This is a genomic window from Pseudomonas sp. Lb2C2 (assembly GCF_052112205.1).
Lineage (GTDB): Bacteria > Pseudomonadota > Gammaproteobacteria > Pseudomonadales > Pseudomonadaceae > Aquipseudomonas > Aquipseudomonas kilonensis.
This window is the reverse complement of sequence record NZ_JAUTYW010000001.1, coordinates 345,434-460,776: the sequence shown is the minus strand read 5'-3', so window position 1 is coordinate 460,776 and position 115,343 is coordinate 345,434. Positions and strand designations below refer to the sequence as shown.

97 protein-coding genes and 3 pseudogenes (2 of these 100 running past the window's edge) are annotated in these 115,343 nt (G+C 60.6%); 51 read left to right on the top strand and 49 right to left on the bottom strand.

What is annotated here, in order from left to right; translation table 11 throughout:
* A protein-coding gene (argC, locus tag Q7F16_RS01975; protein ID WP_409555508.1) for an N-acetyl-gamma-glutamyl-phosphate reductase crosses the window boundary here: on the bottom strand, window positions 1-835 show its 5' portion. Its footprint begins 95 nt before the window's first position; 835 of the gene's 930 nt are visible here — the first part of the coding sequence; the start codon lies at window positions 833-835; the stop codon falls past the left edge of the window.
* A gap of 113 nt (window positions 836-948) precedes the next feature.
* Between argC and Q7F16_RS01970 the strand changes: the two genes are divergently transcribed.
* From Q7F16_RS01970 to Q7F16_RS01955, 4 genes are all read left to right on the top strand, one after another.
* The gene (locus Q7F16_RS01970; protein ID WP_046062268.1) at window positions 949-1,833 is read left to right on the top strand and encodes a LysR family transcriptional regulator; all 885 of its coding nucleotides are present in this window, start codon (window positions 949-951) and stop codon (window positions 1,831-1,833) included.
* Between the two features lie 113 nt (window positions 1,834-1,946).
* Entirely contained in the window at window positions 1,947-2,906 is a 960-nt protein-coding gene (locus tag Q7F16_RS01965; protein ID WP_409555507.1) for a hypothetical protein, read from the top strand.
* Between the two features lie 88 nt (window positions 2,907-2,994).
* On the top strand, window positions 2,995-4,854 hold the full coding sequence (locus Q7F16_RS01960; protein WP_409555506.1) for an ABC transporter ATP-binding protein: 1,860 nt from the start codon (window positions 2,995-2,997) through the stop codon (window positions 4,852-4,854).
* Window positions 4,855-5,413: 559 nt separating this feature from the next.
* The gene (locus Q7F16_RS01955; protein WP_409555505.1) at window positions 5,414-6,316 is read left to right on the top strand and encodes an STM4504/CBY_0614 family protein; all 903 of its coding nucleotides are present in this window, start codon (window positions 5,414-5,416) and stop codon (window positions 6,314-6,316) included.
* Window positions 6,317-6,438: 122 nt separating this feature from the next.
* On the opposite strand, the gene Q7F16_RS01950 is transcribed toward Q7F16_RS01955, so the two are convergent.
* On the bottom strand, window positions 6,439-7,488 hold the full coding sequence (locus Q7F16_RS01950) for a hypothetical protein (RefSeq protein WP_409555504.1): 1,050 nt from the start codon (window positions 7,486-7,488) through the stop codon (window positions 6,439-6,441).
* A gap of 264 nt (window positions 7,489-7,752) precedes the next feature.
* On the opposite strand from Q7F16_RS01950, the gene Q7F16_RS01945 reads away from it, so the two are divergent.
* Both Q7F16_RS01945 and Q7F16_RS01940 read left to right on the top strand, forming a co-directional pair.
* Window positions 7,753-10,605, top strand: a complete 2,853-nt coding sequence (locus Q7F16_RS01945; protein WP_409555503.1) for an AAA family ATPase — start codon at window positions 7,753-7,755, stop codon at window positions 10,603-10,605.
* Window positions 10,606-10,922: 317 nt separating this feature from the next.
* Window positions 10,923-11,585 (top strand): hypothetical protein, encoded by a 663-nt coding sequence (locus Q7F16_RS01940; protein WP_409555502.1) that lies wholly within the window; start codon window positions 10,923-10,925, stop codon window positions 11,583-11,585.
* A 107-nt stretch (window positions 11,586-11,692) separates the two neighbouring features.
* On the opposite strand, the gene Q7F16_RS01935 is transcribed toward Q7F16_RS01940, so the two are convergent.
* Both Q7F16_RS01935 and Q7F16_RS01930 read right to left on the bottom strand, forming a co-directional pair.
* Window positions 11,693-11,992, bottom strand: a complete 300-nt coding sequence (locus tag Q7F16_RS01935) for a hypothetical protein (RefSeq protein WP_409555501.1) — start codon at window positions 11,990-11,992, stop codon at window positions 11,693-11,695.
* Window positions 11,993-12,151: 159 nt separating this feature from the next.
* Window positions 12,152-12,493, bottom strand: coding sequence for a DUF6124 family protein (locus Q7F16_RS01930; RefSeq protein WP_204127988.1), 342 nt, complete (start codon window positions 12,491-12,493; stop codon window positions 12,152-12,154).
* A gap of 470 nt (window positions 12,494-12,963) precedes the next feature.
* On the opposite strand from Q7F16_RS01930, the gene Q7F16_RS01925 reads away from it, so the two are divergent.
* A complete protein-coding gene (locus tag Q7F16_RS01925) occupies window positions 12,964-13,857 on the top strand; it encodes a LysR family transcriptional regulator (protein ID WP_095962232.1) in 894 nt (297 codons plus the stop codon).
* Here the strand turns inward: Q7F16_RS01925 and Q7F16_RS01920 are convergent.
* The 9 genes from Q7F16_RS01920 to Q7F16_RS01880 form a co-directional block, all read right to left on the bottom strand.
* Window positions 13,845-15,026, bottom strand: a complete 1,182-nt coding sequence (locus tag Q7F16_RS01920; protein ID WP_409555500.1) for a (R)-mandelonitrile lyase — start codon at window positions 15,024-15,026, stop codon at window positions 13,845-13,847. The genes Q7F16_RS01925 and Q7F16_RS01920 overlap by 13 nt on opposite strands.
* 322 nt (window positions 15,027-15,348) lie before the next feature.
* Window positions 15,349-15,792 carry an HIT family protein gene (locus Q7F16_RS01915; protein WP_409555499.1) on the bottom strand — a complete coding sequence of 148 codons (444 nt, stop codon included), beginning with the start codon at window positions 15,790-15,792 and terminating at the stop codon, window positions 15,349-15,351.
* Window positions 15,793-15,920: 128 nt separating this feature from the next.
* Window positions 15,921-16,322, bottom strand: coding sequence for a response regulator (locus Q7F16_RS01910; protein WP_409555498.1), 402 nt, complete (start codon window positions 16,320-16,322; stop codon window positions 15,921-15,923).
* Window positions 16,319-18,502 (bottom strand): PAS domain-containing sensor histidine kinase, encoded by a 2,184-nt coding sequence (locus Q7F16_RS01905; RefSeq protein ID WP_409555497.1) that lies wholly within the window; start codon window positions 18,500-18,502, stop codon window positions 16,319-16,321. Before Q7F16_RS01905 ends, Q7F16_RS01910 begins: the two co-directional genes overlap by 4 nt.
* 86 nt (window positions 18,503-18,588) lie before the next feature.
* Window positions 18,589-19,419 carry an amidohydrolase family protein gene (locus tag Q7F16_RS01900; RefSeq protein ID WP_409555496.1) on the bottom strand — a complete coding sequence of 277 codons (831 nt, stop codon included), beginning with the start codon at window positions 19,417-19,419 and terminating at the stop codon, window positions 18,589-18,591.
* 28 nt (window positions 19,420-19,447) lie between these two features.
* Window positions 19,448-20,737 carry an MFS transporter gene (locus Q7F16_RS01895; RefSeq protein WP_053187903.1) on the bottom strand — a complete coding sequence of 430 codons (1,290 nt, stop codon included), beginning with the start codon at window positions 20,735-20,737 and terminating at the stop codon, window positions 19,448-19,450.
* A 122-nt stretch (window positions 20,738-20,859) separates the two neighbouring features.
* Window positions 20,860-21,591, bottom strand: coding sequence for a GntR family transcriptional regulator (locus tag Q7F16_RS01890; RefSeq protein ID WP_409555495.1), 732 nt, complete (start codon window positions 21,589-21,591; stop codon window positions 20,860-20,862).
* A 132-nt stretch (window positions 21,592-21,723) separates the two neighbouring features.
* Entirely contained in the window at window positions 21,724-23,064 is a 1,341-nt protein-coding gene (locus Q7F16_RS01885) for a sensor histidine kinase (protein WP_046062251.1), read from the bottom strand.
* Window positions 23,061-23,720 carry a response regulator transcription factor gene (locus Q7F16_RS01880; protein WP_046062250.1) on the bottom strand — a complete coding sequence of 220 codons (660 nt, stop codon included), beginning with the start codon at window positions 23,718-23,720 and terminating at the stop codon, window positions 23,061-23,063. Before Q7F16_RS01880 ends, Q7F16_RS01885 begins: the two co-directional genes overlap by 4 nt.
* A gap of 130 nt (window positions 23,721-23,850) precedes the next feature.
* On the opposite strand from Q7F16_RS01880, the gene Q7F16_RS01875 reads away from it, so the two are divergent.
* From Q7F16_RS01875 to Q7F16_RS01855, 5 genes are all read left to right on the top strand, one after another.
* Complete coding sequence (locus tag Q7F16_RS01875; protein ID WP_046062249.1) at window positions 23,851-24,174, top strand: PepSY domain-containing protein; 324 nt, start codon at window positions 23,851-23,853, stop codon at window positions 24,172-24,174.
* An 86-nt stretch (window positions 24,175-24,260) separates the two neighbouring features.
* Window positions 24,261-24,731, top strand: coding sequence for a DUF2271 domain-containing protein (locus tag Q7F16_RS01870; RefSeq protein ID WP_053179289.1), 471 nt, complete (start codon window positions 24,261-24,263; stop codon window positions 24,729-24,731).
* Window positions 24,732-24,755: 24 nt separating this feature from the next.
* A complete protein-coding gene (locus Q7F16_RS01865) occupies window positions 24,756-26,936 on the top strand; it encodes a PepSY domain-containing protein (RefSeq protein WP_409555494.1) in 2,181 nt (726 codons plus the stop codon).
* Window positions 26,920-27,891, top strand: coding sequence for an FAD:protein FMN transferase (locus tag Q7F16_RS01860; protein WP_409555493.1), 972 nt, complete (start codon window positions 26,920-26,922; stop codon window positions 27,889-27,891). Before Q7F16_RS01865 ends, Q7F16_RS01860 begins: the two co-directional genes overlap by 17 nt.
* A 302-nt stretch (window positions 27,892-28,193) precedes the next feature.
* Window positions 28,194-29,537, top strand: coding sequence for an OprD family porin (locus tag Q7F16_RS01855; protein WP_409555492.1), 1,344 nt, complete (start codon window positions 28,194-28,196; stop codon window positions 29,535-29,537).
* Window positions 29,538-29,581: 44 nt separating this feature from the next.
* On the opposite strand, the gene Q7F16_RS01850 is transcribed toward Q7F16_RS01855, so the two are convergent.
* The gene (locus Q7F16_RS01850; RefSeq protein WP_046062244.1) at window positions 29,582-30,523 is read right to left on the bottom strand and encodes a LysR substrate-binding domain-containing protein; all 942 of its coding nucleotides are present in this window, start codon (window positions 30,521-30,523) and stop codon (window positions 29,582-29,584) included.
* Between the two features lie 93 nt (window positions 30,524-30,616).
* Between Q7F16_RS01850 and Q7F16_RS01845 the strand changes: the two genes are divergently transcribed.
* The 4 genes from Q7F16_RS01845 (at window position 30,617) to Q7F16_RS01830 (ending at window position 34,730) form a co-directional block, all read left to right on the top strand.
* Window positions 30,617-31,630, top strand: coding sequence for a DMT family transporter (locus Q7F16_RS01845; RefSeq protein ID WP_095962239.1), 1,014 nt, complete (start codon window positions 30,617-30,619; stop codon window positions 31,628-31,630).
* Window positions 31,631-31,725: 95 nt separating this feature from the next.
* Window positions 31,726-32,478 (top strand): fumarate/nitrate reduction transcriptional regulator Fnr, encoded by a 753-nt coding sequence (gene fnr, locus Q7F16_RS01840; RefSeq protein ID WP_409555491.1) that lies wholly within the window; start codon window positions 31,726-31,728, stop codon window positions 32,476-32,478.
* A 130-nt stretch (window positions 32,479-32,608) separates the two neighbouring features.
* The gene (gene arcD / locus Q7F16_RS01835; RefSeq protein WP_409555490.1) at window positions 32,609-34,102 is read left to right on the top strand and encodes an arginine-ornithine antiporter; all 1,494 of its coding nucleotides are present in this window, start codon (window positions 32,609-32,611) and stop codon (window positions 34,100-34,102) included.
* An 88-nt stretch (window positions 34,103-34,190) separates the two neighbouring features.
* Window positions 34,191-34,730, top strand: a complete 540-nt coding sequence (locus Q7F16_RS01830) for an Hsp20/alpha crystallin family protein (protein ID WP_409555489.1) — start codon at window positions 34,191-34,193, stop codon at window positions 34,728-34,730.
* A gap of 332 nt (window positions 34,731-35,062) precedes the next feature.
* On the opposite strand, the gene Q7F16_RS01825 is transcribed toward Q7F16_RS01830, so the two are convergent.
* The 3 genes from Q7F16_RS01825 to Q7F16_RS01815 form a co-directional block, all read right to left on the bottom strand.
* On the bottom strand, window positions 35,063-36,418 hold the full coding sequence (locus Q7F16_RS01825) for an MBL fold metallo-hydrolase RNA specificity domain-containing protein (RefSeq protein ID WP_046062242.1): 1,356 nt from the start codon (window positions 36,416-36,418) through the stop codon (window positions 35,063-35,065).
* A gap of 100 nt (window positions 36,419-36,518) precedes the next feature.
* On the bottom strand, window positions 36,519-37,409 hold the full coding sequence (locus Q7F16_RS01820; RefSeq protein ID WP_409555488.1) for a universal stress protein: 891 nt from the start codon (window positions 37,407-37,409) through the stop codon (window positions 36,519-36,521).
* 66 nt (window positions 37,410-37,475) lie between these two features.
* Complete coding sequence (locus tag Q7F16_RS01815; RefSeq protein ID WP_095962260.1) at window positions 37,476-39,848, bottom strand: phosphoketolase family protein; 2,373 nt, start codon at window positions 39,846-39,848, stop codon at window positions 37,476-37,478.
* A gap of 169 nt (window positions 39,849-40,017) precedes the next feature.
* Between Q7F16_RS01815 and Q7F16_RS01810 the strand changes: the two genes are divergently transcribed.
* Window positions 40,018-41,001, top strand: a complete 984-nt coding sequence (locus Q7F16_RS01810) for a zinc-dependent alcohol dehydrogenase family protein (RefSeq protein WP_046062241.1) — start codon at window positions 40,018-40,020, stop codon at window positions 40,999-41,001.
* Here Q7F16_RS01810 and Q7F16_RS01805 read toward each other — a convergent pair.
* Window positions 40,991-41,884: a universal stress protein gene (locus Q7F16_RS01805; RefSeq protein WP_409555487.1), complete on the bottom strand. Its 894-nt coding sequence runs from the start codon at window positions 41,882-41,884 to the stop codon at window positions 40,991-40,993. The genes Q7F16_RS01810 and Q7F16_RS01805 overlap by 11 nt on opposite strands.
* Before the next feature lie 246 nt (window positions 41,885-42,130).
* On the opposite strand from Q7F16_RS01805, the gene Q7F16_RS01800 reads away from it, so the two are divergent.
* Window positions 42,131-42,694 (top strand): GNAT family N-acetyltransferase, encoded by a 564-nt coding sequence (locus Q7F16_RS01800; protein ID WP_014338546.1) that lies wholly within the window; start codon window positions 42,131-42,133, stop codon window positions 42,692-42,694.
* Between the two features lie 52 nt (window positions 42,695-42,746).
* On the opposite strand, the gene Q7F16_RS01795 is transcribed toward Q7F16_RS01800, so the two are convergent.
* Both Q7F16_RS01795 and Q7F16_RS01790 read right to left on the bottom strand, forming a co-directional pair.
* A complete protein-coding gene (locus Q7F16_RS01795) occupies window positions 42,747-43,658 on the bottom strand; it encodes a universal stress protein (RefSeq protein WP_409555486.1) in 912 nt (303 codons plus the stop codon).
* Between the two features lie 104 nt (window positions 43,659-43,762).
* Window positions 43,763-45,013 (bottom strand): MgtC/SapB family protein, encoded by a 1,251-nt coding sequence (locus Q7F16_RS01790; protein WP_409555485.1) that lies wholly within the window; start codon window positions 45,011-45,013, stop codon window positions 43,763-43,765.
* Between the two features lie 257 nt (window positions 45,014-45,270).
* On the opposite strand from Q7F16_RS01790, the gene Q7F16_RS01785 reads away from it, so the two are divergent.
* The 3 genes from Q7F16_RS01785 to Q7F16_RS01775 are packed head-to-tail and all read left to right on the top strand — an operon-like array spanning window position 45,271 to window position 49,533.
* Complete coding sequence (locus tag Q7F16_RS01785) at window positions 45,271-46,194, top strand: universal stress protein (protein WP_046062237.1); 924 nt, start codon at window positions 45,271-45,273, stop codon at window positions 46,192-46,194.
* A 60-nt stretch (window positions 46,195-46,254) separates the two neighbouring features.
* Window positions 46,255-49,002 (top strand): cation-transporting P-type ATPase, encoded by a 2,748-nt coding sequence (locus Q7F16_RS01780; RefSeq protein ID WP_409555484.1) that lies wholly within the window; start codon window positions 46,255-46,257, stop codon window positions 49,000-49,002.
* A 42-nt stretch (window positions 49,003-49,044) separates the two neighbouring features.
* Window positions 49,045-49,533 carry a hypothetical protein gene (locus Q7F16_RS01775; RefSeq protein WP_409555483.1) on the top strand — a complete coding sequence of 163 codons (489 nt, stop codon included), beginning with the start codon at window positions 49,045-49,047 and terminating at the stop codon, window positions 49,531-49,533.
* 112 nt (window positions 49,534-49,645) lie between these two features.
* Here the strand turns inward: Q7F16_RS01775 and Q7F16_RS01770 are convergent, their stop codons facing one another.
* From Q7F16_RS01770 to Q7F16_RS01745, 6 genes are all read right to left on the bottom strand, one after another.
* Window positions 49,646-49,933, bottom strand: a complete 288-nt coding sequence (locus Q7F16_RS01770) for a cyd operon YbgE family protein (RefSeq protein WP_095974415.1) — start codon at window positions 49,931-49,933, stop codon at window positions 49,646-49,648.
* A complete protein-coding gene (cydX, locus tag Q7F16_RS01765) occupies window positions 49,930-50,052 on the bottom strand; it encodes a cytochrome bd-I oxidase subunit CydX (protein WP_003201151.1) in 123 nt (40 codons plus the stop codon). Before cydX ends, Q7F16_RS01770 begins: the two co-directional genes overlap by 4 nt.
* A gap of 23 nt (window positions 50,053-50,075) precedes the next feature.
* Window positions 50,076-51,212, bottom strand: coding sequence for a cytochrome d ubiquinol oxidase subunit II (gene cydB / locus Q7F16_RS01760; RefSeq protein ID WP_046062233.1), 1,137 nt, complete (start codon window positions 51,210-51,212; stop codon window positions 50,076-50,078).
* Window positions 51,205-52,776, bottom strand: a complete 1,572-nt coding sequence (locus tag Q7F16_RS01755; protein ID WP_046062232.1) for a cytochrome ubiquinol oxidase subunit I — start codon at window positions 52,774-52,776, stop codon at window positions 51,205-51,207. The genes cydB and Q7F16_RS01755 overlap by 8 nt, the downstream gene beginning before the upstream one ends.
* A complete protein-coding gene (gene cydP, locus Q7F16_RS01750) occupies window positions 52,773-52,973 on the bottom strand; it encodes a cytochrome oxidase putative small subunit CydP (protein WP_139381059.1) in 201 nt (66 codons plus the stop codon). The genes Q7F16_RS01755 and cydP overlap by 4 nt, the downstream gene beginning before the upstream one ends.
* Window positions 52,974-53,115: 142 nt before the next feature.
* Window positions 53,116-54,438: a sigma-54 interaction domain-containing protein gene (locus tag Q7F16_RS01745; protein ID WP_409555482.1), complete on the bottom strand. Its 1,323-nt coding sequence runs from the start codon at window positions 54,436-54,438 to the stop codon at window positions 53,116-53,118.
* A gap of 226 nt (window positions 54,439-54,664) precedes the next feature.
* On the opposite strand from Q7F16_RS01745, the gene Q7F16_RS01740 reads away from it, so the two are divergent.
* From Q7F16_RS01740 to Q7F16_RS01715, 6 genes are read left to right on the top strand one after another with little or no spacing between them, the layout of a single operon-like run.
* Window positions 54,665-55,543 carry an MBL fold metallo-hydrolase gene (locus Q7F16_RS01740; RefSeq protein ID WP_095962245.1) on the top strand — a complete coding sequence of 293 codons (879 nt, stop codon included), beginning with the start codon at window positions 54,665-54,667 and terminating at the stop codon, window positions 55,541-55,543.
* Between the two features lie 46 nt (window positions 55,544-55,589).
* Entirely contained in the window at window positions 55,590-57,260 is a 1,671-nt protein-coding gene (locus Q7F16_RS01735) for a TIGR01244 family sulfur transferase (protein ID WP_409555481.1), read from the top strand.
* A 28-nt stretch (window positions 57,261-57,288) separates the two neighbouring features.
* Window positions 57,289-58,092, top strand: a complete 804-nt coding sequence (locus Q7F16_RS01730; protein WP_014338532.1) for a sulfite exporter TauE/SafE family protein — start codon at window positions 57,289-57,291, stop codon at window positions 58,090-58,092.
* A 42-nt stretch (window positions 58,093-58,134) separates the two neighbouring features.
* Window positions 58,135-58,569 (top strand): YeeE/YedE family protein, encoded by a 435-nt coding sequence (locus Q7F16_RS01725; protein ID WP_409555480.1) that lies wholly within the window; start codon window positions 58,135-58,137, stop codon window positions 58,567-58,569.
* A gap of 2 nt (window positions 58,570-58,571) precedes the next feature.
* Window positions 58,572-58,991, top strand: a complete 420-nt coding sequence (locus tag Q7F16_RS01720) for a DUF6691 family protein (protein ID WP_409555479.1) — start codon at window positions 58,572-58,574, stop codon at window positions 58,989-58,991.
* 13 nt (window positions 58,992-59,004) lie between these two features.
* Window positions 59,005-59,193 (top strand): YgaP family membrane protein, encoded by a 189-nt coding sequence (locus tag Q7F16_RS01715; RefSeq protein ID WP_014338529.1) that lies wholly within the window; start codon window positions 59,005-59,007, stop codon window positions 59,191-59,193.
* A gap of 176 nt (window positions 59,194-59,369) precedes the next feature.
* Here Q7F16_RS01715 and Q7F16_RS01710 read toward each other — a convergent pair whose 3' ends face one another.
* The 7 genes from Q7F16_RS01710 to Q7F16_RS01680 are packed head-to-tail and all read right to left on the bottom strand — an operon-like array spanning window position 59,370 to window position 65,664.
* On the bottom strand, window positions 59,370-60,737 hold the full coding sequence (locus Q7F16_RS01710) for a sensor histidine kinase (RefSeq protein WP_046062226.1): 1,368 nt from the start codon (window positions 60,735-60,737) through the stop codon (window positions 59,370-59,372).
* The gene (locus tag Q7F16_RS01705) at window positions 60,734-61,396 is read right to left on the bottom strand and encodes a response regulator (RefSeq protein ID WP_014338527.1); all 663 of its coding nucleotides are present in this window, start codon (window positions 61,394-61,396) and stop codon (window positions 60,734-60,736) included. Before Q7F16_RS01705 ends, Q7F16_RS01710 begins: the two co-directional genes overlap by 4 nt.
* A gap of 11 nt (window positions 61,397-61,407) precedes the next feature.
* Entirely contained in the window at window positions 61,408-62,052 is a 645-nt protein-coding gene (locus Q7F16_RS01700) for a tetratricopeptide repeat protein (protein ID WP_409555478.1), read from the bottom strand.
* Complete coding sequence (locus Q7F16_RS01695; protein ID WP_046062224.1) at window positions 62,049-62,858, bottom strand: SDR family oxidoreductase; 810 nt, start codon at window positions 62,856-62,858, stop codon at window positions 62,049-62,051. The genes Q7F16_RS01700 and Q7F16_RS01695 overlap by 4 nt, the downstream gene beginning before the upstream one ends.
* Window positions 62,845-63,519, bottom strand: a complete 675-nt coding sequence (locus tag Q7F16_RS01690; protein WP_095962248.1) for a TenA family transcriptional regulator — start codon at window positions 63,517-63,519, stop codon at window positions 62,845-62,847. Before Q7F16_RS01690 ends, Q7F16_RS01695 begins: the two co-directional genes overlap by 14 nt.
* Window positions 63,516-64,997 (bottom strand): AMP-binding protein, encoded by a 1,482-nt coding sequence (locus Q7F16_RS01685; RefSeq protein WP_409555477.1) that lies wholly within the window; start codon window positions 64,995-64,997, stop codon window positions 63,516-63,518. The genes Q7F16_RS01690 and Q7F16_RS01685 overlap by 4 nt, the downstream gene beginning before the upstream one ends.
* A complete protein-coding gene (locus Q7F16_RS01680; RefSeq protein ID WP_046062221.1) occupies window positions 64,987-65,664 on the bottom strand; it encodes a thermostable hemolysin in 678 nt (225 codons plus the stop codon). Before Q7F16_RS01680 ends, Q7F16_RS01685 begins: the two co-directional genes overlap by 11 nt.
* Before the next feature lie 248 nt (window positions 65,665-65,912).
* On the opposite strand from Q7F16_RS01680, the gene Q7F16_RS01675 reads away from it, so the two are divergent.
* Window positions 65,913-67,619, top strand: coding sequence for an amidase (locus Q7F16_RS01675; RefSeq protein WP_409555476.1), 1,707 nt, complete (start codon window positions 65,913-65,915; stop codon window positions 67,617-67,619).
* Window positions 67,620-68,000: 381 nt separating this feature from the next.
* Entirely contained in the window at window positions 68,001-68,399 is a 399-nt protein-coding gene (locus Q7F16_RS01670) for a VOC family protein (protein WP_409555475.1), read from the top strand.
* A gap of 164 nt (window positions 68,400-68,563) precedes the next feature.
* On the opposite strand, the gene Q7F16_RS01665 is transcribed toward Q7F16_RS01670, so the two are convergent.
* Window positions 68,564-68,788, bottom strand: coding sequence for a hypothetical protein (locus Q7F16_RS01665; RefSeq protein ID WP_046062218.1), 225 nt, complete (start codon window positions 68,786-68,788; stop codon window positions 68,564-68,566).
* 871 nt (window positions 68,789-69,659) lie between these two features.
* Window positions 69,660-70,007, bottom strand: coding sequence for a carboxymuconolactone decarboxylase family protein (locus Q7F16_RS01660; RefSeq protein ID WP_046062217.1), 348 nt, complete (start codon window positions 70,005-70,007; stop codon window positions 69,660-69,662).
* A gap of 189 nt (window positions 70,008-70,196) precedes the next feature.
* Here Q7F16_RS01660 and Q7F16_RS01655 point away from each other — a divergent pair.
* Window positions 70,197-70,727: pseudogene (locus tag Q7F16_RS01655) on the top strand (AraC family transcriptional regulator); the annotation flags it as partial.
* 3 nt (window positions 70,728-70,730) lie between these two features.
* Here the strand turns inward: Q7F16_RS01655 and Q7F16_RS01650 are convergent.
* The 5 genes from Q7F16_RS01650 to Q7F16_RS01630 form a co-directional block, all read right to left on the bottom strand.
* Window positions 70,731-71,636, bottom strand: coding sequence for a LysR family transcriptional regulator (locus Q7F16_RS01650; RefSeq protein ID WP_186650777.1), 906 nt, complete (start codon window positions 71,634-71,636; stop codon window positions 70,731-70,733).
* A complete protein-coding gene (locus Q7F16_RS01645; RefSeq protein WP_014338514.1) occupies window positions 71,636-72,556 on the bottom strand; it encodes a LysR family transcriptional regulator in 921 nt (306 codons plus the stop codon). Before Q7F16_RS01645 ends, Q7F16_RS01650 begins: the two co-directional genes overlap by 1 nt.
* Before the next feature lie 77 nt (window positions 72,557-72,633).
* Window positions 72,634-73,263 carry a glutathione S-transferase family protein gene (locus Q7F16_RS01640; protein ID WP_409555474.1) on the bottom strand — a complete coding sequence of 210 codons (630 nt, stop codon included), beginning with the start codon at window positions 73,261-73,263 and terminating at the stop codon, window positions 72,634-72,636.
* 135 nt (window positions 73,264-73,398) lie between these two features.
* Window positions 73,399-75,453 carry a 2Fe-2S iron-sulfur cluster-binding protein gene (locus tag Q7F16_RS01635; RefSeq protein ID WP_409555473.1) on the bottom strand — a complete coding sequence of 685 codons (2,055 nt, stop codon included), beginning with the start codon at window positions 75,451-75,453 and terminating at the stop codon, window positions 73,399-73,401.
* Between the two features lie 200 nt (window positions 75,454-75,653).
* Complete coding sequence (locus Q7F16_RS01630) at window positions 75,654-77,261, bottom strand: ATP-binding response regulator (protein WP_409555472.1); 1,608 nt, start codon at window positions 77,259-77,261, stop codon at window positions 75,654-75,656.
* A gap of 104 nt (window positions 77,262-77,365) precedes the next feature.
* Here Q7F16_RS01630 and Q7F16_RS01625 point away from each other — a divergent pair, with 104 nt between their 5' ends.
* From Q7F16_RS01625 to Q7F16_RS01615, 3 genes are all read left to right on the top strand, one after another.
* Window positions 77,366-78,004 (top strand): response regulator, encoded by a 639-nt coding sequence (locus tag Q7F16_RS01625; protein ID WP_046062212.1) that lies wholly within the window; start codon window positions 77,366-77,368, stop codon window positions 78,002-78,004.
* Between the two features lie 313 nt (window positions 78,005-78,317).
* A complete protein-coding gene (locus Q7F16_RS01620) occupies window positions 78,318-78,815 on the top strand; it encodes a hypothetical protein (protein WP_409555471.1) in 498 nt (165 codons plus the stop codon).
* A gap of 105 nt (window positions 78,816-78,920) precedes the next feature.
* Complete coding sequence (locus Q7F16_RS01615; protein WP_409555470.1) at window positions 78,921-80,558, top strand: ATP-binding response regulator; 1,638 nt, start codon at window positions 78,921-78,923, stop codon at window positions 80,556-80,558.
* Here Q7F16_RS01615 and Q7F16_RS01610 read toward each other — a convergent pair.
* The 3 genes and pseudogenes from Q7F16_RS01610 to Q7F16_RS01600 form a co-directional block, all read right to left on the bottom strand.
* Window positions 80,539-81,012, bottom strand: a pseudogene (locus Q7F16_RS01610) (methyl-accepting chemotaxis protein); the annotation flags it as partial. The gene Q7F16_RS01615 and the pseudogene Q7F16_RS01610 overlap by 20 nt on opposite strands.
* A gap of 114 nt (window positions 81,013-81,126) precedes the next feature.
* Window positions 81,127-81,804, bottom strand: a pseudogene (locus tag Q7F16_RS01605) (PAS domain-containing protein); the annotation flags it as partial.
* A gap of 174 nt (window positions 81,805-81,978) precedes the next feature.
* A complete protein-coding gene (locus Q7F16_RS01600) occupies window positions 81,979-82,884 on the bottom strand; it encodes a transcriptional regulator GcvA (RefSeq protein ID WP_409555612.1) in 906 nt (301 codons plus the stop codon).
* Window positions 82,885-82,996: 112 nt separating this feature from the next.
* Between Q7F16_RS01600 and gstA the strand changes: the two genes are divergently transcribed.
* The 3 genes from gstA to Q7F16_RS01585 all read left to right on the top strand — a co-directional run bounded on the left by gstA (window position 82,997) and on the right by Q7F16_RS01585 (window position 85,603).
* Entirely contained in the window at window positions 82,997-83,596 is a 600-nt protein-coding gene (gstA, locus tag Q7F16_RS01595) for a glutathione transferase GstA (RefSeq protein ID WP_409555469.1), read from the top strand.
* Between the two features lie 180 nt (window positions 83,597-83,776).
* Window positions 83,777-84,568, top strand: coding sequence for an AraC family transcriptional regulator (locus Q7F16_RS01590; protein ID WP_409555468.1), 792 nt, complete (start codon window positions 83,777-83,779; stop codon window positions 84,566-84,568).
* A gap of 75 nt (window positions 84,569-84,643) precedes the next feature.
* Window positions 84,644-85,603: a quinone oxidoreductase family protein gene (locus Q7F16_RS01585; protein WP_409555467.1), complete on the top strand. Its 960-nt coding sequence runs from the start codon at window positions 84,644-84,646 to the stop codon at window positions 85,601-85,603.
* 16 nt (window positions 85,604-85,619) lie between these two features.
* Here Q7F16_RS01585 and Q7F16_RS01580 read toward each other — a convergent pair whose 3' ends face one another.
* Both Q7F16_RS01580 and Q7F16_RS01575 read right to left on the bottom strand, forming a co-directional pair.
* The gene (locus Q7F16_RS01580; RefSeq protein WP_409555466.1) at window positions 85,620-86,567 is read right to left on the bottom strand and encodes an ABC transporter substrate-binding protein; all 948 of its coding nucleotides are present in this window, start codon (window positions 86,565-86,567) and stop codon (window positions 85,620-85,622) included.
* A 356-nt stretch (window positions 86,568-86,923) separates the two neighbouring features.
* A complete protein-coding gene (locus tag Q7F16_RS01575; protein ID WP_079301844.1) occupies window positions 86,924-87,880 on the bottom strand; it encodes a threonine dehydratase in 957 nt (318 codons plus the stop codon).
* Window positions 87,881-87,972: 92 nt separating this feature from the next.
* Here Q7F16_RS01575 and Q7F16_RS01570 point away from each other — a divergent pair, with 92 nt between their 5' ends.
* The 13 genes from Q7F16_RS01570 (at window position 87,973) to Q7F16_RS01510 (ending at window position 104,961) form a co-directional block, all read left to right on the top strand.
* Window positions 87,973-88,788, top strand: a complete 816-nt coding sequence (locus Q7F16_RS01570; RefSeq protein WP_046062207.1) for a helix-turn-helix transcriptional regulator — start codon at window positions 87,973-87,975, stop codon at window positions 88,786-88,788.
* A gap of 243 nt (window positions 88,789-89,031) precedes the next feature.
* Window positions 89,032-90,906, top strand: coding sequence for a 3-dehydroquinate synthase (locus Q7F16_RS01565; protein WP_046062206.1), 1,875 nt, complete (start codon window positions 89,032-89,034; stop codon window positions 90,904-90,906).
* Window positions 90,903-91,793, top strand: a complete 891-nt coding sequence (locus Q7F16_RS01560; protein WP_046062205.1) for a UbiA family prenyltransferase — start codon at window positions 90,903-90,905, stop codon at window positions 91,791-91,793. Before Q7F16_RS01565 ends, Q7F16_RS01560 begins: the two co-directional genes overlap by 4 nt.
* Window positions 91,790-92,563: an EboA domain-containing protein gene (locus Q7F16_RS01555; RefSeq protein ID WP_095974638.1), complete on the top strand. Its 774-nt coding sequence runs from the start codon at window positions 91,790-91,792 to the stop codon at window positions 92,561-92,563. The genes Q7F16_RS01560 and Q7F16_RS01555 overlap by 4 nt, the downstream gene beginning before the upstream one ends.
* Before the next feature lie 40 nt (window positions 92,564-92,603).
* Window positions 92,604-93,488, top strand: a complete 885-nt coding sequence (locus Q7F16_RS01550; RefSeq protein ID WP_018603866.1) for a TatD family hydrolase — start codon at window positions 92,604-92,606, stop codon at window positions 93,486-93,488.
* Window positions 93,485-94,714, top strand: coding sequence for a metabolite traffic protein EboE (gene eboE / locus Q7F16_RS01545; RefSeq protein WP_046062203.1), 1,230 nt, complete (start codon window positions 93,485-93,487; stop codon window positions 94,712-94,714). The genes Q7F16_RS01550 and eboE overlap by 4 nt, the downstream gene beginning before the upstream one ends.
* Window positions 94,704-96,149: an alkaline phosphatase family protein gene (locus tag Q7F16_RS01540; RefSeq protein WP_046062202.1), complete on the top strand. Its 1,446-nt coding sequence runs from the start codon at window positions 94,704-94,706 to the stop codon at window positions 96,147-96,149. Before eboE ends, Q7F16_RS01540 begins: the two co-directional genes overlap by 11 nt.
* On the top strand, window positions 96,128-97,270 hold the full coding sequence (locus Q7F16_RS01535) for a hypothetical protein (RefSeq protein ID WP_046062201.1): 1,143 nt from the start codon (window positions 96,128-96,130) through the stop codon (window positions 97,268-97,270). The genes Q7F16_RS01540 and Q7F16_RS01535 overlap by 22 nt, the downstream gene beginning before the upstream one ends.
* 10 nt (window positions 97,271-97,280) lie before the next feature.
* Window positions 97,281-99,668, top strand: coding sequence for a hypothetical protein (locus Q7F16_RS01530; RefSeq protein ID WP_046062200.1), 2,388 nt, complete (start codon window positions 97,281-97,283; stop codon window positions 99,666-99,668).
* 138 nt (window positions 99,669-99,806) lie between these two features.
* A complete protein-coding gene (locus Q7F16_RS01525) occupies window positions 99,807-100,727 on the top strand; it encodes a hypothetical protein (protein ID WP_046062199.1) in 921 nt (306 codons plus the stop codon).
* Window positions 100,728-100,746: 19 nt separating this feature from the next.
* Complete coding sequence (locus tag Q7F16_RS01520) at window positions 100,747-102,051, top strand: hypothetical protein (RefSeq protein ID WP_046062198.1); 1,305 nt, start codon at window positions 100,747-100,749, stop codon at window positions 102,049-102,051.
* Between the two features lie 3 nt (window positions 102,052-102,054).
* Window positions 102,055-103,872: a hypothetical protein gene (locus Q7F16_RS01515; RefSeq protein ID WP_046062197.1), complete on the top strand. Its 1,818-nt coding sequence runs from the start codon at window positions 102,055-102,057 to the stop codon at window positions 103,870-103,872.
* Between the two features lie 33 nt (window positions 103,873-103,905).
* A complete protein-coding gene (locus Q7F16_RS01510) occupies window positions 103,906-104,961 on the top strand; it encodes a hypothetical protein (protein WP_046062196.1) in 1,056 nt (351 codons plus the stop codon).
* Window positions 104,962-105,031: 70 nt separating this feature from the next.
* On the opposite strand, the gene Q7F16_RS01505 is transcribed toward Q7F16_RS01510, so the two are convergent.
* The gene (locus tag Q7F16_RS01505) at window positions 105,032-105,796 is read right to left on the bottom strand and encodes an SDR family NAD(P)-dependent oxidoreductase (RefSeq protein WP_046062195.1); all 765 of its coding nucleotides are present in this window, start codon (window positions 105,794-105,796) and stop codon (window positions 105,032-105,034) included.
* A gap of 303 nt (window positions 105,797-106,099) precedes the next feature.
* On the opposite strand from Q7F16_RS01505, the gene Q7F16_RS01500 reads away from it, so the two are divergent.
* Together Q7F16_RS01500 and Q7F16_RS01495 are read left to right on the top strand one after the other, a co-directional pair.
* The gene (locus Q7F16_RS01500; RefSeq protein WP_046062194.1) at window positions 106,100-110,275 is read left to right on the top strand and encodes a DUF5801 repeats-in-toxin domain-containing protein; all 4,176 of its coding nucleotides are present in this window, start codon (window positions 106,100-106,102) and stop codon (window positions 110,273-110,275) included.
* Window positions 110,276-110,909: 634 nt separating this feature from the next.
* Entirely contained in the window at window positions 110,910-111,269 is a 360-nt protein-coding gene (locus Q7F16_RS01495; protein WP_046062193.1) for a DUF6124 family protein, read from the top strand.
* 616 nt (window positions 111,270-111,885) lie between these two features.
* Here the strand turns inward: Q7F16_RS01495 and Q7F16_RS01490 are convergent.
* From Q7F16_RS01490 to Q7F16_RS01480, 3 genes are all read right to left on the bottom strand, one after another.
* Entirely contained in the window at window positions 111,886-112,572 is a 687-nt protein-coding gene (locus Q7F16_RS01490; RefSeq protein WP_152667500.1) for a response regulator transcription factor, read from the bottom strand.
* 479 nt (window positions 112,573-113,051) lie between these two features.
* A complete protein-coding gene (locus Q7F16_RS01485) occupies window positions 113,052-114,425 on the bottom strand; it encodes a TolC family outer membrane protein (RefSeq protein ID WP_046062191.1) in 1,374 nt (457 codons plus the stop codon).
* A gap of 2 nt (window positions 114,426-114,427) precedes the next feature.
* Window positions 114,428-115,343 carry the 3' portion of an HlyD family type I secretion periplasmic adaptor subunit gene (locus Q7F16_RS01480; RefSeq protein ID WP_186652227.1) on the bottom strand. Its footprint extends 410 nt past the window's final position, so the window shows 916 of its 1,326 coding nt (coding positions 411-1,326); its start codon lies off the right edge, out of view; the stop codon is at window positions 114,428-114,430.

Here is a 115,343-nt window from a genome sequence, read left to right as displayed (position 1 = left end):
CGGTCTCATCATTCTCAAACACCGACAATCGCAAATCATCGGTTCCGTTAAGCGCTTGAGGATCAAGGGACGTCAACTCTTTAGCTTCCTGCATCGACATCACCTGTACATGGCTCGCATCGGCGTAGTGCTGCATCAGACAGGCATGCAACTGCACCGCGCTCACGCCTGGCGCCAACAACCGGGTTTGCAAGGGTATGGTCAGCACGATTCCCTGCCGGAAAGCGCCATAGGCCGGCACGAACATCGGCCGCTCCGTCAGGCCGCTTTGCTGCTGAATCTCCGGAACATGCTTGTGTGCCAGCCCCAGCCCATAGACCTGAAATGCCGACGCCTGCGCTGCGCCCGCACCCTCATGCTCTTCCACGCCGGTCCGTCCTTTTCCGGAATAACCCGACACGGCATGAATGCTCATCGGGTAATCCCTGGGCACCAATCCGGCCTCCAGCAATGGGCGCAGCAACCCGATCGCCCCCGTTGGGTAGCAACCGGGATTGCTGACCCGACGCGCGGCGGCGATGCGTTGGGCCTGTTGCGGATTCATCTCTGCGAAACCATAGGTCCAGTCTGGGTGGGTGCGGTGCGCCGAACTCGCATCGATCACCCGAACGGAGGAGTTTTCGATGGTCGCTACAGCGTCGCGGGCGGCTTGGTCGGGCAAGCAGAGAATAGCGATGTCGCAGTGGTTGATGGCTTCGGCGCGACGTTGCGGATCCTTGCGATGTTCGGGGCTGAGTGTGAAAAGCCGCAGATCGCTGCGCTCGCGCAGACGTTGATGGATTTGCAGCCCGGTGGTGCCTTGGTCGCCATCGATGAATACAAGGGGACTTGCCATGGAATGCTCTCGGACATTGGAAATCAGGAGCCCAATCTTCAGCGACGCTCTAAGATAGGAAAAGTTGAATTTATAAACGATGAAATTCAGTTTTTCTGAACAAGGAAATCCTCATGCGCGAAATCAGCCTGGACCGTCTGCGCACGCTGGTGGCGATTGCCGACCTGGGATCATTTGCCGAAGCGGCCCGTGCGCTGCACCTTGCACCACCCACCGTCAGTCTGCATATCGCCGACCTGGAGGCGCGCGTGGGCGGCAAGCTGTTGTCACGCACGCGTGGCCGCGTTCAACCTTCAGCGATAGGGAACACACTGGTGGAACGCGCACGGCGCCTATTGGCAGACGCAGAGCAGGCACTTGAAGACGTCGAACGTCAGGTTCAAGGATTGGCCGGACGTGTGCGGCTAGGCGCCTCCACGGGGGCCATCGCACAGTTGCTGCCGCATGCGTTGGAGACATTGAGCCAACGCCACCCCGCGATCGATGTACAAGTCGCGGTGCTCACCTCCCAGGAAACCTTGAAGAAACTTGCCGAGGGCTCCTTGGAGATCGGTTTGGTCGCGCTGCCGCAGTCCCCGGTGAAGGGCTTGCGGATCGAGCCGTGGCGACGAGACCCAGTCATGGCCTTCTTGCCAGCTCGCTGGGAGTCCCCGGAGGCTGTGACCCCCGCTTGGTTGTCCGCTCAGCCGTTGATTTTGAACGACACCACCACGCGTCTTTCGCGCCTGACGGCGGAGTGGTTCGCCAGTGATGGGCAGCAGCCTGCGCCGCGCATTCAATTGAACTACAACGACGCGATCAAAAGCCTGGTGGCGGCGGGATATGGTGCGACGCTGTTGCCCCATGAGGCGGCCACGCCATTGCTCGATAACAGGATCGTCATGCGGCCTTTGAAGCCCTTATTGTGGCGTCAACTGGGGATTGCCCACCGCAGTCGGGACATCGAACGGCCTACGCAACATGTGCTGGATGTGTTGTGGGAGTTGAGCGCGGAGTGATTTTGTCTGGGCATGAGGTATTCTGCGCGGCGTTAAAACACGATCCAGGCCTGCGGCGTGCCACTTTGTACGCCCCATTGATCGATCTAAAAGCGGCGCACCAGGAGGTCTGCATGTTGTTTGGACATCGGTTCGAGCGCACCGCGCAGGATGACCTGTACATCCACTCGCGCAACCGGGTGCAGAGCGCCTTCGTGCTGCTGACAGGCGTGCTTGCCTTCATCTTGCCGGTGGCGTTCGCCGTGTTTGTGACCTCTGATGAAGGCTCGCCCCTGACTGACCTGGATCCGCTGACTTCACTGCTGATCGTGCTCGGGCTGCTGCTGATTCCTGCACTCGGCCTCCTCCTGATGGTGTACACCGGCATCCGCGAGACCTTGCTGTTATCGCGACGCGACGGTGAAGGCAAGCGCCGCACCCGAAACTTTTTTGGGCGTCGAGAGCGTGTGCATTCGGTGTTTAGAATCGATACCCCCAAATGCCTCGAACTTCGCCGCCGCCAAGATGCCGAGCCGGCCTACACCCAATTGTGGCTGGTGATGCGCGATGGCAGCGAACACCGCCTGACGACCGACAACGTTCCGGTGGTGCCAGGAAATCAACACACCGACTTGTGGTTGCGTGAGCTGGCCGACTACCTGAACGTGGCAGTGCCCACCGAAGTCGTGGTGGGCTCGACGGCGGGTGTGAAGAAGGCAACCTACAGGCCTGCTCCAGCCCCAACCAGCGGTAAAGCGGTGAGGGAAGCCAGGCAGCGCAAAGCCAAGGGGCTCACGCCTGCCCATGCGATCACCGAAAAACTCGGCACGCCCGCACGCGCCCTGCTCCTTCTAATGGGTGTTTTCCTGGCACTATTGGAGCTGAGTCGTGTCATCGCATTGGTGCCCGCTCTGTTTGCCGGGCGGCTGCGTGTCGGCGGTCGAACGGGCACGACAACCTTCTACTGGGCCGAGCAACCGCTCACCTTCTCATTCAACATGCTGGTGGGCATGGCCGAGGTGTTGATCATCGGATTCATCGCCTGGGGTTGTCTGCGCATGGCGATCCGGGGGCGGATGAGTTCCAATCCCTGAAGCGGTCAGTTCGACCACAGCGTCACATAACCCTCAAAGCCACCTTTAAATGGCAGAATCTCCTTAATTGATCGTTTTGGAGACCACCATGCTTCGCGTGTTTGAACAAAGACTCGACCCCTTCCCGCCCGACGAGGTACCGCCACCGCCCGCAGGCCTGGCTCGGTTTCTTTGGGCGTGCACACGGGGCGCCCGCGGTTACATCCTTGCGTTTGCGCTGCTCAGCGCCGCTGTGTCGATCTACGAAGCCTGGCTGTTTTCTTTCCTCGGTCAGGTCGTGGACCTGCTCTCGACCTGGCAGACCGGTGGCGATGCGGCGGCGCAGGAGAATCGCGTGCTATGGGGCATGGGCATCGTCATGGTGGCAAGCATCGGGCTGGTGGCGTTGCGCACCATGGTTCAGCACCAGATATTGGCGATCAATCTGCCGTTGCGGCTGCGTTGGGACTTTCACCGCCTGATGCTGCGCCAAAGCCTGTCGTTTTTTTCCGATGAGTTCTCCGGCCGGGTCACCACCAAGGTGATGCAGACTGCGCTGGCCGTGCGCGACGTGCTGTTCACCCTGATCGAGATCGCACCCGGGATCGGCGTGTATTTCATTGCGATCATCGCATTGGCCGGCGGCTTCGCCCTGAAACTGATGCTGCCGTTCCTGGCCTGGATCGTGTTGTTCGGGCTGGCCATGCTCTACTTCGTGCCCCGCTTGGGCAAAGTCGGGCAGGAACAGGCCCATGCGCGCTCCTCGATGACCGGACGTATCTCGGACGCCTACACCAACATCACCACCGTGAAGCTGTTCTCCCATTCCAATCGTGAAGCGCACTTCGCGCGCGCGGCCATGGAGGATTTCAAGCAGACCGGCTTTCGCCAGATGCGCCTGGTCAGCCAGTTCGAGATCGTCAACCAGGCGTTGGTGGTGGGGTTGATCATGGCCGCAGGCGGTTATGCCCTTTGGCTGTGGCACCAGGGCGAAGTCGGCGCCGGTGCCGTGGCGGCGATCACTGCCATGGCGCTGCGTATCAACGGCATGTCGCATTGGATCATGTGGCAAATGACCTCGCTGTTCGAGAGCATCGGCACCGTGCAGGACGGCATGGCCACCCTCACCCGCGGCCCCAAGGTGCAGGACGCGCCGGACGCCGGGGTACTGGTGACCTCCGGCGGAGCGGTCACCTTCGACAATGTGAGCTTCAACTACAACGGTGAACGCCAGGTGCTCGATGGCTTGAGCCTGAACATTCGCCCGGGCGAGAAAATCGGCCTGGTAGGCCGCTCCGGCGCGGGCAAATCCACGCTCATCAACTTGCTGCTGCGCTTCTATGACGTCGACAGCGGGCAGATCCGCATTGACGGGCAAGACATTGCCCACGTGACGCAAGACAGCCTGCGCAGCGCCATCGGCATGGTCACCCAGGATACGTCCCTGCTACACCGCTCCATTCGCGACAACATCGCCTATGGCCGACCCGATGCCAGCGACGCACAAATCCGCCGTGCCGCGGCCAATGCCCAGGCCGATGAGTTCATCAGCCAATTGAGCGACCGCCAGGGTCACAGCGGCTATGACACCTTGGTGGGCGAGCGCGGCATCAAGTTGTCGGGCGGCCAGCGCCAGCGCATCGCGATTGCCCGAGTGATGCTCAAGAACGCCCCGATCCTGCTCCTCGACGAAGCGACCAGCGCGCTGGATTCGGAAGTCGAAGTCGCCATCCAGGAAAGCCTCGATGAAATGATGCAGGGTAAAACTGTCATCGCCATTGCTCATCGACTGTCGACGATTGCGGCGATGGATCGACTGATTGTCATGGATGATGGGCGCATTATTGAACAGGGTACCCACGCTGAATTGCTCGCCAGGAACGGCATCTATGCGCGGCTGTGGCACCACCAGAGTGGCGGGTTCCTGGGTGAGGATCGGTGGGTGAGCGAGGCGATGGATCAGGTGTGAGGGTGGATGGCCTGGGTGATCTGCAGGTGGGTGTTTTGGGTCGGAAGCTGTCCTCCACAACGGGCAGCTTTCGGCCAGAAGCGGACCCGAGCCTCGCTCCACGACAACTAAATCGATTCAGTAAATGCGCTGGGCCGAAAGCTAAAGCTGAGGCTGTCACTCGTCAAACAAAGTCCAGCCTTGACGTGAGCACTACACCACCGGTAAAGCCGTGATTAACTTCCCGTTTCCTGTCGTGACGACCGGTGGGTGGCACTTCACCTCGTATTGGAATCGAGATGGGGGGCATGGTGTCACTCACGGGGATTTATTTTCCGATAGAACGGCGTTCTTTGGTGATGCGGGGATCTCGGATGCCACCGAATTGTTGGCAAAGCGTGGATTGCACGCTGACGACAGCGCTTCCTTGATCTCCTGGCGGCAGGCACGGCCGAGCTTCGGGAGATGAGCAAGAGCGATAAGGTTTCAGCATGGTTGAGCACTCAGGAGGTTCAACCGCAGGCGTAAGATCAAGTCTATCTGCTAGCATGCTGCTATCCAAGATCGCAGGGAACGGTACATGGCAGTCACAGATCTATTTTCAAAGCGTCAGAAGCGGCTACGCGGGGGTGGCCCAGACGTCTATGTATACGACAAGCTCCCAATGCCTCTCCGCATTCAGATGCTTTATATGCTCAACGAGCTCATCGGCGACGAACACGAGTTCTACAAGACTTTAAGTACATGCAATCAAATTGTCCATTATGTCGTTAAGACTCTCCGTCTCGAATACGGAAAGCATCACATCGCGACTGACCCTGAAAACGATGATTATCATGAGCTGATTCTTTTCCTTCGAAAAGAGGAAGATATTGAAAGAGTCATGGATGCCATAGAGCTGATCATTAATCAGACACATGAATACCCTGATTATGATGAACAGTGCCGTGACTTTATCAATGATCTCAATATAAGATTTCGAGAGCATGGGGTTGGTTATGAGCTCATCAATGGCGAGATTATCCGAATCGACTCAAGGTTTCATCATGCGGTTGTAGTTAAGCCTGCGATCCAGTTCTTGAAGCAACCGGGATTCGAGGGCGCTCAGCAAGAGTTCATCCTTGCTTATGAGCATTACAGGCATGGGCGGCATAAAGAGGCCTTGAACGAAGCCCTGAAGACCGTCGAGAGCACTATGAGGGCTATCTGCAGTGCCCGCGGCTGGGCTTACAAGTCATCGGATAACGCCAAGCGTCTAATAGTAATATTACAGAATGAGCAGTTATTTCCTGCGTATTATCAGAGTCACCTTTCCGCCCTTGTGAGTCTGATGGAGGGGGTTGTCTCGCTAAGAAACAATGAAAGTGCCCACGGTCAGGGCCCGGAGGTTAGACACGTGAGAGATGATGTCGTGGCTTATGCGCTACACATGACTGCATCAGTTGTTGTAATGCTCGCAGGATTACACGTAGATAAACCCTGACCAAATGGCACCCTTAAGGTTTTCAGGATTGTAACAGGTACTGAAGTATTGAAGTTATTCAAGGAAGAGCATGTAGACGAAGGGTGATCAGTTATAAGGTTAGGGGCCATCTGGCCCCTTTTTTATATCTTGAAATCCATGTTCGGCTGAATACAAAACTGCCAGAGTGGAAGCTTATCGCCTTTGTATTCGTCAGGAATATGCACTGAAAACACCTCAGGATTAACCTTGGCATCAAGGGCATATATCTTACTTTCGTATACGGTATGCTCATTGTAAGCGCTAGTGACCATTGAACTCAGTGAGCCTAGCATTGCAAATCCCTGGTCTTCTTCCCATGGTACGTCAGGGTAAAAATCATACCGTATAGACCTAACTCTTTCTCCATCCATCTCAGCCGAAGGATCGTCGGTAGTCCAGTCTCCGAATCTAATGAGATAAAATGCAATATGCTTTTCATTTTCCGTCAAAATCTCATTATCATGGCAGTACAGCTTGACATCACCAATTGTTATTGAGGCTTGTCCGTTTTCGTTGACTCCTGACTCTTCTTCGGGCTTTGCAATCAACTCGATGCTCAAATTCGGCTTAGTGCCGATCATTCTATCCCCCAGCAATATCATTTCGCTCTTGGCGTAGCCTTCAATGAAGTTGGTCGTATATTTATTCCGATGTTCAGTCATTGATTCTTTGGATAAGAGCACCCACTTTCTGATTCTGGAGAAGTAAATCGCAAACTTTACAGCTGTACCTTGTAGCTTTGCATAATTCTCCAGCCGTACTACGTAGTCCTTCCGAAACTCATAGTCCTCTTTGGGATCACCATGATGGCAGTTCTTCACCTCTACAAGAAATCTTGTTCCGTCATTCAAGGCAATAGAGTAATCGGGCGCCTGAACATTCATTCCTGCGGTGAATATTGCACCACTGTCTTCCTGCTTTACCATTGCGCACTTGCCTAAAGCTCCGACAACATGAGCAAATAAAGCTTCGACTCGCTTACCGTTCAGCAGGTTTTGGTTCTTAAGAGATGATTTGAGAGACTTCCCAACTTTATCTAGGAAGTCTTCGATATCCTCTTCTGCTTCGATTCTGTAATTATTATCCCTGCTTACGGCGGTAAATAGTTCAACCGGGTCGAATTTTAATGGATCTCTCGGCATGCGTTTCAAGAATTATTCCTTGTCAAAAATCCAGCGTTGAGCGTCACGTGGGGATCAAGGCAGGAGCTGAGGATGCGTTGCCAGTGTTAGCAGCACTTCCTCCATGCCGAACGGAACGAGCAACATTAAGAAGAAGCAGAGCTGAATCCTATGAGGTACCAGGCCCAGATCGGCAGAGCTCAACAATAGCAAAGAGCCTAGACACTTGGCTTGGCGATAATGGCTTTCTGATTTCCGTCCGGCTACGCTCATGCGTATCAGTGAGGAAGTGCGATGAGCCAGTACCTATTGAGTTTTGCCAGGCAGAATCTTCAAGGACGCAGTGACGCTTACCTCGTGCTGCTCTGGTGCATGTACCAGGCGAACCAAGGCAAGGGCCGCTATTCCGACCACATCAAAACGCATATCACAGCGGCAGCTGACCAGTTGCTGGGGCGCAACTATCAGCGCATCGCCGCACGCTTCAAAAAGGTGCTCGACAGCAAGCCGGAACTGGATCGAATACCGCCGTCTGGACTCGGCACGTTGGATTACCTTCGCGTAAAAAACTTCCGAGGCTTCGGAGAGTTTGGCCCTGACGACACAGGCACCTTCATTCGCTTTAGCAAGCTGAAGAACATTTTCTACGCACCCAATGGCGGCGGTAAATCATCGTTGTGCGAGGCGTTGGAAATCGGCACCACTGGCGATATCAAAGAAGCGGCCAGGCGCAAGACTAAGGTCAATCAGTACATCGCCCGGGGAGAGGTGAAGCCCAAGCTCATGCTGATGGGAACAGACAAGTTACCAGTCAAGCGAAGCATCAGCTGGTCGGGCTGTTTCATTGATCGGAACCGTCTTCAAGAATTTTCGTTGCTGGGCTCCAAGGATACTGGCAGTGCCGAGAGTGATGTCCTGGCCACCTTGTTTGGTTTGGAAGAACTCCAGGAGGTCATTTCTCGGTTCGTCCGGCCTGAAAGCTTCTCGCTCAAAGCCTTCATACGTGCTGATCAGGCCGAGGCACTGAACACCCTGGAATGTGCCCGGGTAAGCCTGGGCCAGTTGCGGCGTAATCGCAGGGCAGACCTTCATGCATCGATTTCCGAGAGTTGTAGGCTGCTGGGGCTGAGGGCCGACCAAGACTTCGATGTGCGCCGAAAGGTCTTGCGGTTGCGCGACACGGTTGAAATACATATTCGTGGCGCTGAGCGCCTGCGAGCCGCCAAGGCCCCGTTCGCTATATCGCTGAAGCAGGTCAGGCGTATCTGTGCCATCGCTCAGCGCTTGCTCCATCGCAGAGCCGATATCGAGAAGATGTTTCTGCAGAGGGCCAGCGAGGTCAATTATCGCGCCGTATATGAGGCATTGTCGGCCATCGAACAGTTGCAGGCCGGGGAAACCTGTCCCGCATGCCTGACGCCCCTCGACCAGGTGGTGATGAACCCGTTCGAGAGGGCGCGAGAACAGATCAAGGCGTTGGGTGCACTGGAGTCCCTCAAGCAATCCAGGCAGATAAATGACGCCCGGATCGCGCTCTGGGCTTCACGAGTCGCGACCGGAATCGGCGCGGTGAAAGGCAATGAGCACGCCGGTGTTCCCTGCCCACTGAACATGGACGAATTGGAGGCGGAGCTTGCAAAGTTCCATGCCGCTACCGATCGCTCGGAAGTGGCGCCGTCCGTTCTCGACTCGTTTCTGAAGCTCTGCGCGCGGGGTGCAGATCAGATCGAAGACTACTTGCGCGCCTGTGAGCGCAAGCTTCGGGAGGTTGGCCAGGCAGACGCCCAGGCAGCCCGCCTCGAAGAACGGGTGACGCAGTTGAAAGAAATTGACGAATTGCTGAAGCTGCAGTTCGACAGAAAAAAACTGGCTATAAGCGAGTTCAAGGTCGCCAACGACCAGATGACAGACCTGAAAAAGCAAAAAGCGGCATTGCTCAACGATGCAGTCGACAATAGCCACTTCAACCAGTTGCTCAAGGATCTGGAAGCTGAGTACCGAACGCTGTACCGCGACTTGCTGGATTACAAGCTTGAGCTGGAGAAAGCGCGAATAACAGGGATCGAAGCCAAGGCTGCCGAGTACTACCGCGCGATCAACAACCACGACGATGACCATGAGCAGATCGCGTCGTTGACCTTCGACCGCCAGGCGGATAGCTATCGGATCAAGATCACCAGCGTGGACGGATCATTCCTTGATGCGTTTGCGGTGCTCAGCGAAGGGCATCTGCGAGCGCTGGGTTTGTCCATCCTCTTGGCGATGGCTGAGAAGAACAACTTCCCGCTCATCGTATTCGATGACGTCGTCAATGCGATCGACACCGATCACCGATCGAACATCATCGACCTGTTCTTCAGCGATGCTTACCTGCGCCGGATCCAAATGGTCGTCACCACCCATGACCGTCTTTTCTGGGAGCGTTTCTGTATTATTGCCCAGCGTCATGCTCAGCAGATTCAGTACACCAGTAATGTTCTCAGTTATACGAACAAAGGCATTCTAGTCATTGATCACGTGGGCAGCTTCCAGGAGAAAATTCTTGCCGCGCTTTCGGTATTCGATGTGCGTCAAGCGCTGCTCTATTGTCGTATCTGGTTCGAATCCATGGTGCTTGAGTTCTGCATAGAAAATGAAGTCAAAGTGACCGCGCAATTTAATAAATCACAGCTCAAGAAGAGCATGTACCTGCAGGTCAGCCTGGAACACACCTTTTCGCTGGTGGAACCGTTCATTGACTATGACCTGTCATACTTCAATTTCATCAAGAATGACCTGGTCAACTGGGGTGGGCAGAACCAGGAGCACCACGCCTTCGACGAGGGCAGCCTGAACTTCGTGCACTCAAAGACTAGCAGTGAAGTCGTTAAAATCTACGACGCCATCCGCTATTTGGAGTGCCAGCTATTTACAGCTAAGAAGAAAGAATCAGGTGTCAAATGTCTTGCCGAGCTGAACGGTGATATCGCGTGGAGGCAGCGCAAGCTTGCCAAACTCGCCAAGGCGCCAGAAGAGGTGCAGAAGGAGCACCAGGCGGCGTTGAAAGCTCTGGAAAAACGCGCGATCGAGCTCGACCAGGAGCTTCAGTTCATCGAACAGTGTCTCGCCAGCGTCGCTCAGCGCGAGCAAGCTAAAGAACTGCCATAACCTCTATTCCGCTTGGAGCAGATCTGGCTGCTTTGGGCTCATATTCGGCGAGGACTCAACGGGCGCTTAGGGTCTATTTTAGTCGATTACGACAGGCAGCTATTGGCCGATTGCAGCCCTTCGTGAGAGGCAGCAATCGGCCAAAAGCGGTCAGTGGATTTAGGGTGCTTGCGCCTCTAGCTGTAGCTTTGTAGGATCCTGCGAGCGCCCGACAATAGCGGTTCACATGAACAGCAGGTCAAGCCTGGAAATCGAGGGCGTTGATTTAAATTCCAGACTTCGATTGCGCTGCTATCAGATATGGAGATTCTTCTACTTTGAATTATGGACAAGCTGTTGCAGTCGTCGAAGCCTTTCAAAATCTTGCACACAGAATTGACATTGAATTTCCAGAACGCCTCGCAGCACTCATGGGAATAGCACATACACCCCCTTCAAAGGCTGCACTGAGTAGCCTTGTAGATTTTCACTGGATCGATGCCGAAGAAGCAGAACGAGAAATCAATGAGTGGCTTAACCCTGATGACCAGCAAGGTCGAACCTTTCTTCCCTTTGCAGCTACAGGCGGCGGTGAGCCCTACTGCCTGGTTCGATTGGAAAACGGGACTTCGGGGATCGCTCAGGTACTTCATTTTGCTCAGCCATCTCCACTTGCCCATGCCGATATCTCGTCGTTCGTGACAAGGGAATACGTGCGCGTCGCTACGGACTTATCTTGGCTACCGCCTCAAATGGACTTGAGTATCGCACTGAAAAGTGAAGTGGCATTGATCGAAACGGTTTTACTACCCGCAGACTATGCGCTTCTTGAGGCCCTGTTTAGTCGACAGTGTGTCGCCATGAATTACCAGACTGGCCCTCGAGGCATCTCGAAAATTGTCAAAGCCTTCATCTCTCAAGAAGAAGAGGAATCGTTAGCCGCCCGACTATGCCATCCGAACCCAACCGAGTTCGAAGCTCTTCGTGCTTGGATGCGCTGAATGTGTCTCCACTAGGAACCGAGCCAGTGCCGGCCAACACTCACCACTTGCCAATACTCGCTTTGGGTTTTTGCCCGTCCCAATAGACAGCAATCGGCCAGAAGCGGTCATCCAGGTTGGGCGTCATCCGGGTTGATTTTGTCTTCGACGTCAAATCTACTCAACAATGCGGCTCCATCCGAAACACCAAGAATCTGATCAATTGCGGCTATTTTCTGGGTCGCACAGTCGAGTTGAAAGTCAACATTGCTGTATGTAGCCTCCGCTTCATTGTGGAGTGCATAGGCCATATGGGCCGCAACACGGACGCTCATTGGAGCATCTACATCACTGCCCAGATAATCTGCAAGCAACGTCCTGATCTCTATCAGTGCAAGCGCGAGTAGCCTGGTTTGAGCAGTCTGCATAAAGGCATCCCGGGTATTACAACGAATTTGCGAACGGATTTCGCGAGATTACATAAACTTTCAGACTGTCAAAAGCTAAAGACCGTTATGGGTCGGAAGCAGCCCTTCGCTTCCGACCCAATCCATCTTGGGAAAAATGGAATCTATTCCACCGAACGCTTATCTAGGGTCGATGACATCCAGCGCCCGGTTTGCCAATAGCAGACCTAGTTCAATCAATTGTTGCAGCCCTAGTGCAACATGCCGTCGAGAATCCTCCAGATCGAACGCTAAATCGTTGGCCATGGCATTGGCGGAGGCCAACGTTTCGCTGAGGTTGGCCAGCAGGCTTTCCGCATCGACACCCTCCACGACGGTGAATAGCTGCTCCGGAGGTGGCTTCTTGTCAGGCTGGGCGGGTTTGGGGTTCAGATAGGAATCGATGACACGTTCGGCGTTGGCGTCGGCCGCGATGTCCAGGTGCAGCGGTGGAACAGGTGGGTCGGGGATGAGTTTGTCCATATGGACCTCCTAACGTCAGTCGGATCCGCCACTGTTCGCGACTAAACGAAGTGGGGTGGCGGCTGTGCGCAGGTTAGTCGACCGGGACGTTAGGAAACCGGCGCACTCGAAAGTGCCCTGCGCACAGCCACCATAAAATCAGCGAGAAAATCGTAGCCTGACTTCAAGGAGACCTTGCGCCTAACGAGATACCGAGCGACTAAACCCGACCGCTGAATTGGCAGCGGTGGACAAAGACTAGGCACCGAAATCAGCAGGCGCAAGGGACTGGAATTTTCTAGGAAATGTCCTGCAAGTCAATGGGCAATATTCGCTCCGTCGATTCCTACGAGAAGCTCGTACAACCCTTCCACCACCGAAACGCTGCGCTGCGCGACGGGTGCGATGTGATTGGAAGACCACAACCATGGCTCAGCCAATTAATCCGGCAGATGCCATAATCCCTCCCTGCTCATACCAGAGACGGATCAATGACCACCGAACGCTACGACCAACTCGCCATCTTCGCCGCCGTAGCCCAGGAGCGCAGCTTCACCCGCGCAGCGGCCAAGCTGGGCATGTCGCAACCGGCGCTGAGCCGGGCGATGCGTCAGTTGGAGGAGCGGCTGGGGGTCAGGTTGTTGTCGCGAACCACTCGAAGTGTCGCCCCGACCGAAGCCGGTGAACACCTGTTGCGGGTGGTCGCGCCGCGGTTCGAAGAGATCGATAACGAGATGGCGATGCTCAGTGAGTTTCGCGATAAGCCGGCGGGTAAGTTGCGCATCACTGCCGGTGAGCACTCCGCGATCACGATCCTGCAATCCGTTCTCGCCAGGCTGCTACCTGATCATCCCGACCTCAACATCGAAATCATCGTCGACTACGGCTTTACCGATATCGTCGCGGAGGGTTTCGACGCCGGTGTGCGGCTGGGCCCACAAGTTGCCAAGGACATGATTGCCCTGCGCATCGGCCCTGACATGCGCATGGCGGTGGTTGGCTCGCCGACGTATTTCGGCCGGTACCCCAAGCCAGTCATTCCCGACGACCTCACGGCGCACAATTGCATCAACCTGCGCATGCCGACCCATGGCGGCCTCTACATCTGGGAGTTCGAGAAAAACGGACAGGAACTGAATGTCCGGGTGGAAGGCCAGTTGGTGTTCAACACCATCGCGATGCGCCTGGAGGCCGCCCTTCAAGGGCTGGGGCTGGCCTATATGCCGGAGGACCTGGTCCAGGACGCTGTCGCGCAAGGCCGGTTGATTCGGGTGCTGGAAGATTGGTGCGAGCCGTTTTCCGGCTACCACCTCTACTATCCCAGTCGCCGCCAAAACTCACCGGCCTTCACGCTGTTGCGCGAAGCTTTGCGTTATGAAGGTTGACTGGCCTGAACGGTATCCAAGGCTTCACTGGCACGCTTGGCCGCAGCGGCATCACCCTGCTCGCCCAGTAGCTGGATCAGTTGCCGCAGTTGCGAAGCGCTCAGGCCGACTCGCAGGCTGGCGGCCATGTGCGAGCGCAGTTGTGATTCCACGCCGGGGGTGACCGCCAGCGCGGCGACGGTCGCCAGCTCACGGCTTTGCCAGTCCAGGTTGTCACGCTCGAAAATGTCGCCGAACAGGTGCGTCTGCAAGTACTGGTTGATGACCGGGACGAAGTCGAACAACGGTCCCTGGACGGGCGCACCGGCAATGCGCGTCTGATTGGCCCTGCCCGCCGCCAGCAGCGCATCGCCGGTAGGAATCAGGCGCGCGGGCTCGCGCCCCGGGTCGTCCTGGACGCCGCGTTGCTTGCGCGCCTCCACCACTTTCATCAATTCGCCGAGAGCGTTGAGGCTGCGGGGAAAGCCGCTGTAGGCGTAAAGCTGCACCAGGATTTCCTTCGCCTCGCTGACGGTGAGGCCGGCATCCAACCCTTGATTCAGGGCGGTATTGAGGCCAGGCATATTGCTCGTCGCCATGGCGGCGGCAATCAGCGGGATGGCTTGCTGCTTGGTCGATAGGGTTTGCGAAACAGCCACGGCATCCGGCTTGGCCGATGGCGTAGCCGTTCCAGCGGCACCGTACTGTTCTTCGCTGACCTTCTCCAGCCACTCCACGTTTTTGCCTTCCACCGTACCGGTCACGGCCAGGTGGGTCATGGCGCTCGTCGGCGCGGCACCATGCCAATGCTTGATGCCTGGCGGGCAGACAATCACGTCGCCCGGGCGGATCTGCTGCACGGGCTTGCCCCATTCCTGCGTCAGGCCGACACCGGAAATCACCACCAAACGTTGTCCGGCGGGATGGGTATGCCAGGCCGAACGCGCGCCCGGTTCGAAGCTGACGTAGGCGCCGGAGGCATTGATTTCATTGGTTGCCGGGAACAGAGGATCAACGCGCACGCGCCCGGTGAAATAGTCCGCCGGGCCTGCGACTGAAGCCTGGCTGTCGGCCCGGCTGATCTGTTGCGAAGTCCGCGACTCGCTGGTGCTTTCTGTACTGGCGGCGCCGGCAAAAGGCGCCGCCGCGCATAGCGCAAAACAAAGGCTACCGGTTGAACGCAGAGTCATTTGGCTTTCCTCTCGATTGATATCGTAGAGAAACAAATTACCCCTGCCGCATTAATCGATAAACCATGCCAATGACATAGCATTTATATCGCAATCGCATAAATCCGATTTACTTGATCTCGACCAATCGCACTGCCTGTGATCCGTCCAGAGACAGGTGAATCACGGCGGCCCTGCTTGGGAAATTCGGCGCGTCCTCAGTTAGCATCAATGTTGGATGTATTGCCGCTATCGCGAGCAAGCTCGCTCCCACACTGGAAGCCGGGACAACCGCCATTGTCCTATCCATCCGAAATCCCCCGGGAGCTTGCACTGCCCGGCATCAGGCCTCTGAACGAATGCGCTCGACCAGACGCGCCTGGAGTGCTTCCAGCTCCTCGGGATCCGCCTTGCCCCTGCCATGCACGCCGGGCGCCTCACCTTCCCAGCGAGGGATGATGTGCATGTGAATGTGATAGACCGTTTGCCCGGCCACAGCACCATTGAACTGCGCGACCTGAACCCCGTCCGGCTGCAATTCGTCCACGATGATCCGCGTCAGGCGCTGCACGGCAGACATCATCGCGCCCAGGACGGCAGGCTCGACCTCAAGGATATTTCGCGCCTGGGAGGCTTTGGGGATGACCAGGACATGGCCGCGCGATTGAGGAAAGAGATCCAGGAAGGCCAACACATCGGCGTCTTCGTAAATCTTGTAGCACGGCGCATCGCCGCGAAGGATCAGCGCAAAGATGTTCTGCGGATCGTAATGACCGTGGAGACTCATGATCACTCCTTGAATGGGTTTAGAGAGGTAGGTGGGTTGCTGGTAAGAGATTTAGCACAGTCCTGGGGCAACGTCTTGTCGAGGGCTGCTTGAACACCGGGACTGGGCTTGCTGGGGAGGGTGTTGGATCAGTGGGGATCGGTGTTGGATGCCAGGCCGCTTTCGCGGGCCTCCTTCAGCGTAACGGTAATTTTCTGCTGCAACTCACTTTGCGAAAAAGGCTTGTGCAGGACCGGGCACCCGGCGTATTCGGCTGGCAGTCCGCTGGCGCCGTATCCGGTGCTGAACAGGAAGGGAATATGGCGACCGCGAAGGATTTCGGCCACCGGAAAAACCCGCTCGCCAGCCAGGTTGACGTCCAGGATCGCCAGGTCAACCTGCGCCGAGCCAGCGACTTCACATGCAGCAGCGAGCCGAGCGACCGACGCCACCACTTCGCATCCGAACTCCTCCAGCATCTCTTCGATCAACAGGGCAATCGCGCCTTCGTCCTCGACGACCAGCACCCTGACGCCCGCAAAGGGGGTCATGCCCCGGTCACCCCTATCAGGAACGAAAAGCGGCAGCAAACGCCTTGCGGGGCGTAGGTGAGGTCGAACTTGCCGGCCAAGTCGCGCTCGATGCAGCGCTGCATCAAGCGTGACCCGAGCCCTTCCCGTTCCGGCGGTGACACCGGAGGCCCTCCTTGTTCGCGCCAGTCGAGGGTCAGCAACGTTCCGTCCGCCTGGGCTTGCAGGTGCCAAGTGACTGCAAGCGTCCCGCTCTCGACCGACATCGAGCCATATTTCAGCGCGTTGATCGCCAATTCATTGAGGGTCATCGTAAGGTTGAGCGCCACGCGAGTACCGACGTCCACAGAAGGGCCTTCAATCACGAAGCGACCAGGCTCATGCCCAAACACCGGCATCAGCACTTCGTGGGCCAGGGTGTCGAGCGGCGTCTGCCCCCAATGCCGTTTCGTCAAGAGATCGTGTGCCCGCGACAACGCCAGGAGTCTTGCCTCGAAACGCCTATAGCCGTCTTTCGCATCCTCGGCATTGCGCGCCGTCTGGGCCGCCAGCGATTGCACCGTGGCCAGGGTGTTCTTGACCCGGTGATTGAGTTCATCGATCAGCGTCTTCTGTCGATATTCCACCTGCTTTCGCTCGGAGATGTCGACCAGCATGTTGATGGCGCCCACCAGGTTTCCATCGGCATCATGCAAAGGCGTGGGATAAGGCGTGAACGGAACACGGCTACCGTCCGGCCGCTCTGCAACGGCCTCGACGCCGCGAATCGGCCGGTTTTCCTTCAGGGCCACCGCCATCGGGCATTGGTCGTGGGGCAGGAAACTGCCGTCCGTGTTGAACAGTTTCCAGGTCACGCACCACTGGTCGCCCAGCCGAGGGGTGCGCCCGGACAGTTCGACAGCGGCGCGATTGTAGAAGGTGATGCGGCCATCGGCGTCAGTGGTGTACACCGCGGCAGGCAATGCCTCGAGAAGATTGCGCATGTGCCGTTCGCTTTCGCGGACCTGGTTTTCCATCCGCCGCGCCAGCGTGACGTCCTGCAACACTCGCACGCCATAACGAAACGTACCGCTGGCGTCCCTCACCGAAGAACTGTGGATGTCGAGGTAAACGACCTCGCCATCGGGCTTCACGGCGCGTTTGCGAAGCACGTAGTTATCAAGTTCACCGGCCACCTGGCGGGCGTACAACCCCGCGTCCTGCGGGATGCAATCGGGGTGGGTATAGTCCAGGAATGTCATCGACAGGAGCTCTTCCCGCGAGCGCCCCAGCATGTTGCACAGGGCATCGTTGACGCGCAGCAAGCGACCGTCGACGTCGGCCTCGGCAATACCGATGGTCGCCGCCTCGTAGGTCGCCGAAAGCCGGTCATCGCTGTCCTGGCGCGCGGCCTCGGCTGCATGGACGCGGCTACTGTCGAGGGTGAAGCAGCGTGTATTGAAGAGTTTTCCGTCCTCGAACCGGCCATTCGAAGTGATCGTGACATGTTTGATCGAGCCATCCTTGGCCCTCAGTCGCGCCGGATAGCTTTCCAGGCAGTCGCCGCTGCCCAACTTGGTGAGGATGTCACCAATAACCGGCTCGTCGACATGAAACTCGGTGATGTGGCGGCCGATGTACTCGTCCGCCGAATAACCCAGCAGCGTCAGCTCCGCCTTGTTGGCGCGCAGGATAATGCCTTCGCCACTGACGATATGCAGGCCCACCGCGCTGTTTTCGAAAAAGTCTTCCAGGTCGGCACTCTTGCGCCGAAGCTCTTCGGCCATGGCGTGGTGCGCGGAGACGTCCTGGAAACAGTTGATCACCCCTTGAATAGCGCCCCGCCGATCCCTGAGGGCGCGGATATTCATCAGCGCCACGAACCGCGAGCCATCCGGGCGCTGGATGAGTACTTCCTGATTGCGCGAGGCAATGCCGGTATTGAGTGCCGAGGCTGTCGGGCAGTGTTCGAATGCCAGCGGCGTACCGTCGGTCAGGAACAGTCGATGAGCGCCGCAGAAACGATCACCGTTCTCTCCAAGTGCCGGCGCCCTTCCCCACAGCTCGGCCGCCTCACTGTTGTACCTGACGAGCCACCCCTGGCGATCACAGAGGTACACCGCACCGGGAATGGCATCGAGTGCGCTCGTCCCCATCGCGATCAAGCTCTCGTACTCGCTTGGCGCACGCGCTTCCATGGGTAGCTCTTCAATGTTCGACATCAGTCATCCTCAAACCGCCTGAATGGAGTCTAGATCCCTATTCACTGGGCGAGTTCAGGAAAACTTGACGTCACAGGCCGCGCGCCTCAAAACCTGAATAAGGCCTGGGGTGCCTGGACCAATAACGCACGCATCAGCGACGCCGAACATTCCAATGCGTGCAACTGCCCCATGACCGTTTCGAAACCGACATGTTCTTCATGCTGCGTGTGCGGCCAGTCGCTGCCCCATACCAAGCGCTCGGGGCCAAAGCTGTGTTCCAGCAACGTCAACGAGGCGCGGGCGAACTCAAGATTCTGCGGCGCCGTTGCGCCCAATCGATAGATGCCGGATACCTTCATCCACAGGTGCCCGCCCTGCCCCAGCTCCATCAATTGGGCAAAGCCAGGTTGATCGAGGCCCAAACGCGCATCCGGGCGACCGAAGTGATCGACCACCAACGGGATGCCAAATGGCAACAGTTGATCAATCAGCCCCGGTAAGTCCATCAGGTTGGCGTGCAACTCGACATGCCAACCCAGTTCTGCGAGGTGCCCCAAAAAACCGGTCCAGGCAACGTCGCGAAAATCAGGCAAGGCTTCGCCCATCAGGTTCAAGCGAACACCGACCACGCCCAACCGGGCCATGTCATCCAGCTCGGCGCGGCTGATATCTCGCGCCACCACTACGACCCCGCGCAATTGCGCTGGCGCCTGCCGCAGCGCGGCCAGCAAGTAGCGGTTATCCGTGCCAAGAAAACTCGGCTGCACCAGCACGCCATGGCTCAAGCCATGGGCGTGCAAGTGGTTCAGGTACTGGTCGAGCGTGGCGTCATAGTCGGGTGTGTAGCGCCGGACAGCGGCCAGCTCCAGCTTGCGACTGAACACGTGGGCGTGGCAGTCAATGCCGGTCATCGGCTTGGTACAGGTATCAGCCATGGGTCTCATCTATCGACAATAAGGAAAATCAGGCTCGGGCGCCCTGGCCGTCACTCTCCACCGCAGGCGCCGATGCAGCAGTGGCCTCCAGGCTACGCCCGCGGGTTTCCGGCAGGCACAGCGCCGCGATCACCGCCACGCCGTAGGCAATCCCGGCGTCGATGCCAATGGCCGAGCCCAGGGACATGGAGTCACTCATGTGCCCGACCAGGAACGGGAACACCGCCGAAAGCACCCGGCCGAAGTTGTAGCAGAACCCCACGCCGGCGCCGCGGACATCCGCCGGGTACAGCTCGTTGAAAAACGCCCCGAGGCTCGCCGGAATGCCCGCCGCGAAGAAGCCGAGCGGGAAACCCAGGAACAGCATCTGGGTGTTGCTCAACGGCAGGAACACATAACACTGCACGGTCACCACGCAGCACAGCGCGAATAGCACGATGTTCTTGCGACGTCCGATACGATCGATCAACAAGCCACTGACCACGCAGCCGCACCAGAAAGCGAAGATGATCACCGCCAGGTAACCGCCGGAGTTGAGTACCGACAGGTTGCGCTCGGTCTTGAGGAAGGTCGGCAGCCAGGTCATCACCGCGTGGTAACCACCGTGTGCCCCCAGCCCCAGCAACCCGCCAAACAAGGTCACGCGGATCAGCTCGGGGCGAAAGATACCGCCCAGGGATTTGAAGAAGCTTTGCGGGATGACGTTTTCTTTTTTCAGGCGCTGGAAACTGTCGGGCTCTTCAACGTTGCGCCGCACCCAGATAATCAGGAACGACGGCAGCAGCCCCACGACGAACATCACCCGCCAGGCCATGTCTTGCGGCACAAGGGAGTAGATCAGCGTGAAGACGCCGACCGCCAGCCCCCAACCCACCGCCCAGGCGCTTTGTACCGTGCCCATGACCTTGCCGCGGTACTTGGGGTTGATGGTCTCGGCCATCAATACCGCACCAGCCGCCCACTCCCCGCCGATCCCAAAGCCCTGCAACGCCTTGACGATCAACAACTGGTGGAAACCGGTGACGAACGCCGACAGGAAGGTAAAGAAGGAAAACCACAAGATCATCCACTGCAGCGTGCGCACCCGCCCGTAACGGTCCGACAGCGTCCCGCCGACCCAACCGCCAATGGCCGAAGTGACCAGGGTCACACCGCTGACCAGCCCGGCATCACCCTTGGTCAGGGCGAACGCGGCGATCAACGCCGGTATCGCCAGGCCGAACATCTGTACTTCCAGGGCGTCGAGCGACCATCCGCCGAAACAGGCCCAAAACGTTTTGCGCTCGCGCGCAGTGACTTGGCGATACCAGCTGAACATGATTCTTATCCTTGTAAGTGAAACGAAAGGCAGCCGAGAGCGAACCGCGCCGCTACAGGGCCAGTCATGGCAAACAAAACGATAAGGGCTGCGGCGACCGACTCGCCGCTAGCCAGGTGAGGTCAGCGGATTTCCACGCGGTAGCGGAAATGCTCGGCGTGCCCGCGTGAGCGTCGCCACTCAAGGGGGTTGCCGGCGTAGTCCCGCGCCAGACGCTCGATCACCACCACCGGGCTGTTGACCGGTACTTGCAGCAATCGCGCGTACACCTCATTCACCGATTCGGCGGTGAGGGTTTCTTCGGCATAGGCGACCACCTGGCCGCAGGTTTCTTCATAGATGGGATAAAGCAGCGGTCCCTTTTGACTCAGGTCGATCTCGAGCAAGGGTTGGAAACGGCTGCGGGGCAGCCAGATTTCTTCGGCGAGCACCGGCGCAACGTCCAGCAGACGCACCCGTACAATGCGAATCACCGGCGCATCCGCCGGCAACCCCAGCGCCTGGGCCACCGCCGAAGGCGCGGCCACCGGCTCCACGGACAGGATCCGGCTCTCGGGAACCCGGCGTTCGCCTGAAGCGCTTTGAAAGCGGAAAAACCGGAACAGCGACGATTGAAACTGCGGCCGGCGAATGAAGGTGCCGCGGCCCTGCTGGCGCTCCAGGACGCCCTCGCTGACCAGCGCATCGATGGCCTTGCGCACCGTGCCGGTAGACAACTGGTATTCGGCCGAGAGTACCGCCTCAGTAGGGATCGCCTCCCCCGGACGCCAGCGGTTATTGGCAATCTGTTCAGCCAATTGGTCGCGCAATTGTTGATAAAGCGGCAGGCGGGCATCACTGGAGAGAGATTTCATCGACCTTATTCACCTTGTTATCTAGTCATATATATGAATATGGATGCGAGTATTTGCTCAAGGCCGATTGATTGTCAAGAATGCGCAGGTTAGCTGGCTGACGAATGGCCAACGGGATAACCAGCAGCCGGCTCAACCGGCAACAGTGGCAAGCGGTAGCCAGACCCGAACCTCGAACCCCTCCTGCCGATCTTTTGCCGGAGACAACAGTTCGATTCGCCCATTGATCCCCTGCACGATCGTCTTGACGATCGCCAACCCCAATCCCGACCCACTGGTTTCGCTCTGGCCGCGCACGAAACGTTCGGTCAGGTGCTGCAGGACGGCCACCGGCACCACCGGTCCGGCATTGATCACCCGCAGCAGTGCCTGGTCCGTGAGGGTGACTTCGATGGGTTGATCCATCGCACCGTACTTCAATGCATTCTCGATCAGATTGCGCAACAGAATGCCGAAGGCGTCCGGGTCGACGGTCGAATACACATGGGCCTGGGCAGGAAGTTGCAGCTCGATCTGACAGGTGTTGTTGTGCCGCCACTCATCCACCACGTGAGCCAATAATGGGACCAGGTCCTGGGGCGCTTGCGAGAGCAGTCCGCCCCCTTCAGCCTTGGCCAATTGCATGAGTTTTTCCGATAACCGGGCCAATTCGCGCAAAGCGCTTTCGATCTTTTTTGCACGCAAACGCAACGGACCTTCAGGGGCCTCCTGGTACAGCCGCTGGACTTGCGCCAATGTCGCGGCCAAGGGTGTACGCAGCTCATGTGCGCTATTGGCAGTGAAGCTGCGTTCGGCCTCCAGGGCCTTGCGCAAGCGCTCCAGCAGGCGGTTTACCGCATCCGCCAAGGGGTTGATTTCTGCCGGCAGGCGCGACACCTTGATCGGCGACAGATCACCCACGCCACGGGCCTCTACCGCGTAACGATAGGCCAGCACGCTGCCCAGGCTCATGCGCACCAATAGCCAGGTCCCCAACAGGCTGATGGGGACCAGCGCCAATAACGGCCACAACAAGGTAAACAAGGCCTGTCGTGCGGCCTCGCGGCGATGGCGCAACGGCTCGGCGACTTCGATGAATACCGTCTCACGCAGCGCACTGGCGCCATACAGACGGTACTTTCCAATCGTGGCGAACCCCTCGGCCGGGTGTTTGCTGAAGATCTGCGGGTTGGCATCGTGGGACTGCATCAGGACCTTGCCTGCAGCATCGCGCACCAGATAAGTCAGGTGCTCCTTGTGCATCTTCAGGGTGGCAACCTGTTGCACCTCCCCCGGGTTTTCCCGGTTGCTGATTTCCAGCACGGCCAGGGGGAGGATGCGTTGGGCGGTCTCCTCAAGTGCGCTGTCAAAGGCCTCGTTCAGCTCATGTTGCACCCCACGCCAAGTGCCGATTGTCGCCATCAGCCAGAGCAACGTCATGCCCAGCGTCAGTCCCAGGCCCAGACGTTTTTGCAGGCTGAAGGTCGTCTTCATGCCGACACCATCCGGTAACCCATGCCCCGCACGGTTTCAATCAGGTCGCGCCCGAGTTTCTTGCGCAATCGACTGATATAGACCTCGATCGTGTTGCTTTCGATTTCGGCGCCGAAGGCGTACAGCCGATCTTCGAGTTGCCCCTTGGACAGCAGCGCGCCGGGACGCTGGATGAATGCCTCCAACAGCGCCCATTCCCGGGCAGTGAGGTCCACGGCCATGCCGGCCCGATGCAACGTACGGGCCGTCATGTCGACGTGCAGGTCACCGAGCCTGATCTGGGGATTGGGGTTGCCGCTGTAACGACGGGCCACCGCAGCCACACGGGCCGACAGTTCAAACAGGTCGAAGGGTTTGACCAGGTAATCGTCGGCGCCGGCATTGAGGCCGGCGATTCGATCAGATATCTGGTCCTGGGCCGTCAGGATAATCACCGCAGTCGCGTCACCTGCACTGCGCCGCTGACGCAGGAAATCCAGCCCTCGACCGTCCGGCAACATCAAGTCAAGCAGGATCAGGTCATAAGCGGTGGTGCTCACACTGCTGCGTGCATGGGCAAGGTTCTGCACCCAATCAACGGCATGGCCGTCATCGGCGATCTGCTCGCGCACCGCCTCCCCCAACCTTGGCGAGTCCTCAACCAATAAAACCCGCATCGGGCAGCTCCTGTCATCGTGGTTTTCCGCACCTTAGCGGCCTTACCTGACGTGAATCTGAAGATTCAGCTGGCTGTCAGGAATGCACCGTAGGGTATGCCCACAACGAAGCCCCGGCAGGAGACAGATCATGAAATCAGGTTTTATCGCCAGCACTGCGCTGATAAGTGTGCTGGCCAACGGTTACGCCTTGGCCGATGACGACTGCAGCGAACCGGTCAACGACTGGCAACCACGGGAAACCCTGCGCCTGCAGGTGGAACAGCGGTACGGCTGGAAGGTGCAGCGCATCAAGGTCGACGACGGCTGCTACAAGCTCAAGGGCCTGGACCGCCAGGGCAATGTCATCGAAGCCCGCTACACACCGGCGTCGCTGCACCTGCGCGAGCTCGAGATCTACTTCCGGGACGATGACGATGCCAGCGCCTACCTCGCCCCTGCTCCCGCACCGTGACATTTCGACGCGTTGATCCTGCCATTCAGGTTGCTGTCAGCAAGCAGGTCCAGGCTCTCGCCCCAACGATCAAAAGGACACTTCCCATGAAAAAAATCATCGCTGCAACCTGCCTCGCCGGCGCCATCATCCTGCCGGGGCTGGCTCAAGCCCGTGAAGTAACCCTCACCACCCAGCTCAAACGCTACAGCGGCAACGATGCGTACCTGGCGATCTACGTCACCGACGCCAGCGGCCAGTACCAGAAAACCCTCTGGGTGGCCGGCAAAAAGGCCAAGTACTACAAGCACCTGGCCGACTGGGCCCGTGGAAGCAAGCTGAGCCCCAGCGAGTACGACGGCGTCAGCGGCGCCAGCGTTGGCAGCGGCGACACCCTCAAAGTCAGCGTCGAGCTGGCAGACACCCTGATCGATGCCGGGTATCAGATCCGTATCGATAGCGCCGTCGAGGATAAGCGTGATGCCCGGGCCGACGTCAGCGTGCCACTGACCAGCGAAGGCGCAGGCAAGCCGGCGGCCGGTAATACCTACGTCGAATCCTTTACCTACGATTTGTAGCACCTACCTGTTCGGAGGCCGAACATGCTTCGCCAGCTCCACTCCCTGCCCGGTCTGATCGCCGCCCTGCTGGTCATGCTCTTGGCCATCAGCGGCGCGATGTTGTCTGTCGATCCGGCCCTTGAACGCCTGAACAACACGTCCACTGCGATTGGGCAAGTCAATGTCGGCCAGTTGGCCGGACGTGTTTCCAGTCACTTTCCGGGCGTGGAGCAGATCCAGCGCACCGCGTCCGGGACCGTCATCGTCTACTTCAATCAGGACGGCCGGGTCGGGGCCGAAAAGGTCGACCCGCTGACCGGGCGAGGCCTGGCCCCGTACGAACCCTCCGCTTTCTCACGCTGGATGAAAGACCTGCACCGCTCGCTGTTTCTTGGTACGCCGGGCCACGGGGTGTCAGGCGTCGGCGCGCTGTTCATGCTGATGCTGTCGGTGTCCGGGGCGCTGTTGCTGGTCCGGCGGGTCGGCGGCTGGCGCAACCTGCTGCGGCCATTGCGGGGCGACTTCAGCCAGCGCTGGCACGCTGAGGTCGGTCGCCTAGCGTTGCTTGGGCTGCTGTTATCGGCACTGAGCGGGCTCTACATGTGCGCCACGACCTTCGACTTCATCGCCGATGGCAGTCAGAGCGAACCTGCATTCCCCGACCACATCAGCGCGGGCTCGGCCTCGCCCGTGGCGAGCCTGCAAGCTTTGCAGGCCACCGATCTGACTGATCTGCGCGAGCTCGTCTACCCCAGCCCGAATAATCCGCAAGACGTGTTTTCCCTGCGCACGGCCCAGGGCGACGGCTACGTGGACCCGGTCAGCGGCGCCCTGTTGTCCTATCAAGCTCACGACTCGATGCGCAACGTCTACGAGTTGATCTATCAGTTGCACACCGGTGAAGGGCTCTGGTGGCTGGGCCTGTTGCTGGGCCTCTGTGCCCTCGGCGTGCCAGTGATGAGCATCACCGGCATCCTGATCTGGTGGCGTCGTCGCCAGGCCGGGCCGAATATCCGCCACAACAGCGCAGCGCAATCCGCCGACACCGTTATCCTGGTCGGCAGCGAAACCAACAGCACCTGGGGCTTTGCCAACACCTTGCATGAAGCCTTGCATCAAGCCGGCCACCGCGTTCACAGCGCGGCAATGAATCAATACGCCAACGACTACGGCAACGCTCAACGCGTGTTCATCCTCACCGCGACCCACGGTGACGGCAATGCCCCGGCCTCGGCTTCGCAGTTCCTGGCACGGCTGGCCGAAGCCGGCCTGAAGCCTGGCCAGCCGTTTGCCGTGCTGGGTTTTGGCGACCGGCTGTTTGCGCAGTTCTGTCAGTTTGCCCATCAGGTACAGGAAGCCTTGTTGCAGGCTGGTGGCACGCCGTTGATCGGACTGGAAACCATCAACCGCCAGTCATCCCAGGAATTTGCTCGCTGGGGCCACGCCGTGGGTGAGGTGCTGGGGCAAGACCTGACGCTGATCCACACCGCACAGCCGCCCCGCACCCATCAACTGATCCTGGTCGAACGCATTGCCTATGGTGAACAAGTCGGCGCGCCCACCCACGTGCTGCGGTTCAAATCCTCAGGGACATTACCGGCCTTTGAAGCCGGTGATCTGGTCGGCATCCTGCCCCCTGACAACCCCCTCCCTCGGTTCTACTCGCTGGCCAGCAGCTCACAGGACGGCGTGCTGGAGATCTGCGTACGCAAACACAAAGGAGGTCTGTGCTCATCATTCCTTCACAGCCTGGAGATCGGGGCGACCATCGACGCCTTTGTCCAACCGAATCCACAATTTCGCCCAGCGTCGGGGGCGCACCCAGTGATTCTGATCGGCGCCGGTACCGGCATCGGCCCGCTAGCCGGTTTTATCCGCAACAACAAGGCCCACTACCCCATGCACTTGTATTGGGGCGGGCGTAACCCGGCCTCGGACTTCCTCTACGAAACCGAGCTCAACCATTACCTGGCTGACCGGCGCCTGACGGCATTGCACGCGGCCTTTTCCCAGGTCATAGACCGTTCCTACGTGCAAGACCGGCTGATCAGCGACGCCCTGATGTTGCGTCGGCTGATCGAAAAAGGCGCCCAGGTGCTGGTTTGCGGCGGTCGCGAGATGGCCAAGGGGGTGATGCTGGCCCTGGACGAAGTACTGGCACCGCTGAACCTGAATGTGCAGACCCTCAAGGCACAAGGACGCTATCGTGAAGACGTCTACTGAATTGCAGCGCTATAGTCTGAGCGGCGAAACCATGGGCACGCGCTATACCGCCCTGTTCTATGCCGAAACCGAACTCGACACCCGACCAATCAGTGACAGCCTGGCGCACGCCGTGGGCCGGGTGGACCAGCAAATGTCGACCTGGAAAGCCGATTCGGATCTCAATCGCCTCAACAACGCACAGTTGCAGGAATGGATAGCGCTGTCCGAGGAACTGACCACGGTATTGTCTGCTGCGCTGCGCGTCAGCCAGCAATCGGGCGGCGCCTTCGACATCGCCGTTGGTGATCTGGTGGACGCCTGGGGCTTCGGTCCCGGCGAGCTGTCCATCACCGAACCAGTGTTCGATGGGTTGCCTACGCCCACTCGACGCTCGACTTGTGCAGCGCTGGTCGTTGATTCACAACGCAACCAGGTGCGCAAACAGGCACCGCTCAACCTCAACTTGAACGGCATTGCCAAAGGTTTTGGTGTCGATGAGCTGGCCCGCTGCCTGGACAGGTTTGGCATCACACGCTACCTGGTAGGCATCGACGGCGAGATGCGCGCGCGCGGCAGCAAACCTGATGGGCAGCCTTGGGTCGTGGCCATGGAAAAACCCCGTCGGGGCGTGCGTGAGGTCATGGGGGTGATGGAACTCAGCGACGCCGCCATCGCCACCTCCGGGGATTACCGACATTGGGTCGACGTCAGGGGGCAGTCCTACGCCCACACGATGAACCCAGCCACCGGCGCCCCCCTGTGCAACCCGCTCGCAGCCGTCACGGTGGTGTCGACTTCATGCATGCTCGCCGACGCCTGGGCCACAGCGCTGATGGTACTGGGCGAAACCCAAGGCCCCCGCCTGGCACAAGAACGCGGGATGGACGCATTGTTCGTCGTGCGCGACGGTTTGCAGTTCAAGGAAATATCCATAGTCGGCGGACAGTTGCAGGCTCAGGTCCAAACGCGCTGACGCCGACGCTCGGGTGTTGAGTCAGAAGAACGACCACTCACGCACCAGCCGGAGAAGGTCATCATGCACCCGCCTCACAGCGCAAACCTTGCAGCCATGTGCTGAGGGAATGCAGCGTCCGGTGTTGCACCTGAACGCTGCCCCCTGTGGGAGCAAAGCTTGCTCGCGATAGGGCCAAAACAGCTGAACGCAATTAACAACGTTTAACTCGCGCGCGCGCGTCCCACGCCCAAGAATGAAGCTCTTGTCTTCCTGGCGCGAAAGCCCTCCTTCGCCCGCCCAATGTCACATGGAAATGAAGCATGTTGCCTGCACCACACCACTCAACCACCGCCCTGAAACCGCTCTGGCTGCTTGCCCTGCTCACCGGCAGCGCCGCACCGGCGATGGCAGCGGAACTCGCGCAAAGCACGCCTGGCTTTCTCGACGGGGCAACGCTGCAAGTCCTCAGCCGCAACTTCTACCTCAACAATGACTATCGCACCCCGACCCCGGCAGGCAAAAGCTACAAACAGGAATGGGCCCAGGGCTTCATCGCCTCGTTCGAGTCCGGCTTCACCCCCGGCACGATCGGCGTAGGCATCGATGCCCACGCGTTCGTGGGGTTGAAACTGGACGGCGGCAAGGGGCATTCCGGAACGGGATTATTGCCGCTGGATGAGAACGGGCGAAGCGAGGACCACTACTCCAGTGCGGGCGGCGCGCTGAAATTCAACACCTCACGCACCACCCTGGCGGTCGGCGAAATGACCGTGCAGAGCCCGGTATTCGACACCGCAGACAAGCGCCTGCAACCCGAATACGCCAGCGGCCTGCTGCTCTCCAGCCGCGAGTTCGAAGGGATCGACCTGCAGGCGGGCCACTTCAGTGCGTTCAAGAATCAGGACGCCTCGACCAGCAAGGGTGATTTTTCCGGGTATGGGGCGACGACGCGCCACGGCGCCATCGACTTCATCGGCGCCGACCTGCTCACTGGCCAAGCCCTGGGCGGCGCGCTCTACGCCTCCGAACTGAGCGATGCCTGGCGCCAGTACTATGCCAACCTGCATACCACCCTTGGCGAACTGTTCCTCGACGGCAACCTGTACCACACCCGCGACGATGGCAAGGCCATTGCCGGGGCCATCGACACCACAGCCTATAGCCTGAGCGGCAAGTACCGGCTCAATGCCCAGGCGTTCACCCTGGCCTATCAGAAAATCAACGGCGACACGCCCTTCGATTTCGTCGGCGGCGACTCCATCTACCTGGCCAACTCGATCAAATATGCGGACTTCAACGGCCCCGGCGAGCGCTCGTGGCAAGCGCGCTACGACCTTGACCTGGGCACCTTGGGCATCCCCGGCCTGAGCTTCATGGCCCGCTATGTGACTGGACGCGGGATAGACGGCACCCATGCCCCCCGAGGCGGTGCCTACAACCCGTTCGATAGCGACACCGGCACTTACAGTCCGCAACAAGGCGCTGGCGGACGCCATTGGGAGCGCGACCTGGACCTGCACTACATCGTGCAGTCAGGCCCGGCCAAGGACCTGTCGCTGCAACTGTCCCATGTCACCCATCGCGCCAACAGCAGCCAGGGCGGCGATGACATCGACCGGCTGTATATCGTCATCCAGTACCCACTGAAGCTGGGACCGTTCTGACCCTGCCACAACGGATACCCAATACTTTATCCGTCATGGCGGCTTCACCGGTTTAACCGCGACTGGCCGAAGCCGGCCTGGCGATCACTTCCCAATTCACCTTCAAGCCAGTCGAGCAGCGCGCTTACCTCAACCCGACCTTCCCCGCCCGGCCGGCTGAATACCGATATCGCATCAGGCAAAGGGACGCTTTCTGCGCAAGGTCTCACCAACGCCCCGCTCTCAAGCAGCCCTTGGGCGGTGCGCAGCCACCCCAACGCGATGCCATGCCCCTCGACCGCCGCCTGGAGCATCAAGGGGTAGCTATCGAACACCGAGCCCTCGGAAAAGTTGTCGAACGACTGTCCAAACGCCTGGAACCAGGCACCCCACTGCATCCAATGAGGCGGCGTAGCTTGATAGTGCAAAAGGGGGTGGGACTTCAGGTCACGGACTTGCAACACTTCGTGGGTACGCAGGTAATGAGGACTGCATACGGGAAACACTTCATCAGCGGCGGTAAACATCAAGCCATGGACGCCGCTGGGCCGTCCCGTGCTTTGCAGGGCCACGTCAAAATGCTCATTGAACTCAGTCAGCGGCCCGGTAGATGTGGCCACCTGGATCTCGATTTCCGGGTATCGCTGGTGGAACGTCGAGAGCCGCGGCATCAACCAGTAGAACGCTTCGCATAATTGGCACAGCAAAACGACGCGGTTTTTACCTGGCGATTGACGAAGGCTGACAGCACTGGCACTGATACTTTGCAAGGCGTTACTCACCACACGTCCCAACTCACGCCCTTGCTGGGTCAGGAAAACGGCGCGGTTACGACGGCAGAATAGTTTCAGCCCCAAGTCCTCTTCGAGCCCACGGATCTGCCGACTGATCGCCGCTTGGGTGATGTGCAGTTCCTCGGCGGCCTTGGAAAAACTCTCCAGGCGCGCAGCCGCTTCGAAGGGCAACAAGCTGGCAAGCGGCGGCAATGTTTTTCCAAGGGTATTCATAATCAGAGGTAATACATCCAAGGCCGAGAACTCGTTTGTAGCATAGCTGCGACGCTGTGCAACATGAGCTCAATGCCTTAAGGATATGCATGAATGCCCAATGCCTACTCGAACCCCCTCGCCGGCGTGAGCCTTGCCGTCGTCGCGACGCTGAGCTGGGCGTTGAATTTCATTGCGCCTTACGTCGTCGGTGCCTACACGATCCACGATTTGATGATCATACGGTTCCTGATCGCCGGGGCGCTGGGTGTGGCTGTCGTGATGGGCTATCGAACCCAGCTTCGGCGTATGCGTCGCAGCCAACTGCTACTTGGCGCCAGCCTGGGGGTCATCGGGTACCTCGGTTACAGCAGTTGTATTGCCGCAGGCGTCATGTTTGCCGGGCCGGTACTGACCCCGGCGTTTATTGGCATGGTGCCGGTGTTGCAGGCACTGCTCGGCAACGCCACCCACAAAACCCTCCCATGGCGAAGGCTGGCGATACCGCTGGTTTTTTTAACGGGAGGGCTAGTGCTGTCGAACATCAGCAGCATCCAGCAGCCCCTGAGCGACGACGGTTCATGGTTGACGGGCTTGTTTTTCTCGATCGGTGCGGTGCTCTTGTGGCTCATATTCAGTTGGTTGAACCAGGGCGCCTTGGTCAACCTATCGGTCAGCGCTTCGGGGGCCTGGACCGGCCTCATGATGGTCGGCGCAGGGATCGGCACCTTGTGCTTGTTACCGGCGGCGCAAGCATTTGACCTTCTCAAGCTGCCAAGCCTGGGTTTCAGTGTTTCCCTGGCGGGACACCTGTACGCGTGGGGTCTTGTCATTGCGCTGATGTCGTCAGTCATCGGGGCCTGGGCGTGGAACGCGGCGTCCCGTCGCCTTCCCATGGTGCTTTCCGGGCAGTTGATAGCCCTGGAATCACTATTTGCCACACTACTGGGCTTGTTGTTTCATCACCGGTTGCCAACGCTTCTAGAAGCGTCAGGTCTTGCTGGCGTGCTGGTGGGGGTGGTGATGGCAGTTCGTATCATTCTGACGTCCACTGTCCCTGATAGAAATGCCTCTGTTGCCGGGTCATGCATGACTGAGCCGCACAAAGTGAAGCACTTTCGCACTTAACGACGAATCGACCGAGGGTATGGCTTTAGCCGACAAAAAACAGGCGCGACAGGATAGTTCTTCTATGCTTGGTTCACCCAAAGGAGTTAATCCCTGTGCCCGAGCCCGAAGCCCGACTTCTACACGTGCACTCCCTCAAGGCTGCGTGTTCGAACTGCAGCGTGCTCGAACTGTGCCTGCCCATCGGCCTGACGGGCGGTGAAGTCGAGCGCCTCGACACGCTGATCGCCCAGCGGGTGAAGGTCAAGAAAGGCACAGCGCTGTATCACACCGGCGACCCACTGCGCTCGTTGTATGCGGTGAGATTGGGTTTCTTCAAGACCAGTGTCCTTTCGGTAGACGGTCGCGAACAGGTCACCGGTTTCCAAATGCAAGGCGAAATGCTTGGCCTGGACGCTATCAGTACCGATCACTACGCCTGTAATGCCATCGCCCTGGAAGACAGCGAAGTCTGCCCGCTGCCTTTCAACCTCCTGGAAAAACTGGCCCACGACTTGCCGTCGTTGCAGCACAACCTGAACAAACTCCTGAGCCAGGAAATAGTGCGCGACCACAGCATGCTGTTGATGCTCGGCAACATGAACGCCGACGAACGCCTGGCGGCGTTTCTATTGAACCTGTCCCAGCGGCTTAACATGCGAGGTTATTCCTCCAGGGAATTCGTGCTGCGCATGAGCCGCGAAGCCATCGGCTCCTACCTGGGCCTGCGCCTGGAAACCATCTGCCGGGGCATCGCCCACCTGCGCCAGGAAGAACTGGTGGACATGCATGGGCGCAATGTCACAATCCTGGATTTACCCGGTCTCAGGCAAAAGGTCGCCGGTTGCCATCGTCATGCCGAGCTGTAACGCCTGCCCCGCATGACATCTGATCTACATCAATACCCCCAAATGCCTACAGGTCGACATTAAGACTCAGCGTTCGAACCTCTGTCTCGACGAAGGTTACCGAACCTCCCGTCTCATGGAGGCTTTGATCATGGCAACGCACCTGCAAGGTACAGAACCGGTCATCCCGACCACCACACCTCACCCTTTGGCCGGCAGTTTGCGAAAGGTCGAGCCCAGGCGCCTGTCGCTGAGCCTGCTGGTCGCCCTGGTCGTCGGTTCGATGATCGGCAGCGGCATCTTCAGCCTGCCCCAGAACATGGCAGCCAGCGCCGGTGCCGGGGCGATCCTGATCGGCTGGCTCATCACCGGCGTGGGCATGCTCTCGCTGGCCCTGGTCTACCAGACCCTCTCCAACCGCCAACCGGAACTGGACAACGGTGTGTTCGCCTATGCCCGTGCCCTGGGCGGCGAATTCCTCGGTTTCAATTCGGCGTGGGGCTATTGGATCAGCGCCTGGATCGGCAACGTCAGCTACTTGGTGATTCTGTTCGCTGCGCTCAGTTACTTTTTCCCCGTGTTTGGCGAAGGTAATAACAAAGCCGCGATCGTCGGCGCGTCCGTGGTGCTGTGGGCGTTGCATTGGATGATCCTGCGCGGGATGCGCACCGCCGCCAAGGCCAACGCCCTGACCACGATCGCCAAGGTGGTGCCGTTGCTGTTGTTCATCGGGCTGGTCATTGCCGCCTTCTCCAAGGACACCTTCACGGTGGATTTCTGGGGCGCGCCGGCACTGGGCAGTACGCTGGACCAGGTCAAGAGCACCATGCTGGTGACGGTCTGGGTGTTCATCGGTATTGAAGGCGCCAACGTATTCTCCGCCCGGGCCGCCGAACGGGCCGACGTCGGCCGCGCCACGGTGATTGGCTTCATCCTTACCTTGTTGCTGCTGATCGCTGTCTCCTTATTGTCGTTGGGCATCCTCAGACAGCCCGAACTGGCCGCGCTGAAGAACCCCTCCATGGCGGGTGTACTGGAAGCGGTGGCCGGGCCTTGGGGCGCGGTGCTGATCAGCATTGGCCTGATTGTGTCAGTGGGCGGCGCGTTGCTGGCCTGGACGCTGTTGGCAGCCGAATCGGTGTTCACCCCGGCCAAGGAAAAGGTCATGCCGCGCCTGCTGGCCACGGAAAACCAACATGGCGCACCGGCCAACGCGCTGTGGATCACCAACGGCTGCATCCAATTGTTCCTGTTGCTGACCCTGTATTCGAGCGCCAGCTACCTGGCGCTGATTTCACTCGCCACCTCGATGATCCTGTTGCCGTACCTGTTCAGTGGCCTGTATGCACTGAAGATGACCTGGCAAGGCCAGACCTACGCTGGCCATCGCGGCCTGCAACTGCGCGACATGGCCATCGCTGTGGTCGCGACGGGCTATTGCGTCTGGCTGCTCTACGCCGCCGGCCCCCGGTACATGCTGCTCAGTGCCCTGCTCTATGCCCCCGGCTCGCTGATCTACCTGAGCGCTCAACGGGCCAGGACGGGCCGGGCCTTCAATGGTTTTGGCTGGGGCCTGCTGCTGGTGATCTGGGCGGCGGCGATTTTCGCCGGCTGGATGCTCTGGTCCGGCCAACTGTCTTTGTAAGTTCGCAAGCGTGCATTGACCCGTTCGGCGACGGTATCTGGTCATCTGGCCAGGTACCCGCCCGGACATCACCAAAGAGGAAAATCAAATGTCCAATTCAGTGAAAAAAATGCCGGTCAAAACCGAAGAAAACGCTCCGCATCCCGCCAAGACTGAGCTCAGGCATCCGTTTGAAAAGCTCCGCCAGCAGGTGGATCGCCTGTTCGATGACTTCAACCGGGGCACAGGGCTTTCGCCCTTCAGTCGCGGGTTGTTCGATGTCGAGCCCTTCTGGCGCCGCGAGTTCTCCACCAGCAGCCTGCCGGCCGTTGACATCAGCGAGAAAGAAAAGAGCTTTGAAATCACCGCCGAGTTGCCCGGCATGGATCAGAAAGACATCGAAATCCGCCTGGCCAATGGCAACCTGATCATCAAGGGGGAGAAAAAAGAAACCAAGGAAGAAAAGAAAAAGGGTTATCACCTGTCCGAGCGCCATTACGGCTCCTTCGAACGCGTGTTCAACCTGCCAAAAGGCGTCGACAGCGACAAGATCGAAGCCCAGTTCAGCAAAGGCGTGCTGACCCTGACACTGCCAAAAAAACCGGAAGCACTGAAAGCGGAAAAGGTCGTGCCGATCAAGGCCGATTGATCGCTTTGAACCCTGCCCCTCGCCGGCCAACGACGAGGGGCTTTTTCATGCCTGAGCTTATTTCAGGCCGAATGCGTCGTTGAAACGGCCGGCCCCTTCGCGAGCAAGCCCGCTCCCACACTGGGCCGTGGCGGGCACAAATCCGGCGACCACTGAAAATCCCCCTGTGGGAGCGAGCTTGCTCGCGATAGCGGTGGGTCTGTTGGCTTTGATTTCGGCTGGGCCGCCGTCATCGCGAGCAAGCTCGCTCCCACACTGGGCCGTGGCGGGCACTAATCCGGCGACCACTGAAAATCCTCTGTGGGAGCGAGCCTGCTCGCGAAGGCGGTGGGTCAGAGTTCGACGCTATCGCGGTACTCCGGCACCGACACTGACCAACCCAATTCGTCGCGTATGCGATGGCGCAGGACATCGGACGCATTGGGCTCGCCATGCACGACATAGGTGTGCCGGGGTGGTGTCTTGAAGCCGCGCAGCCATTGCATGATTTCGTCGGCATCGGCATGGGCCGAGAGCGTTTGCATGGGCACCACTTCGGCATTGATCGGCACGTCCTTGCCATGGATGCGCACCGCAGGCTCGCCCGCCACAATCCTCGCGCCTCGCGTACCGCCTGCCTGGAAGCCGGGCATCAGCAAGGTGTTGATGGGGTTGGGCGCCAGGCTCTTGAGGTGGTGCAGCACGCGCCCGCCGGTGGCCATGCCACTGGCGGCGATGATCACCGCCGGGGTGCGTTGCAGGTCCAGGGCCATGGAGTCCTTGACCGAGCGCACCGGATGGGCGATGTGGCACATGCCTTCGCACTCTTCCCTGGAGAGACGATGCTCGTCACCAAAGCGCTGGTACAACCGGGTGACGTCGATGGCCATGGGGCTGTTGAGGTAGATCGGGATATCGGGGATCGCCCGGCGTTGCTTCAGGCGATACAAGTGGTACATCAGCAACTGGGCCCGGCCAACCGTGAACGAGGGCACCAACGTGATGCCACGGCGCAGCGCGGTGCGAGTGATCACCTCAGCCAATTGGTCTTCCGGCGACTCGTGTGGGTGTCGACGGTCGCCGTAGGTGGACTCCACCAAAAGAACGTCCGCCTGCTCGATGACCTTCGGCGCGAACATCACCGGATCCTCGGGTCGCCCCAGGTCCCCGGAACACACCAGCGTCACCCCACCGGCCTGGACCTGTACCGTCGCGGCACCGAGGATGTGCCCGGCGCGACGCAGCAAGATGGTTATCCCCCGGGCGATCTCCACCGGGTGTTCGAAGGCAATCGGGCGTAGCAGTTTCAGCGCTCGTTCAGCGTGTTCACGGGTGTACAGCGGGAAGGCCGGCGCGTGTTTGGAAAACCCCTTGCGGTTGGCGTATTCGGCTTCTTCTTCCTGCAAGCGAGCACTGTCACGCAGCAGGATCTTCACCAGCTCGCAGGTCGCCGGCGAGGCATAGATGGGGCCGCGATAGCCATTACGCACCAGCACCGGCAGGTAGCCGCTGTGGTCCAGATGGGCGTGGGTCAGTACGATCGCATCCAGGTCACGCATCGGCAGTTCGAAGGGATCCCAGTTGTGCAGGCGCAACTGCTTGTAGCCCTGGAACAGGCCGCAGTCGATCAGGATGCGCTGATCGTCATGTTCCAGCAGGTACTTGCTGCCAGTGACCGTACCGGCGGCCCCGAGAAATGTCATGCGCATGGCGGTGCTCCTGGACAATCGATCGTTAGTCTATTGGTCCCATTGTTTGACCTCGTTGCCGTTGATCTTTGTCAACAACCCAGCGGTCAAGCCCGATTCATCACACCGCCAGAACACTGCACGACACCTGGTACAGGATGTGTTCGGTCGTGCTGCCCAATAGCCCATACAGATCGTCGTGCTGGAATCGCCCCATGACGATCACATCCACTTCATGCTCCAGGGCAAACTCACTCAGGGCCGAGACCGGATGCCCCAGCAGAAAATGCCTGCGCTCGGCCGGCACACCAAACAGGTTCGCCAGTTCCAGGAAGGTTTTTTCCAGGCTCCTGCGCAGTTCCTTGCTGAGCTGCGACAGCGACAGGCCGCCACCACCCGCATCCCCCAGATAGACTGACGACACCTCATAGGCGTGAACCAGATGCAGCTCGGCGTCGCACTGCAAGGCCAGGCTCATTGCCTGGCGGATGATCCGGTCATTCAGCCCGCTGTTCTGGGCAAACGCACTGGAAGGGTCCACCGCCGCGACCACTGTGCGCGGCAGCGCATGACCGGAGGCCCCCACCAGGTACATCGGCACCGGGCAGTTACGCAGCAGTTGCCAGTCCAGCGGGGTGAAGAAAGCCCGCTTGAGCATGGGCTCGTGTTGTACCTGCTTGATCAGCAAATCCGGCTGGATCTGCGTAACGTGTTGCAGGATCTGCTTGCCCATCTTCTGGGCCCATTCCACCTCAGTGGTGACCCGCAGGCCACGGCGGCGCATCTTGTCCGCCTCATCCTCCAACCAATGGCGATGGTCCTGGAGATAGTTCTGCCGCGCCTCCTCACGAGGCCCCTCTTCAAGCAGCGAAAGAATGTCCAGCGAGGGAATCAAGGCGGTGACATGCAAGTGCGCCCCACTGGCCGCCGCCAGGGCCGCGGCGTGATGCAGGGCGGGCGAATGACGTTGTGCCGGATTGAGGATCAGCAACAGGCGTTGGTACTGGCTCATGATGGGTCTCCAAAGTCGGGCTCGAACGCCACGGCGCAGCGTCGATGCCATGAGGCATGTTGGCCGTCATTGCGGCGTCGGCGTCCAGCGCCAATTCAAGACTTCGGGCATGTCCTGCCCATGCTCGATGAGGTACAGCTGATGCTTTTCCATGGTTGCCCAGTAGCGATCCCGAGCGCTGTCCACCAACGGCTGCAACCGCGGCACGCGCTGGATGACATCGAGCGCCAGCTGGTAGCGATCCAGGTGGTTGATGACCGCCATGTCGAACGGCGTAGTGGTGGCGCCCTCCTCCATGAAACCGCGGACATGGAAGTTATCGTGGTTGTGACGCTTGTAGACCAGCCGATGGATCAGTGACGGATAGCCGTGAAAGGCGAAAATCACCGGCTTATCCACGGTAAACAAACCATCGAACTCGGCGTCCGGCAACCCGTGGGCATGCTGTTGCGGCGGTTGCAGGGCCAACAGGTCGACGACATTGACCACCCGCACGCGCAGGTCGGGCACGTATTCACGCAACAGCGTCACAGCGGCCAGGGTTTCCAAGGTTGGCACGTCACCGGCACAGGCCATCACCACGTCCGGGTCTTCGTCATTGTTGCAGGCAAAGGCCCAGCGACCGATCCCGACCGAGCAGTGTCGAACGGCCGAATCGATGTCCAGCCACTGCCATTCAGGCTGCTTGCCGGCCACGATCACATTGATGTAATCGCGGCTCTTGAGGCAGTGATCGGCCACGGACAACAGGCAATTGGCGTCCGCTGGCAGGTAGATACGCACCACGTCGGCGCTCTTGTTCGCCACCAGGTCGATGAAGCCCGGGTCCTGGTGGGAAAAGCCATTGTGGTCCTGTCGCCAGACATGGGACGTGAGCAGGTAATTGAGCGAAGCAATCGGCGCGCGCCACGGGATCTGGGCGGCGGTCTTGAGCCATTTGGCGTGCTGATTGAACATCGAATCGACGATGTGGATGAACGCCTCATAGCAGGAAAACAGCCCATGCCGGCCAGTCAGCAAATACCCTTCCAGCCAGCCTTCACACACCTGTTCGCTGAGGATTTCCATCACCCGACCGTCGCACGCCAGGTTCGTATCTCCCGCCTCCAGGGCCGCCATCCAGGTTTTGCCACTGACCTCGTACACCGCATCAAGGCGATTGGAGGCGGTTTCGTCGGGGCCGAACAGGCGGAAATTGCCTGCCTGCAGGTTGTGCTTCATCACATCACGGACAAAACCGCCCAACACCCGGGTGGCCTCTGCCTGCAGGCTGCCGGGCGCGCAGAATTGCACGGCGTAATCGGTGAACCTGGGCAGTTCCAAGGGTTTGAGCAGCACGCCGCCATTGGCATGGGGATTGGCGCCCAGGCGCCGATGTCCCGTCGGCGCCAACGCGGCAATGTCCGGCAGCAACGCGCCGTTGTCGTCGAACAATTGCTGCGGACGGTAGCTCTGGAGCCATTGTTCCAGTTGCGTCAAATGCACGGGCAGCTCGAAGTGGCTCAGCGGCACCTGGTGGGCGCGCCAGGTGCCTTCGACCTGCTGACCATCGACGAATTTCGGACCGGTCCAGCCCTTGGGCGTGCGCAACACCAGCATCGGCCAGAGCTGGCGTTCCAGGGTACGTCCCGACGAATCCGCGCGGGCCGTGCGCTGGATTTCGCGAATCTTGAGCAACATGCCGTCCAGGGTCCTGGCCAACTGTTGGTGCACCGCTTGCGGATCGTCGCCTTCGACAAAATAAGGATCGTAGCCATAGCCATACATCAGGGCCGACAACTCGTCCTCACTGATGCGCGACAGCAGCGTGGGGTTGGCGATCTTGAAACCGTTGAGATGAAGAATGGGCAGCACGGCGCCGTCACGCCTGGGGTTGAGGAATTTGTTGGAGTGCCAGCTCGCCGCCAACGTACCGGTTTCGGCCTCACCGTCACCGATGACGCAGGCCACGATCAAGTCCGGATTGTCGAACGCTGCACCATAGGCATGGGCCAGGGAATAACCCAATTCCCCACCTTCATGGATGGAGCCGGGAATCTGCGCGGAGACATGGCTGGATAAGCCATAAGGCCAGGAAAATTGCCGGAACAAACGCAACATTCCGTTTTCGTTCTGCTCCACCGAGGGATAACACTGGGTAAAGCTGCCCTCCAGGTAACTCTGGGCGACGATGGCCGGACCGCCATGACCGGGACCGGTGATCAGGATCATGTTCAGGTCACGGGACTTGATCAGGTGATTGAGGTGCACGTAAATCAGATTCAGCCCCGGCGTCGTGCCCCAGTGGCCCAGCAGGCGCGGCTTGACGTGATCGCGTTGCAGCGGTTTGCGCAGCAACGGGTTGTCCTTGAGGTAGATCTGTCCCACGGCCAGGTAATTGGACGCGCGCCAATAGGCGTCAATGCCTTCCAACTGGTCGGGGCTGAGAAAATCGCTCATCACGTCCTCCGCAAAAAACAGGGTTGCCATGCCTGATTCTGGAACACGGGAATAAGGGTGACTTGATTTACATCAGAACCAGGGACGCTAAGGTCATACAAGGTGCTTGCTCGATGCCCTGGCGCCGCTCACTGGCATGGCGAGCGCCCGCTCACACAGGAGAATGCTCATGCGCGCCATGGTCCTGCACACGATTGGCCAGCCCTTGCAACTGGAGGAACGTCCCCAACCGACGCCGGCCGCCGGGCAAATGCTGATCAAGGTGCAAGCCTGCGGTGTGTGCCGCACCGACTTGCATCTGTTCGACGGTGAACTGCCCCAGGCTCGATTGCCTCGGGTACCGGGCCACGAGATTGTCGGTGAGGTCACCGCCGTCGGCGCGCAGGTGGCCCCGGACTGGATCGGCCGACGGGTAGGTGTACCCTGGCTGGGGTGGACGTGTGGCGTGTGTGAGTTCTGCCGCTCTGGCCGGGAGAACCTCTGCGACCAGGCACTGTTCACCGGCTGCCAGCTGGACGGTGGTTATGCCGACTACACCGTCGCCGATGCGCGGTTCTGCTTCCCTCTGCCCGACACACTGGAGGCCGCCGAAGCCGCGCCCTTGCTGTGTGCAGGGCTGATCGGTTTCCGGGCCTTGCAGATGGCGCAAAACGCCCCTCACTTGGGCCTTTATGGCTTCGGTGCCGCTGCGCACCTGGCGATCCAGGTCGCCGTGGGCCGGGGCCAGCAAGTCTATGCCTTCACTCGCCCCGGTGATGACAGCGGCCAGGACTATGCCCGTTCGCTGGGCGCGACCTGGGCCGGGGCATCGGACCAGCTCCCGCCACATCTGCTGGACGCCAGCCTGATCTTCGCCCCCGTCGGCGAACTGGTGCCGCTGGCCTTGCAAGCCACCGCCAAAGGCGGTTGCGTGGTGTGCGCAGGCATTCACATGAGCGACATCCCCGCCTTCCCCTATCGCCTGTTGTGGCAGGAGCGCAGCGTGCGTTCAGTGGCCAATCTGACCCGCGCGGACGGCGTGGCGTTTTTCGAACAGATCCAGCGCACGCCCGTGCATTGCAACGTGACCTGCTACCCCCTGGTCCAGGCCAACCAGGCTCTGGAGCGCCTGAGGAGCGGACAGGTCAACGGGGCCATCGTACTCATCCCTTGACCGCCAGCACACTGCCCGGCACCGAGTACAAGGCGCGTTCTGTCGTGCTGCCAATCAAACGCTCAAGACCGGCGCGGTGCACAGTGCCCATCACCACCACGTCGGCCTCGAATTCGTCGATGAACTCCTGGATGACCGGCACCGGCAGGCCAACCACAAAGTGCCGACGTTCCGCCGGTACGTCACAGCGCTCGGCGAGGCTGATAAACGCCGCATGCAGCGATTCGCGCAAGGCGTCGGCAAAGTCGTCATCCCAAGCCCCGGCCAGCAACGAGGCTTCGCCATTGAAGGCCGGCGACAGGTCGCAGGCGTACAACAGATGCAACGAGGCGTCGCATTGCCGGGCCAGCGCGGTGGCCGTCTGGACGATACGCTCGTTCAACGCATTGGCCTCGGGGTCCGAGGGGTCCACCGCCGCCACGACCCGGCGCGGCAAGCCGTGCACCGCCTGGTTGACCAGATGCACCGGCACCGGACAGTCGCGCAACAAATGACAGTCCAGCGGCGTTGCGAACACACGCTTGAGCAACGGTTCGAGGGTGACGTCCTTGATCAGCAGGTCAGGCTGGAACTGTTCGACGTAGCGCAGGATGTCCAGCAACGGATGGAGGGTCCACACCACGTGAGTCGTCACATCCAGGCCTTCCTCCCTGAGCAGCGCCGCCTCCTCCACCATCCAGCGGCGGTAGCGGTGCAGATAGCGCTGCACACTCGCTTCATCGATTTTTTCACCCCATAGGTGAGTGCGGGCCGGTGGCTGGACGAACGCGCACAAGTGCAGTGCGGCACCGCTGGCCCGGGCCAGGGCACAGGCCCTGCGCATCGCTGCGGAGGGGTGCAGATCAGGTTCGACGATCAATAGCAGACGCTGGTATTGCCCCATCGCACACCTCCATCGGATTGCCCACACGAAATCCAGAACCTTGCACCGGCCTTTTCCGGCGCGATCTTCAGCGTGCGCCCATCAAGGCCCCGGACGGTTTGATCTGAATCAAAGGCAGGACAATCGACGGACGGATACGCGGGCACTGATCCAGATCAGAATCGATCGCCGTGGCGGGCGTAGAACAGTATCGAATGCGGAGCTTTTTATCGCACCGCACGTGTACATCCGAGGGAGGATCGCACCATGCTCACTGTCAAAGACCACAACGAACGCGCCGCAGCCCTGTATGCCAGCATCAGTGGCAAACACTGGATCCAGGCACTCAAGGACGGCCGGCATGTCTTGATCCGCCCGCTCAGGGACCAGGATCGCCAGCGCGAATACGACTTCATCATGCGCCTGTCACCGGAGTCCCGGCACATGCGTTTCCTGGCGCAGATCAATGAGCCAGGTGCGGCGCTGCTCGATAATTTGATGGACGTCGACTGCAAGACGCGCATGGCCTACATCGCCCTGGTCCATGACAACGGCGAGTTGATCGAGATCGGGGTCAGTCGCTATTGCGCGACCCAGGAACACGAATGCGAGTGTGCGGTGACGGTCGCCGACCCTTGGCAACACCTGGGGCTGGGGACGTTGTTGATGGAACACCTGATCGACACCGCGCGTAAAAACGGCTACCGCCAGATGTACTCCGTCGATGCCGCCAGCAATGCCCCGATGCGGGACTTGGCCCATAGCCTGGGTTTTGAAACCCACAGCGATCCCGACGACACCCGGCAAGTCATCCACCGGCTCTACCTTTAGCCCCGAACGCTGGCGCGAGGCCTTGGTATGACCTCGCGCAGCGTTGCTCCAATCACGCTTGCGGCTTGATCGCCAACACGCTGCAAGGCGCCCGTTGCAGCAGTAGCTCGGCGGTGGTGCCCAGGCGCTTGTCCAGGCCACGATGCGCCGTGGTGCCCATGACGATGACATCGATCTGGTGATCGCTGGCGAACGTGTAAATGCTGTTCAGCGGCGCCCCTTCGATGAAGTGGCGCTGCTGCGGTGCGACCCCATGCCGCTCGGCCAGGGACTCGAACACCTCATGTTGTGCCTGGCCCAACGCTTCATAGAGCCCGGTGGCCAGGGGCAGCGCACCCATGCCCATGTCCGAGGCGTAGACAGCCGTCCAATCGAAGGCGTGCAGCAACTCGACCTGGGCGTTGCATTGCTCGGCCAGTTTGACCGCGGCGTCGACGATCTGGTCGTTGAATACCAGGTCCTGATCCTCGCTGCGCAGCACATCGACAATCGCCAGGACCCGCCGAGGCCGCGGGTTACGCGAATCCGTGACCAGATGCACCGGCACCGGGCAGTCACGCAGCAAGCGCCAGTCCAGGGGCGTGAAAAACACCCGCTTCATCGCCGGTTCCGGCTGCGCGTCCTTGATGATCAACGCCATCGGCATCTCCTTGACGTATTGCTGCAAGGCTTGGAAGGCATCCTTGCTCCAAACCACCTCGCAGGTCACCTCGACGCCGTGCCGGCGCGCCAGTTCGGCCTGTTGCCACAGCCAATGCCGATGGGTTTCCAGATAGCCCTCACGCGCTTGCTTGACCTGCTCCGGGGCGAACAGACCGGCCACCGAGAGCAACTCCAGGTAGTCGAACGCCACGATGTGCAGGGGCAGGTCCAGCGCCAGGGCCAACTCGGTGGCGCGGTCGAACGCCGGCGTACGGATCATGGCGTCAGGCGCCACTAGCAATAAACGTTGAGTCTGGGACATGGAACACCTCGGCACGTGGCGATAGCCACTTAAAGGATTGAGGGTTCCAGAATGGACGCCTGTCAGATAAAGGACTTGATCTTCATCAAACAGCCATCATTCACTCAGGCTGACAAACTCGGGAGCAACAGCCCCGCCCACATCGCCAGCGTGACCAACACCTGGCCGGGAATCACATACCCGGCGAACCTTCGCCCGCCACTGAGCCAGGCGACGACGCATTTGCTCAGGGAGTTGCTGCTCAGCGCCATCAGGACCGGCACGGCGACGCCATCGAAGGGCAACAACCCGCCCTTGGCCAGGGAAGCGATGGAGGCTGTCGAGGCGTGGGCGTCGAGTAACCCGCTGAAAATCGCGGTGATGGTCACCCCGGTCTGGCCAAACGCATCGAGCATCGCCGACGAGAGGACGGTGATAGCGGCCATCGCCAGGACCATGGTCACCGCCAGCTTGAGGCTGAAGGCACCGCCATGCTTGATGGGCTCATCGGCCCGCGCCCTTGGCCGGGGAAACATCAGCACGCCGGCGTAGAGCAATACCATCAGCATCCCGCACACCAACGGCCCCCACATCCAACGCAGCAGCGCGGGGTCCACGGCCGCGAGGATCAGGCCCATTTGAGTCACCGTCGCCAGATTGGATAACATCGCCGCAGCGCTCACCACCTTGAGATTGATCGGCTCTTTGGCCGCGATACCGCCCATGGTCGCGACAGTCGCCGTGGCAGAAGCAAACCCCGAGGCAATCGCACTGAGGGCGTAGCCATAGCGGGTCCCCAGGGTTCGAACCGCGACATGCCCCAGCGCACCCACCGCCATCAGCATGACGGTGAGGGTGCACAGGTTGCGCAAGTTGATGGCGTCATAAGGCCCGAGGAATCGATCCGGCGCCAGCGGCAGCACGACCAGGGCGGCGATCAACAGCACCAGGCCATCGCGCATCTCGGTGGCCGTCAATTGGTTGCGGGCAAAGTGGTGCAACGCCTGGCGGCTGGCGAGCAGCCCGGCCATCACCACCCCAATCGCGGTCGCCAGGCCCGGGGCGCTCGCACAGAGCGCACCCAGTGCCAATACCGCGAATAACGCCACCTCGCTGGTAATCCCCGGGTCCTTATCGAGATTTCGCCAATAGGCCACGGTCACCAAGGCACCCAGGGCAAGGGTCATGCCCCCCAGCAACAAGGGACCGCCCGCCTGGATCGCCAGGTAGCCGAGCACCGACGTGATGGCGAAGGTGCGCAGGCCGGCGAAGTCGCGCCGGTCGCCCTCGCCTTTGCGCCGTTCGCGTTCAAGCCCCACCAGCAGGCCGATTCCCAGCGCGGCGGCGGCATTGGCGAAGGCCAGGGTTTCAGTCATGGTTACGGCTCTCTGGCACTGCCTGCGGTTGTCACTCAATCCAGCGGTCCGAGCCGGCTGCGCTCGTGCCCTGGGGCGACTGATCATGCTCAAACATAGCGCGATTGCCTCGTCGCTGCTGCCTTCGATGCAACGCGTTGAAGCGTGTTTGATGCAAATCAAGTTAGCGGGCGCCATGACGCTCATGATTGATGACAGACACCACGCCGCGCGAAACCTCGCCCGGCGCCAACAGGTCCTTGCCCGGGAGGTTTGTCATGTCTACGCAATCACGCTTGATGCTGGTCGTCTCGCCGCTGATGGAACACAGCCCGGCGTTCGACCGGGCTGCCGCACTGGCCAAGGCCGAAGGCGCCGCGCTACATATTGTCGCTTTTGACTACCTCGAAGGCCTGGCCACGGCCGGCCTGGTCAATGAGCAGGCACTGGAGCAGATGCGCCTGGGCTACATCGAGCGCCATCGGCAGTGGCTGGAGGAACAGGCCAGGCCCCTGCGCAAACTCGGTATCGAGGTCACGACAGAAGTGACGTGGGTCGAGCGCCCCTTGCAGGAGATCCTGGTCCACCTCAAGGAAGCGCCGATGGATGCGCTGATCAAGTCGGTGGACCCTGAGTCGTGGTTTTCCCGACTGATGTTCACGCCGCTGGACGTGCACCTGCTGCGCGAATGCGAAGTTCCGCTGCACTTCGTCAACAAGGTCACCCACGCCCGCCCGCGCAAGATCCTGGCGGCCATCGACCCGTTTCATCAGGACGGACGCTACGAAGGCCTCAATGATCGGATCCTGAGCGAAGCCAACAAGCTGGCCAGTAGCTGCGACGCGACGCTGGAAGTCATCTACGCCTATGACCTTTCGTCCATTACCGCCGCTGAATACGGTTTTGGCAACGGTTCGATGTTCTTCTCCTCGACCCTGGCCCGTCAGCTCTACGAGTCCCAGGGCGCGGCATTCGATGCCCTGGCCGAACGCAATGGCATCGCCCCGGACCAGCGACGCATGATCATGGGTGACCCGGCCAAAGTGTTGGCGAGCTACGCCGCGTCCAATGACATTGATGTCATCGTCATGGGGCGCGTGCGCTACGGCAGCCTGGACAAGCTGATCGGCAGCACTGTGGAAGGCCTGCTGTACAAGATGCCCTGCAGCGTGTGGGTGATTGCGCCGCAGCAGGTGGGCTGAAGGCAGAGCTGTGCCGATGGCCTGCAGAACAACCGCTCCGCACCCACAGGAACGCGGCTGATGAACCGACCGAGCAACATACCAGCGGCGCACCCGACAACGCCCTCGCAGGGCCTGGCCTGGTACACGTTGCCCGCCGAACAGGCGCTCAAACACCTGGGTGTCGATGAGCAAGCCGGGCTGGACATCGCCGAAGTCCAGGCCCGGCTCGAGCGTACGGGTTTCAACCGGTTGTCAGCGTCCGCCCGGCGGCCAGCGTGGCGACGATTTCTACTGCAATTTCACAACATCCTGATTTATGTGCTGCTCGGTTCCGCTGCAATCACCGCAACGCTGCAGCACCTGTGGGACACGGTGGTCATTCTCGCTGTCGTGGTGGCCAATGCGATCATTGGCTATGTCCAGGAAGGCAAGGCCGAACAGGCCATGGATGCCATCCGCAACATGCTGGCGCCCCGTGCAACCGTGATTCGTGCCGGCGAACGCCTGGGCATCGCAGGCGAGGAACTGGTACCCGGCGATATCGTCTTGCTGGAGGCCGGCGACAAAGTCCCGGCGGATCTGCGCCTGCTGCATGCCAACCGGCTCCAGGTCCAGGAAGCCATCCTGACCGGAGAGTCCGCACCGGCTGAAAAAAATACCGAACCGGTGCGCATCGAAGCGGCCCTGGGTGATCGTGCCTGCATGGCCTTCAGTGGCACCCTGGTGACCTGCGGACAAGCAACAGGAGTCGTTGTCGCCACGGCAACCTCGACTGAAATCGGGCGCATCAGCAACCTGCTGTCGGCAGTGGAGCCACTGACGACGCCCCTGATACAGCAAATGGATGTCTTCGCCCGCTGGCTGACGCTATTGATATTGCTGATCGCCGGCCTGCTACTCGCTTATGGCCACTTTGTCGGGCATTACGTCTTCACCGAGATATTCATGGTCGTGGTGGGCATGTCAGTCGCGGCCATACCCGAGGGGTTGCCCGCCGTACTCACCATCACCCTGGCGGTGGGCGTGCGGGCGATGGCCCATCGCAACGCCATCGTTCGGCGCCTGCCGGCCATCGAAACCCTGGGCTCGGTATCGGTCATCTGCACCGACAAGACCGGCACCCTCACCCGTAACGAGATGATGGTGGCATCCGTCGTCACCAGCGACCTGACTTTCACGGTCGACGGCGTCGGCTACCAGCCCTCGGGCAACATGAACCTTGCCGATCAGTTGATCGACACCTCTCACCACCCGGTGCTGGCCGAACTGGGGCGCGCGACCAGCCTTTGCAATGACGCAAGCTTGAGGCAGCACGAAGACACCTGGAAAGTCGAAGGGGATCCCATGGAGGGCGCATTGCTGGTGTTTTGCGCCAAGGCCGGCATCAACGGCGAAGAGGAACGCGGCACCTGGGCCCGCACCGATGCCATTCCGTTCGACGCCAAACACCGCTTCATGGCGACGCTGCATCACAACCATGACCGGCAAGCCGCGATTTATGTCAAAGGCGCGCCAGAGCAGATTCTGAGCATGTGCACGCGCCAGCGCAGCAGCCTGGGGGCAACGGCCCCGCTCGATGCCGACTATTGGCACGCGCAGGCCAATGCCATCGCCGGCAAAGGCCAACGTGTGTTGGCGCTCGCCGTCAGGTCAGTCCCGCCCGAACACGCCATCCTGGAATTTGCCGATGTGCAAGGGACACTGACCTTGCTTGGCCTGGTCGGGATGATCGACCCGCCCCGCCCGGAAACGATCCAGGCGATCAAGCAATGCCAGGCGGCCGGCATTGTCGTGAAAATGATCACCGGCGACCACGCCGGCACCGCCTGCGCCATCGGTAATCAGATCGGCCTGGACAACCCCGACAAGGTCCTGACCGGCAACGACCTGGACGCCATGAACGATGCCACTCTCAGGGAATCGCTCAAGCAAGTGAACATCTTCGCGCGTACCAGCCCCGAACATAAGCTGCGGCTGGTGACGTTGCTGCAACTCAACGGCATGACCGTGGCGATGACCGGCGACGGCGTCAACGACGCGCCAGCGCTCAAACGCGCCGACGCTGGCATCGCCATGGGCGGCAAAGGCAGTGAAGCGGCCAAGGAAGCCGCGGACCTGGTACTGGCGGACGATAACTTCGCCTCTATCGTGGCTGCTGTGCGTGAAGGACGGACGGTCTATGACAACATCAAGAAAGTCCTGAGCTGGACGTTACCCACCAACGCGGGCGAGACAATGACCTTGATTGTCGCGCTGCTGTTTGGCTTTACGTTGCCGGTCACAGCGATACAGATCCTGTGGATCAACCTGATCACCGCCATCACGCTGGGTGTCGCGTTGGCGTTCGAACCAACCGAAGACAACACCATGCGCAGGCCTCCGCGCTCACGACAGGCGCCGTTGATCAGCGGCGCACTGGTCTGGCATATGGTGCTGGTTTCCATTCTGTTCCTGTGCGGTGTCTACGGCATCTTTACCTATGCTCTGGACCGAGGCTACTCCGTCGAACTGGCCCGCACCCTGGCGGTGAACACCTTGGTGGTGATGGAAATTTTCCACCTGTTCTTTATCCGCAATCTCTACGGCACGTCGCTGACCTGGAAGGGCCTTCGAGGTACGAAGGTTGTGTGGGCGACCATCGCGGTGGTGACCGTAGCCCAGTTCGCCATCACCTACGCGCCGCCGCTGCAAGCCGTGTTCGCGACCCAAGCGGTCCCCTTCAAGGACGGACTGCTGATCATCGCGGTGGGCATTGCGCTGTTCGCCATCATCGAAATTGAAAAACAGCTTCGACTGCGTTTAACCGAGTCCGATCGTCAACCGTGACGATCCCACTCCCCGCTCCACCAGCCTGCAAGGAACTGAACCATGAACGCACCCAGACTCGCCGCCCTCGCTCTGACCGCGGTGCTTTTCCCCACGCTGACCTTTGCCCAGCAAGACACCGACGCCGCCAAGCCGGCGCCGCAGTCGATGAGCATCGAGCAATTTGACCAGGATATGGCGAAGGCCCAGGAAAACCTGAAGAAGATGCAGGAGCAAATGAGCCTGATCCAGAAAACCACCGATCCGGCGCAACGCCAGAAACTCATGCAAGAGCACCAGGCCTCGATGCGGCAAAGCATGCAGATGATGAATGGGATGATGGGGTGTTGCGGGGGTGGCATGATGGGCGGCCACATGAAGGGAAACGGCCCGATGATGGGTTGGAAACAAATGGGCAACCACTATTCCCAGATGACGCCCGAGCAGATGAAGCAGCACCAGTACATGATGGACCGAAACATGGGCATGCAACAGATGATGATGGAGCAGATGATGCAGCACCAGCAGAATATGGGTACGCCAGCTCCCTAGACCTGGCTCCCAGGGCAGCGCCTGGCCTCCAAGTGCTGCCCACCCCACCTGCCGCGTCGGCAGGTGAGGTTTTCGATAACCGTGTAGTCATCGCGGGGCTTGTCATCAGGCCTCAGTGCAAGAATTTCAACCCGCCGGCAAGCGCAAGCGCCACCAGGCAGGTCCAGCCTGAGAACATCCTTCGCCAGACAAGCCTGCGCGGAATGAACCCCACCCCTCTGACAAAGGCCACGCTCATGGCGATGAACAATGCCGTTGCCAGCGCATGGTCGGCTTTCCCATCCGGCGCCGTCATCAGTGGCGGGTAGAGCGTACAGGCCAGCATGATCGTCACCGCGACGGCCAGGCTCAGCCGATGTAGCCGTGACGAGGGCTGGACGTCAGCGACATCCGGCGTCATGGCTGCGCCTCGTCACGATCGCTCATGGCTCGACCGGCCTCGTTCTCACCCCACATCGCATTGAGTATCGCCAGCAGCAGTGCGAAACCGACTCCCAGCATCCAGGCGAAATACCACATATTGCTTTACTCCTCTGTCGACACTAGTACGCCGAATGTTCGTTGGCCTTGATCTGGGTGGCCGTGACCTTGCCGCGCATGACGCGATACGCCCAAGCGGTATAGATCACGATCAATGGCATGAAGAACAACGTGGCCCAGAACATGATGGCCAGGCTCAGGTGACTGGAAACACTGTCCCACACGGTCAGACTGGCCGCTGGCATCGATGACGACGGCATGACAAAGGGGAACATCGATACCCCTGCCGTACTGATGACGCCCACCACTGCAAGCGATGACGCGACGAACGCGCAAAGGGTACGGCGCCTTATCAGCAACAGCGCCGCAGCGGCTGCGCCGGCCAGGCCAAGCGTGGGCAGCAGCCACAGCGAAGGATAGCGGCCATAGTTGGCCATCCAGGCCCCCGCCTCCCTCACGACCGACTTGCCGAGAATGTCAGGCAACCCGGCGGTATCCACAAGCGAGGTGATGCGATACCCCTCGATCCATTGCAGCCAGATGCCCGCTACGACAAACGAACACACCAGTACGATGGCAGCGCCTACCGCGCCTTTTATCGCACGGGACTGAATGCTGCCCTCGGTGCGATGGGCCAGGTACGTGCCCCCCTGCAGCGTAATCATGGCGCTGCTGACCACGCCGGTCAGCAGCGCGAAAGGGTTGAACAATTGCCAGAAGCTGCCGGTATACGTTGACACCAGGTACTCATTGAAGTGAAACGGTACGCCCTGCAACAGGTTGCCAAACGCGATGCCGAACACCAGCGGCGGCACAGCCCCACCCACGAACAGCCCCCAATCCCAGGTACTGCGCCACACCGGGTTGTGGATTTTGCTGCGGTAGTCGAAACCCACCGGGCGGAAGAACAATGCCCAGAGCACCAGGATCATCGCCCAATAAAACCCACTGAACGCCGTGGCATAGACCACCGGCCATGCGGCGAACAACGCGCCACCGGCCGTAATGAACCAGACCTGATTGCCATCCCAGTGCGGGCCCACGGTGTTGATCACGACGCGGCGCTCCATGTCATTGCGCCCCACGAACGGCAACAGCGTGCCGACGCCCATGTCGTGGCCATCCATGATGGCGAAACCTATGAGCAGGACGCCGACCAGCGCCCACCAGATGATCTTGAGCGTGAAGTAATCAAGCATGGTGAAGCTCCTTCAACTTGACGTCGTGGACATAACGACCGGTACCGAGGCTGCCGGGCCCCTGGCGGGCGAACTTGACCATCAGGAACATTTCCACCGCCAGCAGCACCGTGTAGAAAACAACGAACCCAGCCAGCGAGCCGTACAGGTTATCGACGCTGAGGGTGGAAACGCTCATGTGGGTCGGCAACACACCGTAGATGGTCCAGGGTTGGCGGCCGTACTCGGCCACGAACCAGCCCAGTTCGCAGGCAAGCCATGGCGCAGGCAGCATCAACAGTGCGCAGCGCAGTAACCCGCGATGATGTGCGCCGCTCGACTTCAAGGTGCTCCAGAAGGCCAGCCCGAACAGCACGAGCATGGCAAAGCCCAGGCCAACCATGATCCGGAACCCCCAGAACATCGGGGTCACGCGCGGCACGGTATCGTTCACAGCCCTGTCGATGATGGCTGGCGTGGCCTGGTTGACATCCTCGACGTACTTTTTGAGTAGCAGGCCAAAGCCAAGATCGGCCTTGTACGCTTCGAAAGTATCGAACGCGGCCTTATCGGTGCGATCGGCGCGCAGTGCTTCAAGCGCATTGACTGCAGTAATGCCCCGCAGAATGCGTGCGCGGTTTTTCGCCTTGATGTCATGGATGCCCGGAATCTGCTTGCTGACCGAGCGCGTGCCGATCAAGCCCATCATCCACGGCACATCGAGTTCCCAGTTATTCCTGGATTCGGCTTCATTGATGCTGGCCACCAGGGTCAGGCCCGCCGGCGCGGGTTTGGTTTCCCACATGGCCTCCATGGCCGCCAGCTTGGTTTGCTGCGCCTCGCCCACCGTGTAACCCGACTCATCCCCCAGGACGATGACACTCAACACCGAGGCCAGGCCGAAGGCAGCCGCCACCCGGAAACTGCGCTTGGCGAACTCGACATCACGCCCCTTGAGCAAGTACCAACTGGAAATCGACAACACAAACATCGAGCCGGTGACATAACCGGCAGACACCGTGTGGACAAACTTGGCCTGCGCCACCGGGTTGAAGACCACGGCCCAGAAATCCACCATTTCCATGCGCATGGTGATGTAACTGAATTCCGAGCCCACCGGGTTCTGCATCCAGCCATTGGCGATCAGAATCCACAGCGCCGACAGGTTTGTGCCAATGGCCATCAGCAGCGTGACCAGCAAATGATGTTCTTTCTTCAGGCGATCCCAACCGAAAAAGAACAATCCGATCATGGTCGATTCAAGAAAGAACGCCATCAGGCCCTCGATGGCCAGCGGAGCACCGAAGATGTCTCCTACGTAGTGCGAGTAGTACGCCCAGTTGGTGCCGAACTGAAACTCCAAGGTGATGCCGGTGGTCACGCCCAACGCGAAGTTGATACCGAACAATTTGCCCCAGAAGCGAGTCATGTCTTTCCAGATGACATTGCCGGTCATCACGTAGACGCTTTCCATGATGACCAGCAGCCACACCATCCCCACGGTGAGCGGCACAAATAGAAAGTGGTACAGCGCAGTGGCTGCGAATTGCAGCCGTGACAGATCCACCAGTTGTTCTGAGATCACTTGCTTGCCCCTTGAGCCGAGGTGGGTACGCCGAATCTGTCGCTGATGGTGTTCGAGTCGACGCTGACGCGCGAATCCTTGATGAACAGCCACCACAGCACTGTCAGCACGACCAGTTTGATCAGCACTGCTGTGAGCAGATGGCGACGCAGTCGTTTATCGGAAATAGTCATGGGGCAAGCATTAGCACGGCTCATGCCAACGCCTGAATTTATTATTTATGCTTATAAACCAATCATTTAGCGATAAACGCCAAAGCTCATCGCTTGGTTTGGAGGGAATAAAACCTGCCAAACTGCCAGGGGCTGGCAGTCATTGGCAGTCAAGGCTCGATGGGGCTCAGGCCAGGCCTTGTTCTTTCAACCGCCGGTACAACGTGCGTTCACTCACGCCCAGGTGTCTGGCCAGTTCGCTGCGGGTGCCTTTGAAAGTGGCCACGAGCTGTTCCAAGTCCCTGCTATCGGGCGCAGGCGTCAAGGCCGGGGCGAACAACGCCACGGGGGGCGCGGGCAGATGCAAGGCGTGAATGACGCCGTCATCGGCAAACAGCGCAGCTCTTTCCAGGACATTGCGCAGCTCGCGGATATTGCCCGGCCAGGAAAACCGCTGTAATTGCATCAGCGCCTCGGGATCGATGGTCAGTCGACGCTTACCGATCCCGGAGCGTTGCAGGAACGAATCCACCAACAAGCCGATGTCTTCAAGGCGATGCCGCAAGGGCGGTAAATGGATGGGAAAAACGCTGATGCGGTAGTACAGGTCCTGCCTGAACTCGCCTTTCTCGAGCATTTTCTCCAGCGGCTTATGGGTCGCGGCCACCAATCTGAAATCCGCGTGCAGGGTTTCCACACTGCCGACACGGCGATAGGTTCCAGACTCGATCAGTCGCAACAGTTTCACCTGCATGGCCAGGGGAACGTCGCCTATCTCATCGAGAAACAGCGTGCCGCCCTGGGCCGTCTCCACCAGGCCCACCTTGCGCATGGTGGCGCCGGTAAACGCGCCCTTCTCGTGGCCGAACAGCTCGCTCTCGAACAAGGTTTCGGTCAACCCGGAGCAATCGACTACGACAAAAGGCCCGGCTGCCCGCTCACTGGTTTCATGGACGGCACGGGCAAATAGCTCCTTGCCTGTGCCGGACTCTCCCAGCAGCAGGACCGGCAACATCGAGGGCGCTACCCGCTGCAGTTCCAACAGCGCCTGATTAAAGGCCGGCGAACTGCCCACCAGCCCCTCATTACTAGGCCGTGCCGATGCGCTCCGCACCTGGGTAAGGCGCTCCACATAAGCGGTGATGACGCCCTGCTCATTGAGGATCGGGCGCAATTCCACATCGACGTGTTCGGGCCCGCGCGGGGTGTGATGAATGTGCAAGACCCGATCCGGACTGCGCATCTCCCTGGCCTTTTTCATCGGGCAGTTCTCACCGGCCTGGTCACAAGGCACATCGTAGTGGTGGGAAACCCGATAACACTTATGGCCAATGAACGGCCTGTCGGCGCTGCCGAACTGACGCAGGTAAGCCGTGTTCGCCGCCAGGATGTTGTAATCGGGATCGAGGACGATCATCGGCTGGGGCTCGTGCTCCAGAAACGAGACCAGGGACTGCACCTGGTCTGGATGCGGAAGCAGGTCTTGGGTGGGCGGCAGGCTGTGTGTCATCGCGGCTCCAGTGATTCATCCAGCAAGGGTGACACTGCCACTATGCCAACAAACGCTGCCAATGGCAGTTTAATTGTCTGGGCATCGGAACAGGCGTTGTCGACGCCTATGAATTTAAATCAATAAAATCATACGGTTAGCGTTTTTAAGCCGCCCAGGATCGACATGGCAGCATTATTGCTGTGTCTGTTCTTCAAGCGGCTGAGAGCCCCGAAGGAGACCGTTTATGACCGTAAAACCGTACGTCGAAGGATTTTTCGATCCTGAGACCCACACTGTCAGCTATCTGGTGCTGGACGAAGCGACCCGCCAGTGCGCGTTGATCGACAGCGTCCTGGATTACGATCCCAAATCAGGCCGTACCACAACCACCTCGGCCGACAAGCTGATGGCCCGGGTGATCGAGTTGGGGGCGAAGGTCGAATGGATTCTTGAAACCCACGTCCACGCCGACCACCTCACCGCCGCCCCGTACCTGAAGGAAAAACTCGGTGGCACGATAGGGATCGGCAGCCAGATTACCGCCGTGCAGGAAGTCTTTGGCACGCTGTTCAACACAGGTGGGCAGATGCCCCGCGATGGCAGTCAGTTCGACCATCTGTTCGTCAATGACGAGTCGTTCACAGTTGGAACGCTGCAATGCCGTGCGCTCCACACACCGGGCCACACCCCTGCCTGCATGACGTACGTCATCAGCGACGGCCAGGAAACGGCGGCATTCGTTGGCGACACCTTGTTCATGCCCGACTACGGTACCGCACGGTGTGATTTCCCCGGTGGCAACGCGCATACCTTGTTCCGATCCATCAACAAGGTCTTGAGCCTGCCGGCCAACACCCTCCTCTACACCTGTCACGATTACCAACCGGGTGGCCGCGAGGTGCAATTTTCCAGCACCGTCGCCGAGCAACGGGCCGACAATGTCCACGTCCGTAACGGCATCAGTGAAGAAGCATTCGTAGCGATGCGCACCCAGCGCGATGCCTCGCTGGACATGCCGACGCTCATCCTGCCATCGGTCCAGGTCAACATGCGGGCCGGGCATTTCCCGGAGCCGGAATCGAACGGCACGTGCTACCTGAAAATCCCACTCAATCGGCTCTGAAGACCCGCCCCCTCTCATAAGAAAAACCGTCATCACGGAGACAGTCATGGACATCCGCCACCTTGCGTCCGGCCTCTCGATCTCAGGGCAGATTCATCCCGACCAAATGAGTGAGATCAAAACCAGCGGCTTTCGCGCCATCATCTGTAACCGGCCTGATGGCGAAGGCAGCGATCAACCTTTGTTTGCCGACATCCAGCGTGCGGCACAAGCGATGGGCATCGAGGCGCATTACCTTGCCGCAGAGTCCGGCAAGGTGACCGACGAACAGGGCGTTGCCTTCGGCAAATTGCTCGAGTCCTTGCCCAAGCCAGTGTTGGCGTATTGCCGCTCCGGCATGCGCTCGACGACGATGTGGGCACTGTCCCAGGCCGGCCAGCAACCCTTGCCAAAAATTGTCGAAGCCGCCAGGAAAGCCGGTTTCGACATGAAAGGCGTCATCCGCAGAATTGCCAACGAGGGACGCACGCCTGTTGGCGTGGCCGAAGCCCGGCATGCCGTGGTCATTGTCGGCGGCGGCGCGGCGGGCATCGCGGCAGCTTCAAGCCTATTGGCCCGCGAGCCAGACCTGGACATTGCCATTATCGATCCGGCGGATGTGCATTATTACCAGCCCGGCTGGACCCTCGTCGGCGGTGGCGTCTTCGACGCGCACAGAACGGCCCACACGATGGGCGCGACCATTCCCCGGGGCGTGCATTGGATCAAAGCGGCTGTTGCGGCCTTCGAACCTGAAAACGACGCCATTATTCTCGATGGATGCCGCGTGGTCCGCTACGAGCAGTTGATCGTGTGCCCGGGCCTTAAACTGGATTGGCATGCCATTGAAGGCTTACCGCAGACACTGGGGCGCAACGGCGTCACCTCGAACTATCTGTACCACCTGGCCCCCTACACCTGGGAACAGGTGCAGCAACTGCGCAGTGGCCGGGCGATTTTCACGCAGCCCCCCATGCCGATCAAATGCGCTGGAGCCCCTCAAAAAGCGATGTACCTGTGCGCCGACCACTGGAGGCGCCAAGGCGTACTCGGCGATATCGAGATCGACTTCTGCACCGCCGGGACAGTCCTGTTCGGCGTTCCCGACTACGTGCCGGCCCTGATGGAATACGTCCGCGCCTATGGAATCGACCTGAATTTCGGCAGCACGCTAACGTCGGTCGATGGACCGGCACAAACGGCGACCTTCAGGTGCGTCAAGGTCGATGGCAGTACTCACCTGGTGACGCACGACTTCGACCTGCTGCATGTGGTACCTCCCCAGGTGGCGCCGGATTTTATCCGTGTAAGCCCTCTGGCCGATGGGGCGGGCTGGATTGATGTCGATCCCGACAGCTTGCGGCATAAGACCTGGGCGAATATTCACGCATTGGGCGATGCGACCAATACCAGCAACGCAAAAACCGCAGCGGCGGCGCGCAAGCAGGCGCCCGTGGTCGCCCATAATGTGCTGGCGGCCATGGGCAAGGCCAAGGGCAGCGCCCATTACGACGGCTACGGTTCCTGCCCGCTGACCGTGGAGCGAGGCAAAGTCGTTCTCGCTGAATTCACCTACGGCGGCAAGCTTGCCCCCAGCTTCCCGTCCGGGCTGATCGACGGTACTCGGCCTTCGAGACTCGCCTGGCTACTTAAAGAGCGCATTCTTCCACCGCTGTACTGGAAAGCCATGCTCAAGGGCCGTGAATGGCTGGCAAAACCTGAACTGGCGGACCTATGAAATCAAACCTCTGCTCCAGGAGACCGAGATGATTACCGTCCTGGTACTGGGCTTTTCGGTGGGCGTGATCCTGGCGCTGACCGGTGCCGGTGGCGGCATACTCGCCGTCCCGTTCCTGGTTTTTGGCGTGGGCATGGGCATGGCCGAAGCCGGGCCCATTGGTTTGCTGGCGGTGGGCCTGGCCGCCACCCTGGGCGCCGTGATGGGCCTGCGCAATGGCATCGTGCGCTACAAGGCCGCACTGCTGACGGCCAGTGCGGGGGTCATCTGCTCGCCATTGGGCCTTTGGTTGGCGCAGCGCACGCCCAACCGTCCGCTGACGATCCTGTTTGCCTTGTTGCTGATGTACGTGGCGTTCCGGGCCTTTCAAAAATCACTGCCGTCTCATGTCGGGGCAAAGGCCTGCGAAACACGCAAGCCGCCGCCCTGTGTCCTGGACGAAAATCGCGGCAAGCTGAACTGGACCGGCCCTTGTGCGTGGGCGCTCACGGCTTCGGGCATGGTCGCCGGGGTTCTATCCGGGTTGCTCGGCGTCGGCGGTGGTTTCGTCATGGTTCCGGCGCTCCAGCGGTACACCAATTTGACCACCCAGTCGGTGCTCGCCACGTCGCTGACCGTCATCGCTTTGGTTTCCATGTCCGGGGTGCTGGCGAGTTCGGCGATGGGCCACCTGCAATGGCCCATAGCGCTACCCTTTTCCATGGGTGCCATCGTCGGCATGCTCGGCGGGCGCCTGGTCGCCACGAGGTTGCCGGAACCCTATCTGCAAAGAGGCTTCGCCCTGGTGTCGACGCTGGTAGCGGTCGCCCTGCTGGTAAAGGTCCTGGGTTGAATAACCGGGTGGAAAATCATCGATGTGTAGCGGAGAACACTGATGAATATTGACTGGCTCAACTTTACGCCGTGGGCATCCCTGGCCGGCGGCATGTTGATTGGCTTGGCGGCCAGCCTGTTCGTGGTTGCCAACGGCCGGATCGCCGGCATCAGCGGGCTGATCGGCAGCCTGCTGCAGCGTGGCAGTGAAGGGCTGGGCGAGAAGGCTCTGTTTCTCCTGGGCCTGCTCGTCGCGCCGCTGTTATGGGGCGTGTTTGCCACCTTGCCGTCGATCGAGTTCCAGAACGGCTGGTTCGGCCTCACTGTCGCGGGCCTATTGGTGGGGATCGGCACTCGTTACGGTTCGGGCTGCACCAGTGGCCATGGCGTGTGTGGCCTATCGCGCCTTTCACCGCGCTCGATGGTCGCCACGGCGTGTTTCATGCTCAGCGGTTTCGCCACGGTATTTGTCCTGCGTCACGTGATGGGGGTTTGAACATGCGCAAACTGACGGCATTCATCGCCGGCCTGCTCTTTGGCCTCGGGCTGCTCCTGGCAGGCATGGCCAACCCGAAAAAAGTGTTGGGTTTCCTGGACCTGGCCGGCGCCTGGGATCCGTCCCTGGCGCTGGTGATGATCGGGGCGATTGGCACCGCCATCGTCCCCCTGGCCTGGGCGCGCCAACAGACTCAGTCGCTGCTGGGCAGCCCCATGCAGTTGCCGGTCAAGCGAGAACTGGACCCACGCCTGATCGGTGGCAGCCTGATGTTTGGCATCGGCTGGGGCATCGCCGGCATCTGCCCTGGCCCCGCCGTGGCCATCCTGCTGACCGGGCACTGGCAGGCCTTTGTGTTCATGCTGGCCATGTTGGCGGGCATGTTGTTGTTCACCGCGCTGGAAACCCGGCGCGGCCATTGATCGGGAGATTGTCATGAAAGCCAACATTGGAACCATTGACCGGGGCGCACGTATTGCCGCGGGGCTTGTCCTCATCATCCTGAGCCTGACGGGCTTGATCGGCGCGTGGGGCTGGATCGGCCTGGTGCCATTGGCCACCGGTTTCATGCGCTTCTGCCCGATCTATTCGTTGTTGGGCATCAAGACCTGCAAACGTTGCTGAGACGCGCTATGGCCGTTCTCCTGGAACGGCCATAGACCTTGCCAGTCACCCTTGGAGTCCTGCAACAGACTCACTCAACCGAGATAGTCGCCTTTCTCGCCGGACAATCCACGGCCGATGCGCCTGCTTGAAGCACCGCATGGGGCCGACCACCTGTCATGGTGTCGGGAAACCGCTTAGAAGCGCCCTATTTCCAAGGTCGCGCACAGCCCACCCTCGGTGCGATTTTCCAAGCGTATGCGCCCTCCCAGACGATCCGCGATGGTGCGCACGATCGTCAGGCCCAACCCCGCCCCTTGGTCATTGCCGCGGCTGTAGAACCGCTCGAAGAGCCGCTCACGCTCGGCCTCGTCGATACCCGGCCCCTGGTCTTCGACGGACAGCTCGTAGTGATCGCCCTTCCTGGCCAGGCGTACGGTGATCGTGCCGTTGGCCGGCGAAAAATTAGCCGCGTTGGTCACCAGGTTGTTCAAGGCGATGTCGATGGCCACCGGGTCGATTCGAACCGGGCCGATGTCATCGCTGACGTCCAGCACCGGCTCGAGCCCCTTGCTCAACAACCAGGGCGTCAGTTGAACCAGGCTCGCACGAACCGTGGCGGGCAGGTCGATGACCGCAGGCGTCGGAACACCTGCCTGCGGTTCGAGCCGCGCCATGGTGAGCAGTTGATTGACCAAACGCGTGGTGCGATCGACGCCAGCGATCAGGTGTTCCAGGGACTCGCGACGGCTTTGCTCGCTCCCCGCCTCCATCAGGTTCTGTGCATGCACCCGCAACACGGCCAAGGGCGTACGCATTTCATGGGCGGCATCGGCAATGAAACGCCGCTCACGGCCCATCAGCTCCTGGATCTGCGCCAACACACGGTTGAGTGCCGCCTGCATGGGCTCGAGCTCCGTAGGGAGCGGCATCATTTGCAAGGGTTCAAGTGAGCCGGGATGCCTGGCACGCAACTTCGCCGCCATATCGACCAGGGGTTTAAGGCCCCAGCCGATGGCCAGCCAGATCACTGCGGCAAGCACCACGCTGCCAATCAGGTTGGGGATGACGGTGTGACGGACAATGCGATCGACCAGGTCGGCACGCACGTCATCACGCTCGCCCACCCAGATCTTCAAGCCGTATTGCGCGTCATCCAGGACGAACGCCCGCCACTTACGGTTTTTCTGGTCCACGACCTCACTGAAGCCAGGCGCGCTCGGCGGTGAGGTGAACGACGGTGCGCTGGACGTATGCACCAACACCGACCCTTGTGAGTTCCAGACCTGGAAAGCGATCTTGCTTTCATAGGGATGACCGTCGACTTTGGGCACTGCCTGCCCCAACGCCGAATTGAACGCCTGATACAGTTCGGCGTGCTCCTTGCTCGCCATCGGCATGCGCATCACGCCCTGCAACAGCCGGGCATTCTGCGCCAACTGGGCATCGTAGACCTCGGCGATTTCGTGGTTGCTGTCATGCAGGTTGAATACGGTGATGATCAACAGGCCAAGAAACAGCAGGCCGAGAATCAACGTAAGCGTACGACGCCGGATCGAGCTCATCGACGCTCCTCCACCAGGTAACCGACCCCGCGAATGGTGCGGATCAGGTCGGTGGAGAATTTCTTGCGCAGGTGATGGATGTGCACTTCCAGCGTGTTGCTCTCGGCCTCCTCGCTCCAGCCGTAGAGCAACTGCATCAGATGATCGCGAGTCATGACGCGGCCCGGCGGCGAGAGCAGTTCATGGAGCAGTTGATATTCCTTGGGGGTCAGGGCCACCGGCTTGCCCTGGTAACTGACTTGTTGGGTAACGGGGTTCAGGCTGATGCCGGCATGTTCGATCAACGCCTGGGCGCGGCCGGCGCTGCGGCGCAACAAGGCCCGTAGCCGGGCCTTGAGCTCCGCCAGGTCGAAGGGCTTGACCAGATAATCATCGGCCCCTGCGTCCAATCCGGCGATGCGATCCTCGGTGGCATCCCGGGCGGTGAGGATCAGCACCGGCAGGTTGGAGCCACTGTCACGCAAGCGTCGCAACACTTGCAGGCCGTCCATGCGTGGCAAGCCAAGGTCAAGCACCGCCAGGTCGAAAGTTTCACTGAGCAGCGAATGCAAGGCGCTGCTGCCGTCCTGTACCCAGTCGACGGTATAGCCTTCGCGACTCAGGGCCTGATGGATGCCCTCGCCCAAGGCCACGTCGTCCTCGATCAGTAATAAACGCACATACGCTCCTGTCAGTTCAGTTGCTTGTTCACATCCACCAGTAACGCGTCGATCTCCTTGCGGCGTCCGGCATCGGCCGTTTCCCGACCCGGCCGCGGCGCTGCCTGCAAGGCTTTTTGCAGCGCTGCCTTGGCTTCGCTGTAGCGCTTCTGACGGTAGAGGTGATCGCCCCAAAAGTACAGGCTGTCAATGCCGTTCGGGTTGAGTTGCAAAGCCTGCTGGAGCAATTGCTCGGCCTTGTCCGAGTCGCCGAAACCCAGGGGCCAGCCCGGCACCCGGTCGTAGAGTGCACCGAGGCTGGTGTAGGCCGAGCCTTGCAGGGCCTTGGGGTCCAGGGTCAGGGCTTTTTCAAGGTCGCCCTTGGCATCCTTGACCTTGCCCAGCGCACCGATCCCACCCTTGGCACCGGCCCAACTGCTGTTGACGATGCCAGACCAGATCCACGCTTCGGCCACCGATTGGCGCTCCTGCTTGAACGCCGATGCCTGGACGGCGAGTTTTTCGAACGCATCGGCGCGCTGACCTTCGGGCACTTCATATTGAATGTGGGCCCAGCTCTGCTGGATGTCGCTGAGACGTTGCTGGTCGGCCGCCTCCAAGGCCCAGACGCTTTGGCTCAGGGTGCCGATCAATAGGTAAGCGAGGGGTTTTTTCATGGCTTGAGGTGCTCGTTTTCAGGTTTGTGACTGAGGCGGCGCACCAGCGGCAATTGCTTGCGCAGGCCACGGTCCACCAGGTTGGGCAGCAGGCTGTTGAGGCCGACGAAAAAGCGTTCGGGCCAGCCCAGATACAGCTCGCGACGGTCGCCGATAATCGCGTGGATCACCGCCGCCGCCACGGTTTTCGGGTCGTCAACGTTGGCCTTGAGGGCCTGGTTGAGCGCATCGGCTGCCGGGCTGTTCATCGAGGTACGGGTGGCCCGGGGCGCTACGTAGAGCACCCCGACACGGGTATCGGCCAACTCCCGGCGCAAGGCTTCGGAAAAACCGCGCAAGGCAAACTTGCTGGCGCAGTAGCTGGCATAGCCGGGGTAGCCGATTGATCCATAGGTCGAGCCAACGTTGACCACCATCGCGCTGTCAGCCTGCTTGAGCAGCGGCAAGAGCAGTTTGGTCAGGCAGATCGGCGCGCTGATGTTCAGCGCCAACATGGCGTTGATCTCACTGTCGTCGAGTTGTTCGAGCATGGCGAAGTGGTTCACGCCGGCGGCATTGATCAGCAGGTTGATGCCGCCCTGGGCCTCGGCGGCGACCAGCACTTTGCGCCGGTCGGCGAGGAAGGTCAGGTCGGCTTCGACCCAGCTCAAGTGCTGCGGATAACGCTCCAGCAACGGCTGCAAGGCTTCGTGATGCCTGGCCACGGCCAGGACCCGCGCGCCACTGGCGCACAGGGCGGCGGCGATGGCCTGGCCGATTCCGCCGCTGGCGCCGGTCAGCACGACACGCGCATCACACAAGCGCATGTTCATGCTCCCCGTCGCGCGGCAGGCCGCGGAACATGTCGGTGTACAAGCGGTACACCACCTTGGAGGCATGGATCACCGCAGCCTGGTCCGCCGGATCGTCCAGCCGATTCATCAGGCCGCGATAGGTCTGCATATGCTCGATGTCGAGCGTTCCATGGGAGCTGAGGTAGCTGAACGCCGTGGGCGGCAACTCCAGGCGCTCGCGGATACTGTCGGCGGCATGGGTCGCCAGGGCGATACTGGTGCCCTCCAGCACATTGACCATGCCGAACAGGCCTACCGGGTTGCCTCGGGCGATCAAGTCGTAGAGGTAACTGACCATCAGCTCAATGGGCAACGAAGGTTGGCCGTTGCGCACCGCTTCCTTATCGCCACCGCACACGGCAATGTCATCCAGCACCCATTGCTCGTGGCCGTACTCTTCGTCGATGTATTCGCACACGGCCTTGCGCAGCCATTCCAGGTGCGTTGGCAGGCGCGCCCCGCAAGCCATCATCAACGGTACGGTGTGGCGCACGTGGTAATACGCCTGGATCAGGAAGCCCCGGTAACTGGTCAGGCTGACCTGGCCGTTGAGAGCGTCACGGATGATCGGCAGATTGAACAGGGTCTGGCGTTCTTGCTGGGTGGCTTCTTGCAACGTGTCAAAAAAACTCATGATGGGGATTCCTCGGACAAGACAGATGAAGTGAGCTGCGCGCGGTAATGCTCGACGATGGCCTCCCGGCGTGGCCGGCCATTAGCGGTGAGCATGCCGTTGGCAGCGCTGAAGGGTTGGTCCAGGCGCGTCCAGCGATGGACCCGTGCGTAATCGGGCAACGTGTCGTTGGCCTTGGCCACGGCCAGTTCCAACGCTTGATCGGTACAGTTGGCGCGGGCGGGCCAGAGCAGTGCATGGTTGTGCGGCATGGCTTCGCCATAAACGAAGGCCTGGGCAATGTCACCGCCCTGGGTGAGTTCGGCTTCAACCCATTCGGGGTTCACGTTGCGACCGAAACTGGTCACGAACTGGTGCTTCTTGCGCCCGCGCAGGTAAAGGAAACCGTCTTCGTCGAACTCACCCAGGTCGCCGCTGGGCCACCATTCGCTGGCGTGCGGTGACTCCCCCAGGTAACCGAGCAGCGTCGAGCCCTTGATCAGGACTTCGCCGTCATCGGCCAAGCGCACCTCCACATGGGGCAGCGGCTGGCCGACACTGCCTGCACGATGAGCCTGTGGCCGATTGAGGCAGACCACCGAGGCGCATTCCGACAGCCCATAGCCTTCAAACACCGCCAGGCCAACCCGCCGGGCTCGCTGCAACAAATCGTGGGACACCCGTGCCCCGCCAACGGCGGCGAATCGCACGAGGTGCGGGTTGAACAGCTTCTGTTCGGCGGCCGTGACCAACATCAACAGCAGTTGCGGAACCAGGATCAGGCTGTGCGCCCGACGCGCCGCCAGGCATCCCAGCAGGCGCACCGGGTCGACCCCGCTGGCGCCCTGGATGCCGAGGGTCTTCTGGCTGGGCAGGCTCAGCATGGCACCGGCATACAACGCCGCGTAGCAACCAAGGTTTTCCAGCAGAATCGCCAGGGGCAGCAACGCCAGGTGATGCCTGGCCTCGACCGGTTGACTGGCCTGCTCCAGTTCACGGGCCACCCGCAACAGGCTGTCGGCGCTCAGGCAAACGCCTTTGGGCGTGCCGGTGGTACCGGAGGTGAACGTCAGCTTGGCGGTGCCTGCCGGCAGACGGCTCGGTCCGTCGAAGTGCCGCCGCCAGAATTCGCCACTGTGCTGGTATCCGGCAGCTTGCAGTTCCGCCTCGAACGCAGGCTCGGCAATCACTCGCTCGGCCTGGCTCTGTTCCAGGCAGTGCCGACGTTGAGCCTGGCTGAAAAAACCGGGCAGGATGACGCAGGTCAGCCCTTCGAACAGTGCGGCAAGGTCCCAGAGTATCGCTTCGATGCCGTTGTCCAGGGCCAGGGCAACAACACTGATGTGTTCATCGCGCAGGCGTTGCTGGCGGTACACCACTTCGGAATAAAGCGTCGCGTAGTCGAGCTGCGAGCCGTCGCCCCACAGTGCCACGGCATGGCCCCTGCGCTCGGCATGACCGCGCAAGGTACGCTTGAAGCGTTCCATTTCAGGCGACATGGCTGGTTTCTCCGAGGTCCGTCGGCAGTCCCAGGCGATTGAACAGGCCGCTATTGCGCAGATGAATGAAACCGGCGCGGATGTTCCCGACATGAACCCACGGCTGGCTTTCGTAATAGCGCCCCCATAGATGGCGGTCCTCGCCTAGGCGCTGCGGGTCGGCCGGGCACAGGGTCACCGGCTTGAGGCCCAGGCGATGGAAGCTGTTGACCAGGCCGATGTTGCCAGTGAACGCAACCCACTCCAGGCCGCCCATGGCCAACAGATAAGTGATCGCGATGATGCTCAGCCGGGCGCTGCCCGTGTCGCTGGCGGCCAGGTTGCCAACCTCGACGATGCCGGCGCGGTCCACCGCACGGTCGGCGGCGGCACTGATCAAGGGCTCGATGGGGTTGTCCAGATAACGTTCGAGAAACAGCGGCCCCTGAGCGGCCCGGCGCACACCAGCGGCTGCGCAGAGCGTGCCGTGGACATCGTCGAGCCCGAACAGCTCCGGCATGAAGTGACGAATATCGGCGCCGTGGACCTGGCGAAAACGCTGCTGGATGAACGCCTCGAACTCAGCTCGCCGAGGTTGTTCCGGCAAAGCCCGGTGCAAGTGACGAACCGGCGGGCCGGCGTCGCCAAAGGTCAGCGGCAGGTGGATGTTCCAGTCGAAATCGGGCATGGGTCAACGTTCTCCCTCGGGCTATTGGGAGAAAGTATCGGGGCCGTTTCTTAACGAAGTCTGAAGGTGGCAAATTTTGGGTTCGTTCGACAAATAGTCCGGTCAAAACCGGGCTGCCCTTGATCGTTTTTCCGTAGTACAGTAGGCAAAACCCGATAAATATCCACTTTGAGATGACCCTGACGTGCCAGGCCCCAACCTCAACGGACCCGCACACCCCGTCATCCTCCTGCCGCGGCGGTAACTGCATGATCGACATCACCGAAGTTTCCATTGCCCAACTGCGCGCCGCGCTGGAATCGGGCCAGACCACGGCGGTAGCGCTTGTCCAGGCTTACCTCGCCAGGATCGATGCCTACGACGGCCCCGATACGCCCACAGCCCTCAACGCGGTGGTGGTGCGCAACCCCGATGCATTGCAAGAAGCCCGGGCCTGCGATGCCCGTCGGGCCAACGGCCAGACCCTGGGTCCGCTCGATGGCATTCCCTACACGGCCAAGGACAGTTACCTGGTCAAGGGGCTCACTGCCGCTTCCGGCAGCCCGGCGTTCAAGGACCTGGTTGCTTATCGCGATGCGTTCACCATCGAACGGCTTCGCGCCGCCGGGGCCATTTGCCTGGGCAAGACCAACATGCCGCCCATGGCCAACGGCGGCATGCAGCGCGGGGTGTATGGCCGTGCCGAAAGCCCGTACAACGGCGACTACCTCACCGCGCCTTTTGCCTCGGGCTCCTCGAACGGTGCGGGCACGGCAACCGCCGCCAGTTTCGCGGCGTTCGGCCTTGCGGAAGAAACCTGGTCGAGCGGACGCGGTCCGGCGTCGAACAATGGCTTGTGCGCGTATACACCGTCGCGCGGCGTGATCTCGGTGCGTGGCAACTGGCCGTTGACGCCGACAATGGACGTCGTCGTGCCCTACGCCAGGACCATGGCCGACCTGCTGGAAGTGCTGGACGTGGTGGTCGCCAATGACCCGGACACCCGTGGCGACCTGTGGCGCCTGCAACCCTGGGTGCCGATTCCGAGCGTCGATTCGGTTCGTCCGGCCTCGTATCCGAGCCTTGCCAGCAACCCGGGGACACTGGCCGGCATTCGGTTCGGCGTTCCTCGGATGTACATCAACGCTGACCCTGAAGCAGGCACAGCCGAAGCCCCCGGCATCGGCGGCCCGACGGGGCAGCGAATCATCACCCGCGCCTCGGTGATCGAGCTCTGGGAGCAAGCGCGCAAGGCGCTTGATGCCTGCGGCGCCGAAGTGGTCGAGGTGGATTTCCCCCTGGTGTCCAACTGCGAGGGCGATCGTCCTGGCGCACCCACGGTGTTCACCCGCGGCCTGGTTTCCAAAGAGTTCCTGCACCATGAGTTGTGGGACCTGTCGGCCTGGGCGTTCGATGATTTCCTGCGGGCCAACGGCGATCCAACGTTGAATCGTCTGGCCGACGTCGACGGACCGAAGATCTTCCCCCACGACCCGGGCACCCTGCCCAACCGAGAGGATGATCTGGCCGCCGGCATGGATGAGTACGTGAAGATGGCCCAGCGCGGCATCACGCCCTGGGACCAGATCCCGACCCTGCCCGACGGCCTGCGGGGGCTTGAAGAGACACGTCGAATCGATCTGGAGGACTGGATGGAGCGGCTGGGCCTGGACGCGGTGATCTTCCCGACCGTCGCCGACGTCGGCCCGGCCGATGCTGACGTCAACCCGGTGTCTGCCGATATCGCCTGGAGCAACGGAGTCTGGGTCGCCAATGGCAACCTCGCCATCCGCCATCTGGGCGTGCCCACTGTTACCGTGCCGATGGGTGTCATGGCGGACATCGGCATGCCGGTGGGGCTGACGTTTGCCGGGCGTGCCTATGATGATTCGAAGCTGTTGCGATTGGCTTCGGCGTTTGAATCGATTGGTTCAAAACGCCTGGTCCCGCCGCGGACGCCGCCGCTGTCGGCTTGATCGTTTAGCGGGCTCGGTCTTGGAGCTGCTACGCAGCCCAGCGGGAGCAAGCTCCCTCGCCACAAAAGCAGCGTTCGACTTCATTTTGAGTACGAGCGCCCCCCGTGGCGAGGGAGCTTGCTCCCGCTGGACTGCGCAGCAGTCCCTAGATCGGTTCTACAGCCGAGAATACTGTTGCGTCGCACGGGAAAACAGGTCCACGGCCTCATCGCCGTGTGACGCCTGGGCTCGCATGAGTTGGAAACCAGCGCTGGCAGGCCACGCGCCAAGCGTCTGAGCCGCAGCGCTAACCGCCCGGACTTGGCAGCGCGATGACTCCTGTGGCAGCGTAGGCTGGAATTTCAAACAACCCTCGCACCCGCAGCCAAAACGGTAGCCATCATGATCTCGCATGTTTTTCTAGGTATCGCCGATTTTGATCGTGCCTTCGGGTTCTATTCAAAGGTCATGGCCGGGCTGGGCCTGACATTGAAATTTAGCGACGTCCACAAAGGCTGGGCTGGCTGGGTTGCCGAGCATTCGTCGCGTCCGATCTTCGTGATTGGAAAACCCTTTGACGGCAATATGCACGAACCCGGCAACGGACAGATGGTTGCCCTGCTTGCGCCCAGCCGGGAAGCCGTCAGGAACAGCTACGCAACAGCACTGGCACTGGGCGGGACGTGTGAGGGAGAACCCGGCTTGAGACCCCACTACCACCCCGACTATTACGGCGCCTACTTTCGAGATCTCGATGGCAACAAGCTTTGCGTCTGTTGCCATGATTCGGTGTCGACTTAGTCGATCGTAATGCATGGCTCGCTTTCGCTTCCTGCCTAGCCAACGTACGAATAAACAGCGAAGTCGAACCCATTGAACGGAAAAGAAGCGACCTCTTTCATCCCCATTTTCAAGTGCGCACGAAGCGACGCTTCATTGTTTGCTCCCTCGCCACGGGTTCTGCGTCAGCCGATCGGCGTTTGCTTCAGCACCTGCCTCACAAAGGCGCCAGTCTTCGCCAGAAATGTGCCGTGGGCGCGTTGCTGACACAGGTCGTTCGAAACGAAACCTGCAAACTCGCTTGCCAAGGCGCCCATCAATTGGGGCAACAGGAATCCGCTTTCGTGCTCTGGGTAAATCACAATGGAGGTATCGGGCCAAAGGCTGCCGGTGCAAGTCGTGTCGATCATGGGAATCTCCCGGTGAATGGAGAGCGCTGCGACGACCCGAAACGGTCAATCGCTTCTGGGATCAGTTTCACTGGCGGACGGGTTTTAGAGAATGCCCAGGAATTACATGACTTGATTGCTTAATCTGAAACAATCGCAGCTGATGGCACCCAAAGAAGCTTGCCGGGATTTTGATTTTCCGTTTTTGAGGGATGTTGTGTGTATATCCGTTGCTGCGGTAACGGCTGCTGGCGGTTCCGCTCTTACAGCGGGTCACTTTCGAAAAGCGCGAAAATAACCAAAGCGCTTCTGCCCCACCACTTGGCACCTCGCTTAGGCTCGGTGTACCCGAGATCAACGTCCACCACGAGGCGGCCTAGTAGCCGACCTGGCTCTTGATGGACCGCGTTTCTCCTGTGGGAGCGGGCTTGCTCGCGAAGGCGTTGGCATAGCCAACATCACCGCAAACTGAACCACCGCTTTCGCGAGCAGGCTCGCTCCCACATGGGTTTGCGGGTGTTCATAGCATCTGCGCACGACACAAAAACCTGTGGGAGCGAGCTTGCTCGCGATGAGGCCGACACATCCAACATCACCGTAAACTTCACGAGCAAGCCCGCTCCCACAGGAGAAACGCGGTTCCACCAAAGAACCAGGTCGGCTATAAGGCCGCCTCGTGGTGGACGTTGATCTCGGGCGCCCCGTTAACCACGCTGGCTGAACGAAGGTATTGCGCAGTGGGCAACCCGGCATGGATGCCGAGCCTAGGCGAGGCACCAAGTGGTGGGGCAAGAGCGTTTTGCTTACTTTTGCGCTTCTCAAAAGTGAGCCGCTGTAAGAGCGGAACCGCCAGCAACCATTACCGCAGCAACGGATATGCCCCCCATACAAATCACACCGACGCTTTCAACATGTCATACGCTTCAAGCGACCGCAGCGAGTAGATATAGGCCGCCCCCGCATTCAACGAAATCGCAGTTGCCAGGGCCGCTGCGACCTCCTCGCGACTCGCGCCGGCCTTGATCGCCGCGTCCGTGTGGGCGGCGATGCAACCGTCGCAGCGGGTGGTGACGGCGATGGCGATCGAGATCAGTTCGCGGGTCTTGGCATCGAGTACATTGTTTTCGCTGGCAGCTTCTCCTAGCGCCATATAGGCCTTGACCATTTTCGGGTTGCTGCGACCCAGCGCGCCAAAAGCTTTCTGAATGGTGGGCAACAATTCGGACCAGTTATTGAACATGGCATTAACTCCTGAGTGGGTTGGGTGTACTGTTTTGACGCCCTCAGTTTTTCACCCTGGCGCCACTCGGGTTTGTTCAATGCGCTCAGGTTTTTTGGCGAAACGCTCAAATGAATGCGATCGATAAACTCATCAGCCTGGCCAACGTACGCGGCAGCCTGGACCTGCGCTGTCAGTTCCAAGGCGACCCTGGTGATTCCCAGCGGCGCATTTCCGGCCAATGGGCCGTTGCCGGCGCTGGTGGCGGTCATGCGCGCAGAAGCGGATGGAGATAAGGTCGGCGCGCGCTTCTTGCTCGATGCCCTGTCACAGGCGCTGTTCACCCTGATTCTGCGTGCGCATCTGGCCAGCCAGGGACAGGACAGCGGCTCGCTGGCCCTGCTCGGCGATAAGCGTCTGGGCCGGGTCTGGCAGGCCATGCTGGCGGACCCTGCCCACGAGTGGACCATCCAAGGCCTGGCGGACATCGCGAGCATGTCCCGGGCCAATTTCATGCGCGCATTCGTCAAGGTGGCCGGCGTCTCGCCGTGGGTGCTGTTGACGCAAGTACGCATGGAGTTGGCCTTCAGCCTGCTCAGTCACTCACACTTGGGACTGAGCGATATTGCCGTACAGGTCGGCTACCAATCCCAGGCCGCGTTCAGCAAGAAATTCAAGGAAGTCTTCGGCGAGGCGCCAGGACGCGTGCGCCGCGGGATCCAGGGCCCAAGCACGAACTGACGTTCAAGAAACATCCGCTCGCAGCGCCGGGTGCTCGCGCAGGTGCTCGACGATGTAGTCCACGAAACTGCGCACCCGCATCGGCGCCTTGCGTCTTTCGCGGTAGACCACATGAACCGGTATCGAGGGCGGTTCATAGGGTTGCAGAACCCGGCGCAAGCGCCCGCTGTTCAGATAGTCGTACAGTGGATAGTTCAAGCAGCGCATCAACCCAGCCCCATGAGCCGCGGCGTCGATGGCCGCCTGTAGCGTGGCGCAGCTGAGCCGGGTGCGTGCCTTGAGGCCGTTGGCTTGCTGCTGGAAAGGCCAGTGGACCCAATCCTGGTTGGCCTGCGTGGCGATCAGTCGATGATTGTGCAGATCCTGCGGCACAACCGGTTCACCATGAGTCGCCAGGTAGCCGGGACTGGCGCAGACGAGCGAACGAACGCTGCCGACCGGTCGTGCGATCAATGAGCAATTGGGCAGATGCCCCACCAGCACCGCCACATCCAGCCCTTCCTCATGCATGTTCGGAAAACGATCGTGGAAGTGGGCAAATATCCTGATCTCGGGGTACTGATCCATGTAGCCGGCCAGCACCGGGGCCATGACATAGCGGCTGAACAGCAAGGGCAACAGGATCGTCAGGTTGCCTTGGGCCTGGACATGCCGCCCCTTGGCAGACGTCTCGGCCTCGTCAATCGCCTTGAGGATCCGTGAACAGTCAGCCATGAAGCCGATCCCGGCTTCAGTCAGCACGACCCCGCGCGTGCTGCGTGACAGTAACTGCACACCCAGTCGCGCCTCCAGCCGAGCGATGGCACGCATCACGGTCGGTCCGGAAACGTTGAGGCGCTGGGCTGCCGAAGCGAGACTGGAGCACTGCGACAGCGCATGGAACATCAGCATTTCATGGTGGCGAGCCATCAGGCGATGCCTTTTACGACAGGCTTGAGCGTGACGTCGTCCCCCAACCGATCAGCGAGGAAGTCCACGAACGTGCGCACCTTGGCCGGCACTCGATTGCTCTTCTGATACACCACGTGAATCGGCAACGCTGGCGGCTCGAACGCCTTGAGCACCACCTCAAGTTCGCCGTCGGCGACCTGCCGGGCCACTTGATAGGACAAGACCCGGGTCACGCCCCAACCCTGGCAGGCGATGTTGATTGCCGCCTGATTCGCGGTCACCACCAGGCGTGGATCAAAGCGCAGGCTCAGCGAATTGGCTTCGTCCATGAACTGCCAGTGGCTCAGCAAATGACTGGCCGAAGACATCACGATATTGGCCTTGCTCAACTCGCCAGGATGGGTTGGTCGTCCATGTCGCTGGAAATAGGCCGGGGCGCCACAAATCACCTGCCGTACTTCACCTACCTTGATGGCGTGCTGATTGTTTTCCTGCAAATGGCCGATGCGGATCGCCACGTCGATGCCTTCGTCGGCGATGTTCACCACGCGGTCGACCAACAAGGCGTTGAGGTGTACCGAGGGAAATTGATCCAGGTAATCCGTCAGCAAAGGCGCGATGTACAGCTCACCAAACAGCACCGGAGCGGTGACCGTCAGATACCCGCAAGGAATCGAATAGCTGCCGGCAGCGGCCTCCTCGGCTTCATCGAGTTCACTCAGGATCCGCCGGCAATCTTCCAGGTAGCGTTGCCCCGCTTCGGTCAGGTACACATTGCGGGTGGTGCGCGACAACAGCTGGGTGCCAATCCGCTCCTCCATCGCCGCAATGGCGCGCGTCACGCTTGGTGGTGAAATACGCAGTCGACGGGCGGCAGCGGCGAACCCTTCCTCCTCGGCCACTGCCATGAAAACCTGCATTTCCTGAAAGCGATCCATGGGCGATCCAGCCTTGAGGGCACGTGGCTTGAATGTACTTGCCGGAAAATGCCCCCGGCAAGCACCTGCGGTGTGAATCAGGCTTGCTGCAAGCCCTTGGCGGTACGTTTCATGCCGACGAAATTCGGCAAGGCTTCGATGCTGCCCAGCCAGGCCCGGACGTTCGGGTAGTCGGTCAGCGCGACGTTGCCTTCCGGCGCGTGGGACACGTAGGTGTACGCGGCCACGTCCGCGATGGTCGGCTGCTCACCGGCCAGGAACCGGCTCTGCCCCAACTCCGTCTCCATCACCTTCAACAGGGCATGGGAGCGCTTGATGGCATCTTCGGCGTCATAGCCAGCGCCGAAGACGGTGATCAACCGGGCGTTGGCCGGCCCCTGGCTGATCTGGCCCGCCGCCACCGACAACCAGCGCTGCACCCGCGCCTGGGCAAGCGGATCGGTCGGCAGCCATTGCCCCTTGCCATACTTGGCCGCGAGGTAGACCAGGATTGCGTTCGAATCGGCCAGGACGGTGCCGTTGTCGTCGATCACCGGCACCTGGCCAAAGCTGTTGATGGCGAGGAACTCCGGGGTCTTGTGCTCACCTTTCATCAAGTCCACGAATATCAACTCGGTTGGCAGGCCAAGCAGCGAGAGCATCAGCTCGACACGATGGGCGTGCCCCGACAGCGGGTGGCGATAAAGTTTGATCGCTTTCTCAGACATGACGTACTCCATGTTGTTTTGGGCTCGAAGCGGTGATCGCGTCGATGGCGCTATCCTCTGCTCCTGTCCCGGACAGCGGAATAACCAGCTTCTACAATCCAGCATTTCATCCGGTGAAACAGTCAGGCGGTCAGCCTAGACCTCAAGCACCAACGGCTCGCTCCCCTGGGCCGGCACCGCGCAGCAGATCAGCACCTCACCTTCGCCAACCGGTTCGGCCGGCAGGCTCAGGTAATGCACCTGACCACGGCTCAAGCGGGTTTTGCAGGTGCCACAGGAACCGCCACGGCAACTGAATTCCGGGTTCAGGCCGCGCGCTTCGGCCAGTTCCAGCAGCGTTCCGCTGCCCGGCTCCCAACGTGCCTCCTTGCCGGAACTGGCGAACAAGACCTTCACTGCTTCACTCGCAGCCGGCACTTGCACTGGCGCAGGTACGCTGACTTCAAGATCCCGCACAAGCGTCGAGGGACCGAAGGTTTCCGCGTGGATGCGATCGTCAGGGATGCGCAGTTTGCGCAGCCCGTCGTACAGCGCCTGGGTAAAGCTGCCCGGTCCGCACAAATAGAAATCGTAGTCGTTGAGCGGCAGCAGTTTCTTGAGCAGTTCCACATCGATCCTGCCCGCCAGGTCATAGCCCTCAGCGCCCCCTGCCAAAGTGGGCGGCTGGCTGACCATGCGCAGAACCTGCAGCTTGTCACCGGCACGGGCGGCCAGTTCGTCGATTTCATCACGGAACGCCAGGTCGGCCACCGAGCGGGCGCTTTGCACCAGCCAGACCGGGCGCATGCGGCTGATGCGTTGGCCCTGGTAAACCACCTCGCGCAGCATCGACAGCAACGGTGTGATGCCCACACCCGCTGCCAGCAAGACCAACGGACGCCGCTCGGTGGCCTGGACGGTGAAATGGCCCTGGGGCGCCCGCGCTTCTATCTCGTGCTGCGCCTGCACCTGATCATGCAGGTGGGACGACACCGAGCCATCGCGCTTGACGCTGATGCGCAAAAAATCATCCGACGGCGCACTGGATACGCTGTAGGTCCGGATCGATGGAGCGTTCTGCCCCTCCAACAAGATCCGCACCGGCAAATGTTGCCCGGCTTCAAACCGGGGCAAACCCAAGCCATCGCTCGCCTGCAAGTAAAACGAGCGAATGTCGGGGCTCTCGTCCACCACCCGCGCGACCCGCAACGCACGCCAGCGGTTACGCAGCGCCTCGGCCTGCAAGCGCTCGGCGGCCTGCTCCCAGCTGCCGGTCATCATGGAATTGGGCGAGTCACCTTCGTCCTGGTCCTTCCAACGCAGGGCAATGGCCGCCGGGCGATACACGATGCGTTGCGGGGTAAAGCGCAACAGCCGCTCGGCGCCCTGGAACGCGCTGATCTCGGGGTCGTCCAGCAGCACTTGCGCCGAGCCGCTCATTTGCAGCAAATCGCCGGTCTGGAAATCGACGAACACCAGCCCGGCCCGTGGGTTGAGCAAGATGTTGCCCAGCGTGTTGAAAAACAGGTTGCCGGAGAAGTCCGGAATGGTCAGCGATCCGTCTTCGTCCATGCGCACAAACCCCGGCTTGCCGCCACGGTGAGAAGCATCGACCTGCCGCTCGCCGTCGCGTACCACGTAGGTGGCGATATAGAACGAATCGGCCGCCGTCACCAGGCGCCGCACCAGCGGGTCGGACACGGTCAGTTGACGCGGCGCAACGGCCCGCGCGTCGACAAAGTGGTACTGGCGCAGGTTGATGTAGCGAGGGCAGTTGCCATACGCCTGGCTCACTGAAATCTCGAGCCCTGGGTCGAGTTGACGACGCACGACACCGTTCATGCGGTTACGCCGGCGGGTGTGCAACTCGATGCCCAGCATCCCGATGGCATCGCCCTCGCCCATGCCCTCCTGGGCCGGGTCGTTCGGTTCAGGCTCGAGTTGGATGTGCAGGGTCTGCGGATCGGGCGAGTTCATGAAGCCCGGTTGCCCCGCGCGCAGGGTCGCCCAGACATCGCCTTGCCGATCCACCGCCCCCAGCACCACGAAAGGCAGTTGGGCGTAGAACTCCCGATGCTGGTCCGGCATCCACGTGCGCGCCAGTTGCCGTTGACCGACACCGGCCATCATGTCGACTGCCCCGACGGAGCGCTGCAAGGCCAGCTCTCCTTCGTGCCAGGGCGAGTTTTTTGCTTGCAAGGCTTCGTCCATCAGCTACTCCTCGCGCTCGCAGCATGAACGCCTGCGCCAGTGCGCTACGGTTGGGGACTCTCCGCCATCGTTTGCACGGCTGTGCAAGTGGCTGGGGTTATCTTCTGCCCAAAGCGGCGGCGCAGGAATACGCACAAACTGCAATCCACCGTTTCATAAAATGGAATGGTGGAAGCACAAGGAATGGCCCGCAACGGCGATCACGTCCTGACGCTGGCAAAGTTCTTGGTCAGCTCGAGCAAGGTCGCCCGCAACTCTGGAGGCCGCACGGGCTTGGCCAGGATCGAAATGTTCATGTGGTGCAGCGCATGGCGAATTCTTTCGATTTCATGGCCGGTCATGATCATGGCGGGGACTTCCCAACCCCGTTGCTCGCGAATCGCGGCGATGCATTCGGAACCGGAGACTTTCGTGCCCAGGTCGAAGTCGGCAATGATGATGTCGCAGTCACTGGTCACGCCCACCCCGTCGCTGTGGGTTTCCACTTCGCATCCCCATTTCTCCAACAGCGCAGACGTCGCCATCAGCACGTTGGCGTCATCCTCCACCAGGCACACCCGCAAGCCTTGCAGACGGCTATGGGGGGACACCGGCCTGTCCATCATCGCCCTTGGCGCGACCGTTTCCAGGCCCTGGATCATGGCGCGCGTACCCTTGCCGAGCCGGGAGTCCAGCTGGATGTCCAGATTGATCAGGTGGCTGATTCGCTTGACGATGGACAACCCCAGGCCTAACCCCTCGACGTCTTTGTCACGAACGTGGCGCACCCGATAGAACTCCTTGAACACCTCGGGCAGGTGTTCGGCGGCGATGCCCCGGCCCTTGTCGTAGATGACAATGGCCAGGCCGCTGCCTTTCGGCCGCACGCCGATCAACACCGGTTGGCCGGAGGCATATTTGAGCGTGTTGGAGACCAGGTTCTGCACCATGGTCGCCAACAGGCCGGCGTTGACATTGACCCAATGCCGGCAAGGGCGCAGGCGCAACTCGACACCGGCCCAGCGGGCGGCTTCGGTGTTCTGCTTGACCACGTCCTGCAGCAACGCGCCCAGGTGTACGGGTTCGGCTTGCGGTTCAAGCTGTCCGTTGTCGAGGGTGTAGATATCGAGGATCGAACGAAACAGCTGCGAGACGATGTGCAACGAACGGTCGATGTTGTCCACCAGTCGCAACTCTTCCTGGCCCAGCCGGGCATCGCGCAGGCAGGCGGTGAACAAGCCGATCGAGTGGATCGGCTGGCGCAAGTCATGGCTGGCCTGGGCCAGGAAGCGGGATTTCTCCTGGTTCGCGGCAATCGCTTCTTCCGAAGCGATGCGGGTACGGGTCAACAGGATATGCGCATAGGCAGGCACCACGATGGTGGTGACGATCAGCATCAGGAACAGGTAGGGCTGGCCGCGCCAGAACGGCGTGAGCAGGAAAATCACCACCAGGGTCGACAGCGCGATAACAGTTGCCAGCGCCAGGTAGCGCGAGCCGAAGCGCATGCCATTGCCCAACGTGACCCAGAGCAACGCAGCGTACACCGGTAGCAAGCCCTCCCCACCCACGATCATGGCGAAGGCGAGGCTTACATAGTCGAGGGTCATGGCAAAAAGACGACGCAGGAAGAAGTGCCCGGGCCAACGCTTGATCGCCATGCGCAGCGGGACAGCGGCGCCAAAGAAAAAGGTCATGTACCACAGAATCGGTACATAGGTTTCGAAGTCACTGGCCAGGCAGGCCACCACAATGATGTAAAGCGCAGTACAGGCCCCGACCGTCAATCTCAACGTCGCCTGATCAAGCTCGCTATTCTTTTCCGTCATAATCACAGGACTATTCCAACATGAAAGTTTGTTTCAAACTTGAAACCCAAGGGCGCAGTTTAGGTTACGATTCGCGGACTTGAAGATTCAGAAGGATCTGAAGCATGACCTGCAGGGTAATTGTGGCGGATGACCATCCTTTGTTTCGCGAAGGTATGCTGAGGACCATTGAACGACTCATGCCGACAGCCTCCATAGAACAGGCTGGCAATCTGGACGAAGTATTGGCGCTGGCACGTTCCGGGATGGAAGTGGACTCCCTGATACTCGACTTGCGCTTTCCCGGGATCAAATCGCTGCAGGTCATAGGCCAGTTGCGCAGTGAGTTCAAACGCACCTCGATCATCGTGGTTTCAATGGTCGATGACGTCGATGTTATTTCCCAGGTGATGGCGCTGGGTGCCGACGGTTTCATCGGCAAGAATATCGACCCTGCCGGTATTGCCGACGCCATCATGGCAATACGCGAAGGCGAAGTGGTGGTGAAGTATCAAGCCGAAAACGCGATCCTGGACGATGCACTTTCCCAACTGACCGCGCGCCAAAGACAAGTGCTTGGCTTGATCGCGGCCGGCAAGACCAACAAGGAGATAGCCCGGGACTTGGGCATCTCCCCCTTTACGGTGCGCATCCATGTCTCAAGCCTGCTCAAATCACTGGGGGTCCCCACGCGCGCAGCAGCTGCGGCGCAGTTCTCCAACTTCCCAAGCAAGGGTGGATGGCCGGAAAAACATGGCAATTGAATGTATAACGGCCGCGGATATTGATTGAGCGTTATCCTCTCTACCTGGCTTCAAGGCCATAGCACACTTGTACTATAGCTTCGCCCAGTACTCTCCTCCTAAGCTGTGGACGCTCCATAAAGGCTGTTCGAACAGCCAAACATAAAGTAACCAACGTGCCATACGCCGTGCAGTATCACTGTGCCTATTGAAACGTTATGGCGTGCGAAGCCTATGGATTTAATAAATCGACAGGCGGCGTAATGCTGGGTCAACTTCACCGTCTGCCCGGTTGAAATGGAATGGTCCTGACATTAACTCAAGGTAAGTCATCATGTCCTTCGAATATGGAAAAGCACTCAGAAATGGAATGGCGCTGTGCGCGCTGGCGGGCGTACTGAACGGTTGTGCAAACACCGGCGACTTGGGTAACTTGATGGGTTCCTTGAATCAGGGCGCCAAAAAATACGACGTCTCTTACCTCAAGCAAACGATCATTCCGGGCAAGACGACAAAAGGCCAGATCACTCAAATGTTCGGCGCGCCGACGAATGAAGAACTCAATTCGACGAGCTCCAGTAACGAGTCGAACTGGACCTACGAAAAGACTGATGAGGGCCTGGACAAGTACATGAAGCTGGCCCATAAGTACGTGTCGACCGAAACCAGCCTGAAGATGTATGAAACCTCGGCGCAACTGTCCAAGGCGCAAACCGTAGCCAATGACGTCAGCAGCGTGACCGGCACGAAAACAGGCCAAAGCCAGACCCAAGGTTCGGTATTGACCATCTATTTCGTCGATGACGTCGTGAAGTACTACAGGGTCTACTGACGCAATGGCATCGCCCGTTGGGGGCAGCATCAAGTCTGTTCCCAACCTTCACCGTGGCTAGCCGCTACGCTTGGTGGCATCAGAGGTCATGTGGTGCCAAAGCCAGTGGAAAAGAACAGTGAACTCGACCAGGCCACGTTACGCCTGATCGTCAGCGCTTTTGCGCTGTTGTATATCGTCATCCTGGTCGGCCTCTATCCAGAGGACGCCGCAAGCTACGTGCCCATCATTATCTACATCTGCACGTTCATCTTCGTCTCGGTATTCCTGCGCATGTTCATCAAGCGCTGGCCAGGTCACTTCTTCTGGCGGCACCTTTTCACGATGCTGCATGACTACACCGGCATCGCATTTGCCATGGTGCTTGGAGGCGAAGGGGCATTGCCGATCTACGCAGCGCTGCTCTGGGTCACGCTGGGCAATGGCATGCGCTTCGGCTCGCGCTACCTGACGCTGGCAACCGTTATCGCGCTGTCGGCCCTGATGCTGATTTTCTGGCTGACTCCGTTCTGGCGTACGCAGCCCTACATGTTCCTGATGTTGATCGTCACCACCATCGTGGTGCCAGCCTACGCACACATTTTGCTCAAGCGCACACGCATTGCCTCTGAAGAAGCCATTTCGGCCAATCAGGAGAAATCACGGTTCCTGGCCCAGGCCAGCCATGACCTGCGCCAACCGATCCACTCCATCGGCCTGTTCACCGCCTGCTTGCGTGACGCCAGGCTGGGGCTGGAAGAATTACGGCTGGTGGACAACATCGACCGTTCACTGCACACCGTGTCGCAGTTGTTCCGTTCGATCCTCGATATCTACACCCTCGATCACGGCAAGCTGACCCCGCAGGCCGATACCGTCCACTTGGGCGCTTTACTGCAGGACGTCGTCAAGCAGAACACCGAGGCGGCGCGCTGGGCCGGCGTTGAGTTGCGCCTACGTGCCTGTCCTTACTGGGTCAGCGTCAATCCCGGTTTGCTGTCCACGATGGTGCAGAACCTGCTGTCCAATGCCCTCAAATACGCGCCCGGCCAACCGGTGCTGATCGGCGTGCGGCGCCAGGGCAAGCGCCTGGCCGTGGTGATCTACGACAAGGGGCGCGGCATTGCCGCCGAACATTTGCCCGAAGTGTTCAAGGAGTTCTACCGCGTGCGCCATGTGCGCGACAAAGATGTCGAGGGCCTTGGTCTTGGCCTGTCCATCGTCAAGCGCATCAGCCTGATACTCGGTGTCGATGTACACATCCGCTCCAAAGTCGGACAAGGCACCAGGGTGGCGATCTGTGGCCTGGAGCCGACGACACCCCGCGTCGTGGTGCCCAAGGTGGTGCCCGTACAGAATCGCCTGGACGGGTTGCGGGTGTGCTTGGTAGAGGACGACGCCAACGTGCTGATGGCAACGTCGGCGCTGCTGGAAAAATGGGGGTGCGAGGTTGAAACCCACAGCGACGGTCAGGGGCTGACCAGCGATTGCGACATCGTCATCGCCGATTTCGACCTGGGCACAAAAGTCTCGGGCGCCGAATGCATCGCCGCGCTACGCGAGCAGCGCGGCTGGCAAGTCCCGGCGCTGATCATCACCGGGCATGAGATCGAGCGGATACGCCAATCACTGCAAAGCCTGAACGTCTCGGTGCTGGCCAAACCCGTGCGACCGCCGGAGCTGCGAGCGGTATTACTTGAACGGGTCAAGCGCATGGATCGCCAGGGCGAGGACTCAGCTCACCTCAACCCACCCAGCCGATAGCCGTCTTGGGAATCACCTCGGACTCGTCGAGCTTGGACGCAAACATGCTCACCGCATCGAGGGCATCCGTGGTCCCGTTCCGGATCTGCACGATGACCGATCCGGCCTGGTCTGCCAGGGTGACGCCGCGCAATGCGCCTTCATGGGTCACGTTCATGCTGGCGACGGCTTCGCGGGTTTCAGAGAGGATCATGCCGATCATTTCGGCAATCTCCGAGGTGGAGCGACTGGTGCGCCCGGCCAGTTGCCGGACCTCGTCGGCCACCACCGCGAACCCCCTCCCCTGGTCCCCGGCCCGCGCCGCCTCGATGGCCGCGTTGAGGGCCAGCAGGTTGGTCTGGTCGGCAATGCCGCGAATGGTGTTGACGATGGCTGTGATCTCTTCCGAACGCGCGCCCAACTGCCCAACCAGGCGCGCGGAAGAGCCAATGTTGTCGGCGATCTCGCGCATCTCCTTGGCAGTCTGATGGATCACCAAGGCGCCCTGTTCAGCCACTCGTTCGGTCTCGGCGGAGATATGGTACGCACGGGAAGCGCCGCGCGAGTCCTCTTCGAATTTCTCCACTCGTTCGCTGATGTCACTGGCAAACTTCACAATCTTGCACAACTTGCCTTCAGCGTCGTAGACCGGGTTGTAGCTGGCTTCCAGCCAGACGACTTTGCCGTTTTTGCCAAGACGCTTGAATTGCCCGCTGAAAAACTCACCCGCATTGAGACGCCGCCAGAAATCACTGTACTCCGAGCTACCGACCAGGCTTGGTTCGCAAAACATCCGGTGATGCTTGCCCTTGAGCTCTGCCAACGTGTAATTCATGACGTTCATGAAGTTGTCGTTGGCGGTCAGGATGTTACCGCCCAGGTCGAACTCGATCACCGCCATGGCACGGTCGAGTGCCGACAGCTTGCCTCGTATTTCTGCCTCATTGGCAACCTTGGCAGTGACATCGAGCGCGTACTTGACCACCTTCACAACGCGGCCTTGCTCGTCCACTACCGGGTTATAGCTGGCTTCCAGCCACACGTTCTGCCCTTGCGCGCTGCGGCGCTGAAACGTGCCGGAGACGAATTGACCGGCGCGCAACTGGTTCCAGAACTCACGGTACTCGGCGCTGCCCACCAGCGCAGGCGTGCAGAAATCCCGATGGGACAGGCTGGCCAATTGCTCCGCACGGTAACCCATCGTGCCGAGGAAATTCTCGTTCGCCCGAAGGACCTTGCCATCGGGGCTGAACTCGATAACAGCCATCGACCGCTCCAAGGCGCCGACCAGTCCTTTGTAGGTTGCCAATTCGGCCGTCCTAGCCGTCAGTTCATTTTTTAGTGTTGTATTAAACATGACGTACCCTCGGTGAACCCTGAAAGTAAGCGGACCTTCTATTCATATCGGCTCGCTGGCTGGAGGCTGAACAGTACGGCGTAATTATGTTTTGGCGCCAAAACTCACCGAATCCATCAACCAGGTTCTAAAGGCCTGCACTTTTGGGGTGTCGGCTGTTTCATGCGGGCTCACGAAATAAAAGCCGAGGTCAGATTTCAAGCGCAGATCGAAGGGGGCAACCAATCGCCCCGCCTTCAGGTCATCCTCGACATAGGTTGAACGCCCGATGCACACCCCCAGACCGTCAACGGCGGCCTGAACAGCCATCATGGCCAGGTCGAATGTCAGCCGGCTGCCTTCGGCCAGTTTTTTCGGTTGGCCGGCGGCACTCAACCAGGCACTCCAGTCGTCGCGGGTCACCCCACTGACCTGCAACAAGGTGTGCCGGGCCAGATCGCGCGGATTCTCCAAGGCTGTCGGACCTTGCAGCAGCCTGGGGCTGCACACCGGAAAGATCTCATCGACCATCAGCCAGTCGGCCCGCAAGCCCTTCCAGTCCCCGGAACCGTAACGAATGGCCGCATCGACGCCGCCCTTACGAAAATCCACCCGTTCGGTGGAGGCCGTAACGCGCACGTCAATGTTGGGAAACGCCTGCTGGAAGGACGCCAGTCGCGGCAACAACCATTTGGAGGCAAAGGAAACCAGGGTACTGATCGTCAAGACGCTGTTATTGCGGCTCTCCAGCAACGTCTGCGTGCAATAGCGCAACTCATGGAACGCCGCGCGAACGCCTGGAAAATAGGCATGGCCTTCGTCTGTCAGGACCAGGCCGTCCTTGAGGCGCAAGAACAGGCGCACGCCCAGCTCTTCTTCGAGCCGGCGAATTTGATGACTGATGGCTGTTTGAGTGACGTTCAGCTCTAGCGCAGCTTTAGTAAAACTCATGTTCCGAGCGGCCGACTCGAATGCTTTCAGGCCATTTAGGGAAGGGATTCGTGTGGCCATGGGGTTTGGCTTGCTCATGAGATTTTGTCATACGCTAGCACTGAAGATGTCCTTTGAAAATGTTCCGGCCCTCGCGGATTCTGGCGGCACGTCCCCCGACCTTGAGGAAACCATGAAACTGTACTTCGCCCCCATGACCTGCTCATTGTCCCCGCACATCGTGCTGCGGGAATTGGGCCTGCCCTTTGAATTGATCCGGGTCGACAACCAGACCAAGCGAACCGCCGAAGGGCTCGATTTCCTGACCATCAACCCCAAGGGCTACGTGGCAGCCTTGGTGCTGGATAACGGGGATGTCCTGACCGAGGGGCCCGCCATCATCCAGTACCTGGCCGACCTGGTTCCCGCAAACACGCTGGCGCCGGCCAATGGCAGCTGGGAGCGGGTTCGCCTGCAAGAATGGTTGAACTTCATCACCTCGGAGATTCACAGCGGATGTGCGCCGCTGTTCAACGCCGATATTGCAGAGCCGACCAAGGCCATCTTCAGGGCAAAACTGTTCAGGCGCCTGGATTACCTCAGCCAGGCCCTTGAACAACAGGATTACCTGATGGGCACCTTTGGCCTGGCCGACGGCTATTTGTTTACCGTCCTGAACTGGCTGCCGTTGTTCAATATCCAGATCGAGGACTGGCCGACGCTGGCGGCGTTCATGGCGCGAATAGCCGCACGCCCCAGCGTCCGGGCGGCCATGGCTGCGGAGGCGATCTGACCCACCGCTATCGAGAGCAAGCTCGCTCCCACAGGTGTCCGGGGTGATTGTGAGATTCGAGATACACCCGGATCCCTTGTGGGAGCGAGCTTGCTCGCGATAGCGGCGGTACAGCCACGCCAGGCCCCAACACTTGCGCACTTGTGCTAAAAAGCACCGTCATCGTTCTGAGTTCCGGTCATGGCCCTTGCTTCACCTCCCGATCTGACGGACACGACGCATCTTGTTCAACCGCTTTCCCGCACCTACCCAACCGGGATGTTGATCGCGCCTCATCATCATGAATGGGGCCAGCTTCTCTACGCGCAAAGTGGCCTCATGTGGGTCGATACGCCCGGTGCTGCACTGCTGGTACCGCCGCAGCGCGCGGTATGGTTGCCGCCGCGGGTCACACACGGGATCCGAGTGGTTTCGCCCTTGGAAATGCGCAACCTCTATTTGCGCGCAGAACTGGCCATGAGCGTGGGGCGTGAACTGGAGGTGCTCGAGGTCAGCAAACTGCTGCGCGAGCTGATCATCCGGCGAGTGGCACTGGGTAACCGTCCTGATCCTGCGTTGCGTGATGCCTTGGACAACCTGCTGGTGCTGGAACTTCGCGAGCAGCGCTCGGCAGTGCTCAAAGTGCCTATGCCTACCGACGGGGATCGGCGCTTGCGCAACTTGTGCGAGACAGTGCTCGATGTCCCCGGCCTGGCCATGTCCTTTGAGCAACACGCCGAATCAGTGGGGGCCAGCACCCGCACTCTGGCCCGGTTGTTCCATGCCGAGCTTGGCCTGACGTTCACCGAGTGGCGACGCCAAGTGCAGTTGGCCCACGCCGTCGCCGCACTCCTGGAAGGTGACTCGGTGGGCACGATAGCGGCGCGGTTGGGCTATACGCTGAGCAGTTTCAGCGAGATGTTCCGCCGTTCCCTGGGCGTTGCACCGTCGGCGTATAAAAACGCGATGGCATCGAGGGGATTTGTCCGATAGACGAAACTCTCTGGCGGGCTCGCTATCGGCCCGAACGCTATCCTCGATGCACATTTCGTCGAGGAGTATTGCAGCTTGAAAGCCCTACAGTTTTCCGCCACCGGCAGCCTGGACCACCTCTGCCTCGTTGACTTGCCGCCCCCCGTCCCGGGCCCCGACGAGGTCCTCATCCGGGTCAAGGCGGCTGGGCTCAACCCCAGTGATGTTAAAAATGTCGAGGGTCGCTTTCCCTATACCACCTTGCCGCGCGTGCCCGGTCGTGATTTCGCCGGGGTGGTCGAGCAAGGCCCGGCACACCTGCTCGGCAAAGCGGTCTGGGGAACCGGCAAGGGCCCAGGTTTCCTGCGTGACGGCTCCCATGCGCAGTACCTCACGGTTCCGGCAAGTGGCGTGGCCCTGAAACCCGAGCGTTTGTCCTTCGTCCAAGCCGCGGCTATCGGTGTGCCTTTTACCACCGCCTACGATGCCGTTGAACGATCTCACGTGCAGCGCGACACGACGTTTTTGGTGATTGGCGCCAATGGCGCGGTAGGCAGCGCAGCGCTGGCCCTGGCGAAGGCCCGCGGGGCCCGTGTGCTTGCGGCGGTACGGCGACCGGAGCGGGTCGCCGAGTTGCAAGCCAAAGGCTACGACGTCATCGTGACCAGTTCGCCCGGCAGCCTTGCAGAGCAGGTAAACGCGGTATTTCCGGGAGGGGCGCAGGTCATCTTCGACACCACCGGCTTCTGGCTGCAAGAGGCGGTATCGGCATTGGCCAACTTCGGTCGAATCGCGATCATTGCTGCCCCGCCAGATGGGATGGTGCACTTCCCCGCCCTGGCGCTCTATCGCAAAGGCGGCATCTTGATCGGGGTGAACTCACTGCTCTATGACAATACCGATTGCGCCCGGATGCTTGAAGAATTTGGCAAGCACTTCGAGGCAGGCGTCATCGACGCTCCCACGGATATCCTTGAAATTCCCCTGGTGGATGGCAAAGCCCAGTACGCGCTGATCGCCAAGGGCAGCAGTGCAAAAGCCGTACTGGTGCCCTGATCCAGAACGGTCCAGTTTATTCGCTCAAGGCCTGGCTGAAGGATGTATCGATAATCCCGGCAGTGGCCAGCGGTGCCGGCAGCGCCTTGACGTTGTACAGGAAGTCCGCCGTGCTTTGCAGGTCGGCGGCAGCCTGTTGGTCCACCGGGCCGACACTCATGTGTGCCTGGCGCAACCAATGACGCGAGACGCTCTGGTCGAGGTTGGCCTTTTTCGCCCACAGGTCCGCGTACTGGTCGGTGTGGTTGTCGACCCAGGCGCGGGCTTGTTTCACACGCCCGAGGAAGTCGGCGATGGCTTCGCGCTTACTGTCGATGGCCGGCGTCGAAGCGGCAATGGCGCTGAGGCCGGGCATGAGGTTTTTCGCCGTCAGGATCGGCCGGGCACCGGAGAACAGGATCTGTTGCGAGATGTAGGGCTCCCACACCGGAAACGCATCGATGCTGCCCTGGGGCAAGGCCGCCGCCGCGTCGATCGGCATCAGCTTGATGAATGCCACATGGTTCTCCGGCAGGCCAGCCTGTTCCAGGGCGCGCAAGGTCAGTTGCTGGCTCCAGGCGCCCGGCCAATAGGCGACCTTCTTGCCCTTGAGGTCGGCGATGGTCTTGACCGGTGAGTCCTTGGGCACCAGCAGCGCGATAGTGTCCGGGTTCTGTCGCGAGACACCGATCAATTTCACCGGTGCCTGTTTGGCAGCCAGGAACAGAAAACCCGAATCACCGAGAAAACCCAGGTCCAGGTCGCCGGTACTCAGCGCCTCGGCCAAGGGCGCTGCGGCCTGGAAGTGTTTCCAGTCGACTTGGTAAGGTGCGCCCTCAAGCACACCCGAAGCCTCCACCGAAGCCCGTACGTTGTAATAGTTCTGGTCACCGACGTGCAGTACCAACGGCTCGCTGGCCTGGGCCAAAGGGGAGGCGAACAATGTGCTGAGGAACAGACGGCGCAGGGATCGGGCGAACTTCATGAAGACATTCCTGAGTGAATTTCATAGAACATAACGCCCCTGGAATTCACATTAGAAATTCTTTTAACGCATAAGCTCATAGTCACAAGCCGCCAGTGTCCTAGGCGCAACAGGGCTGCAACAGACTGTTGGCTGGGCAACATCTCCCTGAAGCTTTCACTTTGTGGCAGCGCCCGCAGACCGCCCTTTCGCCGGCTATGACACAGAGCCTGCAATAACGATGGATATTGGGCTTACAGGCCTCATCGCGAGCAAGCTCGCTCCCACATTCAATCTCCATTGAATAAAAAATTCATATCCGGCAAAGAACCACTGTGGGAGCGAGCTTGCTCGCAATGACGGCGGCAAGCCCAACCTCAGCCAATCAGATTCGCATACACCGGCCGGTCGATATTCCCACCGGACAGAATCACCGCCACCCTTTTCCCCCGCATCGTTTCACGCTCCTGCATCAGCGCTGCCAAGGCGGCAGCGCCGGCACCTTCGGCGAGGTTGTGGGTGTCGGTGTAATACGCCCGCATGGCCCCGGCAATTTCAGCGTCGCTGACCGCTACGATTCGCGCCGCCGCGGCCCCGTAGATGGCAAAGGCCTCGGGAACGGGTCTGCGCACGGCCAGGCCGTCGGCAAAGGTATTCGCCGAATCGGTCTCGCATAGCCTGCCCGTTTCAAACGACAACTTCGCCGCGATGGCCTCGGTGGACACCACGCCCACCACGTGGGTCTTCAGGCCCAAGGCATCGCGGGCGGCGATGACCGCGCAGATCCCCGAGCCACAGCCTATCGGCACATAGACGGTGTCCAGGTCCGGCACCGCGTTGAACAGCTCAAGCCCATAGGTCGCCACGCCCTTGACCAACTCGGGATGGAACGGCGGCACCAGGAAGAGGCCATGCGCTTGGGCCAGGCGCGCGGCCTCTTCACGGGCCTCATCGAAATCGCGGCCATATTCGACCACCTCACCGCCAAAACCGCGCATGGCGTTGTTCTTCTCCACCGAGTTACCTTGCGGCACGACGATCAACGCTTTCAAACCCAATGCGCTGGCTGCCAGCGCCAGGCTCTGGCCATGGTTGCCGCGAGTTGCCGTGACGATGCCTTTTGCCTCTGGGTGCTCGCGCTTGAGCCAGCGCACGAAGGTCAGGCCGCCGCGTACCTTGAAGGCCCCCGTCGGGGTGTGATTCTCGTGCTTGACCCACACCGTGCAACCCAGCCGTTCAGCCAACAAGGGCCAGGCGTACTGGGCGGTGGCGGGCATGACTTCGTATAAGTGGCGGGCAGCTTGTTCGATATCGTCGCGAGTCAGTGTGTGCATGATGGGCCTCCGGGTTTTGCCCAGTCTAATCAGGGCACCACCGGCGGGCTTTCAGAAAACTGACCTGACTTTCTGGCCCTCTCTTCACTACTATGCTGGTCATGAACCCTCGAAACCGCCAACTGCCGCCTCAGTCCGAACCGGTCCGTCGTATCGAGGCTGGGCCGTGGGCGATCGAATTGCTGCCCGGCTGCGCCTACGCCACCCGCTATGTCGCGACCCAGTCGGCGATCGGCTTCGCCTTCGACAGCCAGCGCGGCCTGCACGCCATCGGCAGCGACCGCGTGCAACCCTTCGAGGCGATCCCCAACGGCCTGGCTTTCGTCCCCGCCGAATGCGACGTGTTCTCCGAATCCCCCAGGGGCGGTGAATACCTGCGGGTCGTGCGCACCGACGGCACGGCGTTGCCGGGGGAACAGGCGTTCAACAACCGTATTGACCCGCAGGCCATCACCCTCGCCCTGAGAATGCGCAGCGCATTGCTGCGTGCCACCGCAGAGGATGACTGGGAAGCCTGGACGCTCGGATTGGCTGAACGGGTGAAGGCGCACAAGACGTTTTCGGCCCCCGTACAAGGGTCCATCACCGGCGGGCGAATGCGCCTGCTCGACGAGTTCATCGACGCCGGTCTCGACGGTCCGCTGGGGGTCAAGGAAATGGCCGGCCTGCTTGGCTTGTCCGAAGGGTATTTCATGCGGGCATTCAAGTATGCCACCGGCAAAAGCCCACACAGCTACCTGATCGACCGGCGCCTGGCCAAGGCACGGGCGCTGATGCGCGATTCAACCGCCCGCCTGACCGATATCGCCCACACCTGCGGCTTCAACTCCCAGGCGCACATGACCACGCTGTTCAAGCAACGCCTTGGCGTCAGTCCGGCGCAGTTGCGCGGGTATTCGAGGCCCTGAGCGAACTGGACAAGCGGCTGATGCGGGCCATCTGAGGTCCGAAGTGGCACCCCAAATCAAATTGCCATCAGATGGCCTTGCAAAAACACCCGGGCCGTCTAGATTCAAACCTGTCTCCAACCACATCAGCAACCACACCTGACAGCCCTTCGGGCGAGAGCGTCTATTGGCCTAAAACACACACTTGGCGTTGCTTTCAATTACTGACACGGAATCTGTCAATAACAACAAGAGGGATGCTTGATGAAGCATGGCCGTGGGTATCGTTTGCTCTCGCAAAAAGGAGCAGCCGGACATTTCTGGCTGTCGTTGGTTTGCTTTTCAGCCCTGGTGATCGCCAGCTTCCTGCTGTTCGAACAACAGATCCAGGACTTCCTGACCCATCTCAACCTGTACCAACCCTCGACGCCCGCGCAGAAACTCTACCTGGCGTTGTTGCTGGTCGCCCTGCTGGCGCTGGACGTGGTGCTGCCGGTGCCGTCGAGCATGGTGGCGTTGCTGGCCGTGGCCATGCTCGGCAGCGTGGGGGGTTACCTGGCGATTTTCGTCGGTCTGTGCCTGGGCGCCGGGCTGGGCTATGCCCTGGGAGCCGGCTATTTGCGTCTGTTGTCCGGTCGCCTCGGCCTGCATCAGCGCCAGCCAGGGCAACTGGCGTACCGGTTGGGCACGCTGTCGTTGATCTGCCTGCGCGGGGTCCCGGTATTGGCGGAAACTTCGGTCGTTGCCGCCGGTATGCAACGCTACCCACTGCGCGCGTTCATCCTGGTCACCACCCTGGCCAATGCTGGCCTGGCATTGGCCTACAGCGCCATTGGCACCTTTCTCGTCGAACAGAACGCGCTGTTGGTAACCCTGCTCGCCAGCATGGTATTGCCCGGGTTGTTCATCGCCGGGTACAGCCTGTTCAAGAGCCTTCGCCGCAGCGACGCGGAGCAACCGTTGCACGGGCGCTTCAAGGTCAGCTACGACTACCCGGTGGTGTTCACCGATCATGTGTTCGATCCGCTCAATCCCTGCCTGCACCGCCAGCTCATGGCCGGCCACAGGGGCCCGGTCACGGTATTGATATTCGCCGATGAACAACTGCTGCACAGCGCCCCGCACCTGCTGGAACAGATCAACGCCTACTTCGCCAACCATTTTCCGGACCTGCACCTGCAGGCGCCGCCGATCGCGGTCCCGGCCGGCGAGTCGAGCAAGGATTCGCAGGTGTTGCAGCGGCTGTACACCGACATGCTGAAACATGGCTTGGACCGGCATTGCCATGTGCTGGCCCTCGGTGGCGGCGCGGTGCTGGATGCAGTGGGCTACGCCTGCGCCACCTTCCACCGCGGCATTCGCCTGATTCGCATCCCAAGCACCGTGCTCGCCCAGAACGACGCCGGCATCGGTGTGAAAAACGGCATCAACGCCTTCGGCCAGAAGAACCTGCTCGGCGCTTTCTATCCCGCCACCGCAGTCATCAATGACTTTCAATTGCTGACCAGCCTGACCCGGCGCGACCAGATCGCCGGGCTGGCCGAGGCGGTCAAAGTGGCGCTGATCAAGGACCAGGCGTTTTTCCAGTGGATGGAGCAACAGGCCGACGCCCTCGCCCACTTCGAACATGGGGCCAGCCGCTATGCGATCCGTCGCTGCGCCGAATTGCACCTGGCGCACATTACCGGTGCTGGCGACCCGTTCGAACGCGGTAACGGGCGGCCCTTGGACTACGGGCACTGGGCCGCCCACAAACTGGAAAATCTCAGTCAGCACCGACTGCGCCATGGTGAAGCCGTCGCAGTGGGCATGGCCCTGGATGGGCTTTATGCCAATGCCCTGGGGTTGTTGAGCGACAGCGACACCGAACGGGTGCTGAACTTGCTGCTCAGGCTCGGCTTCTGCCTGAACCCGCCGGAGCTGACCTTTAAAGATGCACTGGGCCGCTCGCAGGTTTTGCTGGGGCTGGAGGAGTTCCGCCAGCATCTGGGTGGGCAACTCTCCATCCCCATGCTCAGCCGGATCGGCGAGTCGGTGGACTTGCATGAAATCGATACCGCGCGAATGGAGCAGGCGCTGCAGCGGCTGTCCACCCAGGTCGAGCTTGCGCTGCCCCTGAACGAGCGCTGTGCGCAATGAACCAGACGGCGCCGAACCTCAAGACCTGGCTGACCCTCGGCCGTGTGTCCAACCTGCCCACGGTGTGGACCAACACCTTGGCCGCCGCGCTGCTCGCCAGCAGCGCCGGGGCCCTGGCGCCGCCGTCTTCCCTGGTGTGGCTCCTGCTGCTGGCGGCACTGTCGCTGCTGTACCTGGCCGGCATGCTGTTGAACGACCTGTTGGACGCCGACTGGGACCAGCAACACCACAACCCCCGCCCCATTACCCTGGGCCTGGTCAGCCGCCAGCAAGTGCGGCTGGCCACCGCGTTGTTGCTGCTGCTGGCCGCGGCCTCGCTGCTGGGCCTGAGCCGGCTGATCGAGCAGCCGCACTGGCTACTGGGCAGCGCCACCCTGTTGGTGGGCTGCATCCTCGGTTACAACCTGCTGCACAAGAAATACGCCCACAGCGTCTGGCTGATGGGTGCCTGCCGCTCGGCGCTCTACCTCACCGCAGCGGCCAGTCTGGCGCTGCCACCGGGACCGATCTGGCTCTGCGCCATTTTGCTCGGTGTCTACATCAGCGGCCTGACCTACCTGGCTCGCCAGGAACACCGCAACCAACTGATCAGCCGCCTCCCCCTGCTCCTGATGCTGAGCCCACTGGCCTTGGCGATCTATGCAGGCAGCGCCTGGTTCTGGCCGGTGCTGCTGTTATGGCTTGGCTGGTTGGGCTGGCATTACTGGCACAACCTGGCCAACCCTCGGCAACGGCAGGTCCGCGCCTTTATCGGCGCTGGCCTGGCAGCCCTGCCGCTGTTCGATGCCCTGGTGCTGGCCGTGGCTAACCAGCCCTTGGGCAGCCTGTTATGTGTCCTGGTGTTTTTCCTGCTTCCTCATTTCCAACGCTGGATCAAGCCCACATGAACACGGACGTTACTGCACCGGCATCGGCGGCCCTCGACATGCGCCACGACTGCCTGAACGAACAACGGCAAAATTTCATTCGTCAGCTCGAAGAAACCGAGCGGCAATGGTGGCGTCAGGCACAGGAGCACCTTGCCCAACACCCGGACGCCAATACCTCGGCGCTCTTGAGCAGCCAGTGCAAGCGCCACCTCAAGGAGCGAGCACTGCCCGATATCATCGGCTGGAGTAACGTCCAAATGGCGCGGGCGTTGCTGCTGGCCCAGGTGCTGGAGCAGCAGCCCGCCGCAGGGCAAGTCGCCCTGCTGCACCAATTGTTCCAGTGGGGCGACGACCAGGAAAAGGTCGCCACCTTGAAGGCCCTCGATTGGCTCGATAGCCGCGGGGCGTGCGTGGAGCTTGCACGCCAGGCCGGGCGCACCAGCAACAGCCAGGTGTTCGCCGCCCTCGCCCTGGACACCGCCTACCCGTCGCGTCACTACAACGAACAGGCCTTCAACCAACTGGTGTTGAAAGCGCTGGGCATGGGCCTTGATGTGCGACGCCTGATCGGCCTGGCGCAACGACACAGCGTCACCCTCAACCAGTTGGCCCTCGACCTGCTGGACGAACAACTCGCCGCCGAACGCACGGTGTCCGCCGGACTGCCCCATGTCATTGCCTTCGCCCTGCTGAGCCCGGCGCAACATCAGCGCCTGGCCGGCCTGGGCCAGCAACGACGCTTGCCGGCGCAATGGCACGAGCACCTGGGCGGCGTTTCGCCGAACTGATGCCCCACCGTCCCCCGCTTTTTTTTGACGAGGATTCACCATGCTCAAGTACTTTGACCCGCATATCCACATGGTCAGCCGCACCACCGATGATTACCAGAACATGGCGGCCGCCGGCATCACCGGGGTGATCGAGCCGGCTTTCTGGCAAGGCCAGGCCAGGACCAGCGTCGGCAGCTTCATCGACTACTTCGACACGTTGTTGGGCTGGGAGCGTTTTCGCGCCAGCATGTTTGGCATCCATCACTTCTGCACCATTGGCCTGAACCCCAAGGAGGCCAATGACCTGTCGGTGGCCAATGAGGTGCTGGAGATTCTGCCGCGCTACCTGGTGAAAGACGGCGTGGTGGCGGTGGGTGAAATCGGTTACGACGACATCACCCCGGAAGAGGATCGCTTTCTCGCCGCGCAATTGGAGCTGGCCAAGCAATTCAATCTGCCGGTGCTGGTGCACACCCCGCACCGCGACAAGATTGGTGGCACCAAACGCACGCTCGCCGTCATCCGCGAGGTCGGCATCGCCGAACACCTGGTGATCATTGACCACCTCAACGAACTGACCCTGCCCCTGGTGCTGGACAGCGACTGCTGGCGCGGCCACTCCATCTACCCCAACACCAAGATGTCGGAACAGCGCATGGTCGCGCTGCTACAGCAGTACGGCACGGAAAAAATGGTGGTCAACAGCGCCGCCGACTGGGGCATCAGCGACCCGCTCAAGGTGCCCAAGACCGGCCAGGCAATGCTGGCTGCCGGCTTCAGTGAAGCCCAGGTCGAACAAGTACTGTTCCACAACCCGGTGGACTTTTTTGCCCAGAGCGGCCAGTTGGACAAAGCCCTGGTCAGCACGCCCCTGCCCATCGATCAGCGACGGCAGTGGCAGGACAACTCCGCCCTTCGCGGCCAGGAACCGGTGATCAAATGAGTGCCCGCACGGGTTGGACGGCCAGGCAGATCGGCTATTGCAGCAACGTTCACCCGACCCATGACCTGGGCGGGCTGCGCGCATCCATCGAACGGCATTTCCAGACCGTACGCACACTGCGCGGGCTCGACACGCAGGACAGTGGATTGTGGATCAGCGCCCTCGCCGCCGCCGAACTCCAACACGCGCCGACCCGTGCGGATTTCCTCGACCTGCTGCAACGCAGCGGGCTACGCCTGACCTCGCTCAATGGGTTTCCCTACGGCCAATTTCACCAAGGCGCGGTGAAAGCCGACGTCTACCTGCCCAACTGGGCCGATCCGCAGCGGTTGGCATACAGCCTGGACCTGGCTCGGTTTCTTGCCCTGGCCCTGCCCGCGGACTGTGCCCAGGGGGTGATCTCCAGCCTGCCGCTGGGCTATGCCGCCCACTGGAGCCCGACGCTACAGCAACGTGCCGAGCAACAACTGCGCGAGCTCACCGCCGGGCTGGCCCGGCTGCAACGGGAGACGGGCAAGAAGATCGTGGTCTGCCTGGAGATGGAGCCCGATTGCGTGCTGGAAAACACCGACCAGGCCATCGCCTTCTTCCGCCACTGGCAAGCCACGGACCCGCACCATGAACACCTGGCGCTGTGCTTTGACGTTTGCCACCAGGCCGTGATGTTCGAAGACTGCTATCAATCACTGGACCGATTGCGTCAGGCCCAGGTCCCCATTGGCAAGATCCAGTTATCCAATGCGCTGATTTGTCGCCTGCCTGAGGACGAGCACCGGCGCGAACAGGTGCTCAAGACATTGAGCGGTTTTGCCGAACCCACCTACCTGCATCAAGTGAAGGCCCGCCCTGGGCAGGACCGGTTATCGGCCTGGGCCGACCTCCCCGCGGCCCTGGATGATTATGAGCAGAACCGCGCCTCTCATCCCGAACTGAGGATTCACTTCCACATTCCGCTGTTCAGCGAGCACCTGCTGCTGCCCGAACTCAGCGGCAGCCAGCTTGCCCTGTCGCAGACGTTCGATTTTTTGGCCGACCATGGGGATTTTAGCCCCGTACTGGAAGTGGAAACCTACAGCTGGGGCGTCCTGCCCAGTCAGCTACGCCCCACGACCGAGCACGCCCAACTCCAGGGCATCGCGGCGGAGTTGCATTGGGTCGAAGATCAGTTGCAGCAGCGCCGCTTGCTGCAACCTCAAGCGCTGGAGGCCCATGCCCATGCGCTCTGATCCTGCGCGCCAGCCGCTGCTGCTGATCAACGTGGTCGGCCTGACGCCCGCGCTGCTGGGTGCCGCGACGCCCTGCATCAATGCCCTGTTGAAAACGGCCAAGATGGCCACGCTGCAACCGGTGTTCCCGGCGGTCACCTCAACCGTGCAGGCCTCGATCCTCACCGGACAGCCACCGTCGGCGCATGGCATCGTCGGCAACGGCTGGTATTTTCGCGATCAGGCCGAAGTGCGTTTCTGGCTGCAACCCAATGCACTGATCCAGGGGGAAAAGGTCTGGCAGACACTCAAGCGTCAGTACCCCGGGTTTCGCTGCAGCCAGTTGTTCTGGTGGTACAACATGTATGCCGACGTGGACGCCGCCATTACCCCACGGCCGCATTACCCGGCTGATGGTCGCAAGATGTTCGGCCTGTATTCGGCGCCGGCCTCGTTGCATGAGCGTATCGAACAGCAGATTGGCGAGTTTCCCTTTCCGAGCTTCTGGGGACCGGCGGCCGGCATCGCCTCGAGCCGCTGGATCGTCGATTGCGCCATCGCCGAATTCCAGCTCAACCGCCCCGACCTGCAATTGATCTACTTGCCCCACCTCGACTACAGCCTGCAACGCCTGGGGCCCGATCATCCGTCGATTGCCGACGAGGTACGCGCCATCGACAGTGAAGTCGGGCGTCTGCTGGACTTTGCCCAAGCGCAAGGCGCGGCGGTGATGCTGCTGTCCGAATACGGGATCGAAGCCGTCACCCAATCCGTTTCCATCAACCGGTTGTTACGTGCCGAGGGCTTGTTGCAGGTACGCCAATCGCTGACCTGGGAATTGCTTGATCCCGGTGCCAGTGCAGCGTTTGCCGTGGCCGATCATCAGGTCGCGCACATCTACGTGAAGCAAGCGCGCGACATCCCCCGCGTCAAGGCGCTGTTGCAACGCCAGGCCGGCATCGAGCAGGTGCTGGATAAAACCGAACAACAGGCCTGGCAACTGGATCATCCCCGCAGCGGCGAGCTGGTGGCCGTGGCCGCCGCCGGTTACTGGTTCGATTACTACTACTGGTTCGACGAGCGCAAGGCTCCCGACTTTGCCCGCACCGTGGACATCCATCGCAAGCCAGGCTACGACCCACTCGAGCTGTTCATCGACCCGGCCATTCGCTTCCCGAAATTGAAAGTGGCGCGCCGCCTGCTCCAGAAAAAGCTCGGCTTTCGCTACTACATGGACCTGATTCCGCTGGACACCCGCCTGATCCGCGGCAGCCATGGCCGGCTGCCCGCGAACGAGAAGACCGGCCCGCTGCTCATCACCAATTGTGATCTGTCGTTGCCACAGCACCTTGCGGCCACGGCGGTGAAGCAACTGCTCCTGGAACACTTCCAGGGGCGCCCTCATGCCGATACGGCGAATGCCAAGGAGCTTCCATGCGGCGAGCCATTTCCATAACCGTTCTCAGTGCCCTGGCCGGTTTGGCCCAGGCACAGAACATCAACAACTTCGACTGCAGCAACTTCCTGCAGTTTGGAGCCGACATCAACCAGACTCGGACCGCGTTTGCCCAGAGTCCCGAGACCATGGCCTGGAACTGGTTCGTCTGCTTGAACCAACCCAGCACCGCACAAAGCAGCAATCTTGTGTGGGAGATGATGAAGCCCTCGGATCAGGTCTACCTGCCCAACGGCGCTCCACCGGGCGCCTATGACAGCTCCGCGCCGCTCCCAGCCGCGGTGGTGACGCAAGCCAAGGCACAAGGCATGGACCTGTCCCGATCCTTCCATAACATCAATGCCACCCAGCAGGTCGATGGCCTGATCCTGCAAATGGGCGGTGCCGTGCCCGACACCCAACAGGGCAACCCCGTACGCTTTCAGCTACTGATGGGCAAGGATACGTTCGATTACATCGTGCAGAAGCAGGTCTACAACGTGAATGGCCAGGCCGCCCTGGCCAACGACCTGAACTTCCCCCCCACCGCCTGGGAGTTGAAAGCCGCATGGCTGTGGATCGGCACAGACACGACCTACCGACAAACCCTGGTGAACGACGGCTACTACATTGCCCAGGCCTACTACCAGCAGGACGACGGTACTTACCAGGTCGGCTATGTGGCATTGAGCGGTCTGCATGTGGTCAACAAACTGAACTCCGACTGGGTCTGGACCACCTTCGAAAACATCAACAACAGTAAATACACCGTCACCAATGCCGCCCCGCCTGCGCCGATGACCAACACCACGGGGCCGACTCCGGCCGCCAAGCCGGTCAATGCCAGCTTCCAGGCCAATAACCGGAGCTTGTCGAAGTACGAATTGATCGGGGTCGAGTTCCAACCCATCACCCAGGTACTGGCCAACTCGCAACTGGAGTCGGCGTTCCAGAACACCTCGTCCTGCCTGGCCTGCCACAGCACTGCCGCTTACTCGAACGACGACGGCTATTTCAATTTCGCCCTGAACCAAGGGGGCGGCATTGTTTACCCGACAGCCCCGCTGCCAGCCTCAGACTTCGATGGCTACAAAAAACTGGACTTTGTCTGGTCGCTGAAACGCGCCCAGTGGCAACGCTAAGGAGCATGACATGAGCGTATTGAATTTCCCCCGTATCTACCTCAACGGCCATATGTTCTGGAACCCACCAACGGCCAACAACAACGACGTGTATCCGCTGTATGACGCGGTCAACGCGGACATCAACTGGCCGTTCATGAGCCACTTCGACATCAACGCCAAGAACGCCCCCACCCAGTTGATGCCCTGGGCCATCAAGCCCCTGACAATGGCAGAGCTGCCGGCCTATATGCTGCAGGTACCGACCAATGCCAACCCGGATACCTACCCGTACATGCCCGCCGAATGGGATCTGTTTGGCGACAATGCCTGCGGCACGGTGAGCTACAAAGGTACTCGCTCAACGATCATTGGCGGCGAGCTGCAGGCCGACACCTACATCACCGAGGATGCGCTGGTTGGCCGGGACTACCAATTGCTCGGCAATCCCTTTGGCAGTAACGCCCCGACAGCCGCGCGTTTCGTGGACGTCAGTCCGTGGCAGAACACCTTCACCGCGTTGTATTTCGACAAGCTGATGCTGGGGGATGCCACGTGTGGCCTGACCCTCAATCGCCAGCATCGGATGATGGATCGATTCCTGAATTTCAATTGGGCCAGCACCTTCCATGGCCTGGTGTATGTCACCACCACCTGGCAGTCCTGCTTTCCCCAGGAGAACCTGGAATGGGTCATCGGCGATTCGGCGCTGCTGAGTAACCTCCAGCAGCAGATGAAGCTGCAAGGGGCAAAAGGCCTGATGTTCAGGTTCTCCACCTACCTGACCTGCTACGACAGGAACGGTGTGTTCAACGACTTCCCGTACGTCAACACCCGTTCCAATGCCCCCTCGGACACGGCTCGTCTGCAAGCGATGTATCAGAAGGGTCTGGACAACGTCTCCGGCATTTTCTTCAACCCCGCCTACAGCCGCACCGCCGCGACCCTGGGCCTCTGGTTCGCCGATGAATACCCCACCGCCCCTGCCGGCCGGCGCCTGGTGCCCGCGCAGGCCGTATCTGTTGTTCAACCAAGTGGGACTCCCCAAAACGCCACACTGGGCGTGACTTCGGTGCAGATTACCGGCAACACCCTGTCGCTGGATCTGGCCAACACGTTCCCGTTCTATCCGGTAGAGCCCAATGCTCCCATCCTGACCGCCGAAAAGTTCCAGGCCGGCGACTATCAACTGGGTGTACGCGAGGGTGATCAATTCACGCCGGTCGTGGACTTCGGTTTCGACCGGTATAACCAGGCAGCCTTCGACAAACGCTCCGGCCTTCAGGACTTCCCCCTCAGCGGCGACGACCTGACGAAACTACAGTCCGGTCATCCACTGGAGCTGCGACTCAAGGCCACGGCCGCCCCGACACCGGTGATCGCCGCCACCCAGCAAACCTGGACCGCCGAAGTGGTGGAGAGCGGCAGTTTCATCGACGTGGGCGACCACAAGACACTGACCATCATGGTGCAGAAAAATGGTCAGCCGGCGGCCAATACCACGCTGTGGGTGGCGGAATATGGCAACCCCTACATGGTGACCACCAGCGACTACTACCTGGCCTCCAGCAACGCGGCCAATTTCACGCTGTTCTTCGACCACCCACACAACCCCAACCAGAACAAGGCCAATCTGCCGAATTTCAATAACGCACCGCCCGTACAAAACTATCTGGCCAAAGGCAGCGGTCGCCGACTGACCGCGCTGCAGAATACGGATCTGCCCAGTGGAGACCCGATCGGTTATCAGCAATTCCTGCAGGGCGACGGCAAACCGGTCACGATCGACTTGCACCCTTGCCTGGCATTCGATGCCGGCGTCTACGCCACCGGAACCCTGATCGACGACGTCCACGCCACTCCGGTGGATTACTCCTATGTAACGACTACGACCGACGCCAACGGCATCGCCCAGGTGAGCTTCAGGGCTGTCGCCCCGGGCTTCCCGACCTTGCGTTTTTTCGTCAAGGACGGCGACAGCGATCCGGTCATTCCCTTCAGCTTTCCCCTGCCCCAGGCCTACATCGACTTCCTCACGCCGCTCCGTGTCCTGCCCTTGGACCTGCAGCTGCAACAGGACTTCATCAACTACTGGAACACCGTCTACAAGGATCAGAACGCCGCGACGCAGCTGTGGGAGGGTTTCCTCTACCCACGCATCCTGCAGACCTTCTATTACCTGTACCCCATCATGAACAAGTACATGCCGCTCAACTCCCAGGCGCGCGTCGAAGGCGCCATCGACCAGTTGATTGTGCTGATCAGCAAGCCCTACCAGGAGGAAAGCACGCTCTCGATGCCTATCACCCGTGACATGTCCCAGAGCCGCCGCGCGGTATTGGAGCTGTGGGCCAAGAAACTGGTGAAGCGCAACTATCCGCCACAACAACTCAAGATGAGCGATTACGACAACCTCTGAGCTTGTGTGGGAGCTGAGCTTGCTCGCGATGAAGGCACCTCGGTCTTTCGAATGACCGCGTTATCGTTCATCGCGAGCAAGCTTTGCTCCCACAGGCTCGCACCCAGTGTCACTCGGTACTTTTCAAAGGAATGACCTATGAAAACCAGTATCTTGAACCGGTTATTGCTGTTGATCCTGCTGTTCAGCCCGCCTCTGTTCGCCCAGGACAGCGGTGCCGTGTACTTCACCATGGGCGTGCACAACACCGAGGGCTGCAACGAACAGAACGGCAACTGCATCGCCAAACGCCTCCCAGGCGAGCCTTCCGATCCGTTTTTCCCGGCATTCTGGATCAGCGACTGGACCATGTACCGGGTGATGCACAACTACGAAAAAAACCCGCCGCCCTACAGCAATCCGCCCTCCACCCTGACCCCGGCGGACTACACCGTCTCCCGAGGAACCAGCTACTACGACACGGCCTATATCCCGGCCGATGGCGACGGTTTCGGTGCGATGATGGAGCACTATGAGAAGTACTGCCTGCCGATCTTCCCGATCAAGAACAACAACTACACCTGCTCCTTCGTGTCCCTGGGCAACAAGGCCTACTTCCTGACCTACCCACAGGATCGCCCCAAGGACATGCCGGCCTGCTGCATGTTTTCGCCGATGAATCATCCGCCGCGGCAAGACTTCATCCAGCACCTGCCCTACAGCGCCGAGCGCAGCCAAAACCTCGATGCCAGCGTGCAGGCCTACGCGCTGGACCTACAATCGCCGCAGGGGCCGATCCTGTTCGGCTATGCCTTCTACAAAAAGATGTCGGGACAACCGCCCTACCGGCAGCCCCAGTCGTTCTTTTTCTCCGGTGACACCAGCGTCGCCAATGCCCCTATCGTCAGCCAGAACTACACCAACTTCCGCATCGCCAAACCGGACCCGGCCCAGACCTGGGCGCAGGTGGCCGCGATGTGCCCGGCGAATCCACCGCCGTGCCAACTGTTCGAGCCACCGGCTTCACAGGGCAACGGGCAAAAGGCGCAGTGGAACAAGCTCATGCAGCGCAAACCCTGACCAATGACGAAGGATCGCCATGAACACTCCACTCCGTTTCACCCTGGTACTACTGGGTTTGGCCAATCTTCCGGCCCTGGCCTTGGAGCAATCCCAGGAACACGCCTTGCGACAGGCGCAGGCCACCAACCTGAATTGCCAACCCCCCAGCACCGCGCCGGCGGCCAACGCCAGCCAGGATCTGTTCGATCAATACAGCTGGCAGTTGTTCATCGCCATGAACTGGCCCGCCCAGGCGGGCCAACGCGGTGATCCCGACTGCAGCAAACAGCCGGGGGACCCCGGCTACACGGTCTGGCAGACCTACAAGACCGTGGAAGAAACCTTCCTGCCACTGGGGGCCGATCCAGGGCCCTGGAACACCCCACAGCTTGCCAAGAGCCTGGGCATCATCAACATCGCCGCCCTGAAGAACAGTTCCCAGGTGAATGCCGTCGACCAGGCCGTCGGCGGCTGGCTGATCGACCAGGCCGGCAATCCGACCTACTACGACATCTCGGCCAACGAGACCTCCTACAACTACATCGTCGCCAACCAGTTCTATAACGCCGATGTGGTTTCCAGAGCCAACAACATCAACTTTCCCTATGGGGTCATCGAGGTCAAATCGAGTTGGCGCATCCTCACCACGAATGACAACGCCAGCCGCTACCTGACCATGCTCGCGCGCGTGGCCACGTTCGACGACCAAGGCCAGCGCACCGGCGTCACCGAGGCCTACCTGGGGCTGGTGGGCCTGCACGTCATCACCAAGGTGAACGGCTATCCGCAGTGGATCTGGTCGACCTTCGAGCAGATCGACAACGTTGCGCCCAAAGCACTGGTGAACGGTGTCTGGGTCGACCAGCCGGCAGCCGGCACGGCCTATTCCTACTTCAACCCCAGCGCGCCGGCAGCCACCCTCAACCAGTCGCCCTGCGATTGGCAGACCCAGGGCGCACACCTGGTCTGCGTGCCCAAACCCGGTACCACGTTCCAGACCCCGAACCCGTTGAATCGGTTCACGCCGATCGCCGAGATCACCAACGAGGTCAACGCCCGTTACCGCAGCGACCCGGACCTGCAACGCAGCGTGTTGAAGTACTACCAACTCATCACCACCCAGCGCCCGCTGATGCCGGACAACCCCAGCAACCCGCTGGGCCAACCGACCCCCGCCCTTTCGGCCAACGTGACCATGGAAAGCTACATCCAGCCCAACAGCAGTTGCATGAACTGCCACTCCATGGCGACACCGGTCAAGAGTCCCTACAAATCCGACTACTCCTACCTGTTCAAATTCGCCAATTCACCTGTCGGCAAAACCATCAAGGACGAGGAATAACTCATGAGCATCCTGAACGGACCACGGCTGAATTTCTGGGGCGGCATCCGCACCGACGTCAGCCTGCCGAACAACTCCCCGACCATTCCCTACGATGGCAACGATGACTGGCCACTCTTCGACCTGACCACCTCGACCCTGGCACCGGGCGCCGAGACCTACTCCGACGACCAGTTGAACAACATGATCAATGCCCCCACCGGCGACTACTACACCGCCGGTGGCTGGAATCACTACGGGCAGCATGTCGTCGATATGCAGAACGCCCTGATCAGCTCCCAGGGCATCCCCGGCAGCATCAACACCACCGGCGACCTGGTGGGCCAGGCCGTCTATTTGCTCGGTTCGGTGGACCCGGTGACCGGCCAGGGGCCCGTTTCCGGCCCGATGATGGTGGACCTGGACCCCACCGCCTCGACGACCACCCAAATCTTCGTCGGCGGCCTGCAAATCGGTGGCAACGACAACATCCAATTGCTGATCCGCAGCAACACCGTGTGCAGCAGCTTCGACGTGGCGGGACGTGTGCTGCTGCCGAAAAAAATGGACGCGCCGGGCTCTTTCCACGCCAGCGGCACCTTTCAACTGACCTTTCCCTTGAGCAGCATTGTCAGTTGGAACCAGAACAGCAGCGGCCTGCGCTCGATCATCCAGGCACCGGGGGCGACGGGCATCGTCCTGCGTTTCGTCATGTTCGAAATGTGCCCGACGATGACCACCGAACAACTGGACGCCGACTACGCCGCCGGCAAGTACACGCCCAACCCGAGCATCGGCCGGGTCATCGGCACACTGGCCCCGGCCTTCGCCGACGAGCCGCTGAACTGCCAGCCTGGCCGGCAACTGGTCAACCAGAGTACGGGCAATGCCGGCTATGCCGACCTGGACAACACCGGTTACCTGAGCATCGACATGGTGAACGTCATTCCGAAGGAAACCTTCCGGGCCGTCAGGGACGACATCACCAGCCCGATCGGCCCCAACGCCGATTACGGGACCGTGACCATCAGCGCCGGCTCCACCACCCTGACGACCCTGGAGCCGACCAGCCGCTTTTTATTCGACTACTACGTGTATGGCGGCATCGTCGACCTGCCCCTGACCGCCGACCAGCTACAGGCAGTACGCACCTCTGCCTTGGCGATCAACGCACCGGGCAAGGTCGCCGGAACCACGTTGCAAGCCACTGAGTCGACCTATCGGATCTATGCCGACCAGCGCAACGTCTACTTGGAGGACTACCCCAACGGTCTGTCGATCACCTTGCAGGTCAGGTACCTGGGTGGGGCGGTCCCCAGCCCCACCGAAATCGGCCTGAAGGCAATCCCGGCAGCGGATCCTCCCACGTACAAAGAACCGCAGTACTGGGACTTCCTCGACTACCCTGACTCGTTGACGGTCAGCGCCGGCCAGCTTTCAGCCAGCTTCCCCGTCACCGTCAAACCGGGCAGCGCCGCCCAGGCCGGCTTCGTCGCCCTGACCTGCACGGCCAACGGCCTCGACAGCAGCGCTTACTTCACCAACTTTCGCAAGTACGCCCAGACCGACTTCGGCATTCCCCAGGGCACCACGATCACCTGGCCGCTGATGTACCCCAACGTGCTGCGCTTTCACTACCTGGCGTTCCCCGCCATGTCACGCTATATCCCGTTGAATCAGCCCGACGCCATCATGGGCGCCAAGAACCCTATCCTCGCCCGCACCTCGGACGCCTACAAAGGCACCACGTTGTTCATGCCGGTGGTGCGCTCGATGTCGCCCTGCCAACGGGCGTTGCTGCGGGCCTATCTCACCGGTGAACCGTGGCAGCCGCCGCAATGACCGTATCCCCCTGCTCATTCACGGAGAGAGCCTATGCCCGTTCCCCTTCAGATCCCCGCACACCCCGGGGAAAGCCTGCGCCCCAGCACCTTTGTCGCCGAGGACCTGCTGAACCCTCGCGGCCTCTGCCTGCAAGCCGACGGCAGCCTGCTGCTCACCGAAGCAGGCTCGGGATTGCCCGACCAACCCTTCAGCGGCCGTATCAGTCGACTGCGACCGGATCCGCAGCGGCCCGGCGCCTACCTGCCCCGCGAAACCCTGGCGCAAGGGTTTCGCGCCATGAACATGCAGGCGCGCATGCTGCGTGATGAAATCATGGGGGTATCGGACATCGCCTGCGGTGACGGACGCTGCCTGGTCAGCCAGACCGATTACGTCGCCGGTTCCAAACTGCTGGACCTGCAATTCACACCGCCCGAACCGGTCTTTCATAGCCGTGGCAACCTGAATGCGCTGTGCTACCACCCGACCCGCGGCAGTTGGCTGGCCGTCAAGCCCGATACCAATCAGTTGGTGGAGTTCGTCACAGGCCAGGAAGAGCGCGTGCTGGTCCAACTGCCCGAACTGGATCAAGGCCAGGAAGCCGTTCCCGTGACCCTGGTGTACGAACCGGCGACAGACGCCGTGCTGATCAGCCTGTTCTCGGGCGAACTGCACGGCGACCCGAGCCGCAAGGGCATCGACTTTGCCGAGAAGGCGGGCCAGGTGATCCGGGTCTGGCCCGCCAGTGCCAGGATCGACATCCTGATTCGCGGCCTGCAACTGCCCACCGGGCTGGCGCTGCGTCCCAACGGCCAGGTGCTGGTGCTGGAACTCTGCGAGTGCCTGCAACAACCGCTACCCCCCGACTGGAACGGCGAACCCCTGCATGGCGGCTTTACCCGGTTCAGTGGGCGGCTGCTGAGCTGCGACTTGCAAACAGCCCAGGTCACCGTACTCGCCCGCGACCTCGATACCCCATCCAACCTGTGCCTGTTACCCGACGCGGTACTGGTCAGCGAAGGCATGGGGCTGGTCGGGCGGCCACTGCCTACGTCAGATGAAGGCGTGGCACCGTTAAGTGGCAGACTTCGTCGGGTGCAACTCTGAACAAACGCTCGAGGCCGCAGGCAAAAAAACGGCGCTTACCCTTCATGGGGTAGGCGCCGTTTTTCTTGACTCAGCCAGCGGTGACCGTCATGCCACCGTCCGCCATGACCACCGAACCAACGATAAAGCTGGCACGGTCCGACGCCAGGAAGGCAACCACCTCGGCAATTTCTTCCGGCTGTGCGGCTCGACCGATAGGCGCGGCTTCGCCGTGCTGGGCAAGGAACGCCGGGCCGTCCTCGACCACGTCATTGAGGATGTTGGTGACCACATCGCCAACCCCGACGGCATTGACGCGAATACCATGCTCGATGGCTTCCAGCGCCAGGGTCCGCGTCAGTTGCGCCAGGGCGCCCTTGGAGGCGGTGTAGGCAGCAATGGTCGGGAAGGCAAAATAGGACGCGTAGGAGGCAATGTTGACGATGGCCCCCGACTTGTTGGGCATCATCGCCTTGACCGCTTCACGTGAATGCAGGAAGGCCGCGGTGGCGTTGACTGCCTGGATGCGCTCCCAGTCCTGGCGCGTCATGTCGATCACCAGTTTATTGATGATGATCCCGGCGTTGTTGACCAGGATGTCCAACCGACCGAACTGCTCGACCGCCAGGCCAACGGCGCGCTCGGCAGCGCCATCCTCGGTGATGTCGGCCTCCAGCGGTACCAGCCCGGGACGGGCCAACTCATGGACGGCGGGGTTGATGTCTTCCGCGACCACCTTGGCGCCGCGGGCATGCAGCAACAACGCGATGGCCTTGCCGATGCCACTGGCGGCGCCAGTGACCAGTGCAACCTTGCCTTCGACTTCGTGGGGAATGCTGTGTTGGATATCGGTCATGATCGCTCTCCTGCGTGAGCGGGCAGGCGAGACATTCGCCAGCCCGGCGCCCGTGGGCGCTGTCGTTATCGACGGCTTCACTTTCTCGCAACGGCGAATGCCGGGCTTTCGCAGGCTTGCTGGGACTGTCGGGGTTTTGCGCGAATCTGCCTCGCCGCCTCCCTGCCGTTGCCGGTGGCATAGGCCGAAACTCCCACCCCGCCTGGGAGTATCAGCCGATACGCAATCACTCCAGGCTTCCCCATAGTTGCGCTCATAAGGTCAACGGTCAGGCCTCGATGACCGCATGCTCTGGAGAAAGTCATGACTATTCGCGAGCAAGACTCAGCGCTGCTGAGCGATCCGGCCTCGCTATTCACTGCAACCGCCAGCACCGGCCTGGGGGTCGTGGCAACCGGCGTCAACGTAACGCTGGATGAAACCGCCAATTTGCAGAACGGCACCGCCACGCCGAGCCCTGCGACAGACGCGGATGACAACGACATTCTGGCGACAGCCCTCCCCGTGACCTTCGCCAATCGCCTGACCGCCCTTGGCACAGGGACCGCGACGGGAACAGCCTTGAGCGGCTATACCGGCGCCGTGGGCGACACCGGCAGCGATGCGTTCACGATCAATGCCGCGCCTGGCGCAAGCATTACCAATATCAGCTTCGTCGACAGCACCGGTGTGCCGCTCGACGGTGTGGACAGCGGCCTGGATACGCTCAATGGCACCAGTATCCTTCTGTACACGGACACCAACGACAATATCGTCCTCGGCCGGGCCGGCGGGCCTGCCGGAGCAATCGTCTTCGCCGCGTACATAGAAGAAACCGCCACCGGCGGCAAGATCTGGACCGTGCTCTACGAACCGCTCCAGCAACCCGTCAATACCAACCCCGACGATGCCGTCAACCTGCTGGACAAAGTCTTCGTCGGCGCGAGCCAGGACCTGGAGTTCAGCCTCGCCAACGCGCCCTCCGGCCAGAACCTTTTCCTGATGTTCACCACGGCGAACCCGACGACGGAGCTGGTCGACGGTGTCCTGCGGATCACCGAACCCACCATCATCGCCACCGGCAAAAACCCGGCCGACCAATCCAGCGGCGCCAATATCACCACGGGTGACACGATCAACACCAGCCAGGCCGGTGGGCCGACGACTTTCGGTACCAATAACCAGATGATCGTGGAACAGGAAGGCATCCGTTTCACCTTCGTCACCGGTGCCAGGCAGGATGTGACCATTCCCAACCTGGACCAGACCGAAGCGGACGTGGAATCCAACATCGACTTTACCGACGTCTTCAATACGAAGATGGCCAACTTCGATGTCGTGCAGTTGCAGGCCGGCAAGACCGCCGTGGTAAAAATCAGCGCGTTCAGCACCGCGGCTGAATCCGGGGTGAGTTTCATCAACGGCTATGCCGGTGACACCTCGGTTGCGATCAGCAATGTCCGGGTCATCAACATCAGCACCGGGGCGGTCATCGAGAACTCCGACGGCTCCGCCAATGATGCGGGCATCGTCATCAGCTTCGCCTCCGGCGTCGCCACCATTACCGGCGTCAAGGCCGGTTACCAGATCGAATACACCACCACGGCAGATCACAACCGCGTGCTCATCGAGAACGGCGCGGCCCTCGACGCCAAGGGCACCAACCACGCCGACTTTGACATCGGCGGCTTCACCCTGGTCCAGGCGTCCGTTGCCAAGACCGAGATCGGCTCCCAGATGATCTTCGAAGACGACGGGCCGAGCATCAGCACCACCGGCACCGAGCCAACCCTGACGGTAGACGAGACGCTACTGGGCACCAACGCCACGCAGAACTTCGCCGCCAATTTCGTCTCCGCCTACGGCGCCGACGGTGCTGGTACGCAGACTTACGCTCTCGGCGTGGTGGCCGGCGCCTCCGGGCTGACTGACACGGCCACGGGTGAAGTGGTCAACCTGTCACTCAATGGCACAACGGTAGAAGGTCGCACGGCCACCACCAATCTCCTGGTGTTCACCGTCAGCGTGGCGGCCAATGGCGATGTCACGCTTGATCAGATCCGCGCCGTGGTACACCCCGACACCACCAACCCCGACGACGCCAAGAGCCTGACCTCGGACGATCTGGTCACGCTCACCGCGACCAAGACCGACAGGGACGGTGACAGCGTCCAGGCGACACTCAACATCGGCCAGAACCTGGTGTTCGAAGATGACGGACCGAGTATCAGCACCACCGGCATAGAGCCAGCCCTGACCGTGGACGAAACGCTACTGGGCACCAACGCCACGCAGAACTTCGCCGCCAACTTCACCTCCGCCTATGGCGCCGACGGTGCCGGCACGCTGACCTACGCCCTCGGCGTGGTGGCCGGCGCTTCCGGGCTCACCGACACCGCCACGGGCGAAGTGGTCAACCTGTCACTCAACGGCGCGGTCGTGGAGGGTCGCACCGCCACCACCAACCTGCTGGTGTTCACCGTCAGCGTGGCCACCAATGGCGATGTCACCCTCGACCAGATCCGGGCCGTGGTGCACCCCGACACCACCAACCCTGACGACGCCAAGAGCCTGACCACGGACAACCTGGTCACGCTGACCGCGACCATGATCGACAAGGACGGTGACAGCGCCCAGGCGGTACTTAACATCGGGCAGAACCTGGTGTTCGAGGATGACGGGCCGAGCATCAGCACTACCGGCGCCGAGCCAACGCTGACGGTGGACGAGACGGTATTGGCGACCAACGCCATGCAAAACTTCGCCGCCAACTTCGTCTCCGCCTACGGCGCCGATGATGCCGGCACGCTGACCTACAGCCTCGGCGTGGTGGGCGGCGCGTCCGGGCTCATCGACACAGCCACCGGCGAGGCCGTCAACCTCTCGTCCAACGGCACAACGGTAGAAGGTCGCACGGCCACCACCAATCTGCTGGTGTTCACCGTCAGCGTCGCCACCAATGGCGATGTCACCCTCGACCAGATCCGGGCGCTGGTACATCCCGACGCTACCAATCCCGATGATGCCAAGAGCCTGGCGGACAACCTGATCACGCTGATCGCGACCAAGACCGACAAGGACGGCGACAGCCTCCAGGCGACGCTCAACATCGGCCAGAACCTGGTGTTCGAGGATGACGGCCCTGCCGTCGCGTTCGGCAACCTGATCGGTACCGGCAGCGTCCTGGCGCAATATGGATTCTGGGATAAATCGGTCGGAGCCGATGGGCTGGGTGCGACCGGCCTGGATATCTCGTTGGTCAATGGCCAGTTCACCCTGGTCAGGCCCGACGACACGACCACGACCGGGACCGGCACGCTCGTCGAGCAGGCACCCTCGCCGGACGTCAATGGCGCGTACCATTTCGCCGGGACGTTGACCGGTGACTTCGACAACAACGCCACCACCGCCGATACCAGCGTCGACTACACGCTGACCGCCTATGCCAATGGCAGCTATGCCCTGGACCTGGTGCAAGGCTTCAGTTCGACCATCGTGCGCAGCAGTGCCGACGGTTCCCTCGATGCCGGCGGCCCTGATCCGGTGCGTACCTTGTTGATCCCTGAGACCAACAATCCGGCCATCCCTTCGGCGTCCGAAGAAATCGTGTTCTTCTCCGCGAAGGCACTCGCCTCAACCACGGATATCCTCGCCGGCATCGGACTCGGCGCCCCCGACCCTACCGAGGCCACGCTGCAAACCACGCCCCTGCCTTCCTACATCGATCCGACAGCCATGAACGTCAGCACGTCCGGTATCGGGGTCGGCAACAACCTGCTGCAAGGGGACAACCTGGTGGCAATCGGCGCTGCCGACGAAAGCTTCGTCATCAACCCGGAGAGCCTGGTAACAGGCATGAAAATCTTCATCGACAACTCGGTGGCAGGCTACAACACCGCGACTGAAGACCTGTACTTCCGGATCTACTACGAAGACGGCACGTTCTCCAACCTCACCGAGGTCAACACCCTGACGCCCGAGGCTGGGGGCCAAGTGTCCTTCGAGGTCGAACGCGAGGGCACGGCGATGATCGATGCCGTCCAGCTCACGATGGGCCGAGGCGCAATCAAGATTCCGGTCATCCAGTTCATCCAGGAAACCGAGAACCTGGCCAGCGATGTGCAACTGTCGTTCAACGCAACGCTGACGGACAAGGACGGCGATACCGCGACCAGTGCGTTCGACGCCAACCTGTTCGCCAACAACACAGCCGATGCGCTGTTCGACTACACGTTGGTGGGCACGGGCGGCGAGCGAGACGCCTTCAACGTCGACCTGACATTCACCGAGAACCAGTACCAGGTCACGGGCTTTGATGTGAGCCAAAACCTGCGGGACACCCTGGTGCTCAATGGCGATCAGAGCGCCGTTGTCCAATCGATCGATAACGCTGGCGCAGACAGCATCGTGACGGTCGCCGAGTCTGGCGGGCAAATAACAACCATTACGTTGGTGGGCGTCGATCTGCTGGGTAGCGACGTGTTTTTTGGCAATGCCTGAAGCATCGCGTGCGTGAAAGATGCGGGGATGGCCTGGAAACCATCCTCGCATCGCTTTTTATGCCTTCCCTGATCACGACGAAATCCAGCTCACCCTCATTGGTTTCTGGGTTGGATGCGAACTCCATGTTCACCGCCATTTTCCTGTGGGAGCGAGCTTGCTCGCGATAGCGGTGGATCAGTTGGCATCACCGCTGGATTTGCCGCCGTCATCGCGAGCAAGCTTTGCTCCCACAGGTGGTCCACGACATGGGTGTTAACCCCCCCCTTTAACGGCAGGCATCGAGTCTTACAGACAAATACGCAGTAACAAGGAGCGTTAGTCCTGAGGCTACGTCGCCTTGCGCCTTTGCCTACAACTAAGCCAGAATCCGCCCGCTTGTGCGCTTTGGGGTCGGACTCTATCGTTACCTGGTCGCTGACGAATCAGCGGTCGGGTTTAGCGACCCGAACCATAGGCACATCAGCAACCATGCTTCATTGCGGGATCTAACCGCAATTGCGTCATGGCGGCTGTATGTAGGAGACCTTCGGGTCTACCGGGTGCCTATGTCCGGTTCGCTAACCTGCGTGCAGTCGCCACCATTCTGTTTAGCGACAGGTCTTGGCGGCTCCCTCCCCATAGGAGCATCACTATGTTCAAAGCCACACCCAATCCACCGGAATCAGACCCCACCTCTTCCTACTCCAGCCTCGATCCGGAAAAATTCCACGAAGCCACCGAGCGGGCGCTCGATTATTACTTGAAGCCGGAACAGGCCAAACCCAAGAAAGACCGGCCAGCGGCTCAGCTCTTCACTGTCGTCGATGACATCGACACTGAAAGCCTGCTCGCCAACCTCAGCGAAAACCTGGCCTCGGCCAACGCCATGATCAGCGACTTGGCGTTCGACCTCGAGGGTTCTCGCCGGCATGTTGCGATGGGTATCCTGCAAGTGATTGAGGTGAGTGAGCTGCTGGCGAATCGGGCGCTGGATATCGCCGATCAACGTTAACAACTCGCCCCAAACCGAAAGGGCTGGCTGGCACTTGTAGACGCCTCGACTACAAGGCCGCCAGCTCGCCCCATGCAGACTGACCCGCCGCTATCGCGAGCAAGCTCGCTCCCACACCGGATCTTCAGAGGGCAAAAAACTTGTGTTCGGCACAAATCCCTCTGTGGGAGCGAGCTTGCTCGCGATAGCGGTGGGTCAGCTTGCATCGATGGTGCATGTGCCGCCGTCATCGCGAGCAAGCTTTGCTCCCACAGATCTGACGGGTGTACGACCAGAAGAACCAGGTCGGCTACTAGGCCGCCTCGCGGTGGACGTTGATCTCGGCGCCCCGTTAACCACGCTGGCTGAACGGAGGCGTTGTGGAGTGGGCATCCCGGCATGGATGCCGGGATAGCCGCGCTGGGCCATGGATGGCCCTTCGCGGCGGGCCCACGGAGCAATGCCTACGTTCGGGCATGCCGAGCCTAGGCGAGGCACCGAGTGGTGGGGCAAGAGCGTTTTGCTTACTTTTGCGCTTTTCAAAAGTGAGCCGCCGTCAGGGCGGAACCCTAAGCAGCCATTACCGCAGCAATGGATATGTACTCAATCAACAAAATCCTAGCCAGTTCCAACAAGGTCAATCCAACTCCACCCAAGTAGACTCCGGCGGCTCTTCACTGTTGGTAAGCCCATGCTTGAGCGCATACATCAACAGGTCGATGCGGTTAATAAGATCAAGCTTCTGATAGATGTTACTGAGGTGATTGTGCACCGTGTGCTCGCTGATCCCCAGGCGCCCAGCGATGCTGATGTATTTGGCAGACGGATCCCCCACGATGGCACGAATCAGTTCCTTCTCGCGCAACGTCAACCGAGCCTGTTTCGCCTGCTCCAGATTGCACTGGGTGGTTGTGTGACCGATGGCAGCATAGCCGGAAAGCCCACCGGCCCAGGCCCTGTCCAGCCCAATATCGCGATGATGCACCTTGACGATGGCCTGGATGATCGACTCCGTCGGGTCTTCGGCCAACACGATACCGCGTGCGCCCGCCTCTATCGCCTGGGCAACAGGAACAGCCTCATACAACCCCTTGAGCACAAGGACTTTCATCTGCGTGCTGCGGGTCAGCCCCGCGACAACTTCCAGCGGGTTCAGCGCATCGGGAAAGAAACTGAAAAAAATCACGTTGGGCCGCAACTGATCGGCAAGGTCCAGCGCATGGGTATAGGTCGAAGCCTGGCCGCTCACTTCCATCTGCGGCTTCCTAGCATTGATCAAGTCATGAAGCCCCCGAAGGACAAGGGGACGACAATCGACCAGCATCACGCGGATTGGTGCTCTATGATCCGGTCTCATATCGCTAACCCCCTCGCAAGGCAAACCAGGATGTCCACTGGATGTTCTGGTGGGGGTAGCGTGCATTTCAAGAAGCCGGGAGAAACCATCGAGACAACCTGAATAGGAATAATTATCAACAGCTTACACATGATAATGTGCCCCTTTCGAGCTCGTAGGCTGAGTCTAGGCCAGCCCGGCGCGCCGCTGGCGGCCCATCAGCCAGCCGTCGGCCGAGGCTTGCCACCGCCCCGTCTGCCCAACCTTTCCGAAAGGTGAAAAAACACTCGCTAAATCAGCTCGTTAAGCCAAGAGCGAAAAATTGGCAGTCCGTATGAGGCCGAGAGAAAATCGTCAATTAATCGATGAGCGGCATACACTTACAGCGCCTAATAAATATGAAATCAATATATCGTCAAGAATCTGCTCCGAATCAGCCAACGGAATGTCCCATGGACCTATCCCGATCAGCGAAAGTCCTGGCCAACGCTGCCGGAACTTAACCAGCTATTTACATTCTCGATACCCTCGGCCGGTGGTTTCCCCGCCCAGCGGTTCAGGATCAGCACGTTGCTGAGAAAGTCGTATTGGGTTTTAAGCAGGTCACGTCGAGCGCGGTATTCATTGCGTACGCTGGCCAGGACATCGACAGAATTGACCATCCCGTAGCTCAACGCTTTCTCTGCAGCCACCCTGGATAACTGTGCCGACTCCAGCGCCAGCCGGTTCGCGCCGATTTTTTCGCCATTGGAATTGGCGGTCAGGTAGGCGTTGGTGATCTCCTTGACCACCCGGCGCCGGGTTGCTTCGAACTGCTGCTCGGCGACCACTTGATCCTGGTAGAGCCCACGGACCCGCGCCGAGGTCGAGCCGCCGCTGTACAGCGGTACCTGGACACCTATCCCGGCGACGTAACTGTCGGTGCGGGGGGCCAGGGAGTTGTTGTAGCCCTCATTGGTCTGTTGCGCACTCAGGTTCAGGCTCAGGGTCGGATAGTGCCCACCCTTGCCGCTGCGCAATGCCGCGCCCGCCGCTTCGACGGCGCTCTCGTTGGCCTTGAGCGCCGGGTTGAATGCCATGCCATCGCGAACCCAGGTCTCGAGACTGTGTGCCGAGACGTGCAGCTCAAGGTCGTCACGAATCCGGTTGAGTCGTTCCTTGACCGGACGCCCGACGATCTCAGCCAGCGCCTCACGGCTGAGGCTGGCCTGGTTACGGGCATCCAGCTCCTGGGCCGAGAGCAGGTCTACCCGGGCCTTGAGATCGAGCTGATCGGTGATCAATGCCAACTGTTTTTCATACAACGCATTGATCCGGTCCAGACTCTTCTGGGTGGTTCGACGCTCCGCCCGCACCAACTGCAGTTCATCCTCGGCCGCCAGCGCAGTGAAGTAACGCAGGGCCAATTCCACCGAGGCTTCGGCCTGGGTTTCCAAGGCCTGGGATTCGGACTGCCGGGCCAGACTCTTGAACTTCTGATAGTTCTCCCACGCAGCCTTGTTGTAGAGGTACTGACGCAGTACCAGGCCATAGCTTTCGCTGTCGAAACTGCGCTGCACCAGATCGCTTTCCTGGTGAATCCGGTTCGACCCAGCGTTGAACGACAACTGCGGCAAGAGCGCGCCCATGGCCTCGCGCTGATGCTCCTTACCCGCCTGCGCTTGCGCATAGGACGCCAGTATCTGCGGGTCCTCCAGCCGAGCCTCGCGATACAACTGCATGAGGTCGGTGGAGAACGTCGAGGCGTTGATTCCAGGGGGCGCTGCAGCCTCGGTCTGCGCCAGGGCGGCACCCGCTGCGAGCATCAAGACACTGCCGAGCAAAGCTGTCGACGCGACCATGGTCATTCCTCGATCATCGATTGAGAAAGCGCATTGCGAGCCGGTTGCATCAGATACTGCAGCAGCGTGCGTTGCCCGGTGATAATCAAAACGTCCGCCGGCATGCCCGGCAACAATTTGCGCTCACCCAAAGTCCGTGCCCCCGCGTCGGTCACCCGCACCCGCGCCAGGTAATAGGCCGTCCCGGTCTTTTCGTTGGTCATCCGGTCTGCAGACACGCTGCTGACCTGGCCTTCGATCACGGGCGTAGTGTCGCTATTGAATGCGCCGAAACGGATATCGGCACGCTTGCCGATGGCGATGCGATCGATGTCCACCGGCGCCACCTGGGCCTCGATGATCAGGTCGGACACCGAGGGCACGATATCGAGCAATGGCGTCGCCGGGCGCACGATCCCGCCAATGGTGTGCACCGTCATGTCGATCACCATGCCCGCGTCGGGCGCCCGGATGACGACACGAGCGAGCCGGTCTTCCAGCGCCGAGGTTTTCTCCTGCAAGTCGTAGATCCGGGTCTGGACCTCGGCCAGTTGCTTGGCGACGTCAGCATTGAAGTCCTTGTCGACTTGCAGGATCTGCAGTTGTGTTTCGTTGATCTGCAGGCGTGTCCGGTCAATGGCGGAGCGGTGATCGGCAACCTCTGAACGCAGCAGTCCCAACTTGCGCTCCTGTTCGAGCAGGCGCTGCTTGTCAACGAACCCTTGCTTGAGGAGGTCGGCCAACTCACCGATTTCACCGCTGTAGGATTTCTCCAGATGGACTTTGGAACCGACCATCGATTCCAGTCCCTTGATCTGCTGGCGGAACTGGCCAACACGCTCGCGCAGCACCGCGATCTGGCCCAACCGCGAACCTTGTCGAGCGCTGAATACCCGGGTCTCGCCCTGGCGCGCCTCCACGCCCCGCACACTGTCGGGC

Bases quoted from the DNA above. Each gene is read 5' to 3' on its own strand.
- Q7F16_RS01935 (WP_409555501.1), bottom strand. From the start codon at position 11,992: ATGCAGACTGCTCAAACCAGGCTACTCGCGCTTGCACTGATAGAGATC.
- Q7F16_RS01665 (WP_046062218.1), bottom strand. From the start codon at position 68,788: ATGATCGACACGACTTGCACCGGCAGCCTTTGGCCCGATACCTCCATT.
- Q7F16_RS01635 (WP_409555473.1), bottom strand. From the start codon at position 75,453: ATGGACGAAGCCTTGCAAGCAAAAAACTCGCCCTGGCACGAAGGAGAG.
- Q7F16_RS01535 (WP_046062201.1), top strand. From the start codon at position 96,128: ATGCGGCGAGCCATTTCCATAACCGTTCTCAGTGCCCTGGCCGGTTTG.
- Q7F16_RS01820 (WP_409555488.1), bottom strand. From the start codon at position 37,409: ATGAGCCAGTACCAACGCCTGTTGCTGATCCTCAATCCGGCACAACGT.
- Q7F16_RS01625 (WP_046062212.1), top strand. From the start codon at position 77,366: ATGACCTGCAGGGTAATTGTGGCGGATGACCATCCTTTGTTTCGCGAA.
- Q7F16_RS01740 (WP_095962245.1), top strand. From the start codon at position 54,665: ATGACCGTAAAACCGTACGTCGAAGGATTTTTCGATCCTGAGACCCAC.
- Q7F16_RS01530 (WP_046062200.1), top strand. From the start codon at position 97,281: ATGAGCGTATTGAATTTCCCCCGTATCTACCTCAACGGCCATATGTTC.
- Q7F16_RS01645 (WP_014338514.1), bottom strand. From the start codon at position 72,556: ATGGATCGCTTTCAGGAAATGCAGGTTTTCATGGCAGTGGCCGAGGAG.
- Q7F16_RS01830 (WP_409555489.1), top strand. From the start codon at position 34,191: ATGTCCAATTCAGTGAAAAAAATGCCGGTCAAAACCGAAGAAAACGCT.
- Q7F16_RS01620 (WP_409555471.1), top strand. From the start codon at position 78,318: ATGTCCTTCGAATATGGAAAAGCACTCAGAAATGGAATGGCGCTGTGC.
- Q7F16_RS01910 (WP_409555498.1), bottom strand. From the start codon at position 16,322: ATGACCCCCTTTGCGGGCGTCAGGGTGCTGGTCGTCGAGGACGAAGGC.
- Q7F16_RS01720 (WP_409555479.1), top strand. From the start codon at position 58,572: ATGCGCAAACTGACGGCATTCATCGCCGGCCTGCTCTTTGGCCTCGGG.
- Q7F16_RS01725 (WP_409555480.1), top strand. From the start codon at position 58,135: ATGAATATTGACTGGCTCAACTTTACGCCGTGGGCATCCCTGGCCGGC.
- Q7F16_RS01920 (WP_409555500.1), bottom strand. From the start codon at position 15,026: ATGACTCTGCGTTCAACCGGTAGCCTTTGTTTTGCGCTATGCGCGGCG.
- eboE (WP_046062203.1), top strand. From the start codon at position 93,485: ATGAGTGCCCGCACGGGTTGGACGGCCAGGCAGATCGGCTATTGCAGC.
- Q7F16_RS01730 (WP_014338532.1), top strand. From the start codon at position 57,289: ATGATTACCGTCCTGGTACTGGGCTTTTCGGTGGGCGTGATCCTGGCG.
- Q7F16_RS01575 (WP_079301844.1), bottom strand. From the start codon at position 87,880: ATGCACACACTGACTCGCGACGATATCGAACAAGCTGCCCGCCACTTA.
- Q7F16_RS01970 (WP_046062268.1), top strand. From the start codon at position 949: ATGCGCGAAATCAGCCTGGACCGTCTGCGCACGCTGGTGGCGATTGCC.
- arcD (WP_409555490.1), top strand. From the start codon at position 32,609: ATGGCAACGCACCTGCAAGGTACAGAACCGGTCATCCCGACCACCACA.
- Q7F16_RS01850 (WP_046062244.1), bottom strand. From the start codon at position 30,523: ATGAATACCCTTGGAAAAACATTGCCGCCGCTTGCCAGCTTGTTGCCC.
- Q7F16_RS01675 (WP_409555476.1), top strand. From the start codon at position 65,913: ATGATCGACATCACCGAAGTTTCCATTGCCCAACTGCGCGCCGCGCTG.
- Q7F16_RS01885 (WP_046062251.1), bottom strand. From the start codon at position 23,064: ATGAAGACGACCTTCAGCCTGCAAAAACGTCTGGGCCTGGGACTGACG.
- Q7F16_RS01780 (WP_409555484.1), top strand. From the start codon at position 46,255: ATGAACCGACCGAGCAACATACCAGCGGCGCACCCGACAACGCCCTCG.
- Q7F16_RS01510 (WP_046062196.1), top strand. From the start codon at position 103,906: ATGCCCGTTCCCCTTCAGATCCCCGCACACCCCGGGGAAAGCCTGCGC.
- Q7F16_RS01490 (WP_152667500.1), bottom strand. From the start codon at position 112,572: ATGCTGGTCGATTGTCGTCCCCTTGTCCTTCGGGGGCTTCATGACTTG.
- Q7F16_RS01525 (WP_046062199.1), top strand. From the start codon at position 99,807: ATGAAAACCAGTATCTTGAACCGGTTATTGCTGTTGATCCTGCTGTTC.
- Q7F16_RS01865 (WP_409555494.1), top strand. From the start codon at position 24,756: ATGCTTCGCCAGCTCCACTCCCTGCCCGGTCTGATCGCCGCCCTGCTG.
- Q7F16_RS01875 (WP_046062249.1), top strand. From the start codon at position 23,851: ATGAAATCAGGTTTTATCGCCAGCACTGCGCTGATAAGTGTGCTGGCC.
- Q7F16_RS01800 (WP_014338546.1), top strand. From the start codon at position 42,131: ATGCTCACTGTCAAAGACCACAACGAACGCGCCGCAGCCCTGTATGCC.
- Q7F16_RS01565 (WP_046062206.1), top strand. From the start codon at position 89,032: ATGAAGCATGGCCGTGGGTATCGTTTGCTCTCGCAAAAAGGAGCAGCC.
- Q7F16_RS01945 (WP_409555503.1), top strand. From the start codon at position 7,753: ATGAGCCAGTACCTATTGAGTTTTGCCAGGCAGAATCTTCAAGGACGC.
- Q7F16_RS01495 (WP_046062193.1), top strand. From the start codon at position 110,910: ATGTTCAAAGCCACACCCAATCCACCGGAATCAGACCCCACCTCTTCC.
- Q7F16_RS01515 (WP_046062197.1), top strand. From the start codon at position 102,055: ATGAGCATCCTGAACGGACCACGGCTGAATTTCTGGGGCGGCATCCGC.
- Q7F16_RS01955 (WP_409555505.1), top strand. From the start codon at position 5,414: ATGGCAGTCACAGATCTATTTTCAAAGCGTCAGAAGCGGCTACGCGGG.
- Q7F16_RS01500 (WP_046062194.1), top strand. From the start codon at position 106,100: ATGACTATTCGCGAGCAAGACTCAGCGCTGCTGAGCGATCCGGCCTCG.
- Q7F16_RS01735 (WP_409555481.1), top strand. From the start codon at position 55,590: ATGGACATCCGCCACCTTGCGTCCGGCCTCTCGATCTCAGGGCAGATT.
- Q7F16_RS01845 (WP_095962239.1), top strand. From the start codon at position 30,617: ATGCCCAATGCCTACTCGAACCCCCTCGCCGGCGTGAGCCTTGCCGTC.
- Q7F16_RS01505 (WP_046062195.1), bottom strand. From the start codon at position 105,796: ATGACCGATATCCAACACAGCATTCCCCACGAAGTCGAAGGCAAGGTT.
- Q7F16_RS01965 (WP_409555507.1), top strand. From the start codon at position 1,947: ATGTTGTTTGGACATCGGTTCGAGCGCACCGCGCAGGATGACCTGTAC.
- Q7F16_RS01640 (WP_409555474.1), bottom strand. From the start codon at position 73,263: ATGTCTGAGAAAGCGATCAAACTTTATCGCCACCCGCTGTCGGGGCAC.
- Q7F16_RS01905 (WP_409555497.1), bottom strand. From the start codon at position 18,502: ATGTCGAACATTGAAGAGCTACCCATGGAAGCGCGTGCGCCAAGCGAG.
- gstA (WP_409555469.1), top strand. From the start codon at position 82,997: ATGAAACTGTACTTCGCCCCCATGACCTGCTCATTGTCCCCGCACATC.
- Q7F16_RS01485 (WP_046062191.1), bottom strand. From the start codon at position 114,425: ATGGTCGCGTCGACAGCTTTGCTCGGCAGTGTCTTGATGCTCGCAGCG.
- Q7F16_RS01540 (WP_046062202.1), top strand. From the start codon at position 94,704: ATGCGCTCTGATCCTGCGCGCCAGCCGCTGCTGCTGATCAACGTGGTC.
- Q7F16_RS01810 (WP_046062241.1), top strand. From the start codon at position 40,018: ATGCGCGCCATGGTCCTGCACACGATTGGCCAGCCCTTGCAACTGGAG.
- Q7F16_RS01745 (WP_409555482.1), bottom strand. From the start codon at position 54,438: ATGACACACAGCCTGCCGCCCACCCAAGACCTGCTTCCGCATCCAGAC.
- Q7F16_RS01685 (WP_409555477.1), bottom strand. From the start codon at position 64,997: ATGTCGCCTGAAATGGAACGCTTCAAGCGTACCTTGCGCGGTCATGCC.
- Q7F16_RS01930 (WP_204127988.1), bottom strand. From the start codon at position 12,493: ATGGACAAACTCATCCCCGACCCACCTGTTCCACCGCTGCACCTGGAC.
- Q7F16_RS01600 (WP_409555612.1), bottom strand. From the start codon at position 82,884: ATGGCCACACGAATCCCTTCCCTAAATGGCCTGAAAGCATTCGAGTCG.
- Q7F16_RS01960 (WP_409555506.1), top strand. From the start codon at position 2,995: ATGCTTCGCGTGTTTGAACAAAGACTCGACCCCTTCCCGCCCGACGAG.
- Q7F16_RS01695 (WP_046062224.1), bottom strand. From the start codon at position 62,858: ATGCGCTTGTGTGATGCGCGTGTCGTGCTGACCGGCGCCAGCGGCGGA.
- Q7F16_RS01550 (WP_018603866.1), top strand. From the start codon at position 92,604: ATGCTCAAGTACTTTGACCCGCATATCCACATGGTCAGCCGCACCACC.
- Q7F16_RS01710 (WP_046062226.1), bottom strand. From the start codon at position 60,737: ATGAGCTCGATCCGGCGTCGTACGCTTACGTTGATTCTCGGCCTGCTG.
- Q7F16_RS01670 (WP_409555475.1), top strand. From the start codon at position 68,001: ATGATCTCGCATGTTTTTCTAGGTATCGCCGATTTTGATCGTGCCTTC.
- Q7F16_RS01775 (WP_409555483.1), top strand. From the start codon at position 49,045: ATGAACGCACCCAGACTCGCCGCCCTCGCTCTGACCGCGGTGCTTTTC.
- Q7F16_RS01795 (WP_409555486.1), bottom strand. From the start codon at position 43,658: ATGTCCCAGACTCAACGTTTATTGCTAGTGGCGCCTGACGCCATGATC.
- Q7F16_RS01700 (WP_409555478.1), bottom strand. From the start codon at position 62,052: ATGAAAAAACCCCTCGCTTACCTATTGATCGGCACCCTGAGCCAAAGC.
- Q7F16_RS01560 (WP_046062205.1), top strand. From the start codon at position 90,903: ATGAACCAGACGGCGCCGAACCTCAAGACCTGGCTGACCCTCGGCCGT.
- Q7F16_RS01555 (WP_095974638.1), top strand. From the start codon at position 91,790: ATGAACACGGACGTTACTGCACCGGCATCGGCGGCCCTCGACATGCGC.
- Q7F16_RS01520 (WP_046062198.1), top strand. From the start codon at position 100,747: ATGAACACTCCACTCCGTTTCACCCTGGTACTACTGGGTTTGGCCAAT.
- Q7F16_RS01785 (WP_046062237.1), top strand. From the start codon at position 45,271: ATGTCTACGCAATCACGCTTGATGCTGGTCGTCTCGCCGCTGATGGAA.
- Q7F16_RS01715 (WP_014338529.1), top strand. From the start codon at position 59,005: ATGAAAGCCAACATTGGAACCATTGACCGGGGCGCACGTATTGCCGCG.
- Q7F16_RS01590 (WP_409555468.1), top strand. From the start codon at position 83,777: ATGGCCCTTGCTTCACCTCCCGATCTGACGGACACGACGCATCTTGTT.
- Q7F16_RS01855 (WP_409555492.1), top strand. From the start codon at position 28,194: ATGTTGCCTGCACCACACCACTCAACCACCGCCCTGAAACCGCTCTGG.
- Q7F16_RS01890 (WP_409555495.1), bottom strand. From the start codon at position 21,591: ATGAAATCTCTCTCCAGTGATGCCCGCCTGCCGCTTTATCAACAATTG.
- Q7F16_RS01815 (WP_095962260.1), bottom strand. From the start codon at position 39,848: ATGAGCGATTTTCTCAGCCCCGACCAGTTGGAAGGCATTGACGCCTAT.
- cydX (WP_003201151.1), bottom strand. From the start codon at position 50,052: ATGTGGTATTTCGCCTGGATGCTGGGAGTCGGTTTCGCACTGCTGCTG.
- Q7F16_RS01650 (WP_186650777.1), bottom strand. From the start codon at position 71,636: ATGGCTCGCCACCATGAAATGCTGATGTTCCATGCGCTGTCGCAGTGC.
- Q7F16_RS01790 (WP_409555485.1), bottom strand. From the start codon at position 45,013: ATGACTGAAACCCTGGCCTTCGCCAATGCCGCCGCCGCGCTGGGAATC.
- cydP (WP_139381059.1), bottom strand. From the start codon at position 52,973: ATGAGCCGTGCTAATGCTTGCCCCATGACTATTTCCGATAAACGACTG.
- Q7F16_RS01770 (WP_095974415.1), bottom strand. From the start codon at position 49,933: ATGACGCCGGATGTCGCTGACGTCCAGCCCTCGTCACGGCTACATCGG.
- Q7F16_RS01630 (WP_409555472.1), bottom strand. From the start codon at position 77,261: ATGACGGAAAAGAATAGCGAGCTTGATCAGGCGACGTTGAGATTGACG.
- Q7F16_RS01870 (WP_053179289.1), top strand. From the start codon at position 24,261: ATGAAAAAAATCATCGCTGCAACCTGCCTCGCCGGCGCCATCATCCTG.
- Q7F16_RS01895 (WP_053187903.1), bottom strand. From the start codon at position 20,737: ATGTTCAGCTGGTATCGCCAAGTCACTGCGCGCGAGCGCAAAACGTTT.
- Q7F16_RS01680 (WP_046062221.1), bottom strand. From the start codon at position 65,664: ATGCCCGATTTCGACTGGAACATCCACCTGCCGCTGACCTTTGGCGAC.
- Q7F16_RS01825 (WP_046062242.1), bottom strand. From the start codon at position 36,418: ATGCGCATGACATTTCTCGGGGCCGCCGGTACGGTCACTGGCAGCAAG.
- Q7F16_RS01660 (WP_046062217.1), bottom strand. From the start codon at position 70,007: ATGTTCAATAACTGGTCCGAATTGTTGCCCACCATTCAGAAAGCTTTT.
- Q7F16_RS01570 (WP_046062207.1), top strand. From the start codon at position 87,973: ATGCTGGTCATGAACCCTCGAAACCGCCAACTGCCGCCTCAGTCCGAA.
- Q7F16_RS01580 (WP_409555466.1), bottom strand. From the start codon at position 86,567: ATGAAGTTCGCCCGATCCCTGCGCCGTCTGTTCCTCAGCACATTGTTC.
- Q7F16_RS01900 (WP_409555496.1), bottom strand. From the start codon at position 19,419: ATGGCTGATACCTGTACCAAGCCGATGACCGGCATTGACTGCCACGCC.
- Q7F16_RS01925 (WP_095962232.1), top strand. From the start codon at position 12,964: ATGACCACCGAACGCTACGACCAACTCGCCATCTTCGCCGCCGTAGCC.
- Q7F16_RS01690 (WP_095962248.1), bottom strand. From the start codon at position 63,519: ATGAGTTTTTTTGACACGTTGCAAGAAGCCACCCAGCAAGAACGCCAG.
- Q7F16_RS01880 (WP_046062250.1), bottom strand. From the start codon at position 23,720: ATGCGGGTTTTATTGGTTGAGGACTCGCCAAGGTTGGGGGAGGCGGTG.
- Q7F16_RS01915 (WP_409555499.1), bottom strand. From the start codon at position 15,792: ATGAGTCTCCACGGTCATTACGATCCGCAGAACATCTTTGCGCTGATC.
- cydB (WP_046062233.1), bottom strand. From the start codon at position 51,212: ATGCTTGATTACTTCACGCTCAAGATCATCTGGTGGGCGCTGGTCGGC.
- Q7F16_RS01805 (WP_409555487.1), bottom strand. From the start codon at position 41,884: ATGGGGCAATACCAGCGTCTGCTATTGATCGTCGAACCTGATCTGCAC.